The following is a 115,343-nucleotide window of genomic DNA, read 5'->3' as shown; positions in this document are numbered from 1 at the left end:
CCTGCAGAACACGTTTCTGGGGCTGGTGAATATTGAGCAAAACCAAGTCATTAAAATCTTTACCGTAATGACGGTGGTGTTCATGCCGCCCACCCTCATTGCCAGCATTTACGGGATGAACTTTGACGTGATGCCCGAACTACGCTGGGTGGCGGGGTACCCCTTTGCGTTAGTGATGATGCTGATTTCGTCTTTGGCTTTCTTGTGGTATTTCAAACGCAAGAAGTGGTTGTAGAGCCAGATACCTGTATTTATTTAAAGCTTTATTCAAAGTCTTCCTCCTCCGGTGGTTCCTCCTCCAATTCCACAGGGTCGGAGTCTTCCAGAAAGGTGAAGTTTTCGGGCAGCAAGCGCTGGATGAACTCCTGGTGTTTGGGTTCATAGACTAATTCGCCCCGGTTCAGGTAGCGGTTCACGTCCATCATGACTTCGTAAATGGGCGTATGCACGTGCCTCGGAATCTTGAAGAGCCGCTCGTCCCGCTTGTCAAAAGGAGTAGGCACTTTGGCGTCATACAGATAAGGCAGCAAGGTTTTGGAGCAGCTGATGGCAATTCGGTGAATCTCATGCTGTTCAAAGTATTCCTGCAGACGCCCGTTGATGTTCTCAAAGAATTCCGCCGTTTCGCCCAGGCGCACGCGGGATCCCGCACGAGATTTGCCTTTGGTCTTCAAGTACTTGATTTGGCTTTTCCCCTGTTTCTTGCGCACCATGTACGACCTGAACACCTTGTGGTTCAGGTTCACCCCATTCTCAAAGTATCCCATGGCACAGTTCCCCGCTTGTATCAGCACGATGACATAATGAACCACCTGGCCCTGGGGCACCAAAGCTCCCGAAAGCGGGGGTACACTCAGGGGCAGCCTGAAAAACACTTCTTCGCTCCCCTTTTCATCGGGTAAGATCAGGCGGTGTTTTTCATAGTCATAGTGAACGGGTAACGCTAAATCCTGAATTTTCTGGAGCAGCTGTTCGGCGGTGGCACGGGGGATCAATCGATGCATAGAACCTGTTAACGGGTTTCCGGTTCCGCGAAGATGGGCATTGGATTCCAAAAAACACCCTCAAAACCCCGGCTGTTTCAAACCAGGGTTCTTTTGAGGTGGAGTCTTTTAGTGCTTCTGCTTGCGGGCTTTGTTTTCTTCTTTCATGCGCTGGCGCACGCCACCATCTACCCCTTGCCCGGTTTGCATAGGTTCAAACGCCGAGCCGGAGGTAGGTGGGGCAGGAGCCGCATTCCGCATCTGAGATTTCTGGATCACGTTCCCCGAAAGCCACTCGGTAAAACGCGGGAAGTACCGGTGCGAAACCCAGGCACCTTTGGCTTTCCAACCCACCGGGCGTTCGTGTCTGCCTCTCAGCGAGGCCCGGATGGTGGAGTTCACCACTTTGCTGGGTGGGTCCATGAGGGCCATCCGACCCCGGCGCCCGCTGTAGTTAGCCGCATGGTCCCAGAACGGGGTGTCCACGGCCCAGGGCTCCACCGTCACCACCCGTATGTTCTTCCTGAGGCCATTAAGGCGGAGTTCCTGGTTGATGGCCTGGCCTAAGTTCAGGATTCCGCCTTTGGTGGCAGCATAGGAGGCATGGTAAGCCAGCGGATTCACACTCTCCACCGATCCCATATTGATCAAGGTGCCGTACCCCTGGGTTTTGAATTGATTGATGGCCGCATGGCTTCCGTAGATAAAGCCTTTGAGGTTAACGTCCACAATTCGGGCCTGGTCTTCCAAGGGAATTTCCCAGAACTTGCCAATCACGCCCACGCCGGCCATGTTGATCCAGACATCTATTTTGCCGTATTGCTGCAGCGTGGCTTGGGTTAAGCGTTGCACGTCTTCGGGTTTGCTGATGTCCATGGGCACCACCAGGGCAGTGCCACCCGCCGCTCTGATTTTAGTGGCTATCTCCTCCAACACTTCGCCCCGCCGGGCCGCTAGCACCACATTGGCTTTGTAGGCCCCCAGTTGCTCGGCTACCCCGCGGCCAAATCCGCTGGAAGCCCCCACAATCACAAAGGTTTTACCCGCTACTTTCTTCTGCCCCGAAGAGCCCAACTCAGAGGTGGCGCAACCGCTTACCCAGAAACAAAGGAAAGACAACAGCATGAACAAGGCCGCTTTTGACCTCTTTTTACCAAAAGCTGCCATTTTCTGACGTTCGCCAAAGTGGGAGTCTGTTGACGATCTCTTAGACCAAGATAATTCATGCGAGGGTTTGCCCAGGAAAGCTGCTTTAGGTGGATAGTTCCGAGCGGGATGATCTAGGAAGTTGTAATTGGGAAGTGGGGGATTTTTTTGTAAACGGTTCATCTCCATAGGAAAAAGGTTCAGCTAAAAGAAAAGGCACTGGAGTGTGCCTTCGTCTTATCTTCACGAAACTAGACCTACGAAGTTATACGGCATCTGCTCCGTATTTATACAAATATACAGAAGCAAAGATGGGTTCAAAAGAATGAGAAAGCCTGTTTTAGGGATGTTTTCTTAAAAACAGGTCAAAAGCTAATGCCTGTTTTAAACCTCTTTCTTCCTAAAGTGCCTTAAACCAAACGGCAGAATTCCTTAGGGTTGAAGCATGATCTTGCGGGTGGTGTACTGCCCATCGGGTTGCCGGATCTTCAGAAAATAAGCCCCAGCAGGAAGCCCTGCCGTAGAGAGTTGCATGCGCTTCTGAAAACCGGCTTTGTACACGATGGCGCCTACGCTGTTGCTTAATTCCAGGGTTAACTTGCCAGGAAGGCTGGTTTCCAGGATCAGGTGCTTGGAGGCAGGGTTGGGGTACACCTGGAGGTCTGCCTTGCTTGGTTGAGTTGGAATACCGGTCACCCCGCCGGTGTACACCGATTGGTCATACACCCGGGCCGTGTCTCTGTTGGAGATATACAGGTTGTCAAACCAAAGTTTGGTTTGTACCAAGGCCCCATGCTCGGCGGTGATCTCCAGACGGTCAATATTGGTCCAGTCAAACTTGCCCTCAGGGTTAAACCAAGCATTGTCCCAGGAACCCAGTTCCGTAAAATTGGCCAACGGGATCCGGACGTGGTGCCAGCGACCGTCAAAAGGCACCATCTGGGCACTTAGCGTCACTCCGGCGCGCCATGGGTGATCGTTAGGGTCAGAGGTCTTGGTGTCCAGGAAGCGGATATCTACACTGGTGGCGGGCGCCGTTCCCCTGAAAATGAAATCTAAAGCGTAGCCTTCCTGCTTCAAACGTGAAAGATCCTTGTCAGGGGCAAAGTCAAACGCAATGCTGCTGTACTGCTCGGCCCCGGTCCAGGCCAGGCTGTAGCGGCCGTTGTTTGGCTTCTGGTCAAAGTAAAAGTTTAAGGAACCGTTGCCGTAACTGCCGTTTCGGATGCCTTTGCCCACATAATCAGTGTAGATGGCAAAGCCGGCGCTTTCGGGCTGTTTTACAAATGGGGTTTGGGGCGGAAGGGTAAAGCCCAGGGCTTGTAGCAGCGGCTCGTTCAAGTCATGCTGGAACAGATCGGTGCCTCCGGGGGTAAACAAACCAAAGCTGCCGTGATAATCCCAGGTAGTCCATGGAATGCCTTTTTCCTCCAGGTACCGCCGCACCTCGTTGTACCAGAGTACCCGGTCGGCCGGGCGGCTGTTGGGAATGAACACGCCAAACTCCCCGCAGAAAACAGGAACCTTGCGCGATTCTTTAAATTGGGCGGCAATGTCAATCAATTGCTTCACCTTGGCCACCGTGCCTTCCTGCGCATAGTTGTTATAGGCGCCTTCCATCCAGGAACCTCGCAAGCTAGTGGGCAGGGGAGGCATGTCCTGGGCTCTGTACGGGAAAGGCATGTTGGCCAGTGGCGCCAATGAAGGGGCTACCCAGGTGGCACCCTGATGGGTGAATAGAAAAGGATCGTAGAAGTGAAAGGTGTAAATCAGCTTGTTGTCTGGGTACACCGGCAGTTGCGCCAGGTTTTGGTAGCTGTTGAAATTGGTGGCGCCTACAATAAGGGTGTGGCGGGTATCATGCCGCCGGATGGCCTGGATAATCCGCCCCTGGATGCCGCCCCACACAGCATCCGAGATCCCGTGGGGTTCGTTCAGAATCTCAAAGTAAATGCGTTCTGAGCGGTCCTTGTAATGGTGGGCCATCTGGGTCCAGACTTTCTCCAGAATAACTTCTACCTGCGGTTGGGTGTTGTCCAGCGGATCAAAGGAGTGGTTATCCAGGATAAGGTGCAGGTTCAGTTCCTCAGCCCAGGTAACCGCCTCGTCCAGAAAAGACAAAAACAGAGGGTCCAGGGTATAGTTGGGTGCCCCTTGGGTCATGGCGTGCAGGTTGATGGGCAACCGGATCACATCGCACCCCAAGCTTTTGATTTGCTCAAAATCCTGGCGGGTGTACTGGGTAAACTGGATTTCCCGGGCGCTGTTGGCCTGAAACCATCCGGTCAGGTTGATGCCCTTCCGGAAAGGCACCTCCTGTGCCCTCACCTTTGGAAAAACTAGAAGGCCGAACAGAAGCAAAGCCCAAAACAACCCTCTTTTGCTTTTAAGTACTTTTCTTTTTTCCATTGGTGGTTCCTTTGTCTTATGGTAGTAAAAGCATGGTACTGAAGGTAGGGGATGCTTGGTTCTCTTCCAAGGTAAGATCCATCTGGGTTTCTGCTTTAAGGATGATTTCTGAAAAATGCTCTTAAAATCCTTAACTGCCAAAGTTATATTCTGAGTACCGGTGCCTTCTTTGTAAATATAGAAAAAGTATATAGTTACATAAAGCCTTTAAGTGCGATGAAGTAAAGTTTGAAATACCTTTTATTAAACATAATAATGTGCTTTTTATTTGAAAAGTGATAGCCCTGCTTAAAAGGAGACAAGTTATAGAGGAGTTAGTACTTTCTTTTAAATTCTTCTTTAGTATTCGTCAATTAGAGAAGTTATTTATATCAATCCCAAACCCACCTAACAAACATGAAGAAAAAGTACCTATTATTTGGAAAGTCTGCCGTAGCGGCGGCGGTGTTGTCCGTGAGTTTTTTAACGTCGTGCGAAGACGTTATCACAGAGGGTCAGGAATTAGCAGCTACCCAGCAGAACGATGCCGGGGTAGCCGGAGGGCAACAGGTTGTACCCAATGAGGTGCTGGTGAAGTTCAAAGCCGGTGTCGCCGCCGAGGTGAAATCGGCTGTGCTGGCCCGCATCAGCGGAAAGGTGAAGGAGAAGATCCTGACCAAAACCATGGAGCGGTTCGGGGACAAAGAAGGGGTGGTGCTAGTACACACGCCCATGGCTGCCCTGGAAGCCCTGGCGAAAGTAAAAGGGGAGTCTAGCGTCGCCTTCGCGGAGCCCAACTACATCTATACCCACCAATTAGCTTCTTCCGATACTTACTATACCAACGGCTCTTTGTGGGGCTTGTACGGTGATGCCACCACCCCGGCAAACCAATACGGAAGCCAGGCAGGTGAAGCCTGGGCCGCCGGCAATACAGGCTCTGCCTCTGTGGTTGTGGGCATCATTGACGAAGGCGTGCAAACCAACCACCCCGACTTGGAGGGCCAAATTTGGAAAAACCCGTTTGATCCGGTGAACGGCGTAGACGATGACGGCAACGGCTACATTGACGACGTGAATGGTTGGGACTTTGACGGTAACGACAACTCGGTGTACGACGGCGGAACCCGCGGCTCTTATGACGACCACGCCACCCACGTAGCCGGTACCATTGGCGCTAAAAACGACGGGAAAGGGGTAGTAGGCGTGAGCTGGAACGTTACTATGATCTCGCTTAAGTTCCTGGGCCGCAGGGGCGGTACCACGGCCAACGCCATCAAAGCCGTTGATTACCTCACCGACCTGAAAACCCGCCACGGCATGAACATCGTGGCCAGCAATAACTCCTGGGGCGGCGGTGGCTTCTCCCAAGCCCTGAACGATGCAGTGGTTCGTGCGGCCAAAGCCGAGATCCTGTTTGTAGCCGCGGCTGGAAATGGCGGTAGCGACGGCGTGGGTGATGATAACGATGCCGTAGGAAGCTATCCTTCCAACTACAATACTACCGCTCAAGCCGGGTATGACAACGTAATTGCCGTTGCGGCTATCACAAGCTCCGGTGGCCGTTCTTCATTCTCTAACTATGGTGCAACCACCGTAGACATCGGGGCTCCAGGTTCTGGCATTTACTCATCAACCGCCTACAATACCTATTCTTCTTACAACGGTACGTCCATGGCGACGCCGCACGTAACCGGAGGCGTGGTGCTGTATGCCGCGTCGCACCCCGGCACTACGGCAGCCGCCATCAGATCCGCTATCTTAGGCAGCGCCCTTCCTACAGCTTCCCTTGCCGGAAAATGTACCACGGGTGGTCGCCTAAACGTGAGCGGCTTCTAAAAGATAGTTTTTGTTTAAATGGTAAAGCCGTCTTGACTCGGATCAGGGCGGCTTTTTTACGTCTGGCGATTTGCTCCTTGGGTTTTTAGACTAAATTCAAATCAGCCAAAATTCTCTCACCATACTGTTTTACGCTTTTCGGTAGGGGCAATCCCTTGTGGTTGCCCTTTTAGCGGTTGTATTCGTGTAAGGGCAACCACAAGGGATTGCCCCTACATTTATTGAATTTACCTGATTCCTTCTTTGGTTTTAATCCTCAATAACTGACTGACTTGCACATCATTCCCAGCTGCCCCTTACTTTGTCTTCTCATACAGCAGGAAATGCTGAATAGGCAGGAAATCTTCTTTACGGGAAAGGGTGAATCCGTTGGCGCGGAGTTCCTTGTTCACCTGGGCCACGCTCATTTTGTGCAGTTCTTTGATGGGCACCCTTGGGTCCTCGGCGCGGTACTCCAGCAGCAGGAGTTTGCCGGTGGGTTTCAGGGCCTGGGACAGGGCTTGTAGCATCTCGCGGGGGTATACCAGTTCATGGTACACATCTACCATCAGGGCCAAATCAATAGATGCTGCAGGTAGGTTAGGAGATTGGGCGCTGCCTTTCACTACGGTCACATTGGTAAGCCCCAATTCTTGGGCCCGCTTTTGCAAGGCAGATACAAACGCGTCCTGCACTTCCACGGCATACACCTTTCCTTGTGGCACTTTAGGCGCGATCCGGAAGGTGTAATAGCCCGCACCGGCGCCAACATCGGCAACCACACTGTTGGGTTGTAATTCTAGTTTAGCGATCGCCTCAGAAACGTTTTCTTCTTCTTGCCGGGTATCGCGCTCCAGCCACTCGCCTCCCGAAGCCGACATCACATGCGCTATTTCGCGGCCCAGGTACACTTTACCGGTGCCATCGGGGTGCGGGGGCTTGGTCACATACACAGCACTGGTACCAGTTCCCTTGCTTTTCACCTGCGGCGATTCACAAGCGGGGAAAAGAACCAGGAGCGCGCCCAAAGGGAGGAAAGTAACAGCGCGAAGAAGAAGTTTTGCCGGCATATGCACATAAGAAAGTTTGACCATTAGAACCTTAGCTATAGTGGATTGTTTAAGATTCCTGGAATTTCAGGTTAAGCTGAAGCAGGACCTTCAGGCTGGTTCTAAGCTTCCTTGAGGGAGTTCACCAAAGAACAACCGCTATCCATTAGATGACTATTTCCTGGAGAGCCGCTGCCAGATCTCGTTCACTTTGCCGCCGGTGCTGCTGAGACCTGTGTGGTGCCAGTTCCCGTCTTTTACCTCATATTGGAAACTGAGTTGCATGCCCACCCGGCTGTTGTCACGGGAGAAGAACTCAATGTGCTCGGTGTAAGTGCCATTCTGGGCCGTGTAGTTGCCGCCTCCCGTACCCGAGAACGCCGCCGTTTGAGAGTTGAACGCAATCCATTGAAACCGATCGGCCGAAAGGATTTTTATTGTTTTCCGGGGACCGGGCACCATCTGGTTCATGGTTCCGTCTTGCCCCGCCCGACTGCTGATGCGCCAGGCCCCCACCAGCGGAGAACCCGTGTTTTTCTCCGGGGCTTTCTCCCAGGTCTGCTGCGCAGCCGAAGCGCCACTCATGCTCTGTAGCTGCCATTTTCCGTTCTTTTTGGTAAAACTGCCGGTAAACGCCGAGCCCACCTTGGTGCTGTCAAAGGTGTTGAATTCGTAGGTGGCGTTCAGCTTGCCATTGACCAGGGTGTACGTGCCGCCATACGTGCCGATGAACTTTTTACCTGCTTTGTCAAAGTGGGCGACGGCAAAAAAACCATCGGCCAAAGTCTGGAACATCTGGGTAGCATCCTGATCTGGGGAGGTACCTACCAGCTGCCAGGCCCCTTCCAGTTCTTTCGGTTTGGGAGTTGCCTGGTAAGTAGAGGCCGGGGTAAGTGATTTCGATTCTTCAACCGGCACAGGAGAGACGTTGCTCCACAGCAAAAGGCTGAAGCCTAAGACGAGGGTAAGAAAAGAACTGTACAGAATAGCCATAGGAGAGAGGTTAGTTTTAAGGAATAGCGTAAGGACCTTTCCTAAGTATCTTACGAATTAAAAGCCGCCTGGGTGTTTTAAGGTTCTTTTTCTGAAAAGAGGTCAATAACCGGATGCTGATTATAGAAAGAAATAGGAGGAGCCTCTGGAAGTAGCTAAGTATAAGCCAGGGTATTTTCTCTAATTTTAGCTTTTCAGATCAGAGAGACCAAAAGACCTTTCTTTTCATACCTTCTTCTTTAGCCCTGTATGAAAGCGCTTACCTCCAGCCTGCAGTATTTTGTGGTGCAGAAAGCCCGCCTCTCCAACAAAGAAGCGGTGCAGGCCATTGTCTCCGGGCGGGTGCTGGTGAACGGACAAAAAGGCCAACTGCACCAAGCGCTTCGGCCAGAGGATGAGGTGCAACTAGATGGGCAAGTGCTCAAAGAACCCAAAAACTTCACGTACCTGGCCTACTACAAACCCCGTGGCGTGGAATCTACGCTCAACCCAGCTATTGAAAACAACCTGGCGCAGGCTCTCAACTTGGACGTCCGGGTATTCCCGGTAGGGCGCCTGGACAAGGAATCTGAAGGACTGATGCTGCTCACGAACGACGGCGCCCTCTACAACCGTATCAGCCACTCTGAAAACCACCAGGAAAAGGAATACGTGGTCACAGTAAACAAGCCCTTAACCCCCGAAGCACTGGTGCAATTAGCCTCCGGCGTGGTAATCATGGGCCAAAAGACGCGGCCTGCCCAAATAGAGCAAGTAGGAGAGAAGACGTTTTCCATTGTGCTCACGCAGGGCCTTAACCGGCAGATCCGGCGCATGTGCTATAAGTTGGGGTATGCCGTGGAGCGTTTGGTGCGGGTGCGGATGGTGAATATGGAGCTAGGGGAGTTAAAGCCTGGAGAGTGGCTAAAAATTAACGACGAAGAAATACAAAGATTACAATAACAGATTTGTAGGGACAGGTCGCGACCTGTCCTCAACGCATATCTGATCCTGCGATCCTGCGAAATCCTGTCCTTCCACGAATGCCTGCTACTACAAAATCATTCCCGCCCACCTTTATCAGATCAATCCCACTCCTGTGGTTTTTTCTTAATTGATTCTTAGTAGGCCGATTGGTCAGGGCACCGTTCAGGACAGGTCGCGACCTGTCCCTACTTTTCTCGTATATTTCTCTTTCTATGAATTCTCCACTACGTCCAGACCGAAAACGGAACCGGCTTTTTGGGTTTGACTACAGCAAAGATGCCTTCTATTTTATCACTGCCTGTGTGAAAGAGATGGCCTGTGTCTTTGGCGAAGTAATCAATGAAGAAAGGCATTTAAACAAATATGGGCATATAGCTGAGCGGCAGTGGGGCTGGCTCTTAGAACAATATCCTTATCTGAGCTCTCATGCGTTTGTGGTGATGCCTAATCATATTCATGCCATTCTTGAGATAAATAATGAGGGAGTATTGATGGGTTGCGACGATCAGGAATGCGTGGCAATAGATCAGGAATGTGAGGGGACAGGTCGCGACCTGTCCGTACATTTATCTGGTGGTGGGAGGAAGGTGAAATCGTTGTCACAGATCATGGGAGCGTATAAAACTACCACCTCAAAGCTAATTAGGCTTGCTGGCATGCCAGATTTTGCCTGGCACCGCTCCTTTCACGATCATATCATCAGAGATGAAAAGAGCTTCCGCAACATCAAGCATTATATTGAGAATAACCCAGCCAAATGGCAGGAAGATTCTTTCAAAAGATAATTAAAAGAGCAAAGTACGGACAGGTCGCGACCTGTCCTCACAAGCATTCCTGGTCAATCCATATTGCTGATATTTATTCAATGTATGACGGTTTTATAAGATAGAGGCTCGGCAGAAGAAAGGACAGGTTGCGACCTATCCCTACGCTACCACAAATGCCAAAACCTTATAACGCTCCTCAGCCTGTTCCAGAATCTCGTCCAGAATCTCCTGCAGGTCTGCTTTCACTTTGAAGCGGAGCACCTTTTTTACAGCTAACTGCAACTGCGCTTTAGTGTCGTCTTTTTTGTACCAGTCTGGTTGGGAGGCGCTTTTCTTGACCTCGGCCAGGATCTTTTTCACTAGCTCTTTGATGAGGTCGAAATCCTGAACGGCGTTGGGGTGGTTGGCCAGGATCTGGTAGAAAGCTTCTTCCTCTTCGGTGAGGCCTAGTTGGTTTCGGAGCTTGTCTTCATCCTGCATCTGCTTGGCCACAGTGCGCAGTTTTTCCATGGCCACCAGGCTGTCGAAGAAGTGGGCGTGGTAGTCTGCTATAATCTTTTCTACTTCTTCCTTGAGCTTGCGGTACTTGATCAAGTTTTTGGTGGAGCGGACCTTGATCTCGTCGTTCATGATCTGGCGCAGGAGTTCCAGCTTGAGCTCGTTACCGGTTTTCTGCTCTTTGGCGGTGGCCAGGAACTCGTCATTGATGATGGAGATGTCAAAGCGCTCTATGCCGGCCATCTGGAACACGTCTACCACGTCCTCAGATTCTATGCTGCGGTGGATGAGGTTTTTAATCTGCTCCTGCGATTTCTTGATGTTGGTGGTGGGGTACTTGACCTTGCGCACGGCCGCGCCCACGTGCTGAAAGAAGAGGATGTCTACCGCAATGTCATTGATGGAAGGGTGGTTCTTCACAATGGATGCCAGGCTGCTGAGCTTCTTCTCGTTCAACATGAATCTTTTGCAGCGCTCATCTTCAGAGACCAGGTAGTTCGTAGCCAGCCCCACCAACTTGAATTTCTCCGGCTTGGTTAAGGACAGCCAGTTTTGGTAGGTGAAATCAGGGGGCAGTTGCTCCCGCAGCTGTTCAATGATTTCCTGGGTTAGGGAGAACGCTTCCTCAATCTCTAGTGCCACGGCGCCAGAACCTCCGGCACCGGTGTATTTCTTGGTGGCATCACGCAGGCGGTCACCTATGCCGATGTAGTCTACGATGAGGCCGCTGGGTTTGTCACGAAAGACGGTGGCTATGCGGTTTACGGCCTGGATGAGGTTGTGGCCGGTCATCACTTTGTCTACATAGAGCGTGTGCATGGCCGGGTTGTCAAAGCCGGTGAGCCACATGTCCCGCACAATCACCAACTTCAGATCATCATCCGAGTCTTTGAAGCGGGTCTTAATGCCTTCCATGGCTTCCTTGGTGCGCACGTGCGGGTTCCAGGCAACGGGGTCTTTGGCGATGTTGGTGGTCATGATGACGGCTACCTCGGGGCATCCTTCCAGCGCGGTGAGGGCGTCATAGAGCTTCACGCAGTTGCGGCGGCTCAGGCAGACAATCATGGCTTTGCCGCTCAGGCTGGCGTTGCGGGCGGTGTAGTGTTGCAGAATGTCTAGGTCAATGGCGGCCACGCGCTCCTTTGAATCGGCGGCGTCTTCCATGGCGGCCCACAGAATCTTGTTCTTGTCGTTTTCTTCCAGCCCGCCCGTGATTTCCTCGGCTTCCTCCTCTAGTTGGGCGTTGCCCAGGTGCAGCTTGGCCAGGCGGGGCTCGTAGTAAATGGGCACTACGGCTTTGTCTTCGGTGGCCTGCTTTATGTCATAGTTATGAATGATGTCACCGAACACGGCCACGGTGTCTGCGTCTTTGCTGTCTACGGGAGTGCCGGTGAAGCCAATGAAACTCGCCTGCGGCAGAGCGCGGCGCAGGTTATTCGCAAAACCCTGCACTAGGCCGTACTGGATGCGGTGGCACTCATCGGCTATCACAATGATGTTATCGCGGGAACTCAGGACGGGGTGCTCCAGCTCGCGGCCGGTGGCCGTGTCTTTGAGGTTGAACTTCTGCACGGTGCTGAACACCACGCCGCCGCACAGTAATATCTCCCAAATAGATCATGAATTATAAATTCAAAATAATCTATATAATATTTTATACTTATTTATATATTTGAATATTAATATTAACTATATTTAATTATTTTTTATATTTTAAACAGTAATATAAAGGAAAATGAATAAAGATACTTTTCAACAGATTATAGTAACTGTGGCTAGCACTGTATTGGCTGGAGTACTGGGTTATTTCTTTAATGATTGGATTTCTAAAGACAAACTTCGTGTCGAAGAGGTTTTTATAAAGCCTGAAACTAAAAGCGTTGAGCTAGGTAAAGATATAATCACTATAAACAATAGTGAATTATTTTATAAGTTCTCTCAAAAATATAGTTTTCTAAACCTAATGGTTGAAAGGAACAATACTGGAGACTTGATTGTGAATAAAGAAAATATTCAACAATATAAAAGCATTTTTAGTAAATACGATGAATTTCTTATTGAGGAGAATCAAGAACTCTTGAAAGACATTAATTTATTAAGAGGCAACCTTAATGAAAGTGAGATAAATGAATTAATAATAAAAAATACATCTCAAAACAATAACCTTCCTGTACCTATTACTTTACAAAATTTGGAAGATATGCACAAACATAAAGATTTGTTAATAAAAAGAATAGAAGATCAACTTGAGAATATACCTTATCAACAGAAATTAATTAAGGGGATTGTAGCACGTTTAGGAGAAAGTTTGCCATATAGTGGAACATTTAAATTAGAGGTTACAATAATAAATTATGGAAATACTGATGGTTTAATAAAGAACAAAGCAATTATGATTCTACAACCAGACAATATTAAACTGCCTGTAAAAGTAGAAGAAATAAATATACAAGATATGAAAAGCTTTACCACTATGGGAATGAAAGGTGGTGGTTTTGGGGGAGGTTTTGGGGGTGGAACTCTAATGTTTAGTTCTCAAGTTATACCGAAAGGCGGAATGTCCAGAATTAATTTTATACTTGATGAAGAAGTAGGAGAGACTTTGTTAAGTGTGTTAAAAGATGAGTTTCGTAATGGCAAAGAGAAAAAATATAAGTTGATTATGACAAATATTAGAGGAGAAAAAATTGAGGTAGAAGGTGCTATGTGATTTTTTAGTATTAAATCTAAAATTTATTGAAAATTATAGATTGGGAGGAATATGCCGTACAGGGTGGTCTGGCCGCCAGAGACCACGGTGAGGGCGTTGTACTCAAACACCGCCGGAATGTCTAAGGTATAGTGCTGCACCTGGTTGAAGGCGGCCTCTACGGTGGCATCCTGGTTAAACAGGTTCTTGAACTCAAAGAGCACCAGCGGCAGGCCGTTCACAAAAATGATGAGGTCTGGTATACGCTTGTTCTTGCTCACTATGGTGAACTGGTTCACTACCCTGAAGTCATTGTTCGCCAGGGTGTCATAGTCAACGGGGTAGAAGTGGCCGAACTGGGGTTTGCCGTGTTCGTCTTTCCAGGTTTTGCTGATGCCCTTGCTGAGCTTAAGGTGGAAGGAGTGGTTGCGCTGGTGTACGTCTGTGCCTTTGTTGTAGAGTAGTTTTTTTAATTTTTAGTAATAGAAGTATTCTGATAAAGTAGTCTTAAAAAAGCTATTTATGTAAAAACTTCTTGAGGTGTAAGTAAATATTCTTTGATTGTATAAAGCTAAATTGAGGAGGTAATGCATTTCCTATTAGAAGTGCTAATGCTGTTTTAGGTATATCTAAAGGAAACTGGTAATCTTCAGGAAATGATTGTAGTAAGGCAGCTTCTCTTGGCGTCAAGGCTCTATTTTGTTCTGGATGAAGAAATCTTCCTTTTGAAGGATTTAGGCAGCCTCCAGTAATAGTAGTTGAATAATCATCCCAACGTAACCGACCATAAACATCATTAAAACCTACATTTGCTTTCTTGTGGCAATTAAGCTTATAATTTTCTGGCAAATCATTTCTACTTCCCCCATCCTTTGGGGTGAGCTTTATTCTTTCGAGAACATCCGAAGTATGCTTTACAAAGCTTTTATGTAATGGATCATTTGATGAATCGGGAAGTTCAAGGTTTCCAATTGTTTCGCGTACAGTTACTTTCTTTTCATTTCCTTTTGCAATATCTAAGTCCCCCAATATTGATCCTACCAAAACTAGCCTTTTCCTTTTCTGAGGTACGCCATAATCCTTAACATTTGCTACTGTAGTTTTAGGGTTATAACCTAAAACTTTAAGTTCCTGCTGAACATATTCGAATAGGTCATAAGATAATAGCCCTGGAACATTTTCCATCATGATAGTTAAAGGCTTCAACTCCTTAACTAGTCGAAGATACTCTATGACTAAACTGTTTCTAGAATCATAAATTACTTCTTTTCTATTTAGTCTTCTTATGCCTGAAAATCCTTGACAAGGTGGGCATCCTGCTAATAAATGAAGTGGCTGTCCATCCAACTTTTCTAATATTTCTGATGCAGAAACATCTCTAATGTCTTTGCTTATTACATGAGTTTCAGGATGATTCATCGCAAATGCCTTTGCGGCATGAGAATTAATTTCAATTGCCACTTTTGTTGAAAAACCTGCTTTATGCATTCCAACAGTTAATCCACCGCAACCTGAAAAAAGATCAATGCTATTAAAAGTATGCATATTAATCTAAATTAACGACTCCTTTCAATCTTGGATCATCAGGAGCTTTCAAAGCTAATAATTGTAAAAACTCTTTATATCTACCCTTTACCCTATTAAATAAAGTATTCCATTCAACTGCTTCCATGATTTCTTCATTCATTTGAATTATTCTACTAAGGGAAGGATCCTTAGCGAATCCATCTGCAATAAGAATACCTTTAACTGTTCTATTTCTATACTTAGAAATAGAACCTGATTCTATTTTTGCTTGAATCCTTGTGACATATCTTGCGAGCCTATTAACATGATCAAAATCGGCACTTATACCAGGTCTCATTAATTCTAAAACGATTATTTGATAATCATTTAATAGGCAGAGTAAATCAAATCTTCTTGAATCCTTTTCATCTTCTCTCTTGAACTCCTTGTTAGTTGCATTCAGTTCCTCTTCAATCCACTTATCAAGGCCCTGTTCATGTGAAAAATCTGCTGGAGCCAAACTTTCATACTCATGTCCGAGAAGCCAAGGATATTCCTTAATAAACTTTTGCATATCGATTGCTTCGCCTGGAGCCTTTTCAGGTACTCTATTCTCAATATGCTTTCCAAATTGATTTACAATTTCAATTTTACCTGAGACTGCTTCGGCGGTCAATACTGCACTAATTACGTCCCATTCTTTTATTAGATCATACAATTCAGGCAAAGCCTCATCAGATGACGTATTTATTTTTTGTATAACCTTTTTAACACTTTCCCTTTCAAAGCCAGAAATCATTGAATTAGCAATAACATGAAAGTCATTTTCGTTAATTCTTTCAATTGAAGCAATTTTTTCTAATGCAGTAGAAATATCTTTTCTTTCATGAGCGGATGAAAACTTTTCTATCCTTAAAAAAAAATCTCCCAATTTATGTTGAAACCTATCAACATTTTTTTGGGTGTGTCTTTTTTTCCAGCCAGAACAAAGTTCTTTAATTTTGTTTTGACCCCATTTTTCTAAAATTGAAGCTTTTGGGAATTGCCAATTGACAGTTTGTCTATCTGTTGCGATAAAGTCTTCTTTCTCGTCTAATCCATTTGCTTTAACTTGACCAGTTAAATATTCGAGAGCAACTTGACCATTTATCCCACCTGTGAGATTAAAGAAGAAAGGAGTGAATTGGGCTACTCGTTTACGAGCAAATACAGAAATGCCTCTGAGTTCTGGATTTTGTATGGTATTCTTTAAGAATCCAAACCAATATTCTACTTCACCAAAACCTTCAATTGTTTCTTTTTGCCATTTAGTAGGGTCGGAAGGTTCCCTCCAATCGAGTTCAAGTTCTTCTTTTGTTATAGGTTGAGAATTGATTGATATTTCCATTTCTTCCGAACCAATAGCAAATCTTCTTGCCATACTTTTTCGGAATTCATCAACATTAATCTGCTTTTTAAGTTTTAAATTTTTAAATGTAACTGTTACTCCGCTTGGCTCTGTTGTTGGCTCATCACGTTCAGGTACAAAAGTCCAGTTGGTTACTGTTTCTAAGTTTTTTAACTCTAAATAATTTAGTGTAAATTCAACAACTTGGCCGTTTTTTACAGATTTTAGAATAATGTCTTCAGCGATACCAAAGCCTGCAAGTTTACCTATGCCTTTTCGACCCATTATTAGTCGGCCTTTAGCTGTTTTTTCGCCTCTTTCTCTTCTTTCATTAGCTATGTATAGATAAAAATTATTTAATTCATCGAATGTCATACCAATACCATAATCTTTCACAATTATTTCGGCATTTGGATCAGATACATCTTCTGGTATAGTAATTTCCACTTTTTCGGCATCAGCATCCCATGCATTAGCAACAAGTTCTGCTACTGCTGGCACAGGTCCTCCATACATTTGTTGCCCTAACAAATCTATTAATCGACCTGCAAACCTGATTTTTAATTCTCTATTCATTTACTTATAAATAAGTGTTTTTATATTAAATGTAGATTGAAAAAGTTGTTTGTGCTTTTACTATGCAAGTTAGTTTAGTTTCTAAATCTTTAGCATCACTTTTTATCAATCCCTTAAATAAAAATCGTAAAATTCTGATAATCAGTAACCTCTTTTATTTTTATCTGGCCATCACTACGCCGGCCGTGCCGCGCTCAGAGAGGTGGTGCCACAGCGTCTGGAACCACATGTAATTGGCGTTGCCGGGGGTGGTAAAGGTGTCTTTGGCCCCGAAGAGGCGCGGGTCGTTGTCGGGCAGCAGCTCTGGGTGCCAGTTGGAGATGTTGAACGGCGGGTTCATGAGGGCGTAGTCGGCCTTCAGGTCTGAGAAGCGGTCGTGCAGCAGCGAGTCGCCCAGCTTCACGTCGAAGGAGAGGTTGCGCAGCAGCAGGTTCATCTTGCAGAGGCGCAGGGTGCCCTCGTAGCGCTCCTGCCCGTAGATGGAGATGTCGTTCTTGTCGCCGCCGTGCGCCTGCAGAAACTTGAGGCTCTGTACAAACATACCGCCGCTGCCGCAGGCCAGGTCCATGATGCGGCCCTTGAGCGGCTCCAGCATTTCTACCAGCAGGCGCACCACGCTGCCCGGCGTGAAAAACTGCCCCGCACCGGAGCCCTCGGCCATGGCGAACTTACCGATGTAGTATTCATACACGCGGCCGTAGATGTCGCTCTCGGGGTTGTTTATCTCAGAGAAGGTCTCTTTGGAGAACAGGTTAATGAGCCCCGCCACCTGCGTAGGCGAGAGCTGGCTCTTCACGAAGATGGGCTCCAGCACGCCTTTGTAGTCGGGGTTCCGCCTGGCCAGAATCTCATCAATGAGCACGAAGGCCTGGTCCACCTTCACCTTGATGTCGTCCTGCTCGGCGTTCTCGCGCAGGTGCGCCCAGGTGGCTTCCCTGGGCAGGCGGTACACGTTCTTTACCTGATACTCCAGCTCTTCTTCCAGCACCTCACTCTGCTCGTGTGCCTCAATGTTGTAGTAGTCAGAGCTGGGCTCCAGAAAGGAAAGCTGAATCTCCTGCTTGCGCACCTCAAAGCGCTCAGAGAGGTGCTTCACAAACAAGAGGGAGAGTACGTAGTCTTTGTACTGGTTTTCGGCTACGGCGCCCCGCAGCTCATTGGCTACGTCCCAGAGTTCTTTCTCAAAATCAATATCGCCTTTGGCAGCGGGTGCCGAGGTATTCTTCTTCGCCATGCGGGTTAATAAAGGGGGATGGTTTGGTATAGGAAGCCTAAGATATTGAAATTTTTTAAGCCCTAAGAAGCAGAGGAAGGTCGGTTGGAAATAAAAATGTTAGTTTCATAAGGCCATTTTTATAACTACATGAAAATGAAAACTTTCAATTGAAAGGTGTTAGAAGCACTTAATCTAAGGAGTTATAAAAACCATTGTTCAAGCCGACCTCGCTGAAACCAAGTGAATGATTCAGATAAACCCAGAAATCAAACTTCTAGGTATAAGTAAAACAACAAACATCATTCTTTAAACCAACAATGGTCATTTTTAGACCTGTATCGTATTTCTAACTTGCCCCTTTATGTAAAACAAGCAGGAAACGTTCATGAACATCACCTTCTTCAACACCAAAGTCTACGACAAACAGTTCTTCACCGAGGCCAGCCAGGCACACGGACATAAGTTAGAGTTCCTGGAGGTACCGCTCAATGAAAACACCTGCGTACTGGCCAAGGGAGCTACAGCGGTGTGCGCGTTTGTGAATGACACCTTGAATGCCCCCGTGCTGCAGGGCTTAGCCGAGGCCGGGGTGCAGCTGGTGGCGTTGCGGTGTGCCGGCTACAACAACGTAGATCTGCCAGTTGCCGCCCAACTTGGGCTACAGGTGGTGCGGGTGCCGGCGTACTCGCCTTACGCGGTAGCCGAGCATACCCTGGCCTTGATCTTAGCTTTGAACCGCAAAACGCACCGGGCCTATAATCGGGTGCGGGAAGGTAATTTTGCCCTCAACGGCTTAATGGGCTTTGACCTGCACGGCAAAGCGGTAGGGTTGATTGGGTTGGGCCACATCGGGCTGATCACGGCCCGCATTCTCAAAGGGTTTGGGTGCAAGGTACTGGGATATGATGTACAGGCCAACCCGGAAGCCGAGGCAATGGGCGTGGAGTTCACCTCGCTGGAGAACCTGTACGGCGGGTCAGACATCATCTCGCTGCATTGTCCGCTCACGCCCCAGACCCACCACCTCATTAACGACCAGTCCATTGCTCAAATGAAAGACGGCGTGATGCTCATCAACACCAGCCGCGGCGGCCTCATTGATACCCAAGCCGTGATTACCGGACTCAAAACAGAGAAGGTCAAATACCTAGGCATTGATGTGTACGAAGAGGAGGGAAACCTATTCTTTGAAGATCTCTCGGGAAAAGTGATCCAGGACGATTTGTTCATGCGGCTGCTGTCGTTCAACAACGTCCTGATCACCGGGCATCAGGCCTTCTTCACCGCCGAGGCCTTGCACAGCATTGCCCAGGTCACCCTTCAGAACATCACTGATTTTGAGCAGGGGCAAACGCTGGTGAATGAGGTGAAAGGATTGGGGGTGAGGTAACTTGCAAGAGAACAACGATTTGTTGAACACTATTTTAAATGTACTTTCTTCTAAAATTCCCGGAATAAATCATATGCTTGCTGTTCTGCCATTTTGTTATTGGCTGCGATCCCTTCATTAAGGAATAAAGGAGCGGTGCTGGTTGTGCTTGTGGTTACTTCCTGCCTATTATTTAGAGTGTTGGCGAGCATACTATTTACTTGGGGGAGAGTGCTGGGCGTGATCTAAGTACATCCTATTGCTAAAGCTCGGTACAATTAAAGAGATCACGAAATCTTTTAACCAAGTGCAAACCTCACATTAAAATTGCATATTCCTGCTTGCCATTGTGGTTTGGAGTTCCGGAGGTAAGGGTATTAAGGTATTTTGGCAAAAATAATCCAAAAAGCCTTTTAGTTTTTGGTGCCGTGGGCTTCGCAAATTTTTTATGTCTATTTCCAGATAATTTTGAAATAAACGTTTACGTAGATCTATTTAACATTCTAGTCCAGCTTACGTCTGACTTTCAAATTTCCTATACTTCGCAATCCAGATTTATCATTAATGTATTTGTAAAAAGAAAAAGGATTCAGGAATAACCTTTGCTTCATTAAAAGAAAGTAGGAAAGAAGGGTTTACGTTTATATCGTAGTAAAAATCCGCCAATTGTTCTTACAATTGAAGAAACTAGTCAGCCATTTTACTTTTCGGTACAGAATATATATTATGCTAGGTTACCACTTGGTACTAAATGCAAATAAAAGCCAGCCAAGTAAACGAATAAGGAAGTGTTGTCAAAAGGGCTTAATGAAAAGTTAAAAGCAAATTGACACTATGTAACTAAACAAAAAAATTGGTAAATAAGTGGTTAAGAATTTGCCTGATAAAGTATAAATAAAAAAGGACCCCAAATTGTGGGGTCCTAAACTTCTTAAGAAATAAATAATTTATTTAAACTGGTAGAAAAAACCAAATTGGCCTGCTCGGGTACGTGCAGATTGACCAGGATAGATACCATCTTTATACATATTTGATAATCCGGCATTATAACGAGCGTCAAAACCAAATCCAGATTTAGTTAAATATCCAAACCCTATTGACCAAGAGAAGTTACCCTTTTGAATGTCATTCTTATCAGTTTCTTTGTTGTAGGGATCTTCGTATTTAACACTTGTGACCAATCCAATTTGCAGGCCTGTTTGTATTCTAAAGCCAGGTCCAATCATGTATTGAACCAGAACAGGAAAATTAATAAAATTTAAATCAGTTTTGCCTTCATATTTCGGGATGGTTGAAGAACCTGGAAAATCATATAAAGCTCCTTCTTTAGAATATGTTAGTTCTGGTTGAAGTGCCCATTTACTAGTCAAATGGATATGTGCTAGACCTCCTACATGAAATCCTGGTCGGGGATTAACCTGTCCATCCGATACTCTATCTTCGTCATTACTACTGGTCCAGTTAAAACCACCCTTAAGTCCAAAGTTTATTTTTTCAAGTAACTTACTTTGCGCAATTGCTAAGTGACTTGTAAATAAATTGAATATAATTAAGCTTAAAATTAGTAAACCTATTTTCTTCATATGGGTTATAAATTATTGCTTCTTTTAAAAAGTAAATATTTTAGAATTGTTATTGTGAAGAAAATGAAAACCTCAACAGGTTAACAATTCTAATTAAAGTACTTTAGAGTATTTACTAAAAATGATTTTTTAATTACATGATATATAAACCACTTATGAGAAAACACTTCCTTTTGTGCTTTTTTATTGCTTTACTGGTGTAGGCAAAAAAAGGTTTACAAGATAAGTCTCTGTTCTAAGCAAAAAATTGAAAAAATTTATTCAAAATTCTACTGGTAGTTTCACTTAAAAAGTTTTGCGGCTGCCCAAGGATGTGGTACCAATGAAGTGGGGCCTGATTAGAATCTCACGTATGCCCTTGCCTGGCTATAAATATAAAATCTACCCTGATGCTGTTTATGTAGATCTTGGGCTCATCGTTGGTAAATGCATTTAGTATGTTTTAGCTTATTGGCGCCGTCTCTATGGCTAACATAAAGAACTATCAAGATAGTTAAGGTCCTTAACCTATTCCTTCATGTAGTAGCGGCCCTGTTGGTGAAGTACTGGTAGGTGTTTGTTGAAAGTCAATGGTTAGTTGTTTAAAAATTTGTTTAAAGATAGATGAATTCTTTAAACCCGTTTCTATGAACTTCTGCTAAAGGATACTAAGCACCTCCTAAGTCCTAATTATTGGAAATAATGCAAACTAATATCTCAAGCTAAAATTTTAAGGGCATAAAAAAGCCCCTCCGGGTGGGAGAGGCTTTTAAAGCAATTTGTCTTTATAGCGAAAGACTAGGCCAGTTTTACATTTGTGGCGTTTAGTCCTTTTCTTCCTTCTTGAAGATCATAGACTACCTCGTCGTTTTCTCTGATTTCATCTACTAAACCAGACACGTGCACGAAGTACTCCTGATTTGAATTGCTGTCTTTAATGAAGCCGAAGCCTTTTTCGTCATTAAAGAATTTTACTGTTCCTTGATTCATATTGTGTTTATTATACCTTGATGACACTCCTATACTGGTAATCGTTCATTAAGTTGAGCAGATAAACCAGATACTTTCAGAAAGCGGGTTTAAAGCCAATGAAGGCCTATAAAGTGGAAAACTTTTTTCCAGAAGGTCAGCCAAGAATCGGTTTTTACGTCTCTTTTTCTGAAGGGGGATCAAAACCAGGTGCTATCGTTTGCTTAAAGGCATCGGCTTTGGTGAGGTGCTAGGGCCTTCTACCACCAGGCGGCCGTTCTTTTCAATGCGCATGGGATCAATGAACACCACCCGCTCATCGCCTGAGGCTGTGGTACGGCCGTGGTAAACACAGAACATCTGTTTCCCGTCTGGCGAGAACGCGATGCTGTTATGCCCCGTGCCGGTGACCTCGCCGCCCTGTTCGGTGTTCTTTTGCAGAACGGGGTTGTTTTCGGCTTTCTGGTAAGGGCCCAGCGGGTGTTTGGAAGTTGCGTAACCCACCGCGTAGTTTTTGCCCCCGAAGAAGTTAGCCGAGTACATCATGTAGTAGGTGTCGCCTTGCTTGAAGGTGTAGGAACCCTCGGTCCAGCGGCGGTTCACTTCTTTTGACGTGACCGAGCGGCTTTCCCATTCGGCCTGGGCATCGTTCATTTGGAGGGGCGGGCGGAGCAGCAACACCGGCTCCCCAATGACACCGCTGAAATCGGGTTTCAGCTCCACGCCATAGACCCAGCTTTCCTCAATCTCTTTGAACAAGCCTTGTTTCTTGGCCCAATCGGCTACTTCGCTCTCCACCGGGTGCTCGTAGGCGCAGCGCGAATAATAGAGGTACATCTTCCCGTTCGGCTCAAAGTACACGTTGGCGTCAATGATGGGGTAGCCCGGGTCAAAGATGGGCTTGTCTGAGAGGTTCTTGAAGGGGCCGGTAGGTTTATTGGCCACTGCCACCCCAATGCGGAAGTTTTCTTCCTCGTTGCCGGGGTTGTGGCGCCAGTCGGCAGAGTAGAACATGTAGTACTTGCCGTTGCGGTGATACACCTCAGGGGCCCAGAAGTTTTTCACGTCCCAGGAGCCGGGTGTGTTGCCGTAGAATACCTGCCCTTCGTTTTTCCAGTTTACCAGATCCGTAGACGAATATGTGCTGAATCCTTCTTTGGCTCCGCCGCCCGTGCCGTACATGTAATACATTTTGCTGGTCGCGTCATACAACACATACGGGTCTCCGAACTGCACCTTCAGGGGGTTCTGGTAGGTGTCTGCGTTCTGAGGGGTGGCCGTCGTATCTGTCTGGGCGGGTGCCTGTGTTTGGGTGGCGGTGTTGCAGGAGCCTAAAAGCAGGCCGAGGGAGAGTACCAGGTAACTTCTTTTTAGCATAGGAAAGAGGGTTGAGGCAAGTACCTTTAAAAATAGTAAAAAGAACGCAGGCAAGTGGTAGATTTTGTCGCTTTTTGAAGCGGACAGAACTAGGAGAGTACTGGACCTACATCAAAGCTTTAATAATTGACTAAGCTTTCTTCACTGCTGTGCCAGGGGTTTTGAATGGCTTGTTGTAAGTAGCATTTAAAGGCCCTTTCAAGAAAAACAGCCTCAGATTAGAAAAGAGATAAGAATAAGGTGCTTTCTCGGGGTTCCTTTTAGTTGTAGAATTTACAAAAAGAAAAAGGTAACAAGTCTCTGTACCTGCTAATTGTAAGGTGTTAGTAGAAAATGCAAAACCTATCTTCTGGAAGGATCTTGAAACAGGGCTTAAAACCAGATCAATCTTTAACCTTTTTACTTCAAGACCCTTCCAGAAGGGGTGTGTGGTGAAGGGGGATTTTCAAGTGTTTTGGTGAAATCTTAAAAGAAGCTCTTGATCTTTGACAGATTCAGGATTTTGTCTTTCACCATAAAGTTGGCACGGGAAAGCAGGCGGCCTGTCTCGTCATAGATTTCAACACGGTGTTCGCCGGCCACAAAGGTGGTGTCGCGGTCGCTTCCCCAACCCGATAAATAAATGTATTCTTCCTGGGGGCTGTAGTTGATGGTGGCCGCGAAGGAGTAGCCCGAAGGGGAGGACTTGGGATTGAAGTACAGCTGTCCACCCGGTTTTAGGTATTTCACCAACACGTTCAGTTTGCCGGGTTTATCGGTGAGCACCGCAATTTTCATTCGGCTGAAGATGTACTTGATCTCAGAGCGGTCAAAGGAGTCGCCGTACACATCGGGCAGCGCCGAGTTAAAGAAGTCCATGTGCTCTACCAGGAACGGTTGCACGCGCGCTAGGTGGTTGTACCTTGTTTTCGCGGCGGCCAGGTCTTTCTGCAGTTCGGTGAGTTTCAGGTGTTGGGCAGCTTTCTCTTTTTCCAATTCTTGGAGCTTGGCTTGTGTGTTTCGTTTCTGAGCGGCCTCTTGCTCCAGTTCGCGGGTTTTCTTCTGTAGCTCCTGTTGCCCCAAGGCCACGGTTTTCTTTTGCTCTTCCAGCTGCTTTTGCAAGGCTTGGTTCTGGTGGTGGCTTGTCTCCAGAGCTTTGGCTTTCACTTGCAACTCGGCCTTGTCTTTGGTGGCTTGCTGCTCCAATTTCTGAAGAGTGGCCTGTAGCTTGGTTTCTTCTTGGGCCAGGATCTTGAGCTTGTTTTGAAGTTCCTGTACCTGGCGGGAGAGTTGCGCTTGTTCTTCGTCCTTGGTTTTTAAAAGAGCCTGATGTTGGGCGGCCGCCTTCTCTAAAACCGTGATTTTATCTTGAAGGCCCAGTTTAATTTTGGCTTCCTGCTCCAGTTGTAAGGCTTGGTGGGAGAGGGCTTCCTGCTGCTGGGCGGTTTGGTCTACCAAGGCCTGAATCTTGGCTTGTAATTCCTGCTTATGGCCTTTCTCCTGCTGCAGAAGCTTAGTTTTCTCCTGAAGCACCTGCTTTAACTGCTCGGCAGCTAGTTCCAAATCATGCACCTGGTTCTGAAGAGCCTGTTTCTGAGTAGTGGCTTCAAGAATCTGCTGACTTTGCTGCTGGCGGTTTTTCTCACTTTTAGGAGCAGAAACTATTGCTGGTTGGTGCAAGCGGTTTTCTAATTCCTGCAGGTGTTCTTGCAGGGTTTTCCGTTGTTGCAGAGCCAGGGCCAGTTCTTTGGCTTTGCCATGTAGTTCGTGTTTCACCTGCTCGGCCTGCTTCTCCAGTTCCGTGATGCGGGCTTTTTGTTTTTCGGCTTCCTGGGTGAGGGCCTGAAGTTCTTTATCGCGCAGGGGCAGTTGCGCGGCCTGAAGTACCAGTTCCTGCACCCGTTTCTCCAAGGCTTGTTTTAACTGCACTTCCCGGGCCAGTTCCTGAGCCGTGCCTGAGGTCTTTTCCTTCATGCTTTTCAGCTCGTGCTCCAAAGCTTGGAGTTTGCGCTGCAATTCCTGGGTTTGGCTTACCTCAGGCGTTTTCTGGACAGGCAGGTATGCTTTTTTAAGGGAATGGGTTTCTAGCTCCATTTCCTTTACTTTTCTCTGCAAAAGCGCCCGCTCGTTCTTCACCTCAAAAAGGGCCTTGACAAAGTGTTCCATTTCCTGGTTCAAGGACTTTTTCTCGGCCAGTAGTGTGTTGTATTGTTCGGTTTGGTCGCGGAGTTTCAGTTCCAACCGGGCTACCTGGTACTCCAGGTTTTTGAGATTGCTCGGCGTGACCGGAGCTTGGGGAGTAGCAATGGTGGGCCTGAACCTGCGCATGTCATACTCCCGCTTTTTCTCCTGGTCAGATAAAATTTCATAGGCTTCTTTTACTTCCTTGAAATACTCCTCAAAAAAGGTTTCGCCTTGGTTCAGGTCGGGGTGCACCTTCTTTGAGAGTTTCCGGTACGCATCCTTGATCTCCACCGGAGACGCGTTTACCTTAATTCCAAGTAGCTGGTAGTAGTTCTTAACCATATTAATTTTATCTGTGTGTGCTGATTTTTTATAAGAAATCAACTTCTCACCTTAAGGTAAAGGGAAAGAGAAGCTTACTTTTTAATGGAATAACTTACTTTGACCTTCTAATATAGCTATAATTATAATATTTCAAAAAATATTTTTACTAAACTATGAGATATGATTTTAAAGAGGTATTTTCCTGTAAACCGCTTAGATTCTTCTATACAGGTTTTATTAATCAATTAAAACCTACTTAGGTGGGGTGCAATAAGGCTTAAAATTTTGTTTAAAAAGCTAAGAGTCCTTAGAGGGAAAGTTCCAATGGATAGCTGAAAGGAACAAAGGTTAGAAGGTCCAATTTTGATAACAGCGGTGTATTGAGAGGCTTTCACAAGGCAGGTAAAGGATTTTTCTTTACTGCCCTGTGAAAGCCCTTTTATATCAAGGACAAACATTTATGGTTTTTATGTAGTAATATGCAGTGAAACCTGATCAATTCTACCTGCGACTTACACCCTATGCCTTTATTACATGACCTGCCCGACCTGCAACTAGCACTGGTGGAACAGACTGGCCAGGCATTTTTTGCTTATTCAGTTGAGACAAGGCAGATCATTTACCAGAGTCCGGCGTTGAAAGCGGCGTTTCCAGAGTTGGAGAGCACTATGACTTCTGAGTACCTTTTCAATCTGGTTCACCCCGATGACCAACCTTATGTGCAGGATCGGGTTACGCGTATTCTTACCAGTGGCCACCTGCTAAAATTTGAATTCAGGTTTCAATTTGAAGGAAAAGAAGAGCAGTGGGTTTGCCTTACGGGTTCGCTGATGCAAGGGAAGGAAGGCAAGGTTTTGCTAGGGCATGTAGAAGATGTAACCGATCAGCGTTTGTACAATGATCACCTGAAGCGGTTTTCCAATAAGAAGAATACGGTGCTAAACATTCTGGCGCATGATTTGGCAGGGCCGCTGGGTATGATTCAAAACCTCACTGAAATGCTGGCCGGTCAGTTGAAATCTAACCAGGATGAAGAAACCCACGAGATCCTGCATCTCATAGAGAAAATCAGCAAACAAGGATCTGAGATGCTGCGGGAGTTCATGAACCAGGAGTTTTTGGAGTCTTCGCATACCGATTTGGTGACCAGAAGGGTGAACCTGGTCCAAAAAATTCAGGAGATGATGGTGGAATACCGAATTATAGGCGGCGAGTTGTTGCCTAAAACGGTCACTTTTACCTCCAACAGCGAGGAGATTTACGTGGAGGTAGATGACCTGAAGTTCATGCAGGTTATAACCAACCTGATTTCAAACGCCTTAAAATTTACCCCAGACGGCGGGCTAATCCAGGTGACCCTGGAAGAGGAACCCGATACGTTTTTAGTCTCAATTACCGATAACGGGGTGGGAATTCCAGAAAAATATCATGCCTCGCTTTTTGATAAATTCACCGAAGCCCGCCGTCCAGGCCTGAAAGGGGAGAAATCAGTAGGATTGGGTATGTCCATCGTGAAGACCATTGTGGATTGGCACCACGGGAAAATTTGGTTTACAAGCGAGGAAAACAAAGGCACTACTTTCTATATCAGAATGCCCAAACTACAGAACCAGGTAGGCGCCTCCACCTAACCTTCTTTTCTTAGTCTAAAACACCTGCCGGTTTACTCTTAATTTTATGAAAAGAGGCCTTAAACCCGTAGTTGGTTTATCAAGTGGGCTATCATATTTTTCTAAGAAGCTTTTCGGCCATCAAAAGAAAAGGTGCTTCTGCGGGCCCGTGCCACGCCAGCGCGGGTAAGATAAAGCAAGGGCGGGTCACTAAGCGGACTCATGGAAAGGAGCCCGTCATGGGTTAGTTCTTCTGATAAAAACAACAAGTCTGCCACCGACAGGTTAAGTTCTTTGGCTATCTCCTTTGATAGGGTAGGATGATCGTGCGGTTCCAGGAACTTGCCAACTTTAGCGAGAATGGCCATCAAAATCAAATCCTTATTATTCATAAATAGCTCCTGAAAAACGTGAGTTCCTTTCCCCTATGATTACCTAAAACGTTTGCCTCAATTCACTATTTGTTCTGCAATAGGCCAATAGGAAGCCATTATTTTCAAGTGGAGTTAGACAGAAACTTTTGATTGTACCTTTTCATTTTGGACCTGGTTTTCAGAAAAAAGGTTGTTTTTCATCCTCTACCTGTTCACCCTTTGGATTATTAGTCCTGCTTTAGATATACCTTGTGATTAATTGAAGTAAAATCTTGTAAAATCTATCTGCATAGGTTTACCTGTGGGCACTTGTTGCCTGGCTGGCTAAAATAAAGCAGGAGTCCACAGCGCCCTCGTTGATGGAAAAAGCCACCGTGTTTTGTTCATGGCCATTTTTCTCCTCTGCCGGATAGTAGTACGTTATGGTTATACCAAACAAGCTTATGGCTTGTGAGGCGAGTTTTGGGGTGTAGTGTTCCAGAATTATTTCTAGAACGTCCTTTGAAACCTGTTCCTTCGCGAATTTCTCCATACACAATGTACTACAAAAGGCGTGCTAATTATTTACCTTACAGCAATATTGTATTTTAAACAGTCTTTTACAAACGTAAAAGGAACTTAGAAGTAGGAAAATTTGTAAGGTATTATTTATATTAAGCTTATTCTATATTTATAAATTAATTAACCTTCAGTAAAAGGCAGAAAATTTTCTCCAAACTAGGTTAGAAATAACCTTCCAATTAAAGGGCTACTATTTTCTTATTTAGTTTTGGAAAATGAGCTATAAACAAAGAAGTGAACTCATGTTAAATCCGCTTTTTTGAAAATGTTATAGGTTAATTAAATAGTCGAAAACCCCTTCTTGTACCTTTTGCCACTGCTCAGGATGAACCTTTAAAACTTAACCCATTCTGCCCCGTTGTTCTATAAAAACAATGCCAATTATTTAAGATAGACTATATGCAGGAGCGCCTGGCTTTTAGAATGCCCAAAGCTGGTTCTATTGAACACCTGAAACTGGTAAAGGAGAGCCTAGGCCAGCCAAGCCCAGAGGAAGTTTGCGTGCAGGTGAAGGCGATAGGACTCAACTTCGCGGATGTCTTTGCCATGCAGGGTTTGTACAGCGCCACTCCAAAAGGTTCGTTTATCCCGGGTCTGGAGTTTTCAGGGGAGATCATTGCCGTTGGCAATTATGTAACCGAATGGAAAGTAGGCGACCGGGTGATGGGAGTTACAAAATTTGGCGGCTATGTGTCGCACCTGAACCTCAACCGGAGGTACGTGATCTCCTTGCCAAATTCTTGGAGTTTTGAGGAAGGGGCCAGTTTTCTGGTACAGGGACTCACCGCTTATTACGCCCTTACGCAATTAGGTAATTTGCAGAAAGGCATGACTGTGCTTATTCATAGTGCTGCCGGTGGCGTGGGCATTCTGGCCAACCGCATTTGTAAAAAGTATGGGGCTTACACCATTGGAACAGTAGGGCAGCCTGACAAAATAAACTTTTTGTGCGCGGAGGAAGCCTATGATAATGTTATTCTTAGGGGAAAAGACTTTCCGCAGAAGCTTGCTAAGGGGTTGGGAGACCGTCCGTTGCAACTGATCATGGAATGCATTGGCGGAACGGTTCTTGCCCAAGGCTGGAAAGCGTTGGCACCCATGGGCCGGATGGTGGTGTACGGAAATGCCAGTTTCTCCAGCCACAGCCCTAAACCAAATTACCCGCGACTTATCTGGAAGTTTCTGCAGCGGCCTAGAATAGATCCTCTACGGCTGCCTACCGAAAACAAATCGCTGATGGGGTTCAACCTGATCTATCTCTATGAACAGACGGAAATGATGCACAAACTGTTAGGCGAACTTCAAGCCTTAGACTTAAAGCCTCAACGGGTTGGCCATGTTTTCTCCTATAAAGAAATGCTTAACGCTATTTACCTGTTCCAACGAGGACAAACGATAGGCAAGGTGGTGGTAAAATGGGAGTAAGGCTATTGGGGCATATGGTGACTAGTACAAAGATGGAGGCATGGAAATCATGAAAGACAAATTCCAATTCTGGATTGAGTTGGAAGACTTAGAGCAAATTAAAAAGGCTATTAGGGTCTGGGGAAAATCACTGGAAATGGTAAATCAATTTTCTGGAGCCGGACTAAAAAGGTTATATGAAGAATGGGAAAGTTTTGTTCAAACTGATTGGGAAAACTGGAGCATCTATGAATATGATCATGATCAAGGTATACGCCTTTGGATTCAATTAGCAGTAGAAAATTGCTCAGAAGAATCAAGTAAAAAGTTAATAGAAGCTATTAAGCCAATTGATGACGAATTCGTTAATCTTATGCGTCCAAGTAGATATGCTGATAAAGTTAGGAATGGAGAGCCTTTTAAAGAAGCAGCCTATTTTTGGCAGTTGAATACTATTCACCCAGAAGGCTAATATAAGCCAGAGAAGTTCAGTCTTGAATATCTTTCCTTATCTACTGCACGGCCAGGAAAATCAAACTTCTTCAATTAATTACAGATAATCCGGAAGGTACAGGAACTGACAAGTTTCACAGAAATAGCAGGACCTGGCGGGCTTTCCTATTTTCTCTTTCTGCAAAGGAGTATGGTCACGAAGGCAGGTCTTTTGGCGGTACACCTGCCAGAGAGTAGGAAGGGTTCCTTCCCGCAAGCTCTCCAGGTACTCAAAGCTTACCATAACACTTTCTCTGACCAGGCCTCTTAACACGGGTTTCGGTATTTGCCCCACTACACTCTCCGGGTGCACCTGCCTTCTGAAAAGCACTTCGTTCTTGATCCCGTTCCCTACACCTGCCAGAATGCTTTGGTCCAGCAAGGCATCACAGATGAGCCGGTCAGGTTTACGGCTAAGTTTCTCTAAAGCTTTAGCTTCGTCAAAAGAGGGGTGCAGCACATCGGTGGTCCAATCATAGAGAATTTCTGGCGACTCCTCTATATACTGGCAGTCACAGGCGTAGAAGTTGAGTTCTCCGCTGTCAAACTCTAAGCCAAGTTTCAGCTCCCGGTTCAGCACTCCGTTTAGGACGTATTTTCCGAAAAGCATCAGGTGAACCCTAATGGCACCCGTGGGAAAGCAGAAAAGGATTTCCTTGCCAAAGGTCCTGATTTTGGTGAGGGGCTGTCCCTTGATATTCAGTATAGGGGGATTCGCTGCCGTGCCCTTGGCGTTCAGAACCACATCGCCGTTAAATTGCTCGGCCTGCTCTTTCAGGAAAACCATTTCCGGACCTTCGGGCATACATTTGAATTAGGTAAAAATGTTTTGATTGTTGTATTTCTCTCAAGAAGGTGTACGGGGTAGGGAAGGAGTAGAACGAGTCATGGTAGTAAATTCTTAAAAGGGCGGACTGAGTTTTAAGTGCATTTTCTGGCAAATCTCTCTAACTTGATGGCTCTTCTATGTCCCTTTGACAAACCATGAACCATCACATCAAACGCCTTCAATTATTAGTTCTTTTCACCTTTTTCCTGTTCTCCTGTTCGGTCAGCGAGAAAGTTTCCCCTGCAAAAGATGCCAGCCGGTGGGAGGAGCAGGCTAAGCGGGTCACCATCATCCGGGATGATTTTGGGGTGCCGCATGTGTATGGCAAGACCGATGCCGATGCGGTTTTTGGTTTGCTCTATGCCCAATGCGAAGATGATTTCAACCGGGTAGAGCGTAACTATATCTGGGCCATTGGCCGTCTGGCCGAAGTGGAAGGTGAAGAGATGCTTTACAGTGACCTGCGGGCCAGGTTGTATATGACCAAGGAGGAGGCCATCCAGCACTATGAGAAAAGCCCCGAATGGCTGAAGACGCTTTGCCGTGCCTTTGCCAATGGGGTGAATTATTACCTTTACACGCACCCAGAGGTAAAGCCCAAACTCCTGACCCACTTTGAACCCTGGATGCCCATGTACTTTAGTGAAGGCTCCATTGGCGGGGACATAGAAAGTGTGTCTACCCAACGGATCAAGGCATTTTACCAGGAGCGCAAATCTATGGGCTTGAATAGCCAAGGGAATGGGCTACACCAACCCGCACTTCTGGCTGAGCCTCAGGGATCAAACGGGTTTGCCATCTCCGGGAAGAATACCGCCTCCGGCAAGGCCATGCTGTTGATTAATCCGCATACGTCTTTCTTTTTCCGGGGCGAGGTGCACGCGGTGAGTGAGGAGGGTTTAAATGCCTATGGGGCTGTCACCTGGGGTCAGTTCTTTATTTACCAAGGCTTTAACGAGAAAACTGGCTGGATGCATACTTCGGCTTATGCCGACGTTATCGATGAGTTTGAAGAAACCATCGTTAAAAAGGAGGGCAAGTTTTACTACCAGTACGGCCAGGAGCAGCGGCCGGTTACTACCGGGGGGGTAACGCTTTCCTACAAAGACGGCGAAGCGGTAAAGCAGAAAACCTTTACCACCTACCGAACCCACCACGGCCCGATCACGCACCAAAACGGAGACAAGTGGGTAGCGACTGCCCTGATGTGGAAACCCGTGGAAGCGTTGACGCAATCCTACACACGCACGAAGCAGAGCAACCTGAAAGAGTTTAACCAGATGATGCAGTTGCGGACGAACTCCTCCAACGGAACCGTTTACGCCGACGCAGATGGCAACATCGCCTACTACCACGGCAACTTCTTTCCCAGAAGAGACACCTCTTTTGACTATACCAAGCCCGTAGATGGCAGCAACCCTAAAACTGATTGGCAGGGACTGCATTCATTAGAGGAGACCATTCGGGTATTCAATCCGGGTACCGGCTGGGTGCAGAACTGCAACTCCACGCCTTTCACCAGCGCCGGGGAGTTTAGCCCCAAGCCCCAGGATTACCCCGTGTACATGGGCCAATCGCCGGAGAATTTCCGGGGCATTCATGCAGTACGATTGCTCAAGAACGCCCGGAACTTGACTTTAGATAAGCTGATTACCTTGGCATATGACCCGTACCTGCCCGGCTTTGAAGTGCTGATTCCGGGATTGGTGAAAGCCTACGATGGGCAAAAGCCTGCTGATCCTAAACTCAGGGAGGCCATTAACGTGATGCGCCAGTGGGACTATGCGGTGTCAACCCAATCGGTGGCCATGTCATTGGCCCACTTCTATGCCACCAATGCCGTGAAGAACGGAAGCGCCCCCAAAAACCTGAACATCATTGACCGGTTCAACTATTACACCCAGACCGCCCCTGAAACAGAACGCCTGGAGCTTTTCCGCCAGGCCATAACCCAACTGGAACAGGATTTTGGCAAATGGAATACCCCTTGGGGAGAAATCAACCGGTTCCAACGACTTACCGGGGAAGTCAAACAGACCTACAACGACACCCTGCCTAGCCTGCCCATCGGAATGGCTTCAGGGAATTGGGGAGCCCTGGCTTCTTACGGGGCCAATCCGTACAACACCAAACGCCTTTACGGAACCTCTGGGAACAGCTTTGTGGCAGTAGTAGAATTTGGAGACAAAGTGAAAGCGAAGACCCTGCTTGCCGGGGGCCAAAGCGGCGACCCCAAATCTCCCCACTTTGATGACCAGGCCCAGCGGTACGCAGATGTTAAATTCAAAGACGCCGCTTATTACCGGGAGGATGTAGAGAAAAGAGCCAAAGCTATCTACCATCCGGGTGAAAAGGTGAATTCAGTCAAAAAATAAGGTTTTCCAGCCTCTTACCTCTTTAGGCTTAATCATCCATTGCCAAAAAGAAAGGGCGGTTATTTACGGCTTGTTTTCTCAAAAACAGACCCTAAATAGCCGCCCTTTCTATTTAAACAGGTATTTAGGAAAAGACCTAGGTGGTCACCTTGGCTTTTCCGGATCTTATTTAACGCCTGCCACTTTCATTTTCACCCCGTAAACCGAACCCATAGCAGTAATGAAGAGAGTTTTCCTGTCCTTACCCCCAAAGACTACATTGGCCGTATGGTTTTCAGGAATAGGAATATGGCCGATCTGTTCTCCTGCTTTATTGAAAACCGTGACTCCTTTTCCGGTGAGGTACACGTTCCCCTGATTGTCAATGGTCATCCCGTCTGATCCCAGGGAAGCAAAAAGCTTTCTGTCCGTTAAGGTCCCGTCTTCTTTGATGCGGTACACATAGGTTTTTCCTGCGCCTATATCGGCTACGTACAGGTTCTTTCCGTCTGGGGTGCCCACAATGCCATTGGGCTTTACCAGATTTTCTTCAACCCGAGTAAAACGGGATTTGTCTGGGCTTAGATAGTACACGTGCTCGCCATCCTGTTGCTTTTCTGGGTTTCGGGTCCAGTAATCTCTTTCGTATAAGGGATCTGTGAGGTACATGGCACCGTTGGGCGCAATCCATAAGTCGTTAGGTCCGTTGAGGAGCTTGCCTTGGTAATCTGAAATTAACACGGTGGGCTTACCTTTGGAGTCAAAGGACCACAATTGATTGTCCATGTCCGCTGCCGCAATGAGGTTGCCTTTTTGGTCAAAGTACAAACCATTGGAACGTCCTGCCTTATCGGTGAAAAGGCTGAACTCCCCGTTCTCTGCCGACCACCGAATAATTTTATTATTGGGCTGATCGGTGAAATAGACGTTTCCGGCTATGTCTACGGCCGGCCCTTCGGTGAAGGAATAACCGCTCCCCAGTTTTTCAACTTTCGCCCCTTTGGCTACAATTCCATTTTTATCCATAATCTGGGCTGTAAGAAGTTTGGGGAGCAGCAGCAGGAGGGCTGCCCCGGCAAATGCTGCTACAATAGTGCGTTTCTTCATATTAATATGGTACGTTGCTTTGTGCTGTTTTTGTAGAAAATGGCCCTAAAATGACCTTTGTTTTAAAAGGGTTAAGTTTGACCTATTTACGCTTCTTTCGGGTTTGGGTGGGGAAGTTCTTCTTGCGTTTCCAGTACCTGAGACCAGGAGAATCGTTCACAAAGCCGGCGCATGTTGCCAGGAACTTGGGCCTTAATGGTGATGACCTCTTGGGTGAAAGGGTGCTCAAAGGTTAAGGAGGTCGCATGGAGCAGGAGGGATGAGCTTCCCAGTTCCTCCAGGAACATGCGGTTATGCCGCCAATCGCCGTGCTTTTTATCTCCTATGATGTAGTGCCGCAGATGCGCAAAGTGTTTTCGGATCTGGTGCATGCGGCCGGTTTCGGGCTTGATTTTGACAAAACTGTACCGAGCGGTTTGGTAGCGCCCCACCGCAATGGGGAGCTCTACGGTGGCCAGCCTGGTAAAATGGGTTACTGCCTCCTGCGGCTCTTTGTGCTGGTGGTCTTTGTCGGGCCGGATGGGGCTGTCGATGGTGCCTTCCTCTGGGGTGTAGCCCCGCACAATGGCGAAATACGATTTATTGGGCTGCCGCTCTTCAAAAGCCTTCACCAGCGGGGCCGTCGCCTCGGGTGATTTTGCGAAGAGCAGCACCCCAGACGTACCCCGGTCCAGGCGGTGCACCGCGTGCAGGCGGTATCCTAACTGATCGCGCAGTAACTGCAAGGCAAATTCTTTCTTCTCTTCCGCAATGCGCGTGCGGTGCACCAACAAGCCATTCGGTTTATTGATGGCCACGTAATGCGCGTCTTCAAATACTATCTCCAGCACGTGTGTTTTCCTTCTTTTTGCCGCAAAATACAGAAAAGAGTGCGTAAACCCGGGGGAATTAGCCTTACCACTTTTCCGATTATGCTAGTTTGGGGTATAGGTGTTTTGGGGGGATTATCCCACAGGGATTTGGCTCTTATGAGCGTGAATGGAAATAAACTCCTGCAAAGCTTTCTCGAACAGAATAATTTCCTCAAGGGTATTGTATGGTGCCAAACCAATCCTAACCCATCCTCCCATTGGGTTCACGTTCAGTTTATCGGCGAGGGTAGAGGCGTAAAAGTGTCCGTCTGCTATACACATGTTGTAGTGTTGGGCAAACCAAGTGGTAACTTCCCGTGCCTGCACCCCTTCAACCGTGAAGGCGAAGGTGGGCGTTTTAGGGGTATTTTCCGGAGCCCTAAAAAGCCGCACGCCGGGTGTTTGCAGTAGAAATCTTTCTACCCGGGCTGTTAGCTCCTGCTCGTGGGCCGCTATGCTTTTCATTCCGGTCTGAAGCCGTTCTCTGCGGTTTGTTCCTTCTCCAAGACTTTGTATGAAATCGATGGTGCCTATCAGACCTGCGATGGCTTCATGGTTCTGAGTGCCGGTTTCCAGTTTATCAGGAATATTCTGAGGCGCGGGAGCCAGCTTGTACACCGGAAGCTTCTCAAACAAAGAGGAGGCGATGGCGGCAATCCCCAGGTGCGGCCCGAAAAACTTATAAGCTGAGCAAAGCAGGACATCACAGCCAAGCTCCTTAAAGTCGATGGTTAGGTGAGGAACCGCATGCACGGCATCTAACACCACCAAGGCGTTTACTTCCTTTGCCCGGGCAATGATTTTAGCCACATCGGTAACGGTGCCGGTAACATTGGAGGACATGCCCACGGCTACCAACTTTGTATTTTCTGTGATTAGCTCCCGCAGGTTGTCCAACTCCAGGGTGTAGGTGGCAGGGTTTACCGGAATAAACTTTACCTGAGCCCCTTTGTCTTTGGCAAGCGTCACCCAAGGATCAACGTTGGCCCGGTGGTCCAGCTCGGTGACTACAATCTCGTCAGTAGCCGTGATAAACGGGCCTAAGCTTCTGGCGATGGAAAAGGCCAGCGAGGTCATGTTCTGCCCAAAGGCAACTTCTTCTGGGGCGCAGTTGAGCAGGTCGGCCATGGCGTTTCTGCCTTCCTCCAGAATTTTATCCGTTTTGATGCTGGTGGGGAAGGCACCATGCAGATTAGCCATGCCTTCAGTAATATAGGTTACCATGGCATCTAGTGCGGGTTGCGCCATCTGGGTACCACCTGGTCCGTCAAAAAAGATAAAGGGTTTTCTGTTTTGGTCTTCTCGTAAGGCTGGGAAAGCGGCACGCAACTCCTGTACGGTAAACTGGTTCATCTGCTGTTTATCTATCTGTTTGTGTAGTTTGTAGTAAAAGCTGCCAGATTCTATGGTTTGCTTTGCTTCTGGTTTAGGTTGGAAGATAAGGTTTTTTCTATTCAGGTCATTTAATAAGTAGCGGAACTCAGCTTTATCCTGGTACTGGTCCGATCTGAATGGAGAAAGTTTAAAGCAACAAAAAAGCCTCAAACGAGGCTTAGTTTAGATTGCGGGTCTAAAACCCCACCAAAGGCTGATCTGTAAACTCTTCTAATCCCTTCTGTTAAACAGTGAAGTAGTTTTTGGCTTGGGTCCTTACTGGCAAACCGCTAGCGCTTTGTTTGTAGAGAGGCTTTTCTTAATCAATTTAGTGATGCTGTTGGAGAAGTTGAATTTCAGGAGATCTGCGGCATCTTCCAGAGGATGTACGCTGGTGCTGGTCAGGATCATGGTTGAGGTCAGTCCAACGCCATCAACTGAATAGTTGCTCCTGATCAAATACCCGTCCACGTCCATAAAGTAAATGCTGTGTTTGTCATACCCTAGATAGTTGATATTGGCGAGGTACTGACCATAAGGGGCATTCTCTTCACCAAAGCAAGTAGCGCTAATATATTCCCAAGGAGTAATTTCTTCACCCGTTACAAGTTTGAGCAAGTTCTGGTTTTTAATCATTCTTTGCAGCTCTTCCAGTTTCAACCCTTGGGTTAGTCTTAAGTATTGTCCTATTGAAATTTTATTTTTCATAATATTTAGTATTTATTGTACGATTATAATAAAGAAAAATAAATAAAACAATAGACAAAGAATAATTGTAAGAATATATATGAAAATACCTATTGGCAAATCTTCGATTTCGTTGGTTCAAGCTTATATACTAGGTGCCATCTTAAATCTTTGCAGTCCATAAGACCTAAATGATCATCTATTTCGATCGGCTAATGAAATTTGACTAGTACCGACAAAAGTGTTTGGGTTAAAATTTTGTAAGTGATTTAAAGTCAGCTTATAACAAAGATAGGAGGGGAGAGCTACCAAGGGTGATTTGGTTTGTTATCAATTTATTATGAATTGAAGTAGCTTTCTGCCTTTTATAGGATTGTGAAATTCTATTTGGCTGGGACCTTAAATTCAAATCGATGAAAGCTTCCTCTTTAAATGTAGGCTCTTAAACAGGAATTAAAAGATTAAATATGGATAGTGGAGGCTAAAGGATAGTTACCGGTTTTCAAGACACGTTCCTGGGGCAAGAAAAGGAGGTTTATGGGACAAAGGTGCTTGCTTGAGATTATAAAAGAAACAAACCCAAAGGAGCAGGGTTTTATTGAGGAATAGATTAAAATAAATCATATGAAAGCGATCATTCTCCAAGGTACCTTAAAAAAAGAAGGCTTATCTAATACCCAAGCTTTGTCTGAGTTTTTAGCGGGTGTTTTCCAGAAACATGAGGTAAACTGTTCCATCATTAAATTGGTGGACTACAACATTCTGCCGGGTACCTATAGCAATATGGGTCCTGAAGATAAATGGCCTGACATTCTGAAACAGTTGCTTTCAGCTGATTTTATAGTGTTTGCTACTCCCATCTGGTGGAACAATCAATCTTCAGAGATTCAAAAAGTGATTGAGCGGTTAGATGAACTGCATGATGAAGTCCTAGCTGGAAAGCCATCGCGGCTAGAAGGGAAAGTAGGCGGTATTGTCATTACCGGCGACTCAGATGGGGCCCAGCACGTAATTGCAAATGTCAGTAATTTCTTCAATGCCATTGGAATTGCGTTGCCGCCTTATGCCACGCTCTCCGTGCTTTGGGAGAAACAAGCAAAAGGAGTAAAAACGAGCCGGGAAGAACTATTCAAAAAATATGAAGAAGACTATGCCAAGACTGCTGAAACCATGGTAAAACAAATGATAAAGTATTTGCCTAAGGTATAATGGGGATCAAATTATCACTACATAGGCAGAGGTATGCTCTTAACTTTTCGCTAAAAGAATTTAAAGCCAAAGATTACACTACACGGCTCTAATTACCATTCATATTCTGATTATAAAGGAAGTTGGTTGGCTTTGTAGACGCCTTTTCTTTTTCTACTCCCTTATTACCCTTTTTAGCTTAGTTTTCTTAAATTAACCTAAAACTAAGTATTGGTGGAGATATCCTTTAGAGGTAGTCCATCAGAAGGTGTTTTCAGCGTCTACTTTAGTAGAGCAAAGTTCTTTTTCAAAAAACCAGCCCGTATGAAAAAACTAGTAGGAATTACAGTATTTCTCTTTGGTGCTTTTTTGAATGTTTCTGCCCAAAATGACAATTACCGGAAAGAACTCCTCAACCTCGCCGATGCCTCTCGGCTTCCATTGTACCGGTCGGGCACAATGGAGCAACTATCCAGCTATGATAGAACCGGGGGCAATGATGATGGGTTTTCGGGTAAGTATTCTGCCATCCGGAAAGAACCTGAGGGCCTGGTGATGGCCGATCTGAAAGGCCCCGGGGTGGTTAACCGTATCTGGACGCCTACACCCGAGGCAGACACTGTTAAATTCTATTTTGACGGCGAGAAAACACCAAGAATCAGTATTCCCTTCATTAACCTGTTCAGCGGGAAACAACCTCCCTTTGTAGCCCCGCTGAGTGGCAGCCAGTTGGGAGGGTTCTATTGCTACCTGCCCATTCCCTACGAAAAATCATTGAAAATCATTTATACAGGGAAGAACCTACGGTTTCACCAAGTACAATACCGTACCCTTGATGAAAAAGAGAAAATGGGTACCTATTCTACCGAACTGGTAAGCCAGAACAAAGAGGCCTTAGAGAAAATCGCGGCAGCCTGGGCAAAGAAAACATCACCTCTGAGTTCCTACGGAGATAAAGTCAAGACCCAAAAGGTAAATGTGGTGCTGCGGAAAGGCGCGCAAGCCAACCTCTTCCAGATGAAAAAAGGGGGCCGCATTGTGGGGATTGAGCTCGGGGCCGGAAGCGACCTACTGCAGGCCTACCAAAAGGTATTGCTCACCGCCAAATGGGACAGTGAAAAAAAGAACGCGCTTGAGTTGCCCTTGCATAATTTCTTTGGGTTCGCGTTTGGTAAACCCGCCATGCAATCTATGCTCCTGGGGGCAGATAGAAACAAACTATATTCCTACTTACCAATGCCCGTTGACCGGTCAGCGGTATTGCAGTTGAAGTACGATCAGGCAAAAGCTGGGGACCCAGAGGAAATTCTCATCTCAGGCACCATTTATTATACCGAGGAGAAAAGAAACCCTGCCATTGAGGGCAAGCTTTATGCGCAGGTAAGAAGGGAATACAACATTCCTCAAGCCGTACCGCATTTGATAGCCAAGGTAAAAGGCAAAGGCCACTACATTGGCACCATCCTGCAAACCCAAGGGCTGGAAGAGGGCAGTACTTATTATTTTGAGGGAGATGACCGTGCTTTTTTGGATGGGAAATTAAGAATTCACGGCACCGGTTCAGAGGATTATTTCAACGGGGGTTGGTATGCCGTCACCGATAAGTGGGACCGAGGCCTGAGTTTGCCCATCCATGGAGCTTTGGCTTATGACCTCATGACATCCCGCACCGGAGGGTACCGGTTCTATCTTACCGACAAACTGAACTTCCAGGATTCGCTCCGGCTCACCATTGAGCACCAGCCGGAAGATAAAACCAACGTCAAAACAGATTACACCTCAGTCGGGTTATTTTACGCCGATAACCCGAATTTTGAAAACACCGACATCAGGATAGACGATAAAATCACCAAGTTACCCCAACGCCATAAATTAACGCCCCAGGGGATGGTCTACTCCCTTTACTGGCTCGCCTCCGCCGATTACCAGGATCCTTCCATTGTGTTTGGCTTGAAACCCTCCGATTCCTGGACTGCTAAAATTGACATTGATGCGGTGCCCGTAGTCCAGGTGTCCTTACAATGCTTAGACAATGGACGGTACAAGGTCTATGTAGAGCACGGCAAAACCCCGCAGGGAAGTCCCTTCAGTGTATGGCAGCGCTCTTCCCAAATCTCCGGCTGGATTCCCACCAACGTGGAAACCCCTGAGCAGGGAGGCAAAGTAGTCTATGCCGGGGAAATTGAGATCACCGATGAAATGAAAACCATCACCTTGCGTAAAAAACCTGCAGATGCTGCCTCTATCCGTGTTTTTAGCTTCCTTTTCGAAAAGATAGAGAAAACCAAGTAGCAGGTTGGTGCCATGTTCTTTTCTCAGGCATAGGCTCATTTCCAATTTAAACTACCTCTGCAAGGCTAGGTAATGTATGTTACTTAGTTTACCTAGCATCCTCCAAATACGGGGTGTATCAAATCCGTGCATTTTTACTGGGTAATTCCCCACATCAGTGAAGTAGTTTCGTGTACAAGTAGTTGAAGTCAAAAATTTTAATATTAGGTACAACATGGATGCCTCCTCTGAAATCCTGGTGTCCTTATTATTGAAAGATTTCGTTATCCTAATGGTTATCGCCAGCATTATCACCATTCCGGTTATGTACTTCTTTTTCACCCTTTTTTTGCCAATACCCAACATTACAGCATTGAGATAGGGTTTGTGGAGATATTTATCAGCCTGATGATCATGATGGTATTAGGACTCACCACAATTCTCTCCCAAACACTGAAAGCGGTTAATGCCAACCCGGTAGAGTACCTAAGAGCAGATTAACTTAATTGCAAGCAGGTAGTATATAAACTATCCCGGTACCTTCTAGAAGTTAAGAATAGAAAGAATATGAGTACTAGAGCAGAAAACCAACAAAAGAAGCAGCGCCAAAAAGAATTCAAGGAAAGAAAAGAAAACGAGGAGCGCCTTAAAGCTGCCGCAAAATTGGCCAAAAGCGAGGCCACTAAAGATGAGAAATGGCGAGAAAAGAGGCGCAGAACTGAAGATTAAACATGAGGAGGCAATTAGCTCATCATGTTCTTTCTTCAATTGATTCTAGTTCCAGATGTTATGAAAACATTTATTTAGGAGACCACCTTATAAATCAATTTCATACAGAACGTAGGAGGGAAATATTCTCCCCCTAGAGGTAGGAGAGGAATTTGAATTAACTACAAGATTCGCTTTTAGCTTATTATGTTCATTTACTTCCCAATGCAGAAAGTAAAAGAATGAGATAACTTGTTGAAAATAACTATATTACCTGTCAGTGTAAATCCACAAGGAACAAAAAGGGAACATTATAGGCTTTTCATCATTTAATTTAAGTCATGCTCATTTAAAAAGGAAAGTATTTTTCTAACATAAACTTAAAGACCATGATTGCATATTAAAACCCATCAGGAGAACAGAAGCCTCCTCTCGTTTTGGACAGTAAAGATATTGAGCCAGTGAATTTTTCTGGATATCCGCAAATGGTGCAAATTAGAAGTAAATCTCAAATAGATATCTATATTTTAATTTAATAAATCATCAAAAGTTTATAAAGACTTTAAAAGTTCAAGTTCTTCTAAACGACGATAATCAGGTAAGTTTTTTATGTCACAATAGTAATTCAATTCTTTAATGGCATCATCAAATTTGCCTGATTTTACTAATAAACGCGCCTTCTTAAGAATGTATTCATTATTAGGTTTGATTATATATAGATTTTCATAATCTAGTATTGCAGCATTATAATTGTTTAATTTTTCGTATATGTAAGCTCGATTTATATAATAATTTACTTTATTTTCTAATTCAATAGCATTAGTCGCATCTCTTAAAGCTAATTCGTATTGACCTTTTTCAGAATAAAGCAAAGATCTATTGTGTAAGGCTCCACTATAATTTTGAATTTCTAAGTATTTGCTATAATATATTATTGCATGATCAATTTCTTTAACTGAAGCATAGCAATATGCAAGTGTAAATAAGGAAATATCTTTATTGTTTTTGTATAAAATCTTATTTACTTCTAGTGCCTTGTCATACTGTTTAAGTTCTAGATATAGAGGAGATAAAAATTCGCACAACTCCAAATTTAAAGGTAAAATCTGAGTAATATTTTCAAGTAAATTCCTAAGTTTAGAGGAATAAGACAATTTGTTTTCTTTGAATTCACTCACAACATTAACCCAAAAAGGCAAGTAGTTCCAAAAAATATTATCTTCATCAAAAATTATTTCATCGAGATATCCAGTTCTCATTAAATATTCTATTTCTGAAATAATATAATTTACTGGTGGGTTGTAAGAAGAAAAAATATTAACAATCAAGCCTACAATGCTTAATTCAATATCATATTTTTTATTTATGTAACTGAATATGCTTTTTTGTTCAGTTTCATAGGCTCTAAATAGTGACCTGAATAAAATATAAGTTTTGTACCGGTTTGCGACACTTAATTTGTATTCATATTCATATTTATCAAATTTTACAATATAACCAATAGCTTGTATTAACCTATTCCATCTTTGTTCTAAATTGCTATGTTCAATATCAATGATAAGTAAATCTATGTATAAAGTGATTACTCTATGGTAAAATTTATAATTCATGAATGAGTATTGAATTACATAAGCCAATCTTTCGAATTCCTCTTCTGTAATATTATCAATTCTACTTTCTAAAGAATTTAAGAAAAAGTTCAAATCATATATGTCAAGCTTAAATCCAGACTTACCTTCAATCAAACTTTTTAAAGTAAGTTTTCTAGTAAATTTACTTTCTTCGTATTTAGGGTTGCACCAGGTGTAAGGATCGTGTGTTCCTAAAGTGAGTTTAAGAACATTTTCTATATCAAAATCATCAATTTCACTTATTCTGATATAATGGCTTAATACTTGTTCCTGGGAAGGATCATACTTCCAATTAGCATAAGAGTTGTTTATACTCCTAAAAGAATTTTGTGTGTCAATTGTGTATTTATATTGCTTTATAACAAATTGCTTGTCTTCATTTAAGGAAAGATTTAATTCATCTAAAATTTCTAATATAATTTTATGAATGGTTTGACAATCTGATTCAGATTTACAAAATACTCTTATGTCATCAGTAAGCCTTGCGTAACTTATATTACTTATAGTTGATAATTTTTTGTCTAATTTGGAGAGATATATATTCTGAACAAAATGATCGCACCAGCATCCAAAAGAAATATTATTAAAACATTTTTTAAAAGCATCTAAAAATTTATTCGATGATATTTTGTAATCATACTTAAGTATTGCAATAAATTTATGAATTGAGATACTGTTATAATAATCTTTTATATCTGCAATGTAAACCCACTCATAATCATTGCTTTCTATTTGCTGTTTCTGCCAAAGCCAAAAGGATTCATTGTAAAATTTAAAGGGGTCATATTCTTTGGTACTGATAGTAAAGTTATCATTTTTGCTTCCAAAAACATTTTCAGGTATTTTAACTTCCCTATATAAAATAATGGAGAAAAGGTATCTTATGGTGTAGCTTTCTAAATCGTAATATTCTAAGTACCTGTCTTGTACTCTATTTTTGGGTAAAGAAATTGAATAAGATTTATTTTGTTCAAATATGTTAGTATGAATTTTATTGAAAACTTTTAAAACCAAAAGATCTAAATCAACTTGTTTAATTTCATTTTTATCATAAAATTGGTCTAAAAATTTTCTAGAAGAAATTGCTAATTCTGCTGCAAATTTTATATTTTCTCGCTTCAGTAACTCGTTAAATATATCATATTGAGCAAGCAAATTGTTTGATATTTGAAGTTGCTTGTTGATAATATTTAATGAACGTGAATTGTATTTTGATATTCCTTTGTTATTCATAACAAACTAATAAATCTTCTTTATATTTTTTTAACTCTTCTTCCTTTATAGTGAAATACTTGTCCCAATCTCCTGCACTACTAACTATCATATAAGAATCACTTTTAAGTACTTTCATAAGATTCTTTTCTGCTTCTCTTATACATCTTCTTAATCTGAGTGTTTCTTTAAAAAGGTCTTCCTTTTCATTAAGATCCACATTTCTTAAAGAAAATATTCCATTCTCTAAATCATGTAGTATTTCTTTAACAGTAGTAATGTCATTCTTGTCATATGCTATTTTTAGTTCTATAAAGACTTGAGAAGCGACTTCAATATATCGTTCATCAACAAGATCTGGGTGACATAATTTACAAGCTGATTTGAAGTCGTTTTTCAATTCTTGCTTTTCTTGATCATTTAATTCTAGTGGATTGTTATTTTTGGAATTTTCATATGCTTCTCTGAATTCATTTAAATCTTCATTCGCCTTTTTAGTCTCATTTGTACCTTGAGATAACTTGGATTTTATAAGAAGAATTTCTATTATGATTTGACCTAACCTTTCATTGTACTTTGATTGAAATAAATTTATCAATTTCTCAATTTCTAATTTTTCATCTTCAACAGAATTCAATTGAATTCTTAAAGCACTTAATTCAATCCTAAGAGCAAATATTTCTGGATCATCAAACTTCTGTATTGCTCTTTTCTCTTGTAGAACTGAATCTATAGCTGATATTGCTTTATGTGGTTCATTGAGGTATAAACGTTTCAAATTATCTATTATAGTGTTAACCTCAGTTTGATTATTTTCATCTTTGTTTAATTTGTTAATTTGAATTTCAATTAAATCATTCTCCTCTAATAAAATAAGACTTTTAATTGCCTCTAACCTATTAAGTATTCTAGCCCAGTTTATTGGTAAATCTTGTTTGATATTTGCATTTATATTTTTGGCAAGATTTTCAAACTCTTTAACAAAATCTAATGCTAATTGTGAATCACCTTTGATTATTGTTATGCTTTCATGATTATATTTTGCTTTATTTGTCCAGTTGTAGGAACCACTTATTACTACACTACTATCTATAATACAAAATTTATTGTGCATTAACCTTTTAGTAGAAGAAGGCATTTTAAGAAGTAATCCCCCTTCTGTATCTAGTTCTTCAAAGAAAATTTCTGAATTTTGGTTAATTTCATCATCTACTATAATCACTTCTACTTTAATACCTTTTTTGCATAGTGATATCAGGGAATGAAATAGCTTCACATCCGTAAACCATGCTACAGCAAGGTGCACTGATTGTGAGGCTTCAGATAACTCAGATATTATTACTTCTCGTATATTTTCAAAGTGGGCTTTTGAATACATTTAAGATGTTTTTAAAAAGATAATACACTAATTAACATTCGTTAGATTTATAAAGATCAACAGCAATAATGTGTTACAATCATTCATTGATTGTTTTTATACAATTGATAAAAATTTTTTCTTATTAGTTTTATCTAATACATAGTACTCATTTTATTTATCAGATACATAAAAAATGTTTTTAGTACTTTAACATTCTCAACCTAATATATTTTTTTAAATTTTCTTAATAAAAACAACAAAAATATAATTAAGCCAAATTGATAGTTGTTAATTGGTATTGGTTATCAAGTAGTTAACTTACATTATGTTTTGTCTTGATCAAGTCTTAATAAAGACTCCTTTAAAAATGATTTGAAATTCTTATTTTTAACTTGTAGGATTTATCTTTTGTAGAGGTTACATTTTAATAATAGTGTATCAGCAATGTCTGAAAACAACAAGAAACAACTAGAACAACAACTTTGGAACATTGCCAATACGCTGAGAGGCAAAATGGACGCCGATGAGTTCCGGGATTATATATTAGGCTTTATCTTCTATAAGTACCTGTCTGAGAAGATGGAGCTGTACGCAAACAAAATCCTGACGGAGGACGGCCTTACCTACCATGACATTGACGAGGCCACCGAGGAAGGACAGGAGTACCTGGAGGCCATCAAGGAAGAGGCGGTGCATAGCCTGGGCTATTTCCTGAAGCCGTCTGAGCTGTTCAGTGAGATGGCGAAGAAAGGCAACTCAGAGAACAAGGAGGAAGGCACCAGCAACTTTATTCTGGATGAACTCACGCAGGTGCTCAAGCACATTGAGCAGAGCACTATGGGCACCGAGAGCGAGGATGACTTCAACAAGCTGTTCGAGGATTTGGATTTGACCTCTACCAAGCTGGGCCGTACCGAGGCCGCCAAGAACGACCTCATTGCCAAAGTGCTGGGCCACCTGGACAAGATTGACTTCAAGCTGCAAGACACCGAGGCTGATGTGCTGGGCGATGCCTATGAATACCTGATTGGGCAGTTCGCGAGTGGAGCGGGCAAGAAGGCCGGGGAGTTTTACACGCCGCAAGAAGTGTCTAAGGTGCTGGCCAAGCTGGTAACCTCGGGCAAGACCAAGCTGAAATCTGTCTATGACCCTACCTGCGGCTCGGGCTCGCTTTTGCTGCGCGTGGCCAAAGAAGTGCAGGAGGTTTCCAAGTTCTACGGACAGGAGTTGAACCGCACCACCTACAACCTGGCCCGCATGAACATGATTCTGCATGATGTGCACTTCCAGAAGTTTGACATCCGGCAGGATGATACGCTGGAGCACCCGCAGCACCTGGGGCAGGAGTTTGAAGCCATTGTGGCCAATCCGCCGTTCTCGGCGCAGTGGAGTGCCAACCCCTTGCACATGTCTGACGACCGCTTCAGCCAGTACGGCAAGCTGGCTCCAAGTTCCAAAGCTGATTTTGCCTTTGTGCAGCACATGGTGCACCACCTAGCCGAGAACGGAACCATGGCGGTGGTATTGCCGCACGGCGTGCTGTTCAGGGGCGGGGCCGAAGCGCACATCCGACAGTACCTCATTGAAGACCGCAACTACTTAGATGCCGTGATTGGTTTGCCTTCAAACATTTTCTATGGCACAGGTATTCCTACCTGTATTTTGGTGTTCAAGAAATGTCGTGAGCAGGCCGACAATATTCTTTTCATGGATGCCAGCCAACATTGTGGCAGGGATAAAACGCAAAACTACTTGCGTCCAGAGGATATTAACAAAATCATTACAACTTACCGCGAGCGCAGTCCTGAAGCCAAGTACAGTTATCTTGCTCTACTTAGCGAAGTGAAGGAGAATGACTTTAATCTGAACATACCACGTTACGTGGACACCTTTTCTGAGGAAGAAGCGGTAGACTTGCAGGAAGTTGCTATTGCGCTGTCCAAATTAGAAGAAGAAATAAAGGAAACAGACAACGCTATTGCTGCTTTTTGTGAAGAACTCGGTATAGCTAAACCTTTTTAAGCTATGGAAGCAGAACTAGTTGAATTAGAAACATCGGTGACGAATGTACCAGCCTTACGATTTTTTGGTTTTATCAATAAATGGGAAACTAAAAGGTTGGGTGAAGTTGCAAACTTTTTAGACGGAAGACGAAAGCCTATCAAAGAAAGTGATAGGTCGAAAATGAAAGGATGCTATCCATATTATGGAGCTTCTGGTATCATAGATTATGTTAATGATTTTATATTTGATGAGGAGTTAATTCTATTAGGAGAAGATGGAGAAAATATTATTTCCAGGAAATTACCTCTTGCATTTAGAGTGTCTGGAAAATGCTGGATAAATAATCATGCTCATGTAATTAGTCCAAAGCGTGATATAGATATTGATTTTCTTACTATTAGTTTGGAAAGAGTATCATACGTTAAATATAATACTGGTACTGCTCAACCAAAACTTAATCAAGAAGTTTGTAAAGGAATTACTTTGAATTTTCCTTCCCTTACTGAGCAAACTAAAATAGCTTCTTTCATTACAGCAGTTGATGCTAAAATTCAGCAGCTTGCCAAGAGAAAACACCTTTTACAGATTTATAAAAAAGGAGTTATGCAGCAAATCTTCTCCCAGAAGATTCGGTTTAAAGATGAAAATGGCAAAGATTTTCCAGAGTGGGAAGTTAAGAAGCTTGGAGAGGTAACAAAGTTGTTTTCCAAAAGGAATAAAAATTTGATAGATGCTAAAGTCTATTCTGTAACGAATTCTCATGGCTTTGTTTTACAATCAGACCACTTTAGTAAAGTGGTGGCCGGAGATGATTTAAGCGGTTATAAAATTATTAAAAGGAATGATTTTGCATATAATCCCGCAAGAATAAATGTCGGTTCTATTGCTCATTTCAAAGACGATATAGGTATCATTAGTTCACTTTATGTTTGCTTCTCTGCAAACTCGGAACTCAATGATGATTTCCTATTATACACACTTCAATTAGAATCGACTAAATTTAAGATTAATACTTTTGGAGAAGGTGGTGTTAGGATTTATTTATGGTACCCTTTGTTTTCATTGATAAAAATTCAATTGCCTTCATTAGGCGAGCAGAAAAAAATTGTTGAATTTCTTTCTGCAATTGACAAGAAAATAGAATTCGTAAATAAACAACTTGAACAAGCTAAGCAATTCAAAAAAGGCTTGTTGCAGCAGATGTTTGTTTAATACGCCAATTCAATACCATGGGAACACAACCTGAGCAGGTACTGGAAGATAATTTGGTAAAGCAGTTGCAGGAACTGGGCTATGCCTTTGTCGCCATCAAAGATGAAGCCGCTTTACTGAAGAACCTGAAAAGCCAATTGGAGAAGCACAACCAAATAACCCTCACCGAAAAGGAGTTCGGGCGTGTGCTCAACCATCTGAACAAGGGTGGCGTGTTTGACCGGGCCAAAATCCTGCGAGACAAGATGCAGCTCACCAAAGACAACGGCGAGAGCATCTACCTGGAGTTTATCCAGCAGGAACACTGGTGCCAAAACCAGTTCCAGGTAACGCAGCAGGTAAGCATGGAGGGCGCGTACAAAAACCGCTATGACGTCACGCTGCTGGTAAACGGCCTGCCTTTGGTGCAGATAGAGCTCAAGCGCCGGGGCCTGGAACTGAAGGAGGCGTTCAACCAGATAAACCGCTACCAGCGGCACTCGTTCGGCTCCAGCCACGCCCTGTTCCAGTACGTGCAGTTGTTTGTCATCAGCAACGGGGTCAATACCAAGTACTACGCCAACAACAAGCACCAGACCTTTAAGCAGACCTTCTACTGGGCAGACAAAGAAAACAAGCTCATCACCCAGCTGGAGGCCTTCACCAAAGCCTTCCTGGAGCCTTGCCACCTGTCTAAAATGGTGACCAAGTACATAGTGCTCAATGAAACGCACAAGGTGCTCATGGTGCTCAGGCCCTACCAGTACTACGCCACCGAGGCCATCATTGACCGCGTGAAGAACACCGACAAGAACGGCTACATCTGGCATACCACCGGCTCGGGCAAAACTCTTACCTCGTTCAAGGCCAGCCAGATTCTCATGCAGCTGCCCAAGGTGCACAAGGTAGTGTTTGTGGTAGACCGCAAAGACCTTGATTTCCAGACCAGCAAGGAGTTCAACAGCTTCTCGGCGGGCAGCGTAGACGGCACAGATGACACCAGGGCACTGGTGAACCAGCTTTCGGGTAACACCAAGCTTATTGTCACCACCATCCAGAAGCTCAACACGGCCATCAGTAAACTGCGGTTTTTGCCTAAAATGGAAAAACTACAGCAAGAACGCATTGTCTTCATCTTTGACGAGTGCCACCGCAGCCAGTTCGGGGAGACCCATAACCGCATTAAGAAGTTCTTCCCCAAGGCGCAGCTATTCGGGTTCACCGGCACGCCCATCTTCGCCGAGAACGCCGTCAAGAACGAGCTGGGCAAGCGCACCACTAAAGAACTCTTTGATGAGTGCCTGCACAAGTATCTTATTACCGATGCCATCAAAGACGAGAACGTGCTCAAGTTCAGTGTGGAGTACATTGGCCGCTACAAAGAAAAGGAAGGCAGCAAAACCGACATTGACATTGAGGTAAAGGACATAGACACCAAAGAACTGCTGGAGAGTGAGCAGCGCCTGCAAAAGATAACGGATTACATTCTGGAGAACCACGCCCGCAAAACGCACAGCGGCAGCCTAACCGGTCTGTTCTGCGTGAGCAGCGTAGACGTGCTCATCCGCTACTATGAGCTATTCAAAAAGCGTAAAGACGAAGGCAAACACAATCTCAAAATAGCCACCATCTTCAGCTTCACCGATAACGAGGAAGACAAAGGAGCCAACGGCATCTTACCAACCTATGAAGACGATGAACTGCTGGTTGCCGCTGACCCGCCCGTTGCTTACAACACCCACAGCCACTCCCGCGAGAAGCTGGACGCGTTCATCTCTGATTACAACGCCCTGTTCAATACCAAGTTCTCCACCAAAGACAGCCAGAGTTTCTACAACTACTACAATGACATCTCTAAGCGGGTAAAGAGCAAAGAGATTGACATTCTGCTGGTGGTGAACATGTACCTGACCGGCTTTGACAGTCCGCCGCTCAACACGCTCTACGTAGACAAGAACCTGAAATACCACGGGCTTATTCAGGCGTTCAGCCGCACAAACCGCCTGTACACTGAGCAGAAGTCGCAGGGCAATATAGTAGTATTCCGCAACCTCAAACAAGCCACCGATGATGCCATTGCGCTTTTCTCCAACAAAGAAGCCAAGGACATTATCATCATGGAGCCTTATGAAGACTACGTGACCAAGTTCAATGATGCCTGTCTAGACTTGCTGAAAATAGCGCCCACCGTGAAAAGCGTAGATTCTCTGGTGGACGAAGAACAAGAGCTGGAATTTGTGAAAGCCTTCCGGGAGCTCATGCGTCTCAAGAACGTGCTCACCACCTTCGCAGACTTCAGCTTTGAAGACCTGTCCATGGCCGTGCAGCGCTTTGAGGACTACAAGAGCAAGTACCTTGACCTCTATGACAAAGTAAAAACCGGCACCGGCAAAGAGAAGGAATCCATACTGAACGATGTAGACTTTGAATTGGAACTCATTCACCGTGATGAAATCAACGTCTCCTACATTCTCAAGCTACTAGCCAAACTGAACGGCGCTACGCCAGATGACCAGAAGAAGCAGAAGAAAGCCATCCTTGATATGCTTACCGGAGAAGCCACGCTCCGCAGCAAACGCGAGCTTATTCAGAAATTCATAGAAGAGAACCTGCCCCACATAGAAGACGCAGACGAAGTACCAGAAGCCTTTGAAAACTTCTGGGCCCAGGAACAGCAAAAAGCCTTAGCTGCTATCAGCAAAGATGAAAAGCTTGACCCCATGAAGTTGCAGGCCTTGCTGGGCAATTACCTGTTCACGGAGCGCAAGCCGCTGCGGGATGAGGTGATTGATATGGTGGAAGTAAAACCCAAGATTCTGGAGAGAAAAGCGGTTTATGAAAGGGTACTGGATAAGGTGGTTGGGTATGTAGACACGTTCATCAATGGTATGGGGGCAAGGATCTAAATCTTGCCTTAAACCATTTAATTTATTGTTTTACTGAAAGTTGTTTTGTCCTAAATGAGAAATGGATGGTTTAGATGGTATCATACGGCCTAGTTTTTTTAGTATAAGTATGTTCTTCTAAACCCTTTAACAATTTTTAAATCTCTAAGCTTCCAACGTTACTTTCCACTCAATCATTATGACATGAGCTCCTTTAGTTTTTTCTTTAAACTGAGACTCCGTAAACCCCTTGGCTAAGTTGGAAAGCGCAAAATTATTTCTATCTCCTAAGGAGTAAGAGCCATCTAGCTCTTTAAAAACTATCCAGGGGCGGCTCTCGATCATGACTGCCTGTCGTAATGCAGGAGCTGCGTCTTCTATTGAAGTTTTCCCCTTTAGAACTTGGTATAATAGTTTTCTACTATTTCTCATAACTTCAGAATTCTCTTTCGAAAGCTTCGCTTATTCTATCATAGGTTTCTTTTGAGATGAAATTCACCTCCACCAGTTTAAGCGGGTTTTGTTCTTTCACCCCAGCAATAATGGCTTCTGCATTATTTCTTGGTATAGAACCGAATTTGAAACAATCATTAGGTTCTATTTTTATATAAGTTCCTTCAAGTTCTCCCATCTCTATAATCGTGACTTGTATGGGAGGAAATACCTCCTTTATGGGTACACCATCAAGTACTTTCTTTAAAGCCTCAATTTTTTCCTCCCTTTTCATATCACTAATCTACCTTTGAAAGAAGTTCTAAAATCATTTCATTAAGCTGATCATCCGTAAGGGCGTCAAGCTTATTCTTTAGTTCACCAGAGTGTTCTACCGCTTTAAGAGTGGGCAGACCGAAAGCTAATAATTTAGTGTAGAACAGTAGTTTTTCCTTTGGTTCTAATTTTTTGAAATCTTCCTGCATCAAATCGAAGTTATCGTTCAGGAAAGTGTTTACTCGTTCTCTTAAGCCCTTTGTTACCTTATTAGGAATACCAGGCTTTCTTCCGTTAGGGTTATTTGTCATTCCTTTTTTTAGTCCCATGTTTTTGCTGTTTTTTGTTGTTTACAAAATTTGTTTGTTGCAACTATATCAGAAGACAACATGTATTTCTTTGTTTAAACTAGGAGGTTCAAAATCAAATCTTTTCGAATAACTTCGATAAGATTTAGGTAGCCGTGGATAAGTAATTTTCTACTATGAGGGACTTAAACCGGTAAAGCCTTTCAAGATGCGGACGTACAGATTTACCTCCATTATTTGCATTGATACAGGAAAGGTGCGAGCTAATGAACTTTGAGGTGTCACTAATCTTAGCCCATGGGTAAAGGTAAATTGGTCCAGGTGGGAGTGTAGCACTGGTAAAGAATTGCACAAGTTCCTCTATATTCCAAAGTTCTGTCTCCTTCATTGCATAGATTCCTGACCTAAGAGTAACTTTTTGGTCATCTAAATTGGAGGGAATAACTGTTACTTTTTCCTTATTAGCATTTATATTAGAAAAGCAGGGTTTCTCTATTGTGGGTATTGATTTTGGCTTTTCAAAAACTTCTACCGAGATAAAGTCTTTGTAATCAAATTTCAATAGGTAGTCTACTAAGTCAAGTCCTTTATTCTTCTCTTCTTCCGTACTATTAAGCTCAAGAAAATCTGAAACGTAAAAGGTAGCCAAGTAAAATAATTTTTTTGCTTTTTGGCTCCAATCATCAAAAGCTTTCAGATCAGGAAACAGACAGACTTTTCTGCCTTTTATTGCTTCTAGTCTTCCAGGGTTATTAGCGCTGAAGTTACTTTTACTACCAACGGCCAGCCATAAGAATTCAGGAAAGTAAACGCTTGCGATAATGGCTGTTTTAGGTGCTTCAACAATTGCCACTGGTTTATTTGAGTATCGGTTTAACAGGTGTTCACCAAACAGGCAAGGCCAGCATTCAGGATTCTCCAAGTAAGCCACAAGCCAAGAGGGTTGTTTTTCAGTGCAGTACTTCCTGCTAAACTTGAATTCAAGGTGCTTGTGTATCCATCCAGTTTTGCTTTGCTTAATACCTTCATTGTCTAAGTAGCTACTTGTGTGCCCATTTTCCTCAAAGTGCTTTACTTGGCCAGCTCTTACTCTTCCTTCTTTGTCCCTTATCCAAAAGATAGCGGCGCCAGGCCAGCGCTCGTTACAGGTTCCGATATCGTATAACTCTATGAGATTTTTAGTTATATCCATTCCGAACATGTAGACTAGATACTTTATGAAGGTATTGTCCTCGTAACCAATCCGGCAACTCTCTACATAGGCATGATCTATGAATGAAGGTTTCTTTTGGGGATCAGGCTTTCTTATTACCCTTTTATTAATTACAGGTGTTTCTTCAGGATTGCTCTCGAAGTACTCCCTTGGTGTATAATGGTATGCACAGTTGTTTTCACTATTACATCGGCCTACTTGGTCTGCTAAATACTCATTAGTATCAGTGTTGATGTATCGGGTAAACTGTTTCTTTGAGCCACAGGAAGGGCAGGCGTGTCGGGTTCCTTTGCCGTTGCCGTATGCCTGTAGCTTATAGGTATGGTTTTGCATGGACCTAGTGCTTTGAAGTGAGAATAAGAGAGATGATAAAGCAAAAGCGCTCCTGTTCCGTAATTGGAACGGAACATGATTAGCCTTCTAGTTGCCATTTATCCAGCGGTAGACCGTGGTTGATTTGGTGGTGGTGCCGAAAACAGCCTGTGAAATCTCGCGGTAGTTCACTCCTTGGGAATGAAGCTCTAAGCATTTCTTTTTCTGATTTATTTTCTCCTTATCCTTTTCCAAGTTGGAGTCCGCATCTACCTCCCTTGGCTTGGGAAGTTTCCAGTACACTGAAATGGCATGTATTTTAAGTATGTCTACAATCCGAAGAGCATTTTCAAAGTCTTGGTCAGAGCAGACTATAATACCAGGGATACTGCCATCCTCAAAGGCCCTTAGTGTGCTTAATTGCATTGCGATCCGAAAGCAAATAAGGCCTAAGCGGTTGATGGTTCCTCCTAATGTCGGGCTTACAAACTCCCGCAGTTCATCTTTCTGCTCCTGGAACACCTTTAAAAATTTCTCCTCTTGGTGGGATTGCAGTTCAAAATAGATAGGGCTGGAGACTTTGATTAGATAAGAGTAAATCTTATAGAATTCGGCCCCTAAGTCAGAAAAGTAGCTTGAGTAGTTGTTCTTTCTTTTATCAAAGACGTTTTTGAACTCTGGGCTCGGTTCAAGGCAGTAGTAAATAAACCGGCTGTAAAGACCATTTTCTATTGATGGTATTAGTTTTGGGAGCTGGTCATAGGTACAGGACAAAAGAACTGAGACACAAGGCGTATTTATCTCTACATCCTCATTGTTGGCGCGTCTGTAATAACTGATAGGTTCATGGCCGAACGCTTTACGGAGAACATCTGAGAAATTACCATAATCCTGTTTCAAGGCATCTGCCAGGGTGTCTGCCTCTGCCTCGAAGATTATGCCCCTGCCGCCATTTTCCTGCAATAGCTGAATAATTGCTGTTTTGCTACTGTTGGCGGATATGAAGAGTTTTTCATGAGGCGGTGCTATTGGCTCATCTGGCTGCTCAGTTATCTTTCCAATCTCAAAAAGCTTCTGAGACTTTTTATATTTTGCCATTTCCTTCCTGTACTCATTTTCAAGCTCTTTAGACCTCTCCAGTTTTTCCTGGTGGATAAGTTCTATAGCTTTGCGGGAGTGCATGAGGCCGCTTTTACCTTCACCGTAATTTCCCAACAGAAGCACATAGAGATTAGCCTCGTATACATTTCCTCCATAGTTGCCTTTCACATTTGGCAGGATTCCGCTGATATTACCTAATGCACCCACCAAATAAACCTCGCGCTCTTTCTCATCTGAGAAGATCTCGCAAGATTGTCTAAGGATGGATGGCAGGTTATGATAAACCTCAGATGAAAACTTGTTTAAGGGAGTTCGGTTGTTCTGTTCCAAGAACGGAACAGTTACAATCCTTTGGGTATTGTCTAACGCCCATCCTATTGATTTGTCAATTTCAGCCTTTATGCTGGTTGGGCTAATTGGTTGTTCAATAGAAATTGGTATATATTTAACTTGTGCTTCAGACAAGTCATTTTCGGAGGTGTAAAATGGCTGGTCCATTATTTCGCACCTCCTTTTCTTTGGCCCTTACTTCTTAGATAAGAAGTAGTTGCAGGTAGTTTTGCTTCAGCAGCCTCTTTTCTACCTCCCTTTAACCAAGCCGTAAGTTCTTGCTCAGAGAAGTACAGCCGCTTGCCTCTCTTCATGTAAACAATCTCATTTCGGCTTACAAGGCTATAAATAGTAGGGGTGGCCAGGCTGAGAAATTCCGCGGCTTGTGCTACTGTAAGGAGCCTGTCATTCTGAGGGGCTGCTGCTTGTGTAGCAACCTCAGAGAAGTAGGCCACCAACTCCTGTCTGAACAGTTGCCGTATCTCTGGAACTGATAATTGTGTTAATACTAAAGCTTCCATCGCGTCAATAGTTTAGTGAACTAATGACACAAAAGAATCTAAAAAGCAGAGGGTAAATAGTGTATACCGGGTATGTACCGGGGTTACGAATATTGTAGTTTATCTAAATCATTTAAGGCTAACCTTTGTGCATTAGGGAATCCATCAAGAAGCTTAATTACAGTTTCCAATTCTTTCAATGTTGCGGGGCGGTAATTTTTGCCTTTAGGGTTTATAGAACACCAGGCCTCATATCTTTTTTGGCCGCCTGCATCTAAAGCCATTTTCCTATTTAAAGGTTGCTCTACCCTTACTTTAACTTTATACTCATGTGCAATAACCATTTCTCTGTGGTTAGCATTAATAACCTTGTCTCTGTTTAATAGATAATTGATAAACCTTTCGCCAAGCAATATCAAATTATCATCTCTAGTATCACTTTTAAAAGGTCTATTATTTTTGTATAGCTCTATAAGTGATTGAGTATGGTTTATTAATTCAGTTTTTAAGTATGTATGGGCTTCTGGTGTGTTTTCTAGTTTTTTTGTTTGAGATTCTCTTTCGTATATCTCTTGAAAGTCCGCTTCTGACTCCGCTTGCCTTTTTAAATTAGTCTGTAGGTAGTCAATGAAATAGACAGCAGTCCCATCTTTATTTGTGAAGGTTCCATCTGGATGTAAGCAAAGAACCTCTAAACAGTATTGGCAATAGACTTTCTTATTGCTTACAGGGTCAGTATAAACAGTTACATCGTTAAATGAAGCCACAATAGGTTCCTTGCTGTAGGTTTCAAATCCAGGATACCCATATTTAGGATGGTAAATATTGCAGTTAATTGGACTATCAGTTTCAATATCATGCAAGAACGCATTCTTAATTAGTACATTCTCTTTTTTAACCTGCAATAGGTCAACTAGCAATAAACTATCATGAAAGTCCTTACCAAGGCTGTTGAATATTTCCTGTATGTCCATAGTTATATATTAAATAACTTAATCTTACCAGCTGCCTCCTGTTTGGCCTTATCCATAACCTTTGCATATATCTGGGTTGTCTTCAATTCACGGTGTCCCAAGAGCTTTGAAACCGTATAGATGTCTGTACCCATGGAAAGCTGGAGCGTGGCGTAGGTGTGCCGGAAACAGTGGAAAGTTATGTACTTAGTGATGCCTGCTTCTTTTACCCAATCTCTCAAAGTTTCCAGCAACGCATTGGAGTAGACTAAGCCCTCAAATATCTTTCCGGTACCACGTTCACCAAGTAGTGAAACAGCTTGCTCAGAGATGGGCAAAGTCTCTGTTCCCTTCGTCTTTTTCTGTCTGAATCTAATAGAGTAACCATCTGCCTCACTCTTCTGAATCTCTGGCCAGGTAAGTTTCTCAATATCGGAGAAGCGTAGGCCAGTAAGAGCTGAGAAGAGAGCGGCCTTCCTGATTAGAGGATCTGGACATGTAGTACTTGCTAAGGCTTGTAGCTCCTCAAGTGTCAAGAACTGCCTTTCTGTTTCTTGTTGTTTGATGCTCTTGGCATTCTTATCTAGGTCAACCAATAGGTGCCCTTGTTTATAGGCTTCTTTTAATGCTGCTTTGAATTTGTTGTAATATGATACAGCCGTATTCTGAGCGATGGTCTGCTTTACTTTGCCCCGTTGGCTTTTAGCAGTCATAAGGTATTCCTTAAAGCCATCGCACTCCTGCAAATTCAAGTCCTTCATAGGAAAGGATTCACCGAAATAATCAGTGATGAAGTTTAAGGCACCGTTCCAGTTTCCAAGGTTTCCGTTTTCCCTTTTTTCGGCCATCTTACGCATAAATGCCACAAAATCAGTTTCCCTTTCCTTTGCTGTCATGAAGCCCAATTGTCCAGCTTGAACCTCAATCTGTCTCTGAGCACGTAGGTTCTCGGCTAGTGCCTTAGTCTCTTTATTATGGGTGCGCTCCAGGGTTGTCTTAGGCTTTGTGAAGTAATAGAGGCCGGTGTACTCAAAGCGGGTTGGCTTGCCAGTGGTAGGATGGGGAATAGGAGGGTAGTAGTCAAGGCGGACGCTCTCACGATTATCCTTCATTTCTTTTGTGCGCAACTTAACCTTGGTGATCTTCATGGCAGTTAATTAAAAAGGCTGTCGATATCTGTGCGTCTTAGAAGGGTCTTTCTCTCTGAAAGCTTTACTGCTTTTAAAGTGCCTTTCTCTATCATGTTATAAACTGTTTGCCTGGAAGAGTTCAGGAGGATGGCAACGTCTTTTATTGTTAGGAACTCCTTAGCTTTCAGGTCTTCCATTGGCCGGGCTTTTACCTGGGCTGTCTCTTTATGACTAGCTTCAACTTTCGCCTCCTTTTGCCGTGCTTTATACAGTTTCTTTGCACAGTTATCGCTACAACATTTTGTAACGGTGGTTTTTGCCTCAAACTCTTTCCCACATTGCTGGCATATTCGCTGTATCCTAATGTTTGAACTCATGTGCTATAGAGGTAATTAAAAGGTATTAAGGATGGTTAAGGTTAGATAAGTCAAGTAATTTCTCTATTACTCAATCTAATTTGTTCCTTCTACTTATGAATGTACATAAAAGGAACAAACTTTGCAATATGTAAACAGATAACAACGATAAATAAAAATATAGTTAGCATAAAAAAAGGCCTCTATATGAGGCCCTTAAGTTGTTTGTGATAGTATTTTAGTTATGCATGTTTTGTGCTCCTACTTTCCGATGCAGAATTTGGTAAAGATGTTATCTAGCAAATCATCTGTGGTGATCTCTCCGGTAATCTCACCAAGATAGAATAGACAACGCCGGATATCAGCTGCCAGCCAGTCTCCAGTAAGGCCACCATCCAATCCTTTTAAAACCTCTTGTAAAGCTTCGGATGTTTTCTGAAGGCTTTGAAAGTGCCGAAGGTTAGTAACAATTGTGCGGTCACCTGTCATCGCTTCATTGGCGTGAACTTGCTCAAGTAGCTCTTGTTTCAAATCTTCCAAGCCATCTTTTGTACCCGCAGAGATGAACACGCTATTTTGTAGATTTTTAAAAGCCGAGAGTTGGTCTTCAGTAGCCAAGTCCATTTTGTTCCCAATAAAAATGGAGGGAACCTGGGGCAGGTTTAAGGCTGAAATTTCTTCCTGAAGCTCTTCCGTAGAGGTGGAGGAAAGATCAAAGAGGTACAACACCAAGGCGGCTTTTTGCAACTGTTCTTTGGTTCTGGCCACACCAATGGCTTCCACTTTATCCTGGGTTTCTCGCAGACCTGCTGTATCTATAAACCGGAAACGGATGCCGCTTATGATGGCTTCGTCTTCAATCACATCGCGGGTGGTGCCGGGTATATCAGAGACAATCGCTTTCTCTTCGTTCAAAAGAGCGTTGAGCAGGGTAGATTTACCGGCATTAGGTTTCCCGGCGATGACGGTGGGCACTCCGTTTTTCAGTACGTTGCCCATTTCGAAGGACTGGAGCAGATCGGTGATGAGGCGCTGGAGGGAGGAGATCAACCTGCGAAGGGCATCCCGGTCGGCAAACTCCACGTCTTCCTCGCTGAAGTCCAGTTCCAGTTCAATCATGGATGCGAAATGTATCAGCTGTGCTCTAAGGGCTTTTATTTCCTGTGAGAACCCGCCGCGCATCTGTTTCATGGCCACTTGGTGGGTGAGGGCTGAATCAGAGGCAATCAGGTCGGCCACGGCCTCGGCCTGGGCTAAATCAAATTGACCGTTCAGGAAGGCGCGTTTAGTGAATTCGCCCGGTTCTGCCAGGCGGGCACCTTTGCGAAGTAACAGCTTGATGATTTGCTCGGTAATGTAAGGCGATCCGTGGCAGGAAACCTCTATGACATCTTCCTTGGTGTAGGAATTAGGGCCTTTGAAAAGCGACACCACCACCTCATCCAAGATTTTATCCTCCTCACGAATAGTCCCAAAATGCAGCGTATGCGAGGGTTGGTTTTGAAGATTCTTGCCTTTAAAAACGCTTTGTACGATGGGAATAGCCTCAGGACCGGAAAGCCTGATGACTGCAATGGCTCCGTGCCCGGCGGCAGTGGACAAAGCCACAATGGTATCTTTGGAAAGAACGGAAGGTATCAATGTATTTACTCCTAAGTAATCAGCCGTTTAGGGGCTATTTTTCCGAAAGGTACGACAAAGCGCGCAGAAAATCTTTGGGTGGTATATAGCCGGGTACCCGCTCCATCACTTGCTGCTTCTCGTTAAGAAAGACCGTTGAGGGATAACTCATTTGTCCATTCAACAGTGAAAGTGCCAGCTCATGGGCCCGGTACTTCTCCAGGTACTTGTAGGTTTTGCCTTGAATGGTGATAGGCTGCCGCTGCTCGGCATTCATTTTTACCACATAGAAGCTTTGGTTCAACTTCCGGACAACCTCGGGGTTCTGGTACACCTGCTTGTCCATTTTCTTGCACCAGCCGCACCAGTCTGTGTACACATCCACCAAAATTTTACGGGGTTTGGTTTTATTCTTTTGCAGGGCTTGCTCTAAGGTTAACCACTGGAGTTCTTCGGCGGGGGCAGTTATATTGTTTAATGCAAACGAATTCACTAGTGGGGTAGGTGAACTGAAAAGAACGGCAAATGCGGTAAACAGTATTAAAAGTAAGTGCATGTGAAGCTGAAAGTAACTGCTGCTACAAGGCTTTTAACCAAACGGTAGGTTCTTGTAAAACAGCCTTCATAGTATACGAAAAGAGAGAGCAACTATTGTGTCATTTTAGGCCCACTTTCCAATTCCTTAAAGGAATTGAGAAATTCTTTTCCTAAAGGTACTTTTCTGTTTAAACCCTATTTTACCGAAACAAGACCCCAAACACTTTAGGCATTTGCCAGAGCTGCGGGTTTGCGCCTCCGGGATAGAAGCCCATGGGTAGGGGAGAAGACAAATGACATCAAAAACTGCAGCCCAATTATCACTGAGATGGCGCCCGCGACCGAGCCATTCAACCATAAAGCCAGGTAAAAACCTGCCGTTGAAGCAACAATCCCGAGGACGGCAGAAATAAAGAGCATTTTTTTGAGGTCATCGGTAAGAAGGTAGGCAGTAGCGGGCGGACCCACCATTAGTGCTACCACCAAAATAGCACCCACCGATTCAAAAGCCGCCACCGTGGTCAAGGATACGGCTCCCATCAGGAGGTAATACCACAATGAGGTAGATATGCCAATGGCCGCTGCGAAAGCAGGATCAAAGGAGGTGAGGTATAATTGTTTGTAGAACAAGCTGATAAATAATAGCAGAAGCAGCAAAACTCCACCTATGATCCAGACGGTGCGCGGACCCAGGTTCTGGCCGGTTTCGGTGAGCCAAATGTCCAGAGGCACGTAGGCGATCTCGCCGTAAAGCACGCAATCCTGATCCAAGTCTACTTTTCCGGCAAACACTGAGATTAAGATTATGCCCAGCGCAAATAGCCAGGTGAAGGTAACTCCAATGGAGGCATCGGCTTGTACATTAGCTTTCTTGTGGAAGAACTCAATAAGGAAAGTACAGGCAACGCCCAGGGTGGCCGCTCCCAGCAACATAGTCCAAACTTCCCTAGTGCCACTGAACAGGAAGGCCAGCACTATGCCCGGGAGAACAGCGTGGGAGATGGCGTCGCCAACCATGGCCATTCGTCTAAGAATAAGGAAGCAGCCTAACAGACTGCAGCAAATGGCCACCAGTGAGCCGGTAAGGATAATCCAGAAGGCATCTATGTTCATGGCTGTTGCGGAATTGAAGTGTGGTGCGGATCGGTGGTAGGATAGTTGAGCAGCTCTTCCAGTTGTTTCTCCAGTTCGGGGGTGAGCACGTGTTCAATGGACTCTGCATCTTCGTGCACGTGGTCAGAGGCCAACTGTAGGTATTGGGTAAGGTACAATTCCCACAGGCGGTGCAGCCGAACTACTCTTTGGGCCTCTTTTTTGCCACTCGGGGTTAAAGCCCAACCCTGGGCACTTTTCTTCACCAGTCCTTGCTTGCATAAAACTTGTAAGCTGTTCTTCATCCGCTGCAAAGGCTGTTGCCGCCGTTCTATAATCTGTTGTTTAGAATAACTGGTTTCGTACTCGCCTTTGACTTCGCCCAGGTGGAAGAGGGTCTTCAAAATGTTCTCGCGGGACATCTGGCGGCGAATCCGTCTCTGCAGCAGGTAGCGGGCCAGCAATCCTTTTTTAGGGGCCATGATGAACGAGAAAATAGCCAGTAAAGACAGCAGCATCACAATCCAGGGGCCGGTGGGCATGGCAGGGGCGGTAAAGGACACAAAGGCGCCAGCGGCCCCGCAGAAAGCGCTCATCAAAGCGGCAATGATGATCATGAAGCCCAATCTATCGGTCCAGAAGCGGGCAGCGGCGGCAGGGGTGATCAGCATGGCCGACATTAACACGACCCCTACAGACTGAATTCCTACCACTACTGCCAAAACTGTAAGGGTGGTAAGCAATAGTTCCAGGCTGCGCACTGGTAACCCGATGGTGCGGGCATACGCCAGGTCAAAGGATAGTAGTTTGAATTCTTTGTACAGCAACAGAACGCTTACCAGCAGCAGGACCGCCACTGCTCCGAAGGTGATCAAGTCCTGGCCTACCAGTGCCGCGGCACTCCCGAAGAGGAACTTGTCTAATCCGCTTTGGTTCTCGTTTCCTGAATGTTGAATGGAGGTGAGAAACAGAATACCAACTCCAAAAAACACGGAAAGCACCAAGCCTATGGCCGTATCTTCCTTGATGCGACTTTTGGCGGTAATAACATCAATTACTATGAGTGAAAGCCATCCCGTCAAAAAGGACCCTAGCAGGAGGATCAAAGGGTTTTTCTCACCGGTCAAAATAAAGGCCAGGCAGACTCCGGGCAAAACAGCGTGCGCCACGGCATCACCTACCAGGGCCCTTTTGCGGAGAACGGTGAAACAACCCACGACGGCAGAACTGGCAGCGAGTAGCACCGATCCGATGGTCACAAACCGCACGTTGGCGTCTGACATGCTCAGGAAATCCCACAAGGTATTCATTTGCGGGTTGGTTTGGTTTCTCTGATAGGGAAGTTCTGCTTTTGAAGCAATTCACTTACCCTGCTAAGCTCGGTTAAGCGGCCTCCGTAGGTTTTCTCCAGCAGGGCAGGGGTTAAGGTCTGGTCGGTAGGGCCAGAAGCCACCAGGCGCATGTTGAGCAGGATAATCCAGTCAAAATAATCCTGCGCGGATTGGAGGTCATGGTGTACCACCACAACGGTTTTACCGGTATCCCGCATCTGGCGTAATAGTTCTATGATGGCAGTTTCGGTGGCGATGTCTACCCCCGCAAAGGGTTCATCCATAAGGTACAGATCGGCATCCTGGGCCAAGGCCCGGGAAAGGAATACCCGTTGTTGCTGCCCTCCAGAAAGTTGAGAGATCTGCCGATGAGCAAAATCCTGCATGCCTACTTTCTCCAGGGCTTCCATGGCTTTTTGCCGCTCCTTAGCCCCCGGCCGCCGGAATAAACCCAGTTGGCTGTAAGTGCCCATCATAGCCACATCTAAGGCTGAAGCCGGAAAATCCCAATCTACCGATTCGCGTTGGGGCACATAGCTCACTCTTTTGCGCACCTCCTCCAAGGGTTTCCCAAACAGCTCCACAAAACCGCTGTTCAACGGCAATAAACCCATGATGGCTTTGATCAGGGTCGATTTTCCGGCCCCATTGGGCCCGATTATCCCCACCAAAGCCTGTTTGGGTAAGGTCAGGTCTACATCCCACAGCACCGGTTTCCGCTGGTAGCTTACCGTAAGATCATGCACTTCTAAAACCGGATCGGTCACGTGTTGTATCATGGGTTGTTTATGAAAGTAACCTTAAGTATCTATTTGCCTTGATTTATATAAACCGCTGTAGAAAAGGAAAATGTAAGAACTTGAGTAGAGACTGGAATCTAGTTTTTTATGCTGTTCATTTGCTCACTAGTTATCCTTCCACTCTTCAAATTGCTTCTTCTTACCTCAGCGCTTTTACAATTTTCTCTACATTAGCCTTTACCATGCCCGCATAGGTACCTGCTGGTCCGTTGGCCTCACCTAGAGCATCGGAGTACAGGGTGCCCCCAAGTTGAATTTGATGTCCTTTTTGACGACAGCCTTCCATAACCGCTTCAATGGCTTTTTGGGAAACCGAGCTTTCAACAAAAACCGCCTTCACTTTGCGCGACACAATAAAATTTACCAAAGAGGAGACGTCCTGTAATCCAAACTCAGAAACCGTAGAGATGCCTTGTAGCCCTTGCACCCGGATATTATAGGCATCACCAAAATAGCCGAAGGCGTCGTGGGCAGTAATCAAGATGCGTTGCTGGTCTGGTATGGAGGCAATCTCTTTGAGGGTCCATTGGTGCAGGCTGTCTAGTTGGGTTCGGTACCGCTGGGTGTTGGCTTGGTACTGCGCGGCATTTCGTCTGTCGTGCTGCTGCAGTTTTTGGGATAGGTGATCTACCACCTGGCCCCAGAGCTGCACATTAAACCAGATATGCGGATCATGGCTGTCCTGGAACTCAGGGGTTTTCCGAAGCTTTTCTTCCGGTAATCCCTCGGCGGCTGCCCAAACTTCTTTTTGGCGCGCCACCTTTTCCAGTACTTCGCCCATTTTACCCTCTAAATGCAAGCCATTGTAGATGATCACATCTGCCTCCCGTAGGGTTTGTAAATCACCTAAGGCAGCTTTGTACAAATGTGGATCAACACCCGGGCCCATCAACGCCGTTACCACTGCCCGGTCACCCACCACATTGGCTACTGCGTCCCGCAGAATGCCTGTGGTGGTCACAATGTACAGTTTGCCTTCCTGATGCGCTTTAGCCCCTGAGGTGTTCTGGGGATTACAGCCTGAAAAAAGCAGAACTATACTAAACAGCAGACAAAGACTCCAACGTTTAGGGCCTGTTTTCATAAAGTAGGCGCTAAATGGCACCTCATGGGTTTATAACAAAAATCTTCTCCAGTACATCTGAAGAAAGTATCACCGACTTGTTCTTATCTATGGTAATCTCTAAGGAGTTATCATAGGATATTTTATCTACTACTTGCAGTTGAGTGCCAATCTGGATGCCCACCTTGTTAAGGTATTGCAGAAAGGCGGGCTGCGAATCTTTCACCCGGCAAACAACCCCTTTCTGCTCTACTGCCAGAGAGGCCAAAGCCCTTTGTTCCACTTCACGAAGTTCACCTGCTTCAGACGGAATAGGATCTCCGTGCGGATCTATGCGCGGGTGGCCTAGAAACTCGTCCAGCCGTTGGATGAGCAACTCTGATTTCACGTGCTCCATCTGCTCGGCCACTTCGTGCACCTCATCCCAGGTGAAGTGCAGTTTCTGCACCAGGAACACCTCCCATAACCGGTGTTTTCGGATGATCTTCAACGCCACCCGTTGTCCTTCCTCGGTGAGTTGCACCCCGTGGTACTTCACATAATGCACCAGGTCTTTGGCGCTCAGCTTCCGCAGCATGTCACTCACCGAGGCGGGTTTTGTCTCCAGGGTGTCAGAAAGGGCCGTGGTGCTCACGGCGCCCTCACCGCCCCCTGATAGTTTGTAGATGGCCTTGATGTAGTTTTCTTCGGCGGTACTTTGCATGTTTACTTACCAGCGTATTAAGGCAGACGCCCAGGTGAAACCACTTCCGAAGGCCGCCAGGCATATCAGATCTCCCTCTTTCACCCTTCCTTCTTCAAACGCTTCTGAAAACGCGATTGGCACGGAGGCCGCCGTTGTGTTTCCGTATTTCTGGATGTTGCTGAAGATCTTACCTTCTGGCAGCTTCATCTTTTGTTGAATAAACTGGGTGATGCGCAAGTTAGCCTGGTGCGGCACTATCAAATCCAGATCCTCAGCGGTAACGCCGTTGTGGGTTAAGGCCTCATTAATTACCTCGGGGAAGCGGGTGACGGCATGCTTGAAAACGGTGCTTCCGTTCATTACTGGCCATATGTCGCCGCTATCAATGGTCTTGTAAGTGAGGCGCTCCGCATCGTTACTGGATGGTCCTTTGGTCATCAGTTCCTCCGCAAATTCGCCCTGGGCGTGCAAATGGGTAGAAAGAATCCCTCTGTCCAAGCTGTCGGAAGGAGTTAAGACTGCCGCCCCGGCACCATCCCCGAAAATTACCGATACTGCCCGGCCCCGGTCAGAGAAGTCTAGCCCAGAGGAATGGATCTCAGAACCTACTACCAACACGTTATCATACATGCCGGTTTTGATAAACTGATCGGCCAGGGAAAGGGCATAGATAAACCCAGAACATTGGTTCCGGACATCGTAGCAAGGGATTTCGGAGATACCCAACTCTCGCTGCAACAGCACCCCAGAGCCCGGGAAGAAGTAGTCTGGGCTTAAGGTGGCAAACACAATCATGTCCAGGTCTTTGGCCTCTAACCCGGCTTTTTCCAAAGCCTTCCGGGCGGCATTCGCGGCCATGTTGGCGGTGGTATCTTTCCCGGGTTCAAAGTAACGGCGCTCATGGATGCCGGTACGTTCTACAATCCAGGCATCTGAAGTATCCATCAGTTTCTCCAGGTCTGCATTCTTTATCACCTTTTCAGGTACATAGTGGCCAAGGCCAGCAATACGGGAGTTTCTTAGTTCTTTCGTCATAGTTTGTCAAATATACGTGTATGGAAATAAAAGTTTAGGTTTGCCTAAATTATTTTTAAGAGAGGCTAGATCTTCAGTAAAGCCTTAATCACCGTCTGTACTTTCTGTTCCTCTTCCTGCCAATAAATCTCTTCTGGGATGCCTTGCTGGTAGTACGTGTTCTCTAACAGAAGCTCCACATCAGGTGCGGTCAACTCTTTGGAGTACCGATAACATAAGCCGGTAGACGTTCTTTGCAGGATTTCGTTCCACAACGGATTCTCCTCCATGATCACTACCAGGCCATTTCCGATGTATTCAAACAGCTTGGTAGGAATACAGTTAAAGGTACTGGGGTGCGGATGGTAGGGTAACAGGCCGATGTGGTGTTCCTGCTCCTGCTTTAGAATTTCTTCATGCGGCACCAGGGTTGCTCCTCCGATAAGCCTGACAAATGGGAGAGGGCGTATGACTTCCTGGAGCTCTTTTAAAAAGTAAGCATCGGCACAGTACCCAATGATGGTCAGTTCTGCCTCTGGCACCCACGTGCGTAGCTGTTTTGTGAATTGGATGGCTTCCAGCACTCCGTAAAGCCGTGAGATGGTGCCCGAATACAGGAGGCGCAAAGGCTTGGCTCGGTTCAAGGAAACCGGGAAAGATTTTTTAGTTTGAAGCTGTTGAGTGAGAGGAAGGTATTTGTTTTGCAGGATAGTAAAGCGTTCTTCTAAGAAAGGCAATTCACGAGCATAGGAAGTCTCAGCCAGAAAAAAATGGCTCACTGAAGGGGCGAAAGTCTTCTCCATGAACCTAACTAAGTGCCCCATGACTTTACCCACCATTCCCGAATACACCGATTGAGTGGTGAGGTTTAAAAAATAGTTCTCTTGGATGTCATACACCCATTGGCGACGGTGAAGCTTGCAGTAAAGCCAGGTGAAAAGAAGCAACTCATGGGTTCCCACCAACACCAATTCCGGTTTAAGGTCTCGCAGGAGTCTCCAATAAGAAAATTGGGCCTTTATCCGGCCCGCAGATAATCTTTTGAAACTGAAAATGGGGTGGAAGGTGATGGAGTGGTTTTGAGAAGAAACAGGGATCTGCGCCTTGAACCCCGCAATATGCACGTCTACCTCATGAAGTTTGGCCAGACTTTGACCAATTTTTTCATACATGCGGGTGTCTGAAACTGGCTTTAAAAGAGAGGCCAGCAGAATTCGTTTTCGAATCATCGGCACAATTTAATAATTTTGGTTTCTTATTCTTTCACAAACAAGAAATGAACGATTTACGAGAAGCGATAGAAAGCGCCTGGGCAGACCGGTCGTTGTTGAGCCAGAAAAGCTCTCAGGAAGCCATCAGGCTGGTGATTCAACACTTAGACCGTGGAGAACTGCGCGTGGCAGAGCCTACTGGTACTGAGAAGTGGCAGGTTAATGAATGGGTGAAAAAGGCAGTACTTATGTATTTCCCTATTCAGCAAATGGAAACCATTGAAGCTGGTCCGTTTGAATTCCATGATAAAATTCCGTTGAAGAGCGGTTTTGCCCAATTGGGTGTAAGAGTAGTGCCGCATGCTTTGGCCCGTTACGGTTCCTATATCTCTAAAGGGGTTATTCTGATGCCTTCTTACACTAACATTGGCGCCTATGTAGACGAAGGGTCTATGGTAGATACATGGGCAACGGTAGGTTCTTGCGCCCAAGTGGGCAAGCACGTGCACCTAAGTGGCGGTGTTGGCTTAGGTGGGGTTTTAGAGCCGGTGCAAGCTTCTCCTGTTATTGTGGAAGATGGAGCCTTTATTGGTTCCCGCAGTATCTTGGTGGAAGGCTGCCACATTGGAAAAGAGGCCGTGATTGGCGCCAACGTGTGCATCACTGGCAGTACTAAGATTATTGACGTAACTGGTTCTGAACCGAAAGAGTACCGTGGATACGTGCCACCTCGCTCTGTCGTAATCCCAGGTTCTTACACTAAGGAATTCGCGGCTGGTTCTTACCAGGTTCCTTGCGCTTTGATCATTGGCCAACGTAAAGAGAGCACCGATTTGAAAACTTCTTTGAATGACGCCCTGCGCGAAAACGAGGTAGCAGTTTAAAGGGCTGGTTTCTATAAACAACCTATAAAACAGCAAAGGCTGGCAAGTTGCCAGCCTTTGCTGTTTTATACATAATAGGAAGGCGTTTAAAGACGGTTTTCATGAAAACTGCCTTTAAACGCCTTATTTTCTTTACACCTCTTTAGATGCTATCGTTTTTTGAAGGTATCTGCCACTACCAGGTCTTTGGTTCCGTGTGAATAGGAGTAAAACCCTTGGCCGCTCTTAACGCCTTTGTGACCGGCCTGTACCATGTTCACCAACAAAGGGCAGGGGGCATACTTAGGATTTCCGAAGCCTTCGTGCAGCACGCGTAAGATAGAAAGGCAAACATCTAGTCCAATAAAGTCGGCAAGCTGCAAGGGACCCATAGGGTGCGCCATCCCCAGTTTCATGATGGTGTCAATTTCTTCCACGCCCGCTACGCCTTCGAATAAGGAATAGATGGCTTCATTGATCATAGGCATCAGAATACGGTTGGCCACAAAGCCTGGATAGTCGTTCGCCTCGGCCGGAATCTTGCCAAGCTGCTTGGACAAATCAAGGATCTGGTTAGTTACGTCATCGCTGGTAGAATAGCCTCTAATCACTTCCACCAGTTTCATTACTGGTACCGGGTTCATGAAGTGCATGCCAATGACTTTGTCTGGCCGGTGGGTAACCGATGCAATCTTTGTGATGGAAATGGAGGAGGTGTTGCTGGCCAGGATGCAAGAAGGTTTGGTAAATGACTCCAGTTGCCGGAACAAATCAAGTTTTATCTCCACGTTCTCCGTAGCCGCTTCAATTACCAATTCCGCTTCTTTTACACCCTCTTCTAAGTTAGTGTAAGTGGTAATGCGCTTTAAGGTGTCCTCTTTCAGGTCTTCCGTGATGGTTCCTTTGGTTACCATGCGGTCCAGGTTTTTGGAGATGGTGCCCAGTGCTTTGGTCAGAGATTCTTGGGAGATGTCAATCAAAGAGACCGAAAAAGAATTTTGCGCAAAAACGTGGGCGATGCCGTTGCCCATGGTGCCAGACCCAATAACAGCTATGTTCATAGAAGGATTTTAGATAATGAGCGTTAGTTCGTGATTCAAAGATGCAAAGCTATGATATTTCAGGAGGGGAGCAAGAAATTGAATTTCGCCGGGGTAATGGATTTTAAAGCACTTTGTATTAAGGGGTTCTATATTTTAAATAACTATATAAATCTTTTAAAATATTCTTGCGTAAAAGCAGAAAAATCACTAAAGCAACGTATTTGAAAATGCGTTCTAAAAACAAAAACCAAAACTAAACACAACTAAAACTATGGGAAATCTATTGTATATCATCGCAGTAGTGCTGGTAATTATCTGGCTGATCGGATTCTTAGGATTTGGCGACCAAGTAGGTGGAATCATCCACGTATTGCTTGTAATTGCCGTAATTGCCGTATTGCTGCGTCTCATTAGAAGGGCATAGGCTTGCCCTTCTCTAAAGCACTGTCCTTCTGAGAAACAGGTATAAATAAAATTATGGGAAACTTACTGTATATCATTGCGGTAGTGCTTGTGATTTTATGGCTCATCGGGTTCTTAGGATTTGGTGAACAAACCGGCGGTATCATCCACGTTTTACTGGTGATTGCCATTGTAGCCGTCCTCTTAAGATTGATACGAGGGTAAGGATGTAAGCCTTGCAATAAACAGAAAGGGCGACCCATTTGGGACGCCCTTTCTGTTTAACTAATATTTTAAGATAATCAGCTGAAAGCTTTTATTGCTATACCAAAGTACTTACACCGTACATCTGCGCTCTTAACGCTTTGATATCTTCGTTTCTGAGGTACTCATCATAGCTCATGCGTTTGTCAATGATACCCTTAGGAGTAAGCTCAATAATGCGGTTCGCGATGGTGTCCACGAATTGTAAGTCATGGGAGCTGAACAGCAAAGATCCTTGGAAATCCTTAAGGCCGTTGTTCAGGGCTGTGATAGATTCCAGGTCCAGGTGGTTCGTAGGTTCGTCCAGTACCAGCATGTTGCCGCTCTGTAACATCATGCGAGACAACATACAACGAACTTTCTCACCTCCAGACAACACACTAGCTTTCTTCAAAGACTCTTCCCCTGAAAAAAGCATCCGGCCCAGGAACCCACGAATAAAGCTTTCATCTTTCTCTACTGAGAATTGGCGTAACCAGTCTACAAGGTTCAGGTCAACGTCAAAGAACTCATTATTGTCTTTCGGGAAATAAGCCGTGCTGATGGTGGTTCCCCACTTGTATTCTCCTTTATCGGGCGTAGCCTCGCCCATGATGATTTTGAAGAAAGTAGTAGCCGCCAAGTCATTTCTGCTGATGACAGCAATCTTGTCTTTCTTATCTACGGTGAAGGTGACATCTTTAAATAACAGCTCTCCCTCATTGCTCTTGGTAAGGTTGTCTACCTGCAGCAGTTGGTTACCGGCTTCGCGCTCCTGTTTGAACTGGATGTAAGGATACTTGCGGCTAGATGGCTTGATGTCTTCCAAAGTAAGTTTCTCCAGCAATTTTGCCCGAGAGGTAGCCTGCTTTGATTTAGAGGCGTTTGCGCTAAAACGGGCAATAAAGGCCTGCAATTCTTTACGCTTATCTTCCGTTTTGCGGTTGGCATCGGTGCGCTGCTTGGTAGCCAATTGGCTGGACTCATACCAGAACGAGTAGTTACCCGCGTACAACTGAATTTTGCCGTAGTCAATGTCTGCCACGTGCGTACACACGGCATCCAAAAAGTGACGGTCGTGGGAAACCACAATCACGGTGTTCTGGAAGTTGTCCAAGAAGTTCTCCAGCCACATGATGGATTCAGCGTCCAAGTGGTTGGTAGGCTCATCCAGCAGCAGGATGTCTGGGTTACCAAACAAGGCCTGTGCCAACAACACCCTGATCTTTTCATTACCACCCAAGTCTTTCATAAGGGTGTAATGCAAGTCAGGGGAGATGCCCAAACCGCTTAACAATTCACCGGCTTCATACTCGGCATTCCAGCCTTCCATGTCCGCGAATTCAGCTTCCAGTTCAGAGGCACGCATGCCATCCTCCTCTGTAAAGTCTTCTTTCGCGTAGATGGCGTCTTTCTCGTTCATGATGTCCCACAACCGCTTGTGGCCCATGATCACCGTCTGGAGCACCGGAAATTCATCATACTCATAGTGGTTCTGTTTCAGAATCGCTAGGCGCATTTTGGCAGGGATATCTACCGTACCGGTATTAGGGTCTATCTCCCCGGATAATATTTTAAGGAAAGTTGACTTTCCGGCTCCGTTAGCGCCAATAAGGCCGTAACAGTTGCCCGGAGAGAACTTGATGGTAACATCTTCAAATAGGGTACGTTTGCCGTAGCCAAGACTAACGTTGCTAGTACTGATCATGCTGCTCTGTGCTATATAATAGAGTTTCTGGGGCGAAGTTACCAAAAGAACTGAAAAGCTCCCTACCGACTTTTAAAAGCGGCTTATTGGTTCGCTGCCCTTATGTACAGACAATCAAAGCATTAATTCAGTTCAGCGAAAACAACAATGCGGTTTAAGGGTTTAACCTTCAGTGAACAATGCAAAATTTCTGCATTTAGCACAACACCTCAAACCTTAAATAAGTATATAATAATCCATATCTACCATATGCAACAGATAAGGAGATTCTGTGCTCTGGTAAAATGAACTAAAACAAAATAGAACTAAAATGGAACAACGTCGCACAACGGTACAGAAAACAGGTACTTCCTTTGGAATAATGACGGGAATCGCCGCAATCATTTATATTATCCTTTTAAAATTAGTAGGGCTAATTGAAAACGTGTCTTTGCACTTCTTAGTGGGAGTGATCTTGGTAGTCGGGGTTTGCCTGGCTATCAGACGGCACAAAGCCGGGAAGGAAGGCAACCTTGGGTATTTAGAAGGCATAGGAGTAGGGTTCTTTGTGGGACTTGTTTCTGCCGTTCTTTTCACCCTCTTTCAGGTCCTGACAAACAAAGTCTTTAACCTTGCCTTTGCGTATCCTTACATGGCGGATGAAACCTACGGGAACGAACAAGCCATCTGGATACTGGCAATGATCTGGCTCCTGTTGGGGGTGGTAATAGGAGCTTTTGTAGGTTATATAGCTATGCAGTTCTTCAAGAAACCAGACCATAAGCTTACTTCTTAAGAAATCACCTCCTTGTTATAAGAAAGGCCTGGCTACTACTAGTCAGGCCTTTTTTGTTTCTCTTAGCAAAGCGAGTGGGTAACTATATTTTTTTAAGATTGGAAAAGAGGAGTTAAGACGGAATGAAAAAGAGTAATAAGGTTAAAACACTAAAACTAAAATGAGCCCTTTAGTTAAAAAGAAGAGTGATTTTCAATGTTTAGGCGTATATAGGTGCTTATATATAAATTTAATTCTATATATAGAATCTTATGAGAAGTATAAACAAGATGGTAGTTCAATTTGTAATTATGATTTAAGTGCAATTACAAAATATTAAAATTCCTATAACTTAAGGTTTTGGGGATGCGTTAAAGGAGATATATAAAAACACAAAGAAATTTGATATAACTCTACCTAAAGCGTCAAAAACACCATGAAAAAGTTAATCCTATCTGCATTATTTATTGGCGCAGTTTACACTGCCCAAGCCCAAACCAATTTAACTGGAACTGCTGCTACTTCTAGAGCGGTACTCTCAATGAGCGCTCAGGAAATGAGCCGCCAAATGTACAATGAGCTGCAACTGAACGAAGGCCAGTACATCAAGTTAAAGGCATTGAACCAAGCCAGATTTGACAAGTTCAGTGAGATTGAAAAAATGTACGGCAACGATGCGCAAATGCGTGATGCCAAAATCAAAGAAGTAAACGAGCAGCTTGACCAAGAGTTTGCCCAAATCCTTACTCCAAAACAATTCACGTCTTACTTGGAAATGGACGGCCGTGCCATGGCAGCGGCTTCTGCCACCACTGAGATGGATGCTTCCAGCACCAATGTTTCTGGCGGATCCACCACCACGACCACTGGAACTGTTGGCGTCTCTACTGAAACTTCTTCCAGCGGCACGCAAACCGAGGTGAAAGTGAAAGACGACAAGGTGAAGATGGAAAGCGGTTCTGACAAATTGAAAATGGAAGACAACAAAATGAAAGCGGAGTCTGCCAGCGGTGAAATGAAAGTAAAAGGCAACACTGAGAAGCTGAAAACAGAATCTGTAAAATATAAGTCTACTCCTTCTGAAACCAAGATCATTACTCCGGATGGTAAATCCAAAGTGGAGAATGACAAGGTGAAGATCAAGACAGAGACTACTAAAAAGAAAGTGAAAAACTAAAAGTTGACGCTTGCCTAGAAAGCCGTTCTCCCTCAGAGGAGAATGGCTTTCTTCTTTTTAGGGCTTTTCAGAAATCTACTCACTAAATAGATTGGCCTCCCGCACAGAACCTAAGGCATCCATTCGCACCGCTAAAGCTTCTTTCTCAACGGTTGCCTGCGCCTTGCCGCCGTTGCATTCTGCAGCAGGTGTCATGAAGTAGATATAAATCTTTTGACTTTTCTCCAGCAACTCCTCCGCATCTGGCCTTCCCAGGAGTTTCCGTACCTCCCTTTCATGTAAGCCAAGCAGCTTCAACCTGATTTCCTCCACTTGGGGTTTTAACTTCAATCGGTCACCCTTGCAGCCATTTAAATCTGCCTTCCAAGTCTTGGAGTCTAATTTCAGGTCACTTTCTGAAGAAGAGCAAGAAAACATGGTCATGCTTAGTAAACTGCTTAAAGCCAAAGCAGCCATACTTTTAGGGATTGAAAAAGATAGCTTCATAACGTACTGGAATTGTGAAGAAAACACATTTTGTTTCTTATTTTTTTACTTAAATAAGGCCTGATTTATTAATTTTGGAACAAAAGTAGAAAGGAATAGGGTTACTATGGTGTCACTCCTAAACAAATAAGAGATGAACAAACTAATTTCGGCTTTTTCCTTCTTATCCATACTATCTTTTGTCTCTCCTGCCAACAGTGCAGCGCCTGCCCAACCAGTGGCAGTTGCTGTAGCCCCAGACACTGTGATTACCTCTGCGGCGACTGGCAAAGAGGCCTTCGATGACTTTTTAGAGAACCTTTATGACGAGGCAGACCTTAAGAAGAAAGGACTGGACTATGAGGTGTTTAAAAAAGCAGCAACAGGCTTTTACAATCTTAAGGAGCGTGGAAAACTGAGCCGCTCAAAAGATCTTCTTACCGTAGTTGACTTCAACAAACCCAGCCGCGAAAAACGCCTTTGGATTGTTGACCTAGATAAAAAGAAAGTGTTGTACCACAGCCTAGTTGCCCATGGTTCTGGTTCTGGTAATGACAGAGCGGTTAAGTTCTCCAACACTTTGAATTCACACATGAGTAGCCTTGGCTTTTATGTGACAGAAAATACTTACATCGGTAAGCACGGCTTGTCTTTAAAATTAAATGGCTTAGACCGTGGGTTCAACTCCAACGCAAAGCAACGGGCAGTTGTCGTGCATGGGGCCGATTACGTAAGCGAGTCTTTTATCAGGCAACATGGCCGTTTAGGTCGAAGCCACGGGTGCCCGGCCTTACCTAAAGAAATCACAAGCCAAGTGGTACAGTTAATCAAAGGAGGAACCCTGCTTTACATTGATGGTCCTTCTCCCAACTACACCTCAGCTTACCTAGATACTAACTCAGCCATCAAGCGCTTTGAAACAGAGATCTTGGCCAAACAGGCGAAACTGTTAAGTAAATAACGAATTGCAACTCTTATAAAAAAGAAGAAGCCGACCCCTCAAGGTCGGCTTCTTCTTTTTTGCAGGTGCCGCTACTGTCAGGCGGTGTCCTTGATTCCTTTAATAAGGCTGATTCCTGTAAAGAAAAAGATTAGCCCCACAATAAACGGTACTAAGGAAGAAAACTGGTTCATAGACACATTTCCTACCGAGTCACCACCAGCTAAAAAGGCATAAGCCCCCCAAATGACGCCAATAATCCCTAGGATTGTTAACACGGCGCCGAAAGTTCTTTTTAGGTTCATTTCGTTTGCTCTAGGTGAAAGAATACGCCTGTTGGCGCTACAGGCATTCTTACGTATGTACAATCAAAAATGATATAGCAAACTGCCTATATCAAGAAAATATCACCTATAACAGCCTCCGTACTTCGCGCAACCAAGTAGCCGTTACGCCGTTATTTGAGACATAATGCCTTAACTACACTTCAGAAAAGGCTTTAAAGGCTGTTTTTTACTGGACTAAGAAAACTGCAAATATGAAAGGCTCCCTTCCTTAAGTGATCGGGTTTATTATAGCTGCTTTTTCACTGCTGACTTATTGGTGTAATCAGGAGTTCAATAGGGTAGTAAGAGATAAAACCTATCTTAGTACAAAGAACCGGGTTGCCGGAATAGAACAAGCTATTACGGAGAATTTTCCCAATGGAATTCCGGAAGGTCTCGTACCATAAAAAGATTTATAGCCATTTTAAGAAAATGGCCCTAAAAAGCAAGGCATCCAAAATTTGAAAACCAGCGATATGGCAAAGATACTTTTCGTGATAAACCCCATTTCCGGAGACATTGATAAAGAAGAGTTGATTGAAGATCTAAAGGCATTTTGCCGGCAGCATGATATTACCTCCGATTTGTTTAAAACAACCGGTGAGCAAGACGATGTTAAGTTGAAGGAAAAGATAAACGCCTTCACTCCTGAAATTGTCTGCGCCGTTGGTGGGGACGGAACGGTAAGCTTGGTAGCCAAAGCGATTGTGAAAACCGATGTAGCCCTAGCCATCATTCCGCAGGGTTCCGGTAACGGGTTGTCCAAAGATATCGGGATACCGCAGAACTTTGATGAGGCTTTGCAGTTGCTCGTGGAGCATACAAAAATGTCTATTGACACCCTGGATGTGAATGGGCTGCTTTCCATTCACCTTTGTGATATGGGGTTCAATGCCTTGGTCGTGAACCGTTTTTGCTCGGGAGACACCCGCGGCCCAGGCGCTTACGCCTGGATTGCCATGCAGGAGTTCATGGCCTACGAACCTAAGCGGTATACCATCATTACAGACGGGCAAACCATATTTGAAGGAGAAGCCTTCATGATTACTATTACAAATGCCCGAGCCTTTGGGAGCAATGCCGCTATCAACCCGACTGGGGTCATTAACGATGGCAGCTTTGAGATTTGTGTATTGGAGCCTTTTCCCAAAGCATCCAGCTTGGGCATTCTGTACCGTTTGTATACCGATACCATTGATGATTCAGTCTACACCCATCGGTTTAGCTGTAGTTCTGCGACCATCCTCAACCACTCAGGCGAAGTTTCCCAGATTGATGGCGAACCTGAGGAATTAGGCACCAAAATTAACTTTGTGGTGCAACACAAAAGCTTGAAGGTGGTTTTGCCTAAAGGGGAGGACTTAAAGGTGTAGGTGCCTGGTAAATGCACTTCTGGAAGGCCAGTAAAGGCTCCTCGCCAGTGTTGATGGCTGGTTCCAAGACTTTAAGCCAGATGGTACCGTCTTTGTATTGGTCCAGCACCATGAATCCCTTGCTTTCGTGGGCGAAAGAGGCTTTTCCGCCTTTTGCCACAAAGTTGGTTTTACTGCCAGAGCCACTTACGGCGTAATGGTTGCCTTTCACTTTAAAGTATTGGAGGTTGTGGTCATGCCCTGCTACGTAAAAGACGTTGTTATACTGGTGTAAAATTCGCAGCAACCGCCTTCTGAACTTTCGGTAAGGCGGAAAAGACATATCTTCATGCAGGCCCATGTATTTTCGGTAAATTCTGAAAATAGACCCTGCCAACGGAAGCGGAATTAGGGCCCGTTTGTTGATGAACGTGAGCGGAAACAAATGCTGCTTTACCGTGAATTTTCCCCCATGCAGGGCATTGCTGTATAAGGGATGATGGGCGGCCACTACTATAAACCGATGCTGGTTTTGCTCCAGTAGTTCCTGGAAAGCCGGGAAGAAGTCCTTGGAGGTTTGATACGGTTGGCCCGGGTTCTTTTCCAAGGGTTTAAAACCGGTTTGTACCCACCATTGGGTATTGATCACAATGAGTAACAACTGCTCATTGATTTCCCAGGTAATAGGGCCTAAGCTACCTCCACGGGGAAGGTAGGCCATCTCGTCCTGCAGCTTCTCAATGATGTATTCTTCCTGCCGTAAAACAAACGAATGGCCGTCCTGACGTCCTTTGTTCCAGTCATGGTTTCCGCTGAGGTAAATCACCTTCCCTGGGTAATTTGTGAACAGCGATAACTGGCTTTCCAGCTTCTGTACCGCAGGTGCGTGTTTGAAACTACCCACAGGAGGTAAGCCGGTAGGGTAGATGTTATCGCCCAGAAAAACAATGGTGCTGTCTTGGCCCTCCTCATTTATCCAATACTGGACCGCTTGCATGAGGGTATCTTCCTCAATGCCGCCGTTATTGCCAATATCGCCTACAAGGGCAATGGAATGCGTTCGGTGCTCTGCTGGTGGGGGAGAAGTGGTTCTCCAACCTATCTCAGTTAACGAATAAAAAGGCTTTTTCCGGTATTTACGCTCCCGCAGATAAGCCCAGGTAAACCATAGGCTTAAGGCTAGAAGTGAAAGAAGGGCAATGGTATAGAACATTGTTACGGGTTATGCCGAAATAGCATTAACTCTTACTCTTTTAGCCCCTCAAAAGTTGGGTGGAATAAGGTGTTTGAAGTGCCCATTAAGTTTCACCCGTTCTTTTAAGCGTTCTGTCTCCAGCACCACCGGTAAAATCTTGGTGAGGTGATCTAGAATAATTTCAAGTCGGTCACTTTCCCGCACGCATTGTAGCAACTCATATTCCTGATCGGTGGTGAAGCCCAAATGGTGCGCCACGTCATACGACTGAAAGTTGTCGGGTAGGTTCAGCATAAGAGACTGAATACCTAGAGCGCCGTACAGTTGCTTTAACAGTTCCAGGATCTGGGTACGTTGGAAAGGCTGTTCATCCCTGATGAGGGCCAAGTCTTCAATTTCTCCACCAGAGTAAAGCCGGCCGGGTACCTGCCGTTGAAATTCCTTTATTTTAAAGATACCCAGGCCTTTTGTTTTAATGTCCATTTCTCCGCCCTGGTATTTCTTCTCCACGCTCAAAATCTTGATCTCGGTGCCGTACTCTCCCAATCCTTTCTCCAGGTACACCGGAATGCCAAAGGTAGTATCGTTGGTCTGGCACTCCATGATGAGCTGCCGGTAACGGGGTTCAAAGATGTGCAGGTTCAGTTTTTCACCCGGAAAGACCACAATGTTTAACGGGAAGAGCGGTAAAAATCTACTCATAGGGGACATTAAAATGATACCTTAAGGCTCCTAATTTAGGAAGCCTTTCTACATGCTGCCAGTATTTACGTATTTTTGTGTTTGCATCAAATTTTGTGCAGGCAGCTTAGGGTAAGTTATGGCTAAAAAGCAGATATCGGTTCCGTTTACGTGGGCAGATGCCCGTTGGCTTTTCCTGAAGCTTTGTATCACCTTGTTTCTGGTGACGGTTTTATGGGTTTTGGTGTACAAATGGATAGACCCGCCCGCCACCTTGCACATGCTCTCTAAACGCTCAGAGCCTTCGCCCAAAACGCAAAAGATTGACCAAATCCAGCATCAGTTTGTAGACCTGGAAGATATGTCCTCCAATTTACCTTTAGCCGTAATTGCGGCCGAGGATCAGTTGTTTTTCACCCACAACGGGTTCGACTTCAAAGCCATCAAACAGGCCTTCCAGCGGAACATGTCCAGCAAGAAGACTATTGGTGGAAGTACCATCAGTCAGCAGGTAGCCAAAAACGTGTTCCTTTGGCACGGACGCAGTTATCTAAGAAAAGGGGTTGAAATGTATTTTACCTTCCTGATTGAGCTGATCTGGGGCAAAGAACGAATCATGGAGGTGTACCTGAATATTGCTGAAATGGGTGACCACATTTTTGGGGTGCATGCCGCTAGCCAGAAGTATTTCAGAACTGATCCCAAGAATGTAAGTAAAAACCAGGCGGCTTTGCTGGCTGCCGTGCTTCCAAACCCCATCCGGTATTCCGCCGCCAAACCCTCTGGCTACACACTTCGCCGTCGGCGTAACATCGCCAGAAACATGACTCGTTTGGGGGGTAGTGCCTACATCAAAAGATGGATTCTATAGCCAGGCATTCAAGGATACTTTGAACGTTGAAGAAGAAAGTAAGCCTTTGGTTTAAAGCCTTGTTTAGGAAAATTGGCTGGAAAACGGATTTAGAAGATACTCCTACTTACCTACGCCTTTACTCTGAAACATACCTTTAACGGAGGTGACTGAGAGACCCTGCTTGAAAGAAATTGCAGCATAATTGAAAAGAATTCTGTTATTTAACTTTCTAATTGAGTTAGCATAACAAATTAGAGTACCCTTCGTGACGCATATAGATCTAGTAGAAATTGCTTATAAATGGGTTCTGAAAGAAGCTGGTTGCACTTTAGCCTTTAGAGATTTTGTAAGTAAGCAGCATTCAGAATTGTATCCTGATGTCCTAGGCGTAGGTTCTTTTGGTAAAAGCATTTCCATTAAGGTTGACATTTCCAGACCTTACTTTTTGCAAAGCATTCAGAAAGAAATTTGGCAAAATCCTGAAAAAGGGATGGGTAGGTTCAGGTTTGTATGTGTCCCCACCGGAGTGGTGAAAGCAGAAGATTTACCCGCCAACTGGGGACTTTTGTATGTCAATCCTAAGCGTACCATCACGTGTGTGCATAACCCATACGGTACCGGTGCCAATGACTACTGGAAGAATGGGTTTGAGGACTACAACCTCTACCACTTTTTAGACCGTGAAGGCCAACTCAACTCCGCTACCAGACGGTTTAGATACAAGTCCATCATCCACTAATCTGTGCCATAGAAAGTTCAAGCTATCTTCTTTCTGAAACTGTCTAGGCCGGTGGTTTTCATTTTAGAGCTTGATTAAGGAAAACCGGCTATAAACGGTTTCAATCCTTTTCATAAAAAATCTTTCTACCCAAGCTTTAGCTGTTTTGTAAAAACTAGTTTGAAATCTTGCGGGTATCTTTACTTACTGGAGCGGGGGCCTGGGCAGTAGGAGTACCAGCTGCGTCGCTTTTATCTATTTCTTTCTGCTCTTCCACTTTCTCTACTTCTTCATGGAAGATAAGGCCCGTGTCAGCAGCGTGTTTGGCAGCTGCGGCCGTGTCTTTGACCAGCAGCATCTCCACGGTACCCTTCAATTCTTCTGAGATGGTGGTCACCATTTTAGCACGTTGGGGTAATTCTACGTCCCTGATGTACACGCAGAGCACACGTCCTGGAAATTGTTTGATTACCTCTTGGTAAATAGGCGCATCTTGCTGACCACTATCGCCAATGAGCACAAAGTTCAGGTGCGGGTAGGTTAAAAGGATGTTTTGGATCTCCTTGAACTTGTGGCTCATGTGGTCGGAGCCGAAGAACTTGTTCTGCTTCAATCCAAAATCGCGGAGTAGGAGTGGCCCTGCCGGAATGTCGTTGATGTCTAGAAAGTCATGCAGCAGGTCATACATGTTCCAAGGGCTGCTGCTCACATAAAAGAAGGGGTTGTTCCGTTTACCATTTCTACCTAATTGTAGGGAACGATAGAAGGCGGAAACCCCGGCAAAAGGGAGCCGGGTTCTGGCATTGTTCATGAACGTGTGCTGCGACATTTTGATGATGTCGGTAGCAGAGGAGAGCACAATGGTATCGTCTATGTCAGAAATGATACCGTATTCTGCATCAGGTGGAGGCACCAATACGTGGGCTTTGGTTTTAACGCCAGGTTCAAAAGACGAGATATCAGCATGCACCAATTCAACCTCCAACTCGTGCCAAATGTCCTCCAACTGAAGAGGGGTTTTGGGCTCTAGGTTAATCACAAAGTAACCTTCTCTATCGGTTAAGACGGTGTATTCCTGGTCTTGAAAGACAATGCGCATCTGGGCATCACGTACTTCGTCGCTCTCAAAACGGCGGAACATATTGGAGAGGTTTTTCAGGAGTGTATCGTTGTCTGCCGCTGAGGTAATGCCTTTATTGGCCAGGACACGCCCTTTCAGGTACAGCCGGTTCACGGTACCGTAACTGCGGTAGGCCACTATCTGCAAAGGCTTGTAGAGGCCAAAACGGTTACGAAGACGTTGCATGATCAAATCAAAACTGTCGTCTGCGTTCTCAAGAAGTTTCCCCAGGTTTTGTTTCAGGTCCTCTGCCATAGTGCTTTGTTAAGTGCGTTTTCAGCTCTTTTACGGAAACAAAGCCAATAAGTATATATACGTACTACAAGCCTAGGTTTCGTTTAAACTCCTGGTACCCGGTATTGGAAGTCGTTGCTGTTTTGCAGCCTTGTTGCCGGGCGTGCGCCTGAATGTCCTGGATGCGGTTGCCGGGGGCAGGGTGGGTGCTGGCGAACTCCGGCGGAGTGCCGCGGTTCTCAAGGGCTTGCATTTTCTGGAAGAAGCCCGCTGCACCGTCACAGGCATAGTAATCCGTGGCACCCAGGTAGATCACCGAGTATTCGTCGGCTTCCCGTTCATAGTCACGGCTGAATTTTAGGCCAACCAACTGACCGCCTACCTGGGTGAAAATTCTTTCCAAGTTTCCAGTTTCGCCCCCTAAAATCAACCTTGAGATAACCGAGATGCCGTATTGCTTCTGAAGCTGTTTAATGGAGTGGCGTTGGTCAGCGTGGGCTATCTCATGGCCCAGCACACCTGCCAATTGGTCTTCGTTGTCCAGGTACTGAATTAAGCCGGTGAAGACATAGATGTGCCCGCCAGGGGTGGCAAAGGCGTTCTGCACTTTTGGGTCATTAATGATCTTCACATCCCACGGAAACTCTTCGCGATAGCTCACCTTACCTGATTCTAGGATCCGCTCCACAATTTGGTCCAAGTGAGTATAGGCAGCCCTGATTTTGGGGTTTCTTGAGTTTCGATCTAGCAGTTGTCCTTTGCTGCCATAGGCAGAGTCTACCTGTTGCGATACCTGCATGCCCAGTTCCAAATCATTCTCTATGGGAAAGAAGACGTTATCGCCGTTTTTATCACCTCCGCAATTGGTAAAAACCACAGAAGATAGGAGCAGGAGGCACATTGAAAGTCCGCGGCGGGTAGAAGCAACGGAACCAAAAAATCTAGAGATCATAGGAGTTCATTCTTTATCAATTCAGTTCTACGAAAACTTTTGCAAAATGACACACCCCTTTTGATGGTGCTCTACGGCTTCGTTCTCCTAGTTATTCAAAAGATTGTTTTAGGCCTTAATTCTAGAAAGCAAGCAAAATACGGCGGGTACAACCTTTATAAGCCTAAAAGGTTAAAGGAGTGAAAAGACGAACTTACGCAAAGATGGAAAACCAGTTATCCCCGCAAGAAGTGTATGCAGATGTGGCTGCTTCGGCTGAACAGGCCGGCTTGCGCTACTTCCCTGACACCAAACCAGGCATTACAAGAGAGCTGAAAGACAAGGAAGCATTCTATTTCACTGCGAAAGGCGAACCGGTAACCGATGAGAAAGTACTGGACCGTATCCAAAAATTGGTAATACCGCCCGCCTGGACCGATGTCTGGATTTGCCCGTCGGCCAATGGCCATATACAGGCTACTGGTAGGGATGACAAAGGAAGAAAGCAGTACGTCTATCATCCGCAATGGCAGCAGGTCAGAAGCCTGAACAAGTTTGGACGTATGCTCGCGTTTGGCAAGGCTTTGCCTAACATTCGGAAGCAGGTAGAGAAAGATTTGCGCTTGAAGAAACTAGAAAAACGTAAGATTCTGGCCATTGTAGTGGAATTGCTGGATAACTCCTTTATCCGCATCGGGAACCGAGCATACGCGAAGTCAAATAAATCGTACGGCCTGACCACTTTGCGCGACCGGCACGTGAAAGTGGAGGGCGATCACCTGCGCCTGGATTTTGTAGGTAAAAAAGGAGTGAAGCAGGAGATCAGCATCAAGGACCGCCGCTTGGCCCGTTTGGTGAAACAATGCCAGGAAATACCCGGCTACGATCTTTTCCAATACTATGATGAAGAAGGCAACCGGCAACCCATTGAGTCTGGCGATGTAAACGAGTACCTGCGCAGCCTGAGTGCGGAAGACTTCAGCGCCAAAGATTTCAGGACTTGGGGCGGCACCGTGCTGATGGTGGAATGCCTGGAGCAAATACTGGATGAAAACCCTGATCTGGGCAAGGACAAGGCCGTGAAGGAAGCAGCCAAGTTGGTGGCGCAGGAACTAGGTAACACGCCCAGCGTGTGCAACAAATACTATATCCACCCAGAAGTGGTGAATCTATTTAAGCAGGATAAACTCATAGATTACCTCCGGAAACACGATGCCAAGCAGCGCAAAGACAACCCGCATCTCTCCAGAACAGAATCATTTGTGATTAAAATGCTGAAGGATATCAAGTTAGATGTAAAATAAAGTATTTTATGAATATATTTCAGCTAGTAAAAAGGCAGGAAATCATGTTCATAGAAACTCAAAGACTAAGAATTCAGCCGTTAACCTTGAAGCAGCTGAAGCTTTACGCTGCCAATGACGGCTCCCTGGAAAAAGAATTGGGTCTGAACTATTCTCCCAAAGAGATTGACTCAGACCTGGCCGATGCCCTTGAAAATTACTTTCTGCGTCTGTTGCCTCAGCATGAGGAGCAGTATTACTTTTATACCCTTTGGGCGATTGAGTTGAAGGACCAAAATGTGATGGCCGGAGATTTGTGCTTCAAAGGAGAACCGGAAGAGTCTGGTGAAGTGGAGATAGGATACGGTACTTATCCTGAATTTCAGCAGCTGGGCATCATGTCTGAGGCTATCGGTGGCTTACTCCAATGGTGTGCCCAGCGACCGGACATTTCTACTGTAATTGCGGAAACGGAAGTTGGAAACGCCGCATCTGAAAAGATTTTGGAACGTAACGGGTTTATCCGTGATTGCCAGGGAAGAGACAACACCTGGTGGAAACGCGAGGTAAAGGAACTTGTGATTTGAAAGTAGGTATTGAGGAGTAGTAACAGTTTTACTTTTTATAAACCAAATGCATTACTGAAGCAAAATTATCAGCAATACCTTAAATTATCACCTCTCCATTTATAATCCCTCTCGGTCAAAGGCATGAACCTTTACGTCGTGGGATTTCTTCACTTTTGTTTCTTTTCCTTTTTCAACCTCAACCCCTTGTTTAGTATCTAACACGCGGGTTTTGCGGCCCCAACCTTTCACAAAGGAGTTGTCTTTCACCTCGTCTTCACCCATACCTCCGTAAACAAAGACTTTGATTCCTCTTTGCCCATTCCCAGTCAGAATAAATTCATCCTCATCAGCCAGGCCGTGGAGGGAAATGGATTTTGTGTCTGTTTTCCTGAAAACACGGTCAAACACCAGCAACGGGTTTTCTTTTTCGCTGCCAGCTAATTGAGAGACCAACACCCGGGTGTCGCCGTTGGGCAGCCGCTCTACCAAAAACTTCTCTTTTTTATCTGTACCCGGCACCAAAACATTTTTTGAGAGTTGTTGGTACATCTTCTCGGCTATTTTGGGCAGTTGTTCTCTTCTGGAGATTAGTTTCTGCTGAATTTCTTTTCCAGTTAGGTTATAGGCCTGCGTAGGCAAAGCTTCAACAGCTTCCTTAATGACGCTGTCTGTCATTTGAGTTTGTAGTTGTTGGGCTAATTGCAGCCACTGCTCCAGCGTGACTTCGTTCAAGCAACGCTCATCTATAAACTGGGCATTTTTCAGGTACCCTTCGGGCGAAGAGACCCGGGCATGAAACGTCTTCATTTTCTTTAAAGGAGCCCATTTTAGGCTGAAAAGCCAGGGCACCAACCCATCGTCAAACTTGAAGAAAGCTTGGTCACGATCTTTTGGTACTGGTGAGTAGGTGGTAACATTGCTGGTGTCATACACCGCCCATTGCCATTGGCCCTCATGCCGATCCCAATCCCCAATTAATACATCAAAAAGCCGGGCTTTGGCAAAGGAAAGTTGGTCGGGCATGTGCGAGTGCTGCGAAAATCTTTTCTCCAGAAACTCCTTAGAATCTACCAGGTTTTTAGCCTTGCCAAGGTAGCTGGTGATGGCTGCCTTTCCTTCATACTTTTCCTCTAACAGAAATACTTTGTCCTGGAATTCGCCGGAGTTTTTTCCCAGTCCTTTTTCATTTTTTGGGATGTAAACGTACCGAGGATGGCTATGCGGAATCTGGGCCCCAGCCGCTAAAGCGGAAACCACAATGGCTCCGTAAGGATGAGCCGCAGAGGTTTGGTCCCGAAGCAGATTGGTAAGGAAGGATTTGCGTAATCCTTTAGGCAAGATGTCCTGGGGGTCTTTGTCTACAGATCTGAGGGCATACTGCTTTCCTGCTTCATTTTGCAACGTGAGGCTAGTTGTTTGAAAACCTCCACCTAATTTTTCTGGGCTAAGTCCCCCGTGCATTTTATCAATGTCCAGAACTGGTAAGGTAACGGGTTGTGCCCATACAGAGCGATAGTGCTTTCCCCAGAACACCTGATGCAGAAATCCTTTCTCATAGTGCTTCCCCGCAACCACCATAGCCGAATCCCATTTGGCATTACGTTCCTGCTCTACGGGGCCTGCCAAGGCTGAAGACTGGAAGTAATCTTTCTTGGCACAGCCATAGTTCAGTAAAAGAACGGACAAAGAGAAGGTCAGTAGTTTCCGCATATAGAAGCTTTAGATATTTGCCATACAGAAAGTGTACCACAAATGTTTTATCCGCATTATTATAGAAATAACAGTTTGTTGAGGTCCAACTACTTAGAATAGGAATTTGCCCCTAATCAGAACATAGGAACAGTGTTTTAGGTATAAATACGTACCTATGGTACATGCCCTTACTAAGTTTAGGAGAACCTTTTTGATTAAGCCCCAACTTTGGGCATGGATACTTTTCCTTCTTTCACCAGTCCCGGTCTATTCACAGCAACCAGATTCTACCATCACCATCGCCGCCGGAAAGCAGTACCTTAAAAGTGGGTTTCACAGGTTTTGGTGGGGCAGGCATTACCGAAAGGTGTGGGCAGAACCCGTGCAGGTGCCTTATTTTAAAATTAGTCAGTTCAATGGCGGAGCCACGCCCACCAAAGAAGGAGGCAGTTTTCAGACTAAGAACCTCCGCCTAGTAGATGCAGCAGGGCATGAGTATGTGCTGCGGTCTATTGATAAAGATCCTTCTAAAGCATTGCCTAAGGGTCTGCAGAAGACTTTCATCGCAAACCTGATGCGTGATCAAACTAGCGTTATCCATCCTTACGGAGCTTTCATTGTTCCGGCGTTGGCTACCGCGGCAGGCGTTTACCACACCAACCCAAAACTGGTGTACATTGCCGACGATCCTGGGTTAGGGGAGTTCAGACAGGAGTTTGCCCACATGATGGCTTTACTGGAAGAACGCCCAAACGGTAATTGGGAATCCCTCAAAAGCTTCGGAAATCCTAAGGACATTGTAAGCTCAAGAGATGCTTTTCAAAGCTTTGTGACGAGTCCACTAAATAGGGCCGATACCCACCAATACTTACTTTCCCGGCTGTTTGACATGTGGCTAAGTGACTGGAGCCGCCGCGAAGACCAATGGCGATGGGCCGTTCAAAAAGAAGGTGCCTTTACGCAATATGCACCCATTCCTAGAGACCGGGATCATGCCTTTTTTAAATTTAATGACGGGGTATTCACCAAACTGGTCAGCGTTTTCAAGCCCAATTACCAAAGCTTTGACCAAACCATTGTAGGCAAGAATGTAAAAGGCCTGATCAAAAGTTCGTACCAAATGGATGCCTATTTACTGGCCTATCTAATCAAAGATGATTTCAGACAAGCAGCCCTGGACCTGCAGCAAGAGCTCTCAAATGAGGTGATAGATAAAGCTTTGCAGAACTGGCCTCCTCAGATAAGGAAATTATCTGCCAACGAATTTGCTTCCAAACTAAAGTCGCGCCGTGCTAACTTGACCACTGCTGCTGCCACGTTCTATAAACTCCTGAACAAAGAGGTGCTACTACCTGGTACCGATGCCGAAGATAAATTTGTATTGGAGTTTCAGGTGGATGGAAGTTTACTAGTGCAACATTGGGCCGTGGAGGATCAGAAAAGCCGCTTGTTACACCAGAAAACTTTTTTGCCAGCACAGACAAAAAGCATCTCGTTCTATGGACTCGGCGGCAAGGACTCTTTTGTTATAAAAGGCAAAGGAAAGAACAAGATGAACCTACGGCTATACGGCGGCGAAGGAGCTGATAACCTAACGGTTGATTCTTCTTTGAACCTTTCAGGTGCGAAAATAAAGGTGATGGAGGAGGAAGACGGCAACGAGTACCCCCGGCATAAAAGCCTCAAAATGGAGGAGTATACCCCAGCGGCGCAGGAGTTCAACGGAGCGGGTTGGCTGTTGCGGCACCGCTTGCATTGATTCTCCTTTTATGCAGGCATTTTTTCAAAAACGGCCTTAAAGCGCGGCATTGAGGTCTTCTGAAAACACCAGAACTTTGTCCTGGTGTTTAGTACGCATGTACCCCCTGATGATTTGCTGGGTGTCTTTGTTGTCGTTGTAATATTTAATTACCCCTTTAAAGTCTTCCAGCGAGTTAGCACTGAACGATTCATCAATGTACCCAAAACCCAGGTACCGCCCGTTGTCCACCACCACTACCGACTTCTCCTCGGCATGGCGGCCTTTCCCAATGATAACAAACGAATCATAGTCATACTTAAAGGCATCAATAGATTCCATCACCCGTTGGTTATACTCTTCCGGCGATTCCTTGCCCACGCACGCGCCTTTACACTGGTGCACCTGATAGTCAAAACAAGGCCCATTTGATTTGTACAAGTCACACATCTTTTGACACAGGTTGTACTTAGCTACCCGGTTGTACAGAAAGTTCTTTGCCTGGAACTGGTTTGACATGGTCAATAGTGGCGGAACCTCTGTTTTAGCTTTCTGGAAAGTGAGCCGCAAATACCCCTCCTGGTCATAATAGGAGTAAATGCCAGAATGGTACACGCTCCGGCGTTGGGCCCGGTTATAGAAGGGTTTCCTTTTCTTGATCTCGTCAGACTCAAAAAGAAGGGCTACCAGTTCGCTGCCCGTGCGCTCATAAGTAATATTGGCGATGCGGTTCTTGAACTCAATAGATTTCTTGCTTTTGAAATCAATGTTAAAGTGCTGGATAATACGTTTCCGGATGCTCTTGCTTTTGCCCACGTAAATGATCTGCCCCGTCTCGTCATGGAAATAGTACACACCGGCCTCCAAAGGCAAAGCATCTACCATGTCTTTGGTGATGGCTGGCGGCAGCAGAGAAGTCTTAATCTCCTTAGAAATGGCGGAAGGCTCCAGCAGTTTGTCGTCCTGGGCGTCGTTTACCTTTTTCTCATCAATTTTAAGTAAACGGTCAAAAAGAATGGCAGTGGCTTCCGCATCGCCAATGGCCCGGTGGCGCATCTGCAGCGGAATGTCAATGCTCTTGCAAAGTTTGCCCAAACTGTAGGAGGGAAGCCCCGGCATCAGTTTCCTGCTCAGCCGCACGGTACACAAAGTTTTACGTTGGAAGGTGAAGCCCAGGTCTGCAAATTCCTTTTTTACAAACGAGTAGTCAAACCGCACGTTATGGGCCACAAACACATTTCCTTCGGTGATCTGCACAATCTGCTTGGCCACCTCATGAAATTTTGGGGCGTCTTTCACCATCTCATCGGTGATGCCGGTGAGTTGGGAAATGAAAAAGGGAATGGGCCGACCGGGGTTGATCAGGCTGTGGAACTGGTCTACTACCTTGTTCCCGTCATGGATGAAAATCGCGATCTCGGTGATGCGGTCTTCGGCGGGTTGGCCTCCGGTGGTCTCTATGTCTATGATTGCGTACACGCGCTCAAGTTAAGGTGAAAGATGGTTCAAAGGTGCTAACTTTATTAGAACCATAGATGGGGCAAGATCGTTTCATTCTCCCGTTTAGCTATCATTTTTAGAAAAGGGCACAAAAAAAGCAGCCTTTGGGGCTGCTCCTTCTGTTATTGAATAATGATTAGAAGCCTTGCTTCAGAGAAGTAATCATTTGTTTAGCGGCCTGAATTTCCTGTCTCTGGCGCTGAATAATGGTTAGCGTTTCCACCGGAAGTCCTTGTTCGTTCAGGGCATTGTCATAGGCTTTTAAGGCAGCCTCATCCCCGTTTTCGCACTCACTCAGGATAGCCTTATTATCGTTAGCCCCGATGGCTGATTTCAGGTTGATCCAGCCCCGGTGCACGGCGCCGGCTGCTTGTAAGGCCACGCCTTCTACTGTGGTTGTTTCTTTGGTGCTGCCTCCAAACTGGCGGGCGGTGCTTTCCAGTTCGCTCAGGAAAGTGGACCGTTGCTGCGCCAAGCGGTGGAATTCTGATTTCAGCCTTGGGTCTTCTACAGCGCCTGCAGCGGTTTCATAACCTTTGTAACCGTCACGGGCAGTTTCCACTAAATCATTAAGGGTGTCAATGACTTTGCTATTCACATTATCCATAGTTTTATACGTTTGGTGTTAACTAGTTTGTATATGAAACAGAACTTTTAAAACATTGTTTTTCAAGATTTCATGTGTCAGTACTTATACTAGTCTTATTCTATGGTGGTTACACGCTTTAGGTTGAGTTTGCCCAAACTAGGCGTTAAGCTGGTCCTTTCAATTGATTTCTTCTACTTTTTAGGCGCCGTAGAAGTTTATTTTCCTCAGGACCATTGTTCACATCGTTCAGTAAGAAGCCAAAGGGTTGTAGCGGTTCGTAGGCGTCAAAAATGACCTTCAGGATAGCAATAATAGGGATGGAAAGGATCATGCCGGGTGCCCCCCAGATCTCGCCTCCCAGAATCAGGGCCACAATGGCGGCGAAGGGGTTGATGCTTACTTTGGAGCCTACCACAAACGGGGTGATGAAGTTACCTTCCAGAAACTGCACAAAAGCGAAGATCCCAATCACGATCAACATTTGGGCGGCAGAACCCGTGTTCACAAACACGAACAAGGCTGGGAACATGGCACCTATTAAAATACCTATATAAGGGATGACAGTTAAGATTGCGGCCATCACCCCGAAGAAAATGGCATACTCCACACCCATGATCATCAGCCCCACTGAGTTCAGCACAGACACCACGGCAATCACGATGAGCAACCCAGACAAGTAGCCCTGCACCACTCGTTGGATATTGTCTACGGTTTCCATAAGCGGTTCTCTGCGGTCTTTGGTGATGAACTGGAACATGAACTGCCGCAAGTGATCACGGTAGTAAAGCATACAGAACACATAGATCGGAATCAGAGATAACACTGTAAGGGCACCAGTAGTGAGGGAGATGGTGCTTCCCAGGAAAGCGGTTCCTGTCTGCGTCACATTGCCAAGGGCTTTCTGCAGAAACTCGGTTTTGTTTGTGGGCTTAATCCCGAACCGTTCATACAGAAACGTCTGAAACTTGGCAAGGAGCAAAGAAAACTTGTTGTTGATCTCGGTCAACTCAGAAGAGAAGTTGCTGATTTGCGAGGATAAAAACCAGATGAGCAGACCAAGAATCACAATCACCACTATGAGGGAAATCACAATGGATACTGATCTGGGCAGACGTTTTTCCAATCCCCGGGCCATGGGCAGCAAGAGCAGGGCAAACAAAGCGGCAAAGCAGATTGGGATGAGCACCGGACTAAAGGTCTGTAGAAAGTGCAGGAGCAAGAACAGCCCTAGCAAAATGACGGTGTACTTAAAATAGGAGGGTAGTTTTATTTCCATGGTTTCATTTCGGTAAGGACCAGTGGTGTATGCAATAGTTACTATGCTAAAAAATTTAGTAAAACAACCTATTGTAAAGCAATTGTTTATATTTTTGGCTAAAATAATAAGCAAAAGAAAGTCTGTTGAATGAACTGCTAAGCCCTATATTTGGTTACAGGTAAATAGAAAACTTAGTTTTTTTCTTACTCTTAACCTAGGCAAAGAAGGTGAGTTTTGGACTTGTTTCCGCATTAAAATTGCCGTTTCAAGCCTTTAATGTCAAAGAACACGCAAATTTTCTTTTATTTTACCTAATTCTACTAAACCCAAAAGTCTTGTATGGCTGAATTGACTGATGTTACCTACAACGAGGATAGTATACGATCCCTTGATTGGCGTGAACACATCCGGCTGCGCCCGGGTATGTACATTGGCAAGCTAGGCGACGGCTCCTCTCCCGATGATGGGATTTACATTCTTGTGAAAGAGGTGATTGACAACTCCATTGATGAGCACATGATGGGGCATGGTCGCACCATTGAAGTAAAGATTTCTGACCACAAAGTAGTGGTGCGCGACTACGGTCGCGGTATTCCGCTAGGCAAGGTGATTGACTGCGTAAGCAAGATCAACACCGGTGGTAAATATGACAGCCGCGCTTTTCAGAAATCGGTGGGTTTGAATGGTGTGGGTACCAAGGCAGTGAACGCGTTGTCCTCCAGCTTCAGAATCCAGTCGGTAAGAGACGGAAAAACCAAAGTGGCCGAGTTTGAGCGCGGTGAGTTGGTAAATGATGAGCCGCTGCAAGATTCAAACCAGCGCAATGGTACCACTACGGTCTTTGTGCCTGATGATACCATTTTCAAAAACTACCACTTTATTCCGGAGTTCCTGGAAAACCAGATATGGAACTACGTGTACCTCAATGCAGGTCTAACCATCCATTTTAACGGACAGAAGTATTTGTCTGAGAATGGCCTGAAAGACCTGTTGAGCCGCAAAATTGCCGAGGAAACCATGCGCTACCCCATTATCCACCTGAAAGGGGAAGATATTGAGCTGGCCTTAACCCACGGCAATGATTACGGTGAGGAATATTATTCCTTCGTGAACGGGCAGTACACCACCCAAGGTGGTACGCACTTAGCTGCTTTTAGAGAAGCGGTTGTGAAAACCGTTCGCGAGTTTTATAAAAAAGACTACGACGCCACTGATATTAGAGGCTCTATAGTAGGCGCCATTGCTATTCGCGTTCAAGAGCCGGTTTTCGAAAGTCAGACCAAAACCAAGTTAGGGTCCATCAATGTGGGTCCGGATGGTCCATCTGTGCGGAACTTCGTGAACGATTTCGTGAAGGAGCACCTGGACAATTACCTGCACAAGAATCCATCTGTAGCTGAGGCGCTTCGCAAACGCATTGAGCAGAGTGAGCGCGAGCGCAAAGACATGGCCGGTATTAAGAAGCTGGCGAACCAACGCGCAAAGAAAGCGAACCTGCACAACAAAAAATTGCGTGACTGCCGATTCCACTTCGGCGAAAGCAAAGAGCTGGAGAAAGAAGCGTTGACCACCTTGTTCATCACCGAGGGGGACTCTGCTTCAGGTTCTATCACCAAATCAAGGAACGTTGAGTTAGAGGCGGTATTCTCCTTAAGAGGAAAGCCTTTGAACTGCTTTGGTCTGAAGAAGAAAGTGGTGTACGAGAACGAAGAGTTCAACCTTCTCCAGCACGCTCTTAACATTGAGGAAGGCTTGGAAGGCTTGCGCTACAATCGCGTGGTAGTTGCCACCGATGCTGACGTAGACGGAATGCACATCCGCTTGCTGTTGATGACGTTTTTCTTGCAGTTCTTCCCGGACTTAGTGAAAAACGGCCATTTGTACATTCTGGAAACTCCTTTGTTCCGCGTGCGGAACAAAAAAGAAACCATCTACTGCTACAATGAGCAGGAGAAACAGAACGCCATGCGCAAGTTGGGCAAGAACCCTGAGATCACCCGTTTTAAGGGATTGGGTGAGATCTCGCCAGAAGAGTTCGGCAAGTTCATTGGCGACAACATCCGTTTGGAGCCGGTGATCATGGGTAAGACCGAGCAGAACATCCAGAAGATCTTGTCTTATTTCATGGGCAAGAACACGCCGGAGCGCCAGCAGTTTATCATTGAGAATCTCAAGATTGAGAAAGATATAGTAGAGGAGGTATATGCTTAACGAAGAATTGGAAAACGAGAACAACCTGGAACTGGACGCGCAACTGGAAGGAGAAGAGACCATCCATGAGATAAGCTCTGTTTCCGGACTGTACGAGAACTGGTTTCTGGACTACGCCTCCTATGTAATTCTGGAGCGTGCTGTTCCTGCTTTGGAAGATGGTTTCAAACCCGTACAGCGCCGCATCATGCACGCCATGAAAGAAATGGACGACGGCCGTTTCAACAAAGTGGCGAACGTGATCGGGCAGACCATGCAGTACCACCCGCACGGGGACGCCTCAATTGGCGATGCCATCGTGAACCTGGGTCAGAAAGACTTATTGATTGAAACTCAGGGAAACTGGGGCGATGTGCGCACCGGTGACAGCGCGGCGGCACCTCGTTATATTGAGGCCCGCCTCACCAAGTTCGCTTTGGACGTGGTGTTCAACGCCCAAACTACCGAGTGGCAATTAAGCTATGACGGTCGTAAAAACGAGCCGGTTACCTTACCGGTAAAATTCCCACTTTTGCTTGCGCAGGGCGTGGAAGGGATTGCTGTGGGCTTGTCTACCAAGATCATGCCTCACAACTTTCGGGAGCTGATCAAAGGCTCTATAGACGTGCTGAAAGGCCGTAAAACTACCTTGCTTCCAGACTTCCCTACAGGAGGCTTGGCTGACTTCACCAATTACAACGGTGGGGGCAGAGGAGGCAAGATCCGTTTACGGGCTACTATTGAGAAAGTAGATAAATCGCTGCTCATCATTCGTGATGTGCCTTACGGAACTACCACCACGGCGTTGATGGACTCCATTGTAAAGGCTAGCGAGAACAATAAGATCAAAATCAAGAAGGTAGTAGACAACACCGCTGCCGAGGTAGAGATCCAGGTGCATATTCCACCAGGGATTTCACCTGACTTGACCATTGATGCGCTGTATGCTTTCACAGACTGCGAAGTCTCTATATCGCCGAACACCTGTGTCATCATTGACGAGAAGCCTCGCTTCTTGAACGTGGATGAGTTGTTGCGCATGTCTACGGTAAAAACCGTTCGGTTGCTGGAGCGTGAGCTCGAGATCCGGATGGGGGAACTGGAAGACAAGTGGCATAACTCCTCCCTGGAGAAAATCTTCATTGAGAACCGCATCTACCGTGACATTGAAGAGTGCGAAACTTGGGAAGCCGTCCTTGCAGCTATTGACAAAGGATTGGACCCGCACAAACCCTTGCTGCGCCGTGAGGTAACGCAGGACGACATTGTGCGTCTCACCGAGATCAAGATCAAGCGTATCTCCAAATTTGACTCCTTCAAAGCCGATGAGTTTATCAAAAAGCTGGAGGATGAAATGGCGGAGGTAGCTGATAACTTGGCAAACCTTACCCGGTACGCCATCAGCTATTTTGAGGGTCTTTTGGCGAAATACGGCAAAGGCAAAGAACGTAAGACACAGATCAGAACTTTTGATGTGGTGTCAGCCCAGAAAGTGGCCGTGGCTAACCAAAAGCTGTACGTGAACCGCAAAGACGGTTTCGTGGGCTATGGCTTGAAGAAAGACGAGTTCGTGTGCGACTGCTCTGACATGGACGACATCATTGCCATCCGGAAAGACGGTAAGTTCATGGTGTCTAAGATCAGTGACAAGATTTTCATGGGCAAGGACATCATCTACGTTGGCGTGTACAACAAGAATGATGAGCACATGGTCTACAACATGATCTACGTAGATGGAAAAACCGGTATCTCGTTTGCCAAACGTTTTGCTGTGACGTCCATCACCCGAGACAAGGAGTACGACTTAACCAAAGGAGAGAAGAACTCTAAAGTAGTGTATCTGACGGCTAACCCGAACTCAGAATCTGAGTTGGTGAGCATTACTTTGCAGCCGGCCAGCACTGCCCGTGTGAAACTGTTCGACTTTGACTTTGCGGAGCTGCTCATTAAAGGCAAAGGGTCACAGGGGAACATTGTGACCAAGCACCCAATTAAGAAGGTAACACAGAAAGCACTGGGTGAATCAACCCGCGGCGGACGCGAGATCTATTACGATGAGGTAATTGGCCGACTGAACACCGAAAATAGAGGAAGGTACTTGGGCTCGTTCAATACGGATGACTCTATCCTGGTGATCTACAAAGACGGGTCGTATGAGATGACCACCTTTGACTTGTCTAACCATTATGATGTGGCCAATATTGAGGTGATCCATAAGTTCTCGCCCGATTTAGTGGTGTCAGCCATCTATACCGAAGGCGAAACCAAGGTGTCTTATGTGAAACGCTTTGTGGTGGAGACTAGCACTATTGGCAAACGGTTTATCTTCATCAGTGAGTCTAAAGGATCTAAATTGTTGGCGGCCTCGGTTCATCCGGAGCCCAAAGCCGAGATTAAAATCCAGCGCGACAAAAAATCTGAGAAAGAAACTGAAAGTCTGATACTTAGTGACTTTATAGATGTGAAAGGGTGGAGGGCTTTAGGCAATAAACTTAATTACTTCAAAATCTTTGGGGTAACCATCCAAAAAGAGGAAGAATCGGAGCCAATTAAGGCAAAGAATAGCACAAAAGCAGTAAAGACTGTAAAAGTGGAGCCCAAATTAGTACAAGAAGCAACCGCTTCCTTTTCATCTGGAGACGAAGTCTTATTGGAAATGGACACAATACAACCCATTTTAGATTTGTCCGTAGAGACAGAACAAAACGGGGATCTACCTAAAGCTGTAAAGCCGCCTAAAAAACAGTTAAACCTATTTTAGGACTTTTTAAAAGTTATTCGTAGATTACCCTTACGTTGGACTAAACAGGATATCTGGGGGATTTGTATGCGGAGCACTTTTAGACTCGTTTTATTACTGATCACACTCATAAGTTTTCCGAACCTAAGAGCCATTGCTGGCGGACTAGGTTCGGAAAAACTGTTGTGGGAGGCAAATCAATTATTCCGGGAGTACAAGGACTCTGAAGCCTTGGAAAAATATGAGTTGCTGCTGGCTGAGAATCCAGAGCAACAAGAGGCTTTGATAAAAGCTAGCATTGTTTGTGGCCGAATTGGCTATCGGTTCTCAGATGACACCCACAAAAGTCTTTACTTTCAAAAAGCCTTGACCTTTGCGCAAAGGTCATTGAACTTGGACAGCCTTTCGGCTGAGCCTAACTATGTCATGGCACTTTCCTTAAGTAACCTTTGCCAATTGGTGGCTATTAAGGAGCGCATGGTGCAACTAAACCTTATCAAGTCTTACCTCGACCGGGCTCTGGCCCAAGACCAGAGACACGCAGGAGCCTGGCATTTGATGGGAAGATGGTCCTTCAAGGTAGCCAACCTTTCTTTTGCAGAGAAATCTGCCAACCGGTTGTTAACTCAGTTACCTCTTCCAACCTCCACCAATGAGTTCGCCATTCATGCTTTTCACAAAGCCATAGAATACGACCCCTCTAACCTACTATACTATTATGATTTAGCCCGGGTGCAACGGGAAGCAGATCTGAAAAGTGAATGTGTGGGCACCCTACAACGTGCTTTGGACCAAAAGCTAGTAACCACCGAAGATTTAGAGCTGAGCAGAAAATGTAAGGTCCTCTTACAGGAAGTACTAAAGGTGAAAGCCTGATCTTAATACAGATAGTTTAGAGCCTAAACATGAGAAAGGCACCCTGGTTTGGGTGCCTTTCTCATGTTTAGGCTTTTTTGTTTTAAGGCGGTTTTCAGGAAAAAGGGTGCAAAACTTAGAATTTAAATAGGGGTTTTTACCATTTACCTGTCTTCAGTGGGTGAGCTGCTGATAATTTTTAGCCTTCATGCAGCATTTATAAGTTTTTAGATAGAGGTTTTTGAATATAAAACCTTACAATTTTTTATATTAGGGTACTAATAATCATATGGTAAGAAAGATCTTGTTCTTTATTTTATTGGTGATGAGCTTTAGGGCAACGCATGCCCAAATCTCACCTATTACCGGTAAAGTAATAGATGCCGAAAACCAGAAGCCTCTTGATTATGTAACAGTACACCTGACATCGGCTAAAGTTCCGGTTTTCACCGATGAAGCCGGCCAATACATCCTCCGAAAATACGCTCTCACTGATACCATCACCTTTACATTGTTGGGCTATTTACCGGTTGTAAAAACACCTAAGGAGCTCCTGAATAACGGTACCATCGCTCTGGAACGGCAAAGCTATACCATCCAAGAGATAGTGATTCGGCCAAAGGAAAACCCCGCCTACAAGATTGTACGTGCGGCTGCCCGCAACAAGCACCTGTACTTGCCCGAGAACCAGGAGTCCATTCAGTTTGGTACCTACACCATCATGAAAGGGAATATTCTGGAGCGGGAAGCCACGGATAAAAAGAAGGGTTTCTCAAAGCGGTATGCCCAATTCCTGGATAGCTTAACCATCAGCGGGGCCTCTTCTAAAACCGCTTCTCTGCCTATTTTCCAGTCAGAGACGGTGAAGGAAACTTTTTTCAGCCGTAATCCGCGCCGGTCAAAAGAGATTCTAAAAGCCAGCAAGGTGGTAGGGGTAGGAATTGAGCGGGAGAGCCAGGTTGCCCAACTGCTGAACGCACAGGCAGAGCACTTTTCGCTGAACCAAAACTGGATGCGCATGTTTGACAAAGACTTTGTCAGCCCGATTGCCAACCAGTGGGACAACTACTATGATTATGACCTGGAGGATAGCGTGGAAACGGAAACCGGTAAAGTGTACCGGATTAAGATTCTCCCTAAAAGGTCTCAGGATCTCACCTTTGAAGGCACCATGTGGATTGCTGACAAAACCTTTTCCTTACGTCGGATAGAGTTGGGCTTAAATAAGAATGTCGCTTTAAACTTTGTCAAAAACCTGCATATCGTTCAGGCTTGGGACGATAAAAGCCCCTCTCTGCTACCAGTATCCAGCAAACGCAAGTTCCAGATCACGGGTCTGCCCGGCACCGATGTCCGGCTGTTTGTGGAATCTTCCACTACCTATACCAACCTGGTGATGGGGGAGCCGAAGTCGGAAGAGTTCTTTGACATGACCCACCAAATCAGTGACTCTGCCCTCAAGTATCGGGAAGAGTACTGGCAGACGGTTAGGCCTCAGGCCTTCTCACCCGAAGAGCAGAAAAGGCTAGAATCCATTGCCCAGATCAACAAGCTGCCTGAGATCCAAAGTGCGGTAAAACTGATCAGGATAGTGGTGGAAGGGCATATGCCTCTTAATGATAAATTTGAATGGGGACCGGTGTTTGGAACCTATGTTTTCAATAAAGTAGAAGGCCATCGGGTGCAGTTTGGCGGCAGAACCACCCAGGACTTCCATCCCAATTGGATCCTGAACGGCTATATTGGGTATGGTACCCGGGACGAGTCGTTTAAAAGTTTGTTTAATATTCGCTATGTGGCCAACCGGCAACAATGGACGGAGTGGGGCGTTAGCTACCTGAACGATGTGGGCCCGGCTTCCATGGACCTGAACAATGCCCAGTTGAACAGCCTTTTCTTCTCGGCCTTTCGGTGGGGTAAAATGAACTTCCCCTACCAGCAGGAGCGAATCCAGATGTGGGCCGAGCGGGAGTGGTTTCCTGCTTTCCGGCAGCGGGTAACGTTCAGGCACACCAATTATCGTCCTGTTTTTGACACCAAACCCCTAAGCGGAACAACTGACGTTTCCAAATACGCCGGCTTTAGTACCACCGATGTGTCTTTGAGCCTGCGGTTTTCCCCAGACAGGAAAATGCTCATAAGGCATTACGAGAAAATCTCTATTTCTAATTCCACGGCTCCTACCATTGGGTTAGATATTTCTGCTGGCTTAAGTGGAGTGATGAACTCTGACCTTACTTACCAGGAAGTTGCCCTTTCAATCGACCAGCGGGTGCGCGCCGGTATTTTTGGGTACGGTCGTTATTACCTGAAAGCCGGAAAAACGTTCACCAAGGTACCTTTGCCTTTACTGCAGGTGCCTATCGGGAACGAGACTCCTTTCTTTATTCTGCACGGGTACAACCTGATGCCGTTCTTCGCCTTTGCCTCTGATGAGTATGTCTCTTTGAGGTATGACCACCATTTTGAAGGGGCTTTCTCTATCACAAACAAACTACCGCTCCTTAAGAAAACGAAGGTTCTCCTGGTGGCCGGCGGGGCAGTGCTCTACGGAAGGTTAACAGACAAAAACAAACCCGCTGAACCTTTGGATGGTCAGGAAACGATGAACTTCAGGAGCCTGGGGAAAGACCCGTATGCCGAGGTAAACGTAGGCCTGAAAAACATCTTCCAGTTGTTGAGGGTAGATTTAGTGCATCGGTTAACCTATAAAGAACTGGATTCGCCTTTGTGGGGAGTGAAGGTATCGGTCTCGGTGAACCCTTAAGGTTTAATGCCCGTTTTCAGAAAAAGGCTTGTAAAACACGCCAGAACTTACCCGGAAGCTGTACCTTCGCTTCTGCAACTTAAAAGTACTATTTTCCCGCATGCGTAATTTCTTTTGTCTTTTATGGATTGGTTTAGGCTTGCTCTCTGCCTGCTCCCAGAAAACATCGGAAGAAAGAATGTTTAATCCCAGGCGAGTGGATAGCAGTGTACCTACCCAAATCCAAGAATTAAGTAGGGCTCTGGACCAAAGAAATCCCCAACCTGAGTGGTATGTGAAACGGGCCAAACTCTACCTGGCTTTGGAAAAAAACCAGCCTGCCTTTAAAGACCTGACAACCGCCACGGTGTTAAAGCCTTCTTTAGGCGAGGCCTATTTCTGGAAAGCCAAGATTTTGGTGGGAGGGAAGCAGTACCAAGAAGCCATGAAGATGATGATGCAGGCAAAAGAGTTTGACTTTTATGCCCCAGAATCAGAGGCAATCCTGGCAGAAACCTATGTGGGTTTAAAGCAATTTGACCGCGCCCTGAGTCACAGCAGCAAGGCCATCAAGTTAAGTCCAGGGGAAGCAAAGTACTACGTGTTGCTGGCCAAAGCACAGGCCGGTACTGGGGACACCGCACGCGCTTTATTTAACCTGAATCGGGCTTTGGTTAGAGATTCCCTGTCACTGACTGCTTTCAGAGAATTAAGCGCTATTTATACCGCCCGTGGTCTGTATGAGAATGCTATCCCAATGGTGCAGACCGGCGTTAGGAAACAACCCAAAGACGGGTTCTGGTGGCAGCAACTTGGGCAGTACTTTCTTAATTATAACCGCACCGATACAGCCTTGGCGTGTTTTAGTAGAGCCGTTAACCTGCAACCCGAAAAACCAGAAGGATACGCCGGGTTAGGAGAGGCTTGGTACAAGAAAAGACAGTACAGCACCGCCTTGCCCCAGTTGCTGAAAGCGCAGGAGTTGGGGCTTGCGCTTACCGAACATAACCGCTGGATTCTGGCTACCTGCCTGGAGTGGACGGGCCAGAAGGCAGCTGCCAGACCGCACTACGCAATTTTAATCAGAAAAAACCCGCAGAACCCACGCTATCGTGTAGCTTTGCAGAGAATCAGTAGGCCGGTAGCACCAAGACCAATTATGGACACATTGCAGTCGGTATCGGTTTTTTAGCTATTTTGCCGAAAACTAGGCTTAAAAGAAGAAGTTTATATCTTTATATATGATCAACATCACCTTACCAGACGGTTCGGTCCGTGAATACCAGGAAGGGGTAACCGGCATTGAGATTGCCGCCTCCATCAGTGAAGGATTAGCTCGTAACGTATTGGCCGTGAAAGTAAACGGTCAGGTGTGGGATTTAACTCGTCCTATCACCGAGAATGCCTCTATTCAGTTACTCACCTGGAACGATGACGAAGGGAAAGCAACCTATTGGCACTCCTCGGCCCACTTAATGGCCGAAGCTCTGGAAGCGCTTTACCCAGGGGTGAAACTTGGTATTGGTCCAGCCATTGAAAACGGCTTCTACTATGACATTGACTTAGGTGAAGGTAGAAACCTTTCCCAGGAAGATTTTCCGGCAATTGAGCAGAAGATGCTGGAACTGGCCCGCCAGAAAAGCGAATACGTTCGCCAGCCGGTAAGCAAAGCTGATGCGATTGCGTATTTCACTGAGAAAAATGACCCGTATAAGCTAGACCTGTTACAAGGTTTGGAAGACGGCTCCATTACGTTCTATACCCAAGGTAATTTCACCGACCTTTGCCGTGGGCCGCACATCCCGAACACCGGATTCATCAAAGCCGCTAAACTCATGAACGTGGCCGGTGCCTATTGGCGTGGGGACGAGAAGAGCAAGCAGTTGACCCGTGTGTACGCCATCACCTTCCCTAAGCAAAAAGAACTTACCGAGTACTTAGAGCGCCTGGAAGAAGCCAAAAGACGGGATCACCGGAAGTTAGGCCGCGAAATGGAATTGTTTGCTTTCTCTGAAAAGGTAGGCATGGGTTTACCGCTTTGGTTACCCAAAGGCACCTTGCTTCGGGAGCGTTTAGAGCAATTCATGCGCAAAGCCCAACAGCGTGCAGGTTACCAACCGGTAGTTACCCCGCATATTGGAAGCAAGGAATTGTACGTGACTTCTGGTCACTACGAGAAATACGGAGCAGACTCTTTTCAGCCTATCCGTACACCTAACGAGGGTGAGGAGTTCTTCCTGAAGCCCATGAACTGCCCGCACCATTGCGAGATCTACAAGACCCGTCCTAGGTCTTACAAAGAGTTGCCGGTGCGACTGGCGGAGTTCGGTACGGTGTACCGTTATGAGCAAAGCGGCGAGTTGCATGGTTTGACCCGCGTGCGCGGATTTACCCAAGACGATGCCCACATCTTCTGTCGCCCAGATCAAGTGAAAGAAGAGTTCACCAAGGTAATTGACTTGGTATTATATGTGTTCAGAGCCTTAGGTTTTGAAAACTATACTGCCCAGATCTCCCTACGTGATCCTGAGAACAAAGCCAAGTACATTGGTTCTGATGAACTCTGGGAGAAAGCAGAGCGTGCCATCATTGAAGCCGCTACTGAAAAAGGGTTACCAACTGTAACTGAGTTAGGCGAGGCTGCGTTTTATGGCCCAAAACTGGATTTCATGGTAAAAGATGCCCTCGGCCGTAAATGGCAGTTAGGTACCATTCAGGTGGATTACAACCTGCCTGAGCGTTTTGACCTGGAATACATTGGTGCTGATAACGAGAAGCACCGTCCGGTGATGATTCACCGGGCTCCTTTTGGTTCTTTGGAGCGTTTTGTGGCGGTTCTGATTGAGCACTGTGGTGGTAATTTCCCGCTATGGCTTAGCCCAGACCAGGTAGCTATTCTGCCTATTTCTGAAAAGTACCATGAATATGCCCACAAAGTAAATGAGCAACTCGCCGACCAGGACATCAGGGGTTACATTGATACCCGCGATGAGAAAATAGGTCGGAAAATCCGTGATGCCGAAGTGAGCAAAGTGCCTTACATGATCATTGTAGGGGAAAAAGAGCAGGAAAACGAGATTGTCTCTGTTCGGAAACACGGGCTTGGTGATATGGGTACTTTGCGGGTAGAAGCCTTTGTAGACAACTTCCGCGCGGTACTGGCAGAACTGCTTGGTTAAAAATATTTGGATAAAACTTTTATTATACAGGGAAAAAGGCGATATTCGCACCCTGATTGTGAAACCTTAAACTTTAGGAGGTACAACTATTTCTACGAATAACAAACGCTACGTGCCACGTGGCAAGGTCGAAGAACCTTATCGTATCAATCAGCGCATCACCGGCGTCCGTGACGTGCGGGTGGTAGGTGAGAACGTGGAGCCCGGTGTATACAGCATAGACCAAGCCCGTCGTCTTGCCCAGGAGCAAAACCTTGATTTGGTAGAGATTTCACCAAAAGCAGATCCGCCCGTTTGTCGTATTATTGATTACTCAAAATTCAAATACGAGCAAAAGAAGAAACAGCGGGAAATGAAGGCTAAAACCACGAAAGTGGTGATGAAGGAGATCAGGTTTGGTCCTAACACGGATGACCACGATTTCGAGTTCAAGCTGAAGCATGCCCGCCAGTTTTTGGCAGAAGGTGCAAAAGTGAAGGCGTATGTGCACTTTGTTGGCCGTACTATTGTCTTCAAAGAGCGTGGTGAATTACTTTTGCTTAAATTTGCCCAAGCACTGGAAGACGTAGCGAAAGTAGAGCAATTGCCCAAACTGGAAGGGAAGCGGATGTTTCTTTTCCTGGGACCAAAAGCGAAAAAATAACAGTACACTTTTATATACACCCAAATGCCAAAGATGAAAAGCAAATCAGGGGCTAAGAAGCGATTCACCCTGACAGGTACTGGCAAAGTAAAGCGTAAGCACGCTTTTAAAAGCCACATCCTGACCAAAAAGACCACCAAGCAGAAGAGAAATCTGACTCACACGGGACTGGTTAGCGAAGCTGATCAAGCCAATGTGTTGAGAATGCTTGCGTCTTAATCACATTCAATTTTTTCAATTGTTTCATCGGGAACTGGTAACTAAGAATTAAACCGAGATCACCAGCCCCAAAAAGAAGTAGAAATGCCTAGATCGGTCAATGTAGTGGCGGCCCGCCACAAGAGAAAGAGAATCATGAAAATGGCCAAAGGTTACTTTGGTCGTAGAAAAAACGTTTGGACAGTTGCCAAAAACGCGGTAGAAAAAGGTTTAGTGTATGCTTACCGCGATAGAAAAGCTAAGAAAAGAGACTTTCGTGCTCTTTGGATCCAGCGTATTAATGCTGCAGCCCGTATCAACGGTCTGTCTTACTCTCAGTTAATGGGCGGTTTGAAAAAAGCAAATATCAACCTGAACCGTAAAGTTTTGGCTGACCTAGCTTTGAACCATCCAGAAGCTTTCACCGGAATTGTTGAGAAAGTAAGATAAGCTTTCCTGCTCATAACTTTGAAAAGCCCAGCCTATGCTGGGCTTTTTTTGTGCCTTATACTCCGTGAGAATGCCTTCAAAAGGGTTCGATGCCCATTTTTAAAATGTACCCAAGAAATAGAAGCTTCTCCTTCAAGAAATAAGGCCATCCTAAAGCACCTACTTTAAACTACAGGGTAGAATTACCAAGGCTCTCCTATCAATGTAACGAGTAGGGTATAGGCAAGTTAAAGAAGTTCATAGAAATCGGACTCACAACTCTCCATGCTTGAAGTAAATAGGATAGTTAAACTTATCTCTTAAAGATTATGCAGCTTCTTTAGAGGCCATAGTTAAGCTCCTGCTCTTTTGAAATAGAGCGCTTCTCTTCCTAATTTAAGGAAGACACCTTTAGGTAGACCTCACCACAGCTTTCTTATTTACCTTGTTACATTTTTAGTCGCATCCTCAGAGAAGGAAGGTAATGGCTAAGTACTCCATTTATAAATATAGGTACATATATGTAAATACCTGAAAGTCAGGTTGTAAAGTTGTTCTTGTTTGCTTGATTCGCTTGTTATATAATGGTAATGTACAATATTGAAGCTATCAATAGGTAGTACTCTATTTTGCTTTTCTAATCTCGATCCTTTAAAAGTTCAAAAAGCTTCTAAATTCCTAGAAGAGAGATATGTTTTAAAGACAAATCAGAAGAATATTCGTTTGTGATACAAAGTTGTTTAAAAAATACTAAACCTTTTTTATAAGGTATTAAAATGTGATTTTTCATAAAATGGTTGAGAAAAAATATGTCTTTTTTTATAGTATAAGTACTAAATAAAGGGTAAAAACCTAATATTCAGCAAAGTGTATATTTGTATTGTGTCAACTTTGGTTTTTTAAGCTAAAAAATTAACATAGTTTTGACACATAGCCGCTATACAAATCTGCCTTTTACGTCCTAACCCTTTATTAGTTTTAACTTAAAAAAATGAAATTAGGTCTTTACGCATCCATTCTTACCCTTTCCCTCTTTTTAAGTTCACTTACAGTATTTTCACAGCAATCCACCGCTAATCAAAGTGTGAAACCTTATAATGAGGTATTCGGATTCGGCGCCAACATGGGTGCGTTTGGTAACGGCTGGAATGACAAAACTCTAGCCACCATAGTAAGTAAAGCCGGAGGAAACTCCTTGCGACCTACTTTGCCTGAAAGTTTTGTAGAACGTTGGGGCTATACCATCCGCTTAAATGAATTCAAGTACTACGCTGTTGATTTAGGCATGAAGGATGTGACCGTTTTCCTGGAAGGTCCTTCTGAAGCCCACCGTGACCTTACCACTTATCCGGGTAGCTCTTATTCCTCAAAGTCGTTCAAGAACTTGTATGAGCCCATCTGGCAATCTGATGGAACGGTAAACCCTAATAACTACTACGCCAATTACGTTTACAAACTGGTACAGACCTACGGGCCTTACGTTAAGAACTGGGAAGTGATTAATGAGCCAGATTTAGGATCAGCCAAACAATCGGAGTGGCTTACCCGGGCCCCTTTGCCGGCCGAGATGTCAAACTTCAGAGCACCTTTCTTTCATTACGTCCGGATGCTCCGCATTACATGGGAAGTGGTTAAGAAATACAACCCAGATGACTTTGTGACTCCTGGCGGAATTGGTCACGCTCCTTTCCTGGATGCTTTGATGCGCTATACTGACAACCCAAATGGGGGAGCTGTTACAAGTCAGTACCCAAACAAAGGCGGTGCTTATTTTGATGTGGTGAGTTACCACGTGTACCCAGCGCATTTTCTTCGCATATGGGACAACTCTATTGGTGGATTTAAATACCTGCGCAATTCAGATTATGCCGCTGCTCAGGTAATTAACCACAAAAACACTTTAGAGGCTGTTTTACTTAAATATGGCTATAACGGTGTTACCTATCCTAAAAAGCACTTCATCGTTACAGAAACCAACATCACCCGCCGTACAAATGACTGGCGCTATAGCTCAGATGAAATGCAGCGCAACTTCGGGATCAAAGCCATGGTATTGGCTCAAAAGAACGGGATCAAGCAAGTTCAGATCTATGGAGTGGGAGAGGCGATGAACGCCCCTGCGGTAGGAACCACCATCACCAGTGACTATTCTCTGATGGGTTTATATGAAAACCTCAAGCGGGATGCCTACGGATATGAAAAACTGACTCCGGTAGGAAAAGGGTTTAAAACTACTTCCTTGCTTATCAAAGGATATGCGTATGATGCAGGACGTACCGCTGCTTTAAACTTACCAGCTGCGGTCGAGGGCGGCGCTTTCGTGAAGAATGGAGAGTACGTGTATGTGCTTTGGGCTAAAAACCCGATTGACAAATCTGAGTCTTACTCACAGCCATATTCTTTCCCTGCAGGGCTGAACTTGTCTAAGGTGGATCGTTTTGAATGGGATTATGCTTTGACAGGCAAGAATACCCAACAACTGCCCACCAACCTTACATTGAATACAACTCCTTCCTTCTTTAAAGAAGTTGCTGGCACGGCTACCGTAGGGAAGCAGAACCAAACCATCACCTTCCCAGCAATCGGGACAAAAACATACAGCACAGAAGGCTTTGCCTTACAGGCCACTGCTTCTTCGGGTTTACCTGTAACCTATAGAGTTGTGTCAGGGCCTGCTATCTTAAGTGGAAGCACTCTTACTTTAACCGGAGTTGGAACAGTTAGTGTAGAAGCTACACAAGCCGGAAATACTAATTATAACGCCGCCACTGCGGTAAGCCAAAGTTTTACTGTCACAAAAGGTACTCCTATTATTACTTTCAACACCTTAACTGACAAAGTAGTTGGAAGTGAAGCTTTCGCTCTGGAAGCCACAAGCACCAACACGGGTACACCTATCTCTTTTACTTCTTCAAACCCAGCGGTAGTTTCCGTATCAAACTCCACGGGTAAATGGATGGCAACGGTAGTTTCTGCCGGTACAGCTAATATCACCGCTTCACAGGTAGCAAGTACTAATTATCTGGCAGCTGCCAACGTAGTTCGAGCTCAAAGGGTGTCTACTTCTTCTAGTTCCTCTGAAATCACCATCCCAACTACTCGTATTGAAGCAGAGAAATACACCAGTATGTACGGAGTGTATATAGAAGGATGCAAAGACGTAGGAGCAGGGTTTGATGTAGGTCGTATTGATGCCAATGACTGGATGAAGTACAGTGTTACGGTAAGCGCCGCAGGTACCTATACCATGAGTTTCAGAACCGCCGGAACCGCAGTAGGGCAGTTTGAGGTAAGAAACAGCAGCGGCGCCGTCCTGAAAACAGTAGATGTGGCTGCCACAGGCGGCTGGCAAACCTGGAAAACCACAACTACCCAGGTTCCTCTAAGTGCTGGTACCCAGACCATCCAAATTTACGTGAAAAAGTCTGGCTGGAATTTTAATTGGATTGAAATAGGCGGAACTGCCACTGTGACCCAAGCTTCTACCATCTCAGAAGGTGCTTTGTCTCCGTTAAATGAAAATGCATTCACACAGCGCTGGACGGTGTACCCAAATCCAACTACTGACAGAGTTCAGGTCCGTATTGGCCAGGATGTTGCCGGGCCAGTGATTATTGACGTGATGGATGCCTCAGGTAGAACCATCTCCGGGTTTACCGTAAATAAATCTACAGAAGAGGTCATTCAAACTGTTCCATTGGAAAATGTAACCAGCGGTATATACTTTATCCGTCTTAGAGGAAATAGAATTAATGAGGTCAAAAAAGTGATCAAGCAATAGACAATTTATATTTGAAAGATGTTTTAAGGTTATTTTAAGAAAACAACTTAAAAACCTATTTCAGTAATAAAAAAGGCCGGAGCATTCGCTTCGGCCTTTTTTATTACTGCCAATTACTCCTGTATAGAGTAAAGTCTATTTTATATTTAATTTTTTTCTTTCTTTTATTTTTTAAAGTAGGAATGGGGATGTACAATTAAAAAAATGGCATCTCCTAATTATAATATATCTAAAGTATACTTCTACTGTCATGAACTATAAATAAGTATGATTGTAGAAAGAAGTATTAAATTCTTACACAAAGGATTAAATCTTAAGTGCCTAAGCTTTATTTATCCCATCAATCCATTATATAGGGGTTTTATTAATTATGGTTTCGTTTTGGAAACAATAGGTTTAGTTATAATAAACTACTATTGAAGGTTTTGCATTTGACAGTTTAAGGAGTGTATATTTGTTGGGCATAGCTTACAAAATAATTTTAAATACCCCTAAAAAATGTAAAGTAAAATAATAAAGTTGACAATTATTGATAAGTGAACTGTTCTTTCTTGAGAAATAGAACTTGAGTTTATATAAGTTTTTATTAAAAATAAATTAAATTGGGAGTTAGATCAAGCCTCATATTGAATTGGTTGAATAAAATAAATTTTGCGATTAGTCTTTTTATGAATGTTAATTAAACAACTTAAAAGTTTCCGTTGGAGAGAACTGAATAGAAAGTTTAAAAAGGTTTAGCAAGCGATTAAAGATTGTGAAAGGAGCTTAGTAAAAAAAAATCTTGAGTGCTACTACAAGTGGTTTTTACCCGTTTTGAGAAAGACTGGCCGTAAATGCAAAAAGCCTCCAGAATTTTACTTCTGAAGGCTTTGATTGTGTTGGTAGCGGGGAGCAGAATCGAACTGCCGACCTTAGGGTTATGAATCCTACGCTCTAACCATCTGAGCTACCCCGCCGAATTGTGGTGCAAATGTAGGGGAAAGATTTATAACCACACAAGTTTTTTTGTATAAAATATTTTCCTTTAATTGAGAACATATCCGCCCTCTACCTTTACTACACCCTATTACCTATTTAGCTTTATTGTCCTATGAGTAAAATAAAGTTCGTAAGAGAGTACTCTCTCAATGCATCGCCAAAGATGCTGTACCCTTACCTGAGTACTGCGTCTGGCTTGGCTCAGTGGTTGTGTGATGCCGCCAAACAGATTGGTGAACGTAAGTATAACCTAGTTTGGGACAACCAGGACCACATAGCTGAAATGACCAGCCACCGGATGAACAAATCGGTTAGATTCACTTTCCCGGGCACAAACAAAGGGAATGGCCATGACTACAGCTACATTGACTTTTCCATTGAATCTGGGGAGCTGACTCAGGAACAATTCTTGCGCATCGTAGATTATACAGATGTGGGAGACGTTGAACAACTAACCGAGCTCTGGGACAATCAGGTATTGACTTTGCGTGAGTTGATTGGGGGATAGTCCGCCTTTCCGCCGCTTTTTGTAAATTTGACCACTATTCCTTCTGGATATGGTCTTGCCTACCTAGGCCGGTGCTGAAGGAAGCGGTAGCATTACATGAAAAAATTAGATAAACTTATTCTTAAGTCCTTCATAGGACCTTTTGTACTCACTTTTGCCGTTGTAGAGTTCATCTTACTCTTACAGGTGATCTTGAAATATCTAGATGACTTGATAGGTAAAGATTTAGGGGTAGCCGTAATTACGGAGCTGTTGTTTTACTTCAGCCTAAACTTGGCACCCATGGCTTTTCCACTGGCTATTCTGCTTTCGTCCTTGATGACGTTCGGGAACCTGGGCGAACACCATGAACTAACGGCTATTAAAACCTCAGGCATTTCGCTGGTAAGAGCCCTGCGGCCCGTGTTCTTGTTTGCGGTTATTCTAACCGTGGCTGCCTTCTTTTTCCATAACACCATTGTGCCCAAGGCTAACCTCAAAGCCTATAGCCTCATGTGGGACATCCGGCAGAAGAAACCTTCCTTGGATTTGAAAGAAGGATCATTCTACAACGGGTTGCCAAACCGAAGTATCAGGGTAGGAAAAAAGTTTGAGGATGGCCAGACGCTGAAGGACATCATGATCTATGACCATTCCAACGGTCAAGGGAACGCCGTGGTTATGTTAGCGGATTCCGGGAAAATGTACACCCAGTTCAATGATCAGTATTTGGTATTGGAGATGTTCAACGGTAAAACTTTCGCGGAGGAAAGAACCAGCAGCTCTAACGGGTTTGGTCAGACCACGGGTTATTTGCGGCAGGCTTTCACTAAAAACAAGATAGTGGTGAACCTGTCTTCCTTCCAGATGATCCGCAGCAATTCTCAGTGGTTTGCTGATAACAAGATGATGAAGAACATCAACCAGTTAACCCAAGTTACTGACTCTTTACAGAAGCAAATCCAAAAAGAAACTACGCTGTTGGAGCCCAATGTGCGGCCATTTTACACCCATTTTTCTACCTTAAAAAGCAGTGACACCCTCAAGATCAAGGTAAAGCCCCAAGTCATTTCACCAAAAATAACTTTGCCAGATGTTCAGGCGGCCGCCAACGCCGCCCGAAACGTGAAAAGCTTTACCAGTTCCTATGCTTCCCGGCTGACCACCATCCAGCGGGAGCGGAACAACTATGAGATTGAAATTTACCGGAAGTTTACCCAGGCGTTTGCCTGCTTTATCATGTTCCTGATTGGAGCGCCACTGGGGGCCATCATCCGGAAGGGTGGTTTAGGGATGCCAGTGATCATATCCATTGCCTTCTTTATCGTGTACTACGTGCTCAGTATCCTGGGTGAGAAGTGGGGCAGGGAAGGGGTTTCTCCCGTAGTGGTAGGGATGTGGGCCGCTAATATGATTTTGCTACCCATCGGGCTTTTCTTCCTGTACCAGGCCCGCAATGACTCTAACCTGTTGGAATTTGACTTCTGGAGAAAATTAACGGCCAGATTTAAACAGACCAAAGCGCAGTAAAAGAAATAACCTTGTTATATCAGAGCAAAATATTTGAATATTAGGGTTTGATTGCTATCTTTGCGCCTTATAATCTGAACTGCGATAAAAAGAAAAGTACAGTTACACGCAATGAAATTAACTACCGAAGCGAAAAAAGAAATCTTCCAAACCAGCGGTTTTTCAAAGTCAGCCACCGATACCGGTTCTGCTGAATCACAGATCGCCTTGTTTACTGCCCGGATTAATCACCTGACAGAACACCTAAAGACGAACAAAAAAGACTTCTCCACTCGTTTGGGTCTTTTGAAACTTGTTGGTAAGAGAAGAAGATTACTGAATTACCTTACTAAAACCGACATTACGCGTTACCGCGCTATCATCGCTGAGTTAGGCATTCGTAAATAATCCACATAGAAAGATTAGGGAATTCAGAAACAGGATTCCCTAATCTTTTTTATTGCCTCTGCTTTCCCTTCTTGCTCTTAGCGCCCAAGGCTCTCTGCCTCTGGGTGCCTTTTACTTTGATTGCATCTTATATCAAGAACGATGTCGTATAACGCAATAAATAAAACCATCCACATGGCCAATGGCCGTGATATTACTATTGAGACCGGCAAGCTTGCCAAACAAGCTGACGGGTCTGTTGTGGTAAGATGCGGAAATGCCATGTTGCTGGCTACCGTGGTGTCTAACATTGGCGCCCGCGAAGGAGTTGATTTCCTTCCCCTTTCTGTTGATTACCAAGAAAAGTTTGCCTCTTCGGGTAAAATCCCGGGCGGTTTCCTGAAAAGAGAAGCGCGCCTTTCTGACTACGAGATCCTGATCAGCCGTTTGGTAGACCGAATTCTGCGGCCTATGTTCCCGGATGATTATCATTCCGAGACCCAGGTGATCATCAACCTGATCTCTGCTGACGCAGAAGTATTACCAGATGCGCTGGCTGCTTTAGCTGCTTCTGCTGCCATCTCGGTTTCTGATATTCCTTTTAACGGACCAATTTCTGAGGTGCGTGTGGCCCGGATTGATGGCCAGTTCCAAATTAACCCCTTGCTTTCTGACCTGAAGCGTGCGGACATCGACCTAATTGTAGGTGGTTCTGCTGACAGCGTAGCCATGGTGGAAGGCGAAATGAGCGAGGTGTCTGAAGAAGACATGTTGGAAGCCATCAGAGTGGCCCACGAAGCTATCAAGGTTCAAGTACAGGCTCAAGTTGAATTGGCGCAGGAGGTTGGGAATACCACCAAGCGTGAGTACAGCCACGAGACCAATGACCTCGAATTGAGGGATAAGATCTTCCAAGCGGTGTATGACAAAGCGTATCAGGTTGCCGCCGCCGGTAACAACGTGAAAGCACAGCGTAAAGAAGCTTTCAAGGCCATCAAAGAAGAATTTGTGGCTTCTTTACCAGAAGACCATACCTATGATAGCACTTTGATTGGAAAATACTTCCATGATGCGGAAAAAGAAGCCGTTCGTGATGCCGTTCTGAAAGAGCGCCGTCGTTTAGATGGACGTGCTTTGGATGAAATTCGCCCTATCTGGTCAGAGGTGAATTACTTGCCTTCTGCCCACGGTTCAGCCGTATTCACCCGTGGTGAGACCCAGTCGTTGACTACCGTTACCTTAGGTACTAAATTAGACGAGCAGATGATTGATGGTGCCATGTTCTCTGGCTACAACAAATTCATGCTGCACTACAACTTCCCTCCGTTCTCTACCGGTGAAGCCAAGCCAATGCGCGGAACTGGTCGTCGTGAGGTAGGTCACGGTAACCTGGCCATGCGGTCTCTGAAGAAAGTATTGCCCCCGGAAGACGAGAACCCATACACCATCCGTATCGTGTCTGATATCCTGGAGTCTAACGGTTCTTCTTCTATGGCAACCGTTTGCGCCGGTACACTGGCCTTGATGGATGCTGGTATCCAGATCTCTGCTCCGGTTTCAGGTATTGCCATGGGCTTGATCATGGACGAGGAGTCTGGCAACTTTGCCGTTCTTTCAGACATCTTGGGTGATGAAGATCACTTGGGTGACATGGACTTTAAAGTAACGGGTACCGCTAAAGGTATCACCGCTTGCCAGATGGACATCAAGGTGAAAGGTCTTTCCTTTGAGATTCTGGGCCAAGCGTTGGCTCAAGCCAGAAATGGTCGTCTGCATATCCTAGGCGAGATGAACAAGACCATCGCGCAACCTAACGCAGACTTCAAACCGCATACTCCACGTTCTCAGAACATCATCATTGATAAAGAATTCATTGGTGCGATTATTGGACCAGGTGGAAAAGTAATCCAGCAGATCCAGCGTGATTCTGGTGCGGTTATCCAGATTGAAGAGAAAAACGACAAAGGCTACGTGAACGTGTTCGCTACGAACCAGGAGGCCATGCAAATGGCGGTTTCCAAGATCAAAGCCATTGTTGCCGTTCCGGAGGTAGGAGACACCTACACCGGTAAAGTAAAATCTATCCAGCCTTACGGGGCTTTTGTGGAGTTCATGCCAGGCAAAGACGGTCTGTTGCACATCTCTGAAGTGAAATGGGAGCGTTTGGAAAGCATGGAAGGTGTGCTGGAACTAGGAGAGGAAATCCAGGTGAAACTGGTGGACATCGATCCTAAGACCGGTAAGTTCAAGCTTTCCCGTAAGGCCTTGTTGCCAAAGCCTGAGCGACCAGAATCGGCTCCTAAACAAGCGTAAGTTATTTACATCAGTAACCCGGCCAAACATGTCCCCTAAGCGGACGTGCGTGGCCGGGTTTTGGGGTTGATAAATGAAAACAGGCCTGAAACCGCATAAGTTAACAGGTGTTTTCATTTAAAGAGAACTTTTGGAGCGGGGGAGAGTGTTATCCCAGCAGCCAACCAATACAGAGATTTACACAGATAGAAATACACTCCAATGAGACAGCTGAAAATAAGCAAGCAGATTACCAACCGTGAAAGCCAGTCCCTGGATAAATACTTGCAGGAGATTGGAAAGGTGGACTTGCTCACCCCAGACGAGGAGGTAACGCTTGCCCAGCGCATCAGAGAAGGTGACCAGTTCGCCCTCGAAAAATTAACTAAAGCCAACTTGCGCTTCGTGGTGTCAGTGGCGAAGCAATACCAGAACCAAGGACTTTCCCTTGGTGATTTGATCAACGAAGGAAACTTAGGTTTGATTAAAGCCGCTAAGCGTTTTGACGAGACCCGAGGTTTCAAATTCATTTCTTACGCCGTTTGGTGGATCCGTCAATCTATTCTGCAGGCTTTGGCCGAGCAGTCTCGTATTGTACGTCTTCCTTTGAACCGGGTAGGTTCTTTGAACAAGATCTCCAAGTCTTTCTCAGAACTGGAGCAGAAGTTTGAGCGTGAGCCATCACCAGAAGAGATTGCCGAAGTACTGGAACTGACTACCGCCGAGGTAGTAGATACCCTGAAAATCTCCGGTCGTCACGTGTCCGTGGATGCTCCCTTCGTACAAGGTGAGGAAAACCGTTTATTGGACGTTTTGGAAAACGAAGACGAAGAGTCTCCAGACACCGGCTTGATGAACGACTCTTTGCGCAAAGAAGTACAGCGTGCCCTTTCTACTTTAACAAAACGTGAAGCCGATGTGATCACTCTTTACTTTGGATTGAACGGGGAGCACTCCCTTACCTTGGAAGAAATTGGTGAGAAGTTTAACCTGACCCGCGAGCGTGTGCGTCAGATTAAAGAGAAAGCCATCCGTCGTTTACGTCACACTTCCCGCAGCAAGGCCTTAAAACCTTATTTGGGATAAGTTTACCTTTATTTCTCAAAGCCTTGGTTTCCTTAGAAGCCAAGGCTTTTTGCTTTTAAGAACTCCCAGTTTTTGAACCTGCTGCTTACAGGCTATTTTCCTGAAA

Annotated in this window: 94 protein-coding genes, 1 tRNA gene and 1 pseudogene (1 of these 96 only partly in view); 42 read left to right on the top strand and 54 right to left on the bottom strand. The window is 45.2% G+C overall.

Annotation, left to right across the window (positions count from 1 at the left end; genetic code table 11):
- Positions 1–235 carry the end of a magnesium/cobalt transporter CorA gene (gene corA, locus ACW9SV_RS13365; RefSeq protein WP_479557266.1) on the top strand. The gene continues 716 nt to the left of window position 1, outside the view, so 235 of the gene's 951 nt are visible here — the last part of the coding sequence; its start codon lies beyond the left edge, outside the window; the stop codon is at positions 233–235.
- A 28-nt stretch (positions 236–263) separates the two neighbouring features.
- Here corA and ACW9SV_RS13360 read toward each other — a convergent pair whose 3' ends face one another.
- From ACW9SV_RS13360 to ACW9SV_RS13350, 3 genes are all read right to left on the bottom strand, one after another.
- Positions 264–1,004 (bottom strand): hypothetical protein, encoded by a 741-nt coding sequence (locus tag ACW9SV_RS13360; RefSeq protein WP_479557265.1) that lies wholly within the window; start codon positions 1,002–1,004, stop codon positions 264–266.
- A 108-nt stretch (positions 1,005–1,112) separates the two neighbouring features.
- The gene (locus tag ACW9SV_RS13355; protein WP_479557264.1) at positions 1,113–2,312 is read right to left on the bottom strand and encodes an SDR family NAD(P)-dependent oxidoreductase; all 1,200 of its coding nucleotides are present in this window, start codon (positions 2,310–2,312) and stop codon (positions 1,113–1,115) included.
- Between the two features lie 249 nt (positions 2,313–2,561).
- Positions 2,562–4,538 carry a cellulase family glycosylhydrolase gene (locus ACW9SV_RS13350; RefSeq protein ID WP_479557263.1) on the bottom strand — a complete coding sequence of 659 codons (1,977 nt, stop codon included), beginning with the start codon at positions 4,536–4,538 and terminating at the stop codon, positions 2,562–2,564.
- Between the two features lie 396 nt (positions 4,539–4,934).
- Between ACW9SV_RS13350 and ACW9SV_RS13345 the strand changes: the two genes are divergently transcribed.
- The gene (locus tag ACW9SV_RS13345; protein WP_479557262.1) at positions 4,935–6,356 is read left to right on the top strand and encodes a S8 family peptidase; all 1,422 of its coding nucleotides are present in this window, start codon (positions 4,935–4,937) and stop codon (positions 6,354–6,356) included.
- A gap of 296 nt (positions 6,357–6,652) precedes the next feature.
- On the opposite strand, the gene ACW9SV_RS13340 is transcribed toward ACW9SV_RS13345, so the two are convergent.
- Both ACW9SV_RS13340 and ACW9SV_RS13335 read right to left on the bottom strand, forming a co-directional pair.
- A complete protein-coding gene (locus ACW9SV_RS13340; protein ID WP_479557261.1) occupies positions 6,653–7,405 on the bottom strand; it encodes a class I SAM-dependent methyltransferase in 753 nt (250 codons plus the stop codon).
- Between the two features lie 153 nt (positions 7,406–7,558).
- Positions 7,559–8,377 (bottom strand): membrane or secreted protein, encoded by an 819-nt coding sequence (locus tag ACW9SV_RS13335; protein ID WP_479557260.1) that lies wholly within the window; start codon positions 8,375–8,377, stop codon positions 7,559–7,561.
- 249 nt (positions 8,378–8,626) lie between these two features.
- Between ACW9SV_RS13335 and ACW9SV_RS13330 the strand changes: the two genes are divergently transcribed.
- Together ACW9SV_RS13330 and ACW9SV_RS13325 are read left to right on the top strand one after the other, a co-directional pair.
- Entirely contained in the window at positions 8,627–9,319 is a 693-nt protein-coding gene (locus tag ACW9SV_RS13330; RefSeq protein ID WP_479557259.1) for a pseudouridine synthase, read from the top strand.
- Between the two features lie 236 nt (positions 9,320–9,555).
- Positions 9,556–10,128: a transposase gene (locus ACW9SV_RS13325; protein ID WP_479557258.1), complete on the top strand. Its 573-nt coding sequence runs from the start codon at positions 9,556–9,558 to the stop codon at positions 10,126–10,128.
- A gap of 141 nt (positions 10,129–10,269) precedes the next feature.
- On the opposite strand, the gene ACW9SV_RS13320 is transcribed toward ACW9SV_RS13325, so the two are convergent.
- Positions 10,270–12,192, bottom strand: coding sequence for a type I restriction endonuclease subunit R (locus ACW9SV_RS13320; protein ID WP_479557386.1), 1,923 nt, complete (start codon positions 12,190–12,192; stop codon positions 10,270–10,272).
- Positions 12,193–12,343: 151 nt separating this feature from the next.
- Between ACW9SV_RS13320 and ACW9SV_RS13315 the strand changes: the two genes are divergently transcribed.
- On the top strand, positions 12,344–13,318 hold the full coding sequence (locus tag ACW9SV_RS13315) for a hypothetical protein (RefSeq protein WP_479557257.1): 975 nt from the start codon (positions 12,344–12,346) through the stop codon (positions 13,316–13,318).
- Between the two features lie 23 nt (positions 13,319–13,341).
- Here ACW9SV_RS13315 and ACW9SV_RS13310 read toward each other — a convergent pair.
- The 4 genes and pseudogenes from ACW9SV_RS13310 to ACW9SV_RS13295 all read right to left on the bottom strand — a co-directional run.
- Positions 13,342–13,725 (bottom strand): annotated as a pseudogene (locus ACW9SV_RS13310) (type I restriction endonuclease); the annotation flags it as partial.
- 88 nt (positions 13,726–13,813) lie between these two features.
- Complete coding sequence (locus ACW9SV_RS13305) at positions 13,814–14,842, bottom strand: DNA cytosine methyltransferase (RefSeq protein WP_479557256.1); 1,029 nt, start codon at positions 14,840–14,842, stop codon at positions 13,814–13,816.
- A 1-nt stretch (position 14,843) separates the two neighbouring features.
- Positions 14,844–16,766 (bottom strand): ATP-binding protein, encoded by a 1,923-nt coding sequence (locus ACW9SV_RS13300; protein WP_479557255.1) that lies wholly within the window; start codon positions 16,764–16,766, stop codon positions 14,844–14,846.
- A 160-nt stretch (positions 16,767–16,926) separates the two neighbouring features.
- Positions 16,927–18,000 carry a type I restriction-modification system subunit M gene (locus ACW9SV_RS13295; RefSeq protein WP_479557254.1) on the bottom strand — a complete coding sequence of 358 codons (1,074 nt, stop codon included), beginning with the start codon at positions 17,998–18,000 and terminating at the stop codon, positions 16,927–16,929.
- Between the two features lie 367 nt (positions 18,001–18,367).
- Here ACW9SV_RS13295 and ACW9SV_RS13290 point away from each other — a divergent pair, with 367 nt between their 5' ends.
- Positions 18,368–19,372 (top strand): 2-hydroxyacid dehydrogenase, encoded by a 1,005-nt coding sequence (locus tag ACW9SV_RS13290; protein ID WP_479557253.1) that lies wholly within the window; start codon positions 18,368–18,370, stop codon positions 19,370–19,372.
- Positions 19,373–20,298: 926 nt separating this feature from the next.
- On the opposite strand, the gene ACW9SV_RS13285 is transcribed toward ACW9SV_RS13290, so the two are convergent.
- From ACW9SV_RS13285 to ACW9SV_RS13270, 4 genes are all read right to left on the bottom strand, one after another.
- Positions 20,299–20,934 (bottom strand): porin family protein, encoded by a 636-nt coding sequence (locus ACW9SV_RS13285; RefSeq protein ID WP_479557252.1) that lies wholly within the window; start codon positions 20,932–20,934, stop codon positions 20,299–20,301.
- 777 nt (positions 20,935–21,711) lie between these two features.
- Positions 21,712–21,903, bottom strand: a complete 192-nt coding sequence (locus ACW9SV_RS13280) for a cold-shock protein (protein WP_479557251.1) — start codon at positions 21,901–21,903, stop codon at positions 21,712–21,714.
- Positions 21,904–22,095: 192 nt separating this feature from the next.
- Positions 22,096–23,259 (bottom strand): glycoside hydrolase family 43 protein, encoded by a 1,164-nt coding sequence (locus tag ACW9SV_RS13275; RefSeq protein WP_479557250.1) that lies wholly within the window; start codon positions 23,257–23,259, stop codon positions 22,096–22,098.
- A gap of 465 nt (positions 23,260–23,724) precedes the next feature.
- Positions 23,725–25,764 carry a J domain-containing protein gene (locus ACW9SV_RS13270; RefSeq protein ID WP_479557249.1) on the bottom strand — a complete coding sequence of 680 codons (2,040 nt, stop codon included), beginning with the start codon at positions 25,762–25,764 and terminating at the stop codon, positions 23,725–23,727.
- Positions 25,765–26,267: 503 nt separating this feature from the next.
- Between ACW9SV_RS13270 and ACW9SV_RS13265 the strand changes: the two genes are divergently transcribed.
- Positions 26,268–27,377 carry a PAS domain-containing sensor histidine kinase gene (locus ACW9SV_RS13265; RefSeq protein ID WP_479557248.1) on the top strand — a complete coding sequence of 370 codons (1,110 nt, stop codon included), beginning with the start codon at positions 26,268–26,270 and terminating at the stop codon, positions 27,375–27,377.
- A 101-nt stretch (positions 27,378–27,478) separates the two neighbouring features.
- Here ACW9SV_RS13265 and ACW9SV_RS13260 read toward each other — a convergent pair whose 3' ends face one another.
- Together ACW9SV_RS13260 and ACW9SV_RS13255 are read right to left on the bottom strand one after the other, a co-directional pair.
- Positions 27,479–27,748 carry a hypothetical protein gene (locus ACW9SV_RS13260; RefSeq protein ID WP_479557247.1) on the bottom strand — a complete coding sequence of 90 codons (270 nt, stop codon included), beginning with the start codon at positions 27,746–27,748 and terminating at the stop codon, positions 27,479–27,481.
- 277 nt (positions 27,749–28,025) lie between these two features.
- The gene (locus ACW9SV_RS13255; RefSeq protein WP_479557246.1) at positions 28,026–28,262 is read right to left on the bottom strand and encodes a hypothetical protein; all 237 of its coding nucleotides are present in this window, start codon (positions 28,260–28,262) and stop codon (positions 28,026–28,028) included.
- A 428-nt stretch (positions 28,263–28,690) separates the two neighbouring features.
- Between ACW9SV_RS13255 and ACW9SV_RS13250 the strand changes: the two genes are divergently transcribed.
- Together ACW9SV_RS13250 and ACW9SV_RS13245 are read left to right on the top strand one after the other, a co-directional pair.
- Positions 28,691–29,716, top strand: a complete 1,026-nt coding sequence (locus tag ACW9SV_RS13250; RefSeq protein WP_479557245.1) for an alcohol dehydrogenase catalytic domain-containing protein — start codon at positions 28,691–28,693, stop codon at positions 29,714–29,716.
- Positions 29,717–29,756: 40 nt separating this feature from the next.
- Positions 29,757–30,167 carry a hypothetical protein gene (locus tag ACW9SV_RS13245; protein WP_479557244.1) on the top strand — a complete coding sequence of 137 codons (411 nt, stop codon included), beginning with the start codon at positions 29,757–29,759 and terminating at the stop codon, positions 30,165–30,167.
- A gap of 78 nt (positions 30,168–30,245) precedes the next feature.
- On the opposite strand, the gene ACW9SV_RS13240 is transcribed toward ACW9SV_RS13245, so the two are convergent.
- The gene (locus ACW9SV_RS13240; RefSeq protein ID WP_479557243.1) at positions 30,246–30,992 is read right to left on the bottom strand and encodes an Fpg/Nei family DNA glycosylase; all 747 of its coding nucleotides are present in this window, start codon (positions 30,990–30,992) and stop codon (positions 30,246–30,248) included.
- A 179-nt stretch (positions 30,993–31,171) separates the two neighbouring features.
- Between ACW9SV_RS13240 and ACW9SV_RS13235 the strand changes: the two genes are divergently transcribed.
- Positions 31,172–33,391: an acylase gene (locus ACW9SV_RS13235; RefSeq protein WP_479557242.1), complete on the top strand. Its 2,220-nt coding sequence runs from the start codon at positions 31,172–31,174 to the stop codon at positions 33,389–33,391.
- Positions 33,392–33,556: 165 nt separating this feature from the next.
- Here the strand turns inward: ACW9SV_RS13235 and ACW9SV_RS13230 are convergent, their stop codons facing one another.
- The 4 genes from ACW9SV_RS13230 to ACW9SV_RS13215 form a co-directional block, all read right to left on the bottom strand.
- Positions 33,557–34,477, bottom strand: a complete 921-nt coding sequence (locus ACW9SV_RS13230) for an SMP-30/gluconolactonase/LRE family protein (protein WP_479557241.1) — start codon at positions 34,475–34,477, stop codon at positions 33,557–33,559.
- 86 nt (positions 34,478–34,563) lie between these two features.
- Positions 34,564–35,307: a pseudouridine synthase gene (locus tag ACW9SV_RS13225; protein WP_479557240.1), complete on the bottom strand. Its 744-nt coding sequence runs from the start codon at positions 35,305–35,307 to the stop codon at positions 34,564–34,566.
- Between the two features lie 114 nt (positions 35,308–35,421).
- On the bottom strand, positions 35,422–36,681 hold the full coding sequence (locus ACW9SV_RS13220) for a cysteine desulfurase-like protein (protein WP_479557239.1): 1,260 nt from the start codon (positions 36,679–36,681) through the stop codon (positions 35,422–35,424).
- A gap of 297 nt (positions 36,682–36,978) precedes the next feature.
- Complete coding sequence (locus ACW9SV_RS13215; protein WP_479557238.1) at positions 36,979–37,410, bottom strand: hypothetical protein; 432 nt, start codon at positions 37,408–37,410, stop codon at positions 36,979–36,981.
- A gap of 603 nt (positions 37,411–38,013) precedes the next feature.
- On the opposite strand from ACW9SV_RS13215, the gene ACW9SV_RS13210 reads away from it, so the two are divergent.
- Both ACW9SV_RS13210 and ACW9SV_RS13205 read left to right on the top strand, forming a co-directional pair.
- Positions 38,014–38,598, top strand: coding sequence for a flavodoxin family protein (locus ACW9SV_RS13210; RefSeq protein ID WP_479557237.1), 585 nt, complete (start codon positions 38,014–38,016; stop codon positions 38,596–38,598).
- A 303-nt stretch (positions 38,599–38,901) separates the two neighbouring features.
- Positions 38,902–40,869, top strand: a complete 1,968-nt coding sequence (locus ACW9SV_RS13205; protein WP_479557236.1) for a glycoside hydrolase family 172 protein — start codon at positions 38,902–38,904, stop codon at positions 40,867–40,869.
- A 1,238-nt stretch (positions 40,870–42,107) separates the two neighbouring features.
- On the opposite strand, the gene ACW9SV_RS13200 is transcribed toward ACW9SV_RS13205, so the two are convergent.
- Positions 42,108–44,420, bottom strand: coding sequence for a reverse transcriptase domain-containing protein (locus ACW9SV_RS13200; RefSeq protein WP_479557235.1), 2,313 nt, complete (start codon positions 44,418–44,420; stop codon positions 42,108–42,110).
- Complete coding sequence (locus tag ACW9SV_RS13195; RefSeq protein ID WP_479557234.1) at positions 44,413–45,777, bottom strand: phospholipase D-like domain-containing protein; 1,365 nt, start codon at positions 45,775–45,777, stop codon at positions 44,413–44,415. The genes ACW9SV_RS13200 and ACW9SV_RS13195 overlap by 8 nt, the downstream gene beginning before the upstream one ends.
- Positions 45,778–46,203: 426 nt before the next feature.
- On the opposite strand from ACW9SV_RS13195, the gene ACW9SV_RS13190 reads away from it, so the two are divergent.
- Genes ACW9SV_RS13190 through ACW9SV_RS13180 form a run of 3 tightly spaced genes read left to right on the top strand, consistent with a single transcriptional unit; the run spans position 46,204 to position 51,860 of the window.
- Positions 46,204–47,781 carry a type I restriction-modification system subunit M gene (locus ACW9SV_RS13190; RefSeq protein WP_479557233.1) on the top strand — a complete coding sequence of 526 codons (1,578 nt, stop codon included), beginning with the start codon at positions 46,204–46,206 and terminating at the stop codon, positions 47,779–47,781.
- A gap of 3 nt (positions 47,782–47,784) precedes the next feature.
- Complete coding sequence (locus ACW9SV_RS13185; RefSeq protein ID WP_479557232.1) at positions 47,785–48,975, top strand: restriction endonuclease subunit S; 1,191 nt, start codon at positions 47,785–47,787, stop codon at positions 48,973–48,975.
- A 17-nt stretch (positions 48,976–48,992) separates the two neighbouring features.
- Complete coding sequence (locus tag ACW9SV_RS13180; RefSeq protein WP_479557231.1) at positions 48,993–51,860, top strand: type I restriction endonuclease subunit R; 2,868 nt, start codon at positions 48,993–48,995, stop codon at positions 51,858–51,860.
- Between the two features lie 144 nt (positions 51,861–52,004).
- Here ACW9SV_RS13180 and ACW9SV_RS13175 read toward each other — a convergent pair whose 3' ends face one another.
- The 18 genes from ACW9SV_RS13175 to ACW9SV_RS13090 form a co-directional block, all read right to left on the bottom strand.
- Positions 52,005–52,271 (bottom strand): hypothetical protein, encoded by a 267-nt coding sequence (locus ACW9SV_RS13175; RefSeq protein ID WP_479557230.1) that lies wholly within the window; start codon positions 52,269–52,271, stop codon positions 52,005–52,007.
- Between the two features lie 4 nt (positions 52,272–52,275).
- The gene (locus ACW9SV_RS13170; protein ID WP_479557229.1) at positions 52,276–52,566 is read right to left on the bottom strand and encodes a hypothetical protein; all 291 of its coding nucleotides are present in this window, start codon (positions 52,564–52,566) and stop codon (positions 52,276–52,278) included.
- Positions 52,567–52,570: 4 nt separating this feature from the next.
- On the bottom strand, positions 52,571–52,876 hold the full coding sequence (locus ACW9SV_RS13165) for a hypothetical protein (protein ID WP_479557228.1): 306 nt from the start codon (positions 52,874–52,876) through the stop codon (positions 52,571–52,573).
- 124 nt (positions 52,877–53,000) lie between these two features.
- Positions 53,001–54,401 (bottom strand): DUF6965 family protein, encoded by a 1,401-nt coding sequence (locus ACW9SV_RS13160; RefSeq protein ID WP_479557227.1) that lies wholly within the window; start codon positions 54,399–54,401, stop codon positions 53,001–53,003.
- Between the two features lie 87 nt (positions 54,402–54,488).
- Positions 54,489–55,979 (bottom strand): DUF3987 domain-containing protein, encoded by a 1,491-nt coding sequence (locus ACW9SV_RS13155; RefSeq protein ID WP_479557226.1) that lies wholly within the window; start codon positions 55,977–55,979, stop codon positions 54,489–54,491.
- Positions 55,979–56,332: a helix-turn-helix domain-containing protein gene (locus ACW9SV_RS13150; RefSeq protein ID WP_479557225.1), complete on the bottom strand. Its 354-nt coding sequence runs from the start codon at positions 56,330–56,332 to the stop codon at positions 55,979–55,981. Before ACW9SV_RS13150 ends, ACW9SV_RS13155 begins: the two co-directional genes overlap by 1 nt.
- An 83-nt stretch (positions 56,333–56,415) precedes the next feature.
- The gene (locus ACW9SV_RS13145; RefSeq protein WP_479557224.1) at positions 56,416–57,285 is read right to left on the bottom strand and encodes a hypothetical protein; all 870 of its coding nucleotides are present in this window, start codon (positions 57,283–57,285) and stop codon (positions 56,416–56,418) included.
- A 2-nt stretch (positions 57,286–57,287) separates the two neighbouring features.
- Positions 57,288–58,412, bottom strand: a complete 1,125-nt coding sequence (locus tag ACW9SV_RS13140; protein WP_479557223.1) for a tyrosine-type recombinase/integrase — start codon at positions 58,410–58,412, stop codon at positions 57,288–57,290.
- A 5-nt stretch (positions 58,413–58,417) separates the two neighbouring features.
- Positions 58,418–58,771, bottom strand: coding sequence for a helix-turn-helix transcriptional regulator (locus tag ACW9SV_RS13135; protein ID WP_479557222.1), 354 nt, complete (start codon positions 58,769–58,771; stop codon positions 58,418–58,420).
- 240 nt (positions 58,772–59,011) lie between these two features.
- Positions 59,012–60,391: a tRNA uridine-5-carboxymethylaminomethyl(34) synthesis GTPase MnmE gene (gene mnmE / locus ACW9SV_RS13130; protein WP_479557221.1), complete on the bottom strand. Its 1,380-nt coding sequence runs from the start codon at positions 60,389–60,391 to the stop codon at positions 59,012–59,014.
- A 34-nt stretch (positions 60,392–60,425) separates the two neighbouring features.
- A complete protein-coding gene (locus ACW9SV_RS13125) occupies positions 60,426–60,926 on the bottom strand; it encodes a thioredoxin family protein (RefSeq protein ID WP_479557220.1) in 501 nt (166 codons plus the stop codon).
- A 206-nt stretch (positions 60,927–61,132) separates the two neighbouring features.
- Positions 61,133–62,014, bottom strand: coding sequence for a metal ABC transporter permease (locus tag ACW9SV_RS13120; protein WP_479557385.1), 882 nt, complete (start codon positions 62,012–62,014; stop codon positions 61,133–61,135).
- Between the two features lie 2 nt (positions 62,015–62,016).
- Positions 62,017–63,309 (bottom strand): metal ABC transporter permease, encoded by a 1,293-nt coding sequence (locus ACW9SV_RS13115; protein ID WP_479557219.1) that lies wholly within the window; start codon positions 63,307–63,309, stop codon positions 62,017–62,019.
- On the bottom strand, positions 63,306–64,109 hold the full coding sequence (locus ACW9SV_RS13110; RefSeq protein WP_479557218.1) for a metal ABC transporter ATP-binding protein: 804 nt from the start codon (positions 64,107–64,109) through the stop codon (positions 63,306–63,308). The genes ACW9SV_RS13115 and ACW9SV_RS13110 overlap by 4 nt, the downstream gene beginning before the upstream one ends.
- Before the next feature lie 160 nt (positions 64,110–64,269).
- Entirely contained in the window at positions 64,270–65,214 is a 945-nt protein-coding gene (locus tag ACW9SV_RS13105) for a metal ABC transporter solute-binding protein, Zn/Mn family (protein WP_479557217.1), read from the bottom strand.
- A 22-nt stretch (positions 65,215–65,236) separates the two neighbouring features.
- Positions 65,237–65,896: a metal-dependent transcriptional regulator gene (locus ACW9SV_RS13100; protein WP_479557216.1), complete on the bottom strand. Its 660-nt coding sequence runs from the start codon at positions 65,894–65,896 to the stop codon at positions 65,237–65,239.
- Positions 65,897–65,902: 6 nt separating this feature from the next.
- A complete protein-coding gene (locus ACW9SV_RS13095) occupies positions 65,903–66,913 on the bottom strand; it encodes a 3-oxoacyl-ACP synthase III family protein (protein ID WP_479557215.1) in 1,011 nt (336 codons plus the stop codon).
- A 65-nt stretch (positions 66,914–66,978) separates the two neighbouring features.
- Complete coding sequence (locus ACW9SV_RS13090; protein ID WP_479557214.1) at positions 66,979–68,121, bottom strand: glycosyltransferase family protein; 1,143 nt, start codon at positions 68,119–68,121, stop codon at positions 66,979–66,981.
- Positions 68,122–68,168: 47 nt separating this feature from the next.
- Between ACW9SV_RS13090 and ACW9SV_RS13085 the strand changes: the two genes are divergently transcribed.
- On the top strand, positions 68,169–68,987 hold the full coding sequence (locus ACW9SV_RS13085; RefSeq protein WP_479557213.1) for a 2,3,4,5-tetrahydropyridine-2,6-dicarboxylate N-succinyltransferase: 819 nt from the start codon (positions 68,169–68,171) through the stop codon (positions 68,985–68,987).
- A 149-nt stretch (positions 68,988–69,136) separates the two neighbouring features.
- Here ACW9SV_RS13085 and ACW9SV_RS13080 read toward each other — a convergent pair whose 3' ends face one another.
- Positions 69,137–70,027 carry a 3-hydroxyacyl-CoA dehydrogenase family protein gene (locus tag ACW9SV_RS13080; protein ID WP_479557212.1) on the bottom strand — a complete coding sequence of 297 codons (891 nt, stop codon included), beginning with the start codon at positions 70,025–70,027 and terminating at the stop codon, positions 69,137–69,139.
- A gap of 253 nt (positions 70,028–70,280) precedes the next feature.
- On the opposite strand from ACW9SV_RS13080, the gene ACW9SV_RS13075 reads away from it, so the two are divergent.
- Both ACW9SV_RS13075 and ACW9SV_RS13070 read left to right on the top strand, forming a co-directional pair.
- Complete coding sequence (locus ACW9SV_RS13075; protein ID WP_123127185.1) at positions 70,281–70,433, top strand: lmo0937 family membrane protein; 153 nt, start codon at positions 70,281–70,283, stop codon at positions 70,431–70,433.
- A gap of 53 nt (positions 70,434–70,486) precedes the next feature.
- Positions 70,487–70,636 (top strand): lmo0937 family membrane protein, encoded by a 150-nt coding sequence (locus ACW9SV_RS13070; RefSeq protein WP_479557211.1) that lies wholly within the window; start codon positions 70,487–70,489, stop codon positions 70,634–70,636.
- A 97-nt stretch (positions 70,637–70,733) separates the two neighbouring features.
- Here the strand turns inward: ACW9SV_RS13070 and ACW9SV_RS13065 are convergent, their stop codons facing one another.
- Positions 70,734–72,362 carry an ABC-F family ATP-binding cassette domain-containing protein gene (locus tag ACW9SV_RS13065; RefSeq protein ID WP_479557210.1) on the bottom strand — a complete coding sequence of 543 codons (1,629 nt, stop codon included), beginning with the start codon at positions 72,360–72,362 and terminating at the stop codon, positions 70,734–70,736.
- A 310-nt stretch (positions 72,363–72,672) separates the two neighbouring features.
- On the opposite strand from ACW9SV_RS13065, the gene ACW9SV_RS13060 reads away from it, so the two are divergent.
- Together ACW9SV_RS13060 and ACW9SV_RS13055 are read left to right on the top strand one after the other, a co-directional pair.
- Entirely contained in the window at positions 72,673–73,137 is a 465-nt protein-coding gene (locus ACW9SV_RS13060) for a DUF4199 family protein (RefSeq protein ID WP_479557209.1), read from the top strand.
- 415 nt (positions 73,138–73,552) lie between these two features.
- A complete protein-coding gene (locus ACW9SV_RS13055; protein ID WP_479557208.1) occupies positions 73,553–74,293 on the top strand; it encodes a hypothetical protein in 741 nt (246 codons plus the stop codon).
- 75 nt (positions 74,294–74,368) lie between these two features.
- Here ACW9SV_RS13055 and ACW9SV_RS13050 read toward each other — a convergent pair whose 3' ends face one another.
- Entirely contained in the window at positions 74,369–74,716 is a 348-nt protein-coding gene (locus ACW9SV_RS13050; RefSeq protein WP_479557207.1) for a hypothetical protein, read from the bottom strand.
- Positions 74,717–74,912: 196 nt separating this feature from the next.
- Here ACW9SV_RS13050 and ACW9SV_RS13045 point away from each other — a divergent pair, with 196 nt between their 5' ends.
- Positions 74,913–75,719: a murein L,D-transpeptidase catalytic domain family protein gene (locus tag ACW9SV_RS13045; RefSeq protein WP_479557206.1), complete on the top strand. Its 807-nt coding sequence runs from the start codon at positions 74,913–74,915 to the stop codon at positions 75,717–75,719.
- A gap of 77 nt (positions 75,720–75,796) precedes the next feature.
- Here ACW9SV_RS13045 and ACW9SV_RS13040 read toward each other — a convergent pair whose 3' ends face one another.
- Entirely contained in the window at positions 75,797–76,003 is a 207-nt protein-coding gene (locus ACW9SV_RS13040; protein WP_479557205.1) for a hypothetical protein, read from the bottom strand.
- A 497-nt stretch (positions 76,004–76,500) separates the two neighbouring features.
- Here ACW9SV_RS13040 and ACW9SV_RS13035 point away from each other — a divergent pair, with 497 nt between their 5' ends.
- Positions 76,501–77,397, top strand: a complete 897-nt coding sequence (locus tag ACW9SV_RS13035; RefSeq protein WP_479557204.1) for a diacylglycerol/lipid kinase family protein — start codon at positions 76,501–76,503, stop codon at positions 77,395–77,397.
- On the opposite strand, the gene ACW9SV_RS13030 is transcribed toward ACW9SV_RS13035, so the two are convergent.
- Both ACW9SV_RS13030 and ACW9SV_RS13025 read right to left on the bottom strand, forming a co-directional pair.
- The gene (locus tag ACW9SV_RS13030; protein WP_479557203.1) at positions 77,372–78,589 is read right to left on the bottom strand and encodes a metallophosphoesterase; all 1,218 of its coding nucleotides are present in this window, start codon (positions 78,587–78,589) and stop codon (positions 77,372–77,374) included. The two genes, ACW9SV_RS13035 and ACW9SV_RS13030, sit on opposite strands and share 26 nt — an antisense overlap.
- Before the next feature lie 48 nt (positions 78,590–78,637).
- Positions 78,638–79,273, bottom strand: a complete 636-nt coding sequence (locus ACW9SV_RS13025) for an LON peptidase substrate-binding domain-containing protein (RefSeq protein ID WP_479557202.1) — start codon at positions 79,271–79,273, stop codon at positions 78,638–78,640.
- Between the two features lie 118 nt (positions 79,274–79,391).
- Here ACW9SV_RS13025 and mtgA point away from each other — a divergent pair, with 118 nt between their 5' ends.
- Together mtgA and ACW9SV_RS13015 are read left to right on the top strand one after the other, a co-directional pair.
- Positions 79,392–80,123 carry a monofunctional biosynthetic peptidoglycan transglycosylase gene (gene mtgA / locus ACW9SV_RS13020; RefSeq protein WP_479557201.1) on the top strand — a complete coding sequence of 244 codons (732 nt, stop codon included), beginning with the start codon at positions 79,392–79,394 and terminating at the stop codon, positions 80,121–80,123.
- A gap of 472 nt (positions 80,124–80,595) precedes the next feature.
- Positions 80,596–80,844: a hypothetical protein gene (locus ACW9SV_RS13015; protein WP_479557200.1), complete on the top strand. Its 249-nt coding sequence runs from the start codon at positions 80,596–80,598 to the stop codon at positions 80,842–80,844.
- Positions 80,845–80,998: 154 nt separating this feature from the next.
- Here the strand turns inward: ACW9SV_RS13015 and ACW9SV_RS13010 are convergent, their stop codons facing one another.
- Positions 80,999–82,198: an App1 family protein gene (locus ACW9SV_RS13010; protein WP_479557199.1), complete on the bottom strand. Its 1,200-nt coding sequence runs from the start codon at positions 82,196–82,198 to the stop codon at positions 80,999–81,001.
- A 64-nt stretch (positions 82,199–82,262) separates the two neighbouring features.
- Positions 82,263–83,129 (bottom strand): M48 family metalloprotease, encoded by an 867-nt coding sequence (locus ACW9SV_RS13005; RefSeq protein ID WP_479557198.1) that lies wholly within the window; start codon positions 83,127–83,129, stop codon positions 82,263–82,265.
- Between the two features lie 203 nt (positions 83,130–83,332).
- On the opposite strand from ACW9SV_RS13005, the gene ACW9SV_RS13000 reads away from it, so the two are divergent.
- Both ACW9SV_RS13000 and ACW9SV_RS12995 read left to right on the top strand, forming a co-directional pair.
- Complete coding sequence (locus ACW9SV_RS13000; protein WP_479557197.1) at positions 83,333–84,412, top strand: DNA topoisomerase IB; 1,080 nt, start codon at positions 83,333–83,335, stop codon at positions 84,410–84,412.
- A 44-nt stretch (positions 84,413–84,456) separates the two neighbouring features.
- A complete protein-coding gene (locus ACW9SV_RS12995) occupies positions 84,457–84,978 on the top strand; it encodes a GNAT family N-acetyltransferase (RefSeq protein ID WP_479557196.1) in 522 nt (173 codons plus the stop codon).
- 99 nt (positions 84,979–85,077) lie between these two features.
- On the opposite strand, the gene ACW9SV_RS12990 is transcribed toward ACW9SV_RS12995, so the two are convergent.
- Positions 85,078–86,670 (bottom strand): hypothetical protein, encoded by a 1,593-nt coding sequence (locus ACW9SV_RS12990; protein WP_479557195.1) that lies wholly within the window; start codon positions 86,668–86,670, stop codon positions 85,078–85,080.
- A 193-nt stretch (positions 86,671–86,863) separates the two neighbouring features.
- Between ACW9SV_RS12990 and ACW9SV_RS12985 the strand changes: the two genes are divergently transcribed.
- Positions 86,864–88,411 (top strand): hypothetical protein, encoded by a 1,548-nt coding sequence (locus ACW9SV_RS12985; RefSeq protein WP_479557194.1) that lies wholly within the window; start codon positions 86,864–86,866, stop codon positions 88,409–88,411.
- 36 nt (positions 88,412–88,447) lie between these two features.
- Here the strand turns inward: ACW9SV_RS12985 and ACW9SV_RS12980 are convergent, their stop codons facing one another.
- From ACW9SV_RS12980 to ACW9SV_RS12970, 3 genes are all read right to left on the bottom strand, one after another.
- Positions 88,448–89,869 carry an exonuclease domain-containing protein gene (locus ACW9SV_RS12980; RefSeq protein ID WP_479557193.1) on the bottom strand — a complete coding sequence of 474 codons (1,422 nt, stop codon included), beginning with the start codon at positions 89,867–89,869 and terminating at the stop codon, positions 88,448–88,450.
- A gap of 157 nt (positions 89,870–90,026) precedes the next feature.
- Positions 90,027–90,497 (bottom strand): ferritin-like domain-containing protein, encoded by a 471-nt coding sequence (locus tag ACW9SV_RS12975; protein WP_479557192.1) that lies wholly within the window; start codon positions 90,495–90,497, stop codon positions 90,027–90,029.
- A gap of 145 nt (positions 90,498–90,642) precedes the next feature.
- On the bottom strand, positions 90,643–91,755 hold the full coding sequence (locus ACW9SV_RS12970) for an AI-2E family transporter (protein WP_479557191.1): 1,113 nt from the start codon (positions 91,753–91,755) through the stop codon (positions 90,643–90,645).
- A 321-nt stretch (positions 91,756–92,076) separates the two neighbouring features.
- On the opposite strand from ACW9SV_RS12970, the gene ACW9SV_RS12965 reads away from it, so the two are divergent.
- The 10 genes from ACW9SV_RS12965 to ACW9SV_RS12920 all read left to right on the top strand — a co-directional run bounded on the left by ACW9SV_RS12965 (position 92,077) and on the right by ACW9SV_RS12920 (position 108,498).
- Positions 92,077–93,948: a DNA topoisomerase IV subunit B gene (locus tag ACW9SV_RS12965; RefSeq protein ID WP_479557190.1), complete on the top strand. Its 1,872-nt coding sequence runs from the start codon at positions 92,077–92,079 to the stop codon at positions 93,946–93,948.
- Positions 93,941–96,688 (top strand): DNA gyrase/topoisomerase IV subunit A, encoded by a 2,748-nt coding sequence (locus tag ACW9SV_RS12960; protein WP_479557189.1) that lies wholly within the window; start codon positions 93,941–93,943, stop codon positions 96,686–96,688. The genes ACW9SV_RS12965 and ACW9SV_RS12960 overlap by 8 nt, the downstream gene beginning before the upstream one ends.
- 210 nt (positions 96,689–96,898) lie before the next feature.
- The gene (locus ACW9SV_RS12955; protein WP_479557188.1) at positions 96,899–97,543 is read left to right on the top strand and encodes a hypothetical protein; all 645 of its coding nucleotides are present in this window, start codon (positions 96,899–96,901) and stop codon (positions 97,541–97,543) included.
- 268 nt (positions 97,544–97,811) lie between these two features.
- Positions 97,812–100,289 carry a DUF5686 family protein gene (locus ACW9SV_RS12950; RefSeq protein ID WP_479557187.1) on the top strand — a complete coding sequence of 826 codons (2,478 nt, stop codon included), beginning with the start codon at positions 97,812–97,814 and terminating at the stop codon, positions 100,287–100,289.
- Between the two features lie 196 nt (positions 100,290–100,485).
- On the top strand, positions 100,486–101,460 hold the full coding sequence (locus ACW9SV_RS12945) for a tetratricopeptide repeat protein (protein ID WP_479557186.1): 975 nt from the start codon (positions 100,486–100,488) through the stop codon (positions 101,458–101,460).
- 49 nt (positions 101,461–101,509) lie between these two features.
- Positions 101,510–103,447, top strand: coding sequence for a threonine--tRNA ligase (gene thrS, locus ACW9SV_RS12940; protein ID WP_479557185.1), 1,938 nt, complete (start codon positions 101,510–101,512; stop codon positions 103,445–103,447).
- Between the two features lie 112 nt (positions 103,448–103,559).
- The gene (gene infC / locus ACW9SV_RS12935; RefSeq protein WP_479557184.1) at positions 103,560–104,090 is read left to right on the top strand and encodes a translation initiation factor IF-3; all 531 of its coding nucleotides are present in this window, start codon (positions 103,560–103,562) and stop codon (positions 104,088–104,090) included.
- A 24-nt stretch (positions 104,091–104,114) separates the two neighbouring features.
- Positions 104,115–104,309, top strand: a complete 195-nt coding sequence (gene rpmI / locus ACW9SV_RS12930; protein WP_062545238.1) for a 50S ribosomal protein L35 — start codon at positions 104,115–104,117, stop codon at positions 104,307–104,309.
- An 84-nt stretch (positions 104,310–104,393) separates the two neighbouring features.
- Entirely contained in the window at positions 104,394–104,738 is a 345-nt protein-coding gene (rplT, locus tag ACW9SV_RS12925; protein ID WP_479557183.1) for a 50S ribosomal protein L20, read from the top strand.
- A gap of 1,063 nt (positions 104,739–105,801) precedes the next feature.
- Positions 105,802–108,498, top strand: coding sequence for a carbohydrate-binding protein (locus ACW9SV_RS12920; RefSeq protein WP_479557182.1), 2,697 nt, complete (start codon positions 105,802–105,804; stop codon positions 108,496–108,498).
- Between the two features lie 879 nt (positions 108,499–109,377).
- On the opposite strand, the gene ACW9SV_RS12915 is transcribed toward ACW9SV_RS12920, so the two are convergent.
- Positions 109,378–109,454, bottom strand: a tRNA-Met gene (locus ACW9SV_RS12915).
- A gap of 134 nt (positions 109,455–109,588) precedes the next feature.
- On the opposite strand from ACW9SV_RS12915, the gene ACW9SV_RS12910 reads away from it, so the two are divergent.
- The 5 genes from ACW9SV_RS12910 to ACW9SV_RS12890 all read left to right on the top strand — a co-directional run bounded on the left by ACW9SV_RS12910 (position 109,589) and on the right by ACW9SV_RS12890 (position 115,237).
- A complete protein-coding gene (locus tag ACW9SV_RS12910) occupies positions 109,589–109,984 on the top strand; it encodes an START-like domain-containing protein (RefSeq protein WP_479557181.1) in 396 nt (131 codons plus the stop codon).
- Positions 109,985–110,080: 96 nt separating this feature from the next.
- A complete protein-coding gene (locus ACW9SV_RS12905; protein WP_479557180.1) occupies positions 110,081–111,493 on the top strand; it encodes an LptF/LptG family permease in 1,413 nt (470 codons plus the stop codon).
- A gap of 111 nt (positions 111,494–111,604) precedes the next feature.
- Positions 111,605–111,880, top strand: a complete 276-nt coding sequence (gene rpsO, locus ACW9SV_RS12900) for a 30S ribosomal protein S15 (protein WP_479557179.1) — start codon at positions 111,605–111,607, stop codon at positions 111,878–111,880.
- Between the two features lie 141 nt (positions 111,881–112,021).
- Positions 112,022–114,172 (top strand): polyribonucleotide nucleotidyltransferase, encoded by a 2,151-nt coding sequence (gene pnp / locus ACW9SV_RS12895; RefSeq protein ID WP_479557178.1) that lies wholly within the window; start codon positions 112,022–112,024, stop codon positions 114,170–114,172.
- A gap of 201 nt (positions 114,173–114,373) precedes the next feature.
- Positions 114,374–115,237: a sigma-70 family RNA polymerase sigma factor gene (locus ACW9SV_RS12890; RefSeq protein ID WP_048920485.1), complete on the top strand. Its 864-nt coding sequence runs from the start codon at positions 114,374–114,376 to the stop codon at positions 115,235–115,237.
- Positions 115,238–115,343: the final 106 nt, after the last annotated feature.

The sequence above is a fragment of the Rufibacter sp. JT20002 genome, from assembly GCF_056491185.1.
Note: the sequence above shows the minus strand (reverse complement) of the source record. Positions and strands in the feature narration are given on the sequence as shown.

Excerpts from the sequence above, each read along its gene's own strand:
- ACW9SV_RS13180 (WP_479557231.1), top strand. The coding sequence starts at position 48,993 with ATGGGAACACAACCTGAGCAGGTACTGGAAGATAATTTGGTAAAGCAG.
- ACW9SV_RS13215 (WP_479557238.1), bottom strand. The coding sequence starts at position 37,410 with ATGAAAAATAAAATTTCAATAGGACAATACTTAAGACTAACCCAAGGG.
- ACW9SV_RS13200 (WP_479557235.1), bottom strand. The coding sequence starts at position 44,420 with ATGAATAACAAAGGAATATCAAAATACAATTCACGTTCATTAAATATT.
- ACW9SV_RS13160 (WP_479557227.1), bottom strand. The coding sequence starts at position 54,401 with ATGCAAAACCATACCTATAAGCTACAGGCATACGGCAACGGCAAAGGA.
- rpsO (WP_479557179.1), top strand. The coding sequence starts at position 111,605 with ATGAAATTAACTACCGAAGCGAAAAAAGAAATCTTCCAAACCAGCGGT.
- rplT (WP_479557183.1), top strand. The coding sequence starts at position 104,394 with ATGCCTAGATCGGTCAATGTAGTGGCGGCCCGCCACAAGAGAAAGAGA.
- ACW9SV_RS13050 (WP_479557207.1), bottom strand. The coding sequence starts at position 74,716 with ATGACCATGTTTTCTTGCTCTTCTTCAGAAAGTGACCTGAAATTAGAC.
- ACW9SV_RS13275 (WP_479557250.1), bottom strand. The coding sequence starts at position 23,259 with ATGCTAAAAAGAAGTTACCTGGTACTCTCCCTCGGCCTGCTTTTAGGC.
- ACW9SV_RS13270 (WP_479557249.1), bottom strand. The coding sequence starts at position 25,764 with ATGGTTAAGAACTACTACCAGCTACTTGGAATTAAGGTAAACGCGTCT.
- ACW9SV_RS13055 (WP_479557208.1), top strand. The coding sequence starts at position 73,553 with ATGAAAAAGTTAATCCTATCTGCATTATTTATTGGCGCAGTTTACACT.
- ACW9SV_RS13070 (WP_479557211.1), top strand. The coding sequence starts at position 70,487 with ATGGGAAACTTACTGTATATCATTGCGGTAGTGCTTGTGATTTTATGG.
- ACW9SV_RS13350 (WP_479557263.1), bottom strand. The coding sequence starts at position 4,538 with ATGGAAAAAAGAAAAGTACTTAAAAGCAAAAGAGGGTTGTTTTGGGCT.
- rpmI (WP_062545238.1), top strand. The coding sequence starts at position 104,115 with ATGCCAAAGATGAAAAGCAAATCAGGGGCTAAGAAGCGATTCACCCTG.
- ACW9SV_RS13125 (WP_479557220.1), bottom strand. The coding sequence starts at position 60,926 with ATGCACTTACTTTTAATACTGTTTACCGCATTTGCCGTTCTTTTCAGT.
- ACW9SV_RS13315 (WP_479557257.1), top strand. The coding sequence starts at position 12,344 with ATGAATAAAGATACTTTTCAACAGATTATAGTAACTGTGGCTAGCACT.
- ACW9SV_RS12995 (WP_479557196.1), top strand. The coding sequence starts at position 84,457 with ATGTTCATAGAAACTCAAAGACTAAGAATTCAGCCGTTAACCTTGAAG.
- ACW9SV_RS12975 (WP_479557192.1), bottom strand. The coding sequence starts at position 90,497 with ATGGATAATGTGAATAGCAAAGTCATTGACACCCTTAATGATTTAGTG.
- ACW9SV_RS13285 (WP_479557252.1), bottom strand. The coding sequence starts at position 20,934 with ATGAAGAAAATAGGTTTACTAATTTTAAGCTTAATTATATTCAATTTA.
- ACW9SV_RS13060 (WP_479557209.1), top strand. The coding sequence starts at position 72,673 with ATGGAACAACGTCGCACAACGGTACAGAAAACAGGTACTTCCTTTGGA.
- ACW9SV_RS12960 (WP_479557189.1), top strand. The coding sequence starts at position 93,941 with ATGCTTAACGAAGAATTGGAAAACGAGAACAACCTGGAACTGGACGCG.
- ACW9SV_RS13145 (WP_479557224.1), bottom strand. The coding sequence starts at position 57,285 with ATGGACATACAGGAAATATTCAACAGCCTTGGTAAGGACTTTCATGAT.
- ACW9SV_RS13040 (WP_479557205.1), bottom strand. The coding sequence starts at position 76,003 with ATGAACCTAAAAAGAACTTTCGGCGCCGTGTTAACAATCCTAGGGATT.
- ACW9SV_RS13265 (WP_479557248.1), top strand. The coding sequence starts at position 26,268 with ATGCCTTTATTACATGACCTGCCCGACCTGCAACTAGCACTGGTGGAA.
- ACW9SV_RS13080 (WP_479557212.1), bottom strand. The coding sequence starts at position 70,027 with ATGAACATAGCTGTTATTGGGTCTGGCACCATGGGCAACGGCATCGCC.
- ACW9SV_RS13330 (WP_479557259.1), top strand. The coding sequence starts at position 8,627 with ATGAAAGCGCTTACCTCCAGCCTGCAGTATTTTGTGGTGCAGAAAGCC.
- ACW9SV_RS13325 (WP_479557258.1), top strand. The coding sequence starts at position 9,556 with ATGAATTCTCCACTACGTCCAGACCGAAAACGGAACCGGCTTTTTGGG.
- ACW9SV_RS13170 (WP_479557229.1), bottom strand. The coding sequence starts at position 52,566 with ATGAAAAGGGAGGAAAAAATTGAGGCTTTAAAGAAAGTACTTGATGGT.
- ACW9SV_RS13260 (WP_479557247.1), bottom strand. The coding sequence starts at position 27,748 with ATGAATAATAAGGATTTGATTTTGATGGCCATTCTCGCTAAAGTTGGC.
- ACW9SV_RS12990 (WP_479557195.1), bottom strand. The coding sequence starts at position 86,670 with ATGCGGAAACTACTGACCTTCTCTTTGTCCGTTCTTTTACTGAACTAT.
- ACW9SV_RS13155 (WP_479557226.1), bottom strand. The coding sequence starts at position 55,979 with ATGGACCAGCCATTTTACACCTCCGAAAATGACTTGTCTGAAGCACAA.
- ACW9SV_RS13165 (WP_479557228.1), bottom strand. The coding sequence starts at position 52,876 with ATGGGACTAAAAAAAGGAATGACAAATAACCCTAACGGAAGAAAGCCT.
- ACW9SV_RS13030 (WP_479557203.1), bottom strand. The coding sequence starts at position 78,589 with ATGTTCTATACCATTGCCCTTCTTTCACTTCTAGCCTTAAGCCTATGG.
- pnp (WP_479557178.1), top strand. The coding sequence starts at position 112,022 with ATGTCGTATAACGCAATAAATAAAACCATCCACATGGCCAATGGCCGT.
- ACW9SV_RS13205 (WP_479557236.1), top strand. The coding sequence starts at position 38,902 with ATGAAAAAACTAGTAGGAATTACAGTATTTCTCTTTGGTGCTTTTTTG.
- ACW9SV_RS13190 (WP_479557233.1), top strand. The coding sequence starts at position 46,204 with ATGTCTGAAAACAACAAGAAACAACTAGAACAACAACTTTGGAACATT.
- ACW9SV_RS13000 (WP_479557197.1), top strand. The coding sequence starts at position 83,333 with ATGGAAAACCAGTTATCCCCGCAAGAAGTGTATGCAGATGTGGCTGCT.
- ACW9SV_RS13100 (WP_479557216.1), bottom strand. The coding sequence starts at position 65,896 with ATGCAAAGTACCGCCGAAGAAAACTACATCAAGGCCATCTACAAACTA.
- ACW9SV_RS13110 (WP_479557218.1), bottom strand. The coding sequence starts at position 64,109 with ATGATACAACACGTGACCGATCCGGTTTTAGAAGTGCATGATCTTACG.
- ACW9SV_RS13340 (WP_479557261.1), bottom strand. The coding sequence starts at position 7,405 with ATGCCGGCAAAACTTCTTCTTCGCGCTGTTACTTTCCTCCCTTTGGGC.
- ACW9SV_RS13065 (WP_479557210.1), bottom strand. The coding sequence starts at position 72,362 with ATGATCAGTACTAGCAACGTTAGTCTTGGCTACGGCAAACGTACCCTA.
- ACW9SV_RS12890 (WP_048920485.1), top strand. The coding sequence starts at position 114,374 with ATGAGACAGCTGAAAATAAGCAAGCAGATTACCAACCGTGAAAGCCAG.
- ACW9SV_RS12910 (WP_479557181.1), top strand. The coding sequence starts at position 109,589 with ATGAGTAAAATAAAGTTCGTAAGAGAGTACTCTCTCAATGCATCGCCA.
- ACW9SV_RS13025 (WP_479557202.1), bottom strand. The coding sequence starts at position 79,273 with ATGAGTAGATTTTTACCGCTCTTCCCGTTAAACATTGTGGTCTTTCCG.
- ACW9SV_RS13250 (WP_479557245.1), top strand. The coding sequence starts at position 28,691 with ATGCAGGAGCGCCTGGCTTTTAGAATGCCCAAAGCTGGTTCTATTGAA.
- ACW9SV_RS13075 (WP_123127185.1), top strand. The coding sequence starts at position 70,281 with ATGGGAAATCTATTGTATATCATCGCAGTAGTGCTGGTAATTATCTGG.
- ACW9SV_RS13095 (WP_479557215.1), bottom strand. The coding sequence starts at position 66,913 with ATGACGAAAGAACTAAGAAACTCCCGTATTGCTGGCCTTGGCCACTAT.
- ACW9SV_RS13135 (WP_479557222.1), bottom strand. The coding sequence starts at position 58,771 with ATGAGTTCAAACATTAGGATACAGCGAATATGCCAGCAATGTGGGAAA.
- ACW9SV_RS13280 (WP_479557251.1), bottom strand. The coding sequence starts at position 21,903 with ATGAATCAAGGAACAGTAAAATTCTTTAATGACGAAAAAGGCTTCGGC.
- ACW9SV_RS13045 (WP_479557206.1), top strand. The coding sequence starts at position 74,913 with ATGAACAAACTAATTTCGGCTTTTTCCTTCTTATCCATACTATCTTTT.
- ACW9SV_RS13105 (WP_479557217.1), bottom strand. The coding sequence starts at position 65,214 with ATGAAAACAGGCCCTAAACGTTGGAGTCTTTGTCTGCTGTTTAGTATA.
- ACW9SV_RS13255 (WP_479557246.1), bottom strand. The coding sequence starts at position 28,262 with ATGGAGAAATTCGCGAAGGAACAGGTTTCAAAGGACGTTCTAGAAATA.
- ACW9SV_RS13295 (WP_479557254.1), bottom strand. The coding sequence starts at position 18,000 with ATGGCGAAGAAGAATACCTCGGCACCCGCTGCCAAAGGCGATATTGAT.
- ACW9SV_RS12950 (WP_479557187.1), top strand. The coding sequence starts at position 97,812 with ATGGTAAGAAAGATCTTGTTCTTTATTTTATTGGTGATGAGCTTTAGG.
- mtgA (WP_479557201.1), top strand. The coding sequence starts at position 79,392 with ATGGCTAAAAAGCAGATATCGGTTCCGTTTACGTGGGCAGATGCCCGT.
- ACW9SV_RS13015 (WP_479557200.1), top strand. The coding sequence starts at position 80,596 with ATGGGTAGGTTCAGGTTTGTATGTGTCCCCACCGGAGTGGTGAAAGCA.
- ACW9SV_RS13240 (WP_479557243.1), bottom strand. The coding sequence starts at position 30,992 with ATGCCCGAAGGTCCGGAAATGGTTTTCCTGAAAGAGCAGGCCGAGCAA.
- ACW9SV_RS13010 (WP_479557199.1), bottom strand. The coding sequence starts at position 82,198 with ATGGCAGAGGACCTGAAACAAAACCTGGGGAAACTTCTTGAGAACGCA.
- ACW9SV_RS13345 (WP_479557262.1), top strand. The coding sequence starts at position 4,935 with ATGAAGAAAAAGTACCTATTATTTGGAAAGTCTGCCGTAGCGGCGGCG.
- ACW9SV_RS13210 (WP_479557237.1), top strand. The coding sequence starts at position 38,014 with ATGAAAGCGATCATTCTCCAAGGTACCTTAAAAAAAGAAGGCTTATCT.
- ACW9SV_RS13355 (WP_479557264.1), bottom strand. The coding sequence starts at position 2,312 with ATGAACCGTTTACAAAAAAATCCCCCACTTCCCAATTACAACTTCCTA.
- ACW9SV_RS13230 (WP_479557241.1), bottom strand. The coding sequence starts at position 34,477 with ATGAAGAAACGCACTATTGTAGCAGCATTTGCCGGGGCAGCCCTCCTG.
- ACW9SV_RS12970 (WP_479557191.1), bottom strand. The coding sequence starts at position 91,755 with ATGGAAATAAAACTACCCTCCTATTTTAAGTACACCGTCATTTTGCTA.
- ACW9SV_RS13035 (WP_479557204.1), top strand. The coding sequence starts at position 76,501 with ATGGCAAAGATACTTTTCGTGATAAACCCCATTTCCGGAGACATTGAT.
- ACW9SV_RS13305 (WP_479557256.1), bottom strand. The coding sequence starts at position 14,842 with ATGCATACTTTTAATAGCATTGATCTTTTTTCAGGTTGCGGTGGATTA.
- ACW9SV_RS12965 (WP_479557190.1), top strand. The coding sequence starts at position 92,077 with ATGGCTGAATTGACTGATGTTACCTACAACGAGGATAGTATACGATCC.
- ACW9SV_RS13150 (WP_479557225.1), bottom strand. The coding sequence starts at position 56,332 with ATGGAAGCTTTAGTATTAACACAATTATCAGTTCCAGAGATACGGCAA.
- ACW9SV_RS13300 (WP_479557255.1), bottom strand. The coding sequence starts at position 16,766 with ATGAATAGAGAATTAAAAATCAGGTTTGCAGGTCGATTAATAGATTTG.
- ACW9SV_RS13115 (WP_479557219.1), bottom strand. The coding sequence starts at position 63,309 with ATGAATACCTTGTGGGATTTCCTGAGCATGTCAGACGCCAACGTGCGG.
- ACW9SV_RS12905 (WP_479557180.1), top strand. The coding sequence starts at position 110,081 with ATGAAAAAATTAGATAAACTTATTCTTAAGTCCTTCATAGGACCTTTT.
- thrS (WP_479557185.1), top strand. The coding sequence starts at position 101,510 with ATGATCAACATCACCTTACCAGACGGTTCGGTCCGTGAATACCAGGAA.
- ACW9SV_RS13235 (WP_479557242.1), top strand. The coding sequence starts at position 31,172 with ATGAACCATCACATCAAACGCCTTCAATTATTAGTTCTTTTCACCTTT.
- ACW9SV_RS13290 (WP_479557253.1), top strand. The coding sequence starts at position 18,368 with ATGAACATCACCTTCTTCAACACCAAAGTCTACGACAAACAGTTCTTC.
- ACW9SV_RS13360 (WP_479557265.1), bottom strand. The coding sequence starts at position 1,004 with ATGCATCGATTGATCCCCCGTGCCACCGCCGAACAGCTGCTCCAGAAA.
- ACW9SV_RS13220 (WP_479557239.1), bottom strand. The coding sequence starts at position 36,681 with ATGAACCAGTTTACCGTACAGGAGTTGCGTGCCGCTTTCCCAGCCTTA.
- ACW9SV_RS13140 (WP_479557223.1), bottom strand. The coding sequence starts at position 58,412 with ATGAAGATCACCAAGGTTAAGTTGCGCACAAAAGAAATGAAGGATAAT.
- ACW9SV_RS13245 (WP_479557244.1), top strand. The coding sequence starts at position 29,757 with ATGGAAATCATGAAAGACAAATTCCAATTCTGGATTGAGTTGGAAGAC.
- ACW9SV_RS13090 (WP_479557214.1), bottom strand. The coding sequence starts at position 68,121 with ATGATTCGAAAACGAATTCTGCTGGCCTCTCTTTTAAAGCCAGTTTCA.
- ACW9SV_RS13085 (WP_479557213.1), top strand. The coding sequence starts at position 68,169 with ATGAACGATTTACGAGAAGCGATAGAAAGCGCCTGGGCAGACCGGTCG.
- ACW9SV_RS13185 (WP_479557232.1), top strand. The coding sequence starts at position 47,785 with ATGGAAGCAGAACTAGTTGAATTAGAAACATCGGTGACGAATGTACCA.
- ACW9SV_RS13005 (WP_479557198.1), bottom strand. The coding sequence starts at position 83,129 with ATGATCTCTAGATTTTTTGGTTCCGTTGCTTCTACCCGCCGCGGACTT.
- ACW9SV_RS13195 (WP_479557234.1), bottom strand. The coding sequence starts at position 45,777 with ATGTATTCAAAAGCCCACTTTGAAAATATACGAGAAGTAATAATATCT.
- ACW9SV_RS13175 (WP_479557230.1), bottom strand. The coding sequence starts at position 52,271 with ATGAGAAATAGTAGAAAACTATTATACCAAGTTCTAAAGGGGAAAACT.
- ACW9SV_RS13335 (WP_479557260.1), bottom strand. The coding sequence starts at position 8,377 with ATGGCTATTCTGTACAGTTCTTTTCTTACCCTCGTCTTAGGCTTCAGC.